The sequence below is a fragment of the Methylobacterium sp. GC_Met_2 genome (genome assembly GCF_026540795.1).
Lineage (GTDB): Bacteria > Pseudomonadota > Alphaproteobacteria > Rhizobiales > Beijerinckiaceae > Methylobacterium.
The window spans coordinates 1-102969 of record NZ_JALNUM010000007.1; the positions used below are offsets into that span (position 1 = coordinate 1).

The following is a 102969-nucleotide window of genomic DNA, read 5'->3' on the forward strand; positions in this document are numbered from 1 at the left end:
CCCAGCCAGCCCTCCGCCGAGCGAGCCTGTTGGGGTGGAACTATGCGCCGCTGTTTCGTCTGCGCGGCCGACATGCTCGGGCCGAGCGAACGGCATCTGACCTATCCGGGCGGGCATCGCAGGACCTTCCCCCTGGCCTGCGGCGCCTGCGGGGTCCTGCTCGCGGTTGGGGCCGATCCGGAGTCGTGCCGGGCGCATCTCGCCCGCAGCTTGTCCGAACCCCTCTTCGCATCCGACCCGGCGGCGCCCTACGGCCTCGACCTCTATACCCTGCGCAGCGCCGCGACCGGGCGGAGCCTCGGCATCCGTCCACTCGATGAGGCCGGTCGCACGGAACTCCGGCACCCCCATGGCACCCGGGCCGCCCGGGCGGCGCTGTTCGCGCTCGAAGTGACCGGCGGATGCACGGTCTCGCTGGGCCTGCTCTGTCGCCCGGCGGACCGGGACGACGTGCTGGCGGCGCTGCCGGTTCACGCCGGCTGGGCTGACGATGTCGCGATCCTGATCGACGGGCCGGAGATGGCCGCCGTTCCGATGCCGGTTGCCGGCTTCGCCATAGGGGCGGTGCGCGTGGCCGCCCGCCCCCTGGAGGGGGATTTCGCCGCGCAGCGCAACGCGCTCCAGGGCCTCGCCCGTCACGGCTGGATGCTGCAGCTCGATTCCGACGAGGTGCTGAGCCCGGAAGCCGGCCGCCTGCTGTCCGCCCTGGCGGCCCTCGCCGAGGCGCAGGGCGTGGCCTCGATCGGTCTCGCACGGGCCAACCGGGTTGATGGCGTGCTGTCGGACGTCTTCCCGGATGTTCAATACCGGCTGAACCGCACGGGCCTGCGTTACGCGGGCCGCGTCCACGAGCGGCCGGTCCTCGACGGCGGATGGCCGGAGAGCTTCATCACCCTGCACGGCCGCATCGAGCACCGTCTGAGTGGCGCCCATGTCCGGGCGCGGTCGCGGCGCTACGAGGCTCTGGATCCCGGCCGCGGACGCCCGGAGGAGGCGATCGCGCTGTTGCGCCCCTATGCCGACTGACGCATCCGCGCCGCCGCGATCGCCCGTTCGTAGAGCGCCAGGGTCTCGCGCCCGAGGCTTGCCCGATCGAAGCGGCCCGCCGCCGCCAGGGCGCGGGCGCGATACGCACGACGCAGGTCCGGATCTATGAGGAGCGGGCGCAGGGCCTCGGCCAAGGCCGGCCCGGTGGCGGTCGAGGCCAGGGGGCCGGCGCCGGGAGCGCCCACGAAGGCGCGTGCGCTCGCATCCTCCGCACAGGCGACGACCGGGCGGCCATACGCCAGGGCCTCCTGATAGACGAGGCCGAAGCTCTCGTAGCGGGAGGGGGCGAGCACAGCATGGGCCGCGGCGTAGGCTGCCGACAGGGCCTGCCCGTCGATCCGGCCGCGGGCGCGGATGTGCCGGCGCGCCACCTGCGGCAGATCGGCCGGGAGATCGTCCGGCGGTACGCCGACGAGCTCGAGCACGAAGGGCGGCAGGCTCCCCCGCGCCTGCTCCGCGCCGAGGATCGCCACGGCGGCCAGGAGCGCGTCGAATCCCTTGCGCGCCTCCGCCCGCCCGACGAAGAGCAGGCGCAGAGGCTCCGCCGTCTCCGGGTACGGGGCACCGCGGGCGGCCGCCGCGACCTCGGGCGGAAGGCTGAGGCCGATCACCGCGGCGGGCTGCCGGCCGCCCAGCCCGTAGGCCCGGGCGACGACCTCACCGTGCGCGGCGGTGTTGGCGATGAGCCCGGCGCTCCCACGGACCTGCCGGCGTTCCAGGCGGTCGGCGGTCCATCCGTCGAGGCGGTTCCTCACGGAGCCGGCCGGGTCGCGGGTGAAGGCGGCCGGCGTCGAACTGCGTGTCACCAGCGGCAAATCCCGATGGCCGGTGAGCAGCGCGGCCGGTGCGTACCAGTTCGTGGCTTCGATCACGTCGAAGGGCGCCGTGGCGTGGGCGGAGCGCACGGCGTACCGAAACGCGAGCGGCGCGGCGAGATGCCCGGCCGAGCCCCAGAGGCGCAGGCATGCCAGGGGGCTTCCCGGCGGCAGGGCGAGGCCCATGATAGTGACGCCGTCGACCCGCGCGTGGCCCGTCCGGTCCAGGGTGAAGACCGTGACCTCCGCCCCCGCTTCGGCGAGGCTCTCGGCGATCTCGCGGGCCGCCGTCGAGAGCCCGCTCGGCGATGGCGGGTAGTCCCAGGCCAGGAGAGCGGTGCGCATCAGGTGGCCAGTAGGCGGCGGTAGAGGGCGAGGTAATCGCGCGCCATGCGCTCGGCCGTGAAGCGTTCCTCGAATCGGCGGCGGATCCCGGCGCGGTCGAGCTGACCGATCCGGGCCAGCGCCGCGACCGCCTCGGCCTCGGAGGCGACAATGAAGCCCGTCACCCCGTCCTCGACGATCTCGGGGACCGAGCCGCGATCCCACGCAACCACCGGGGTCCCGCAGGCCATGGCCTCGATCATCACGAGGCCGAAGGGCTCCGGCCAGTCGATCGGAAACAGGAGTGCCCGGGCACCGCCCAGGAGCTCGCCCTTTTGGGCATCGTCGACGGGCCCGAGGTAGGTCGCGTCCGCGCCGAGAAGGGGACGTACCTTGGTCTCGAAGTAATTCGGGTTGCCGACATCGACCGTGCCGCCGAGCCGGATCGGCAGACCGGCGGCGCGGGCCACACGGATCGCCACGTCGGGTCGCTTCTGGTCGGTCATGCGGCCCACGAAGGCGACATGATCGTCCGGCGCGGGGCGGAAACCGTAGCGGTCCCGGTCGATGCCGTGATGCACAATGCCGGCCCGGTTCGCGGCCGGGATGCCGGCCGCCTGCGCCGCCGAGATCGCCGCCACCGGTAAATCCGGAAAGCCCTGGAAGAACAAGGCCCGGTCGAGCTCGTCGACCCGCCAGTGGATGGTGGTCAGGCTGCGCCGGCGACGCGCGCCCAGCAGCGCCGCGTGCGCGAATTCGCCGTGGCAATGGACGATGTCGAAATCGTCCAGCCGCAGGCGCAGGGCCTCCAGCTGCAGGGCATCCAGGGCGGCCGGCACCCCGGGCGCGACGCGTCCGTATTGCCGCTCCAGCGCCGCGAGACTCGGATATTCGCCGACGCGCGGCAAGTCTGTCACACTGTCCGACGAGCCAAATAATGTTAGTTCAACGCCCAAGCTTCGTAGCGCCGTGCTCAAATCGTGCACAACTCGCTCGGTGCCGCCGTGATGATCCGGGGGAACGGGAAATATGTTTGGCGCGACCTGGGCAATGCGGAGCACGGCAACCTCTTTACATATGTTAAGTCGTGGCGCGTCGATCGCTGGACTGACATTAAATCCGTGGGGGCGTCCGAAAGCCGCAGCCTGCGCCTGATGTTCGTTCTGCATATCGCCCTGCAGGGCTGCCTGCGCGGCGACGGCGTCGTCTACGGGCTCACCGCCGACACCGGCGGCCATATCCGCTACCTGCTCGATCTGGTCTCGGCCTCAGCGCAGGATCATGACCTTGCGCGGATCGTGGTGGCGACGCGCCTGTTCCGCGGTCCCCTCGGTGCCGCCTATGCCGTGCCTGAAGAGCCGATCGCCGACAAGGTCACGCTCGTGCGGCTCGCCAGCGCGTCTGCGGACTATTGCGCCAAGGAAGCGATGCACGCCGAGGTTGCGTGCTTCGCCGAGAATCTCATCGCCTGGATCGCCGCGCAGGAGCGGGCTCCGGATCTCATCCACGCGCATTACGCCGACGCGGCTACGGTGGCAGCCCTCGTGGAGGACCGCCTCGGCATCCCCTTCGTGTTCACGGCTCATTCGCTCGGACGCGTGAAGGCGCGGATGCTGGGCGCGTCCCCTGTCCGCCCCGACCTCGCCTACCGGATCGCCGCCGAGGAACAGGCCCTGGCGCGGGCCCAGCTCGTCATCGCCTCGTCGCGGGACGAGGCCGAGGTGCAATATGCCGGCTATGCCGCCTACGATCCGGGCCGCGTCCGCATCCTGCCCCCGGGCAGCGACCTCGCTCGCTTCGCCGCGGCCCGTCCGAACCCCCGGATCGACGCCGCGATCGACCGCTTCCTGGACGATCCGGCCAAACCAGCCATCCTGGCGCTGACCCGGCCGGTGGCGCGCAAGAACCTCGCGGCTCTGGTGCGGGCCTATGGCGAGAACCGCGCGCTCCAAGCCCACGCCAACCTCGTGATCGTCGCCGGCACCCGTGAGGATATCGACACCCTCGACGGCGACATGGCCGCCACGATGCGAGACCTCCTGGTCCTGATCGACCGCTACGACCTCTATGGGCGCGTCGCCTATCCGAAGACCCACCGGCCGGAGGATGTTCCGGCGATCTACGCCCATGCCCGGGCGCGGGGCGGCCTGTTCGTCAACCCGGCCCTCAACGAGCCCTTCGGCCTGACGCTGCTGGAGGCCTCGGCTGCCGGCCTGCCGCTGGTCGCCACCGACAGCGGCGGCCCCAACGACATCGTCGAGACCTGCGGCAACGGGCTCTTGGTCGATCCCCGCGCGCCCGAGGCGATCGCCGAGGCCTGCCTGCGGATCCTGGGCGATCCGGCGCTCTACGCCCGCTGCGTGGCCGGCGGCGCTCGGGCGGCGGCGGCCTACGATTGGGACCGGCACGCCGCCCGCTACCACGTGCTGCTGCGCGCGCTGCTGGCTTCGGAGCCGCCGGCTCCGGCCCCCCGGCAACTCCTCGTCTGCGATATCGACAACACGCTGGTCGGCTGCGATGCGGCGCTCGGCATCTTCCGCCGGTGGCGGAGCCGGCAGGCGGGGCTCGCCTTCGGCGTCGCGACCGGCCGGTCCTTCCACAGCGCCATGGCGGTGCTGGAGCAGCAGGCGAGCCCCCGGCCCCAGGTGATGATCACCTCGGTGGGGTCCGAGATCTATCACCTCGATGCCAACGGCGTGACCTACACGGCGGACGCCGCGTGGCGCCGGACCATCGAGCCGGGCTGGGACCGGCCCGCCGTGCAGGCGGCTCTGGCCGGGCTCGACGGGCTCAGCCCGCAGGGGCCGCTGGAGCAGCGCGCCCTGAAGCTCAGCTATTTCGGCGACCCGGCGGCCGCGCGGCGTGTCCGGGGGTGCCTGGCCGAGGCCGGCCTCGCCGCCCGCGTGATCCACAGTCACGGCCGGTACCTCGACGTGCTGCCGGAATCGGCCTCGAAGGGCACCGCCGTCGATCACGTCCGAACCCTGTACGACCTGCCGGAGCACGCCGTGTTCGTAGCCGGCGATTCCGGCAACGACATCGAGATGCTGGGCGCCCGCGTCCAGGCGATCATCGTGGCGAACTATTCCGACGACCTCGCGAGCCACGCCGCCCTGAAGCACTCCTACGTGGCCCGGCGAACCCATGCCCGGGGCATCATCGAGGGCGTCTCGCATTTCCGTCGGATGCTGGCCCATGTTGGCTGAGACGTCGCCTGATCCCGGGGCGGCGCGTAACCCAAGCGTCCTGACGCTGGTTCGCAACCGGGCCGACCGGCTGCGCAATCTGATGCGCGGGCTGTCCCGCCAGACCCTGCCGCCGCGCGAACTGGTGATCGCCTGGATGCAGCCCGAGCGCGCGCCGGACCTGCCCGATCCGGGCTGCCCGGTCCGGCACCTCCATGTGCCGGGCGAGCCGATGCCGCTCGCCGCCGCACGCAACCGGGCGGCCGAGGCGGCCTCGGCGGATCTCCTTGTCTTCCTCGACGTGGATTGCATCCCGGCATCCGGGCTGGTCGCGGCCTACGCGCAGGCCGCCCGGACGGCGCGGGGGCTGTTCCTCGGCGAGGTCCTCTACCTGCCGCCCGGCGCGTCCGACGGCGATCCCGATCCGGCGGCGCTCGACCGCGCGGGCCGTACCCATCCGGCCCGGCCCGGCCTGCCGGAGGCCGGTCTGCGGCCGGAACCCGATGCGGGTCAGCTCTGGGGCCTGTCGTTCGCGCTGCCGGCCGCGGCGTGGCGCGCGGCCGGCGGCATGGACGAGGCCTTCGTGGGTTACGGCGGCGAGGAGACCGACCTTGCCGCGCGGCTGGCCGCCTCCGGGCTGCCGACCTTCTGGGTCGCGGGTGCCCGCGCCTACCACCAGCACCACCCGGTCCACGTGCCACCCCTGCAGCACTTCGCGCCGATCCTCGCCAATGCGGCACGCTTCAGGGCGCGGCACGGGCGCTGGTGCATGACCTACTGGCTCGACCAGTTCCGTGCGGCCGGGCTGATCGACTGGGACGCCGGGGGCCCCGCGATCCGCCTGATCCGCCCGCCGACCGAACCCGAGATCGCCGCCGCCCTGCGGCCCGACGCCCTGTTCTCCTGACGCCGAGGCCGGACCGACCGCCATGAAGAAGCCGATCGCGTTCTTCGTCCATCACCAGGGCCGCGGCCACGCCAACCGCACGATGGCTTTGGCCACCGAATTCAGCCGAGACCGGCCTGTCTCGGTCCTGACCGCGGATCCGAGCCTGTTCGACGGCTTCCATCGCGACATCGAGATCGTGGCTTTGCCCAACATGATCGGCGCCGCGGTGCCGACCGCGCGCCTCTACGCCGAGCCGACCCCGCAGGTGATGCACTGCGTCCCCCTGGGCCTGACCGCGATGCGCCGGACCATGCGGACCATCCTCGACCACTTGGACACGCGCGATGTCGGCCTGTTCGTGGTCGACGTCTCGGCGGAGATCGCGCTGCTCGCCCGCATCGCCAGCGTGCCGGCGGTGCAGATCCGCATGCATGGCGACCGCTCCGATATCGGCCACGTCGGCGCCTACGAGGCCTGCGTCGGGATGCTCGCCCCCTTCGACGAACGCCTGGAGCAGGACGATTACCCGGCGCGCCTGCGCGCCAAGACCTTCTACAGCGGCGGCCTGTGCACGACCGTCGACCGGGTGCCGGAGCGCGCCGAGGCCCGCACAAAGCTCGGCCTCGACCCCGCCCGTGAGATTGTCGTGGCGGTGACCGGCGGCGGCGGCAGCGGCACGCCCTACGCGCCGCTCACGGTCGCGGCCCGGGCCGCGCCGGATGCCCTGTGGCTCACCCTCGGGCCGACCCACCGTGAGGGCCACGAGACCGATTTTTCCAATCTGCGCGAACTCGGCTGGGTCGCCTCGGTGACCGATTACCTCGCCGCCGCCGACATCGTGATCGCCTCGGCGGGCGACAATACGGTCCACGAGGTCGCCCGGGTCGGCGGCCGTTTGATCGTGATGCCGGAATGGCGCTACTTCGCTGAACAGACCCGCAAGGCCGAGGCCCTGGTCCGCCTCGGCGCCGCCGTGCAGGCCCCCGTCTGGCCGGGCGATCTCCAGGGCTGGCGCGACCTCCTGGCCTGCGCACGCCGCCTCGACGGGGCCGCCCTGCGCGACCTGTACGCCCCCGAGGCGGCCGCCCGCGCCGCTGGTTGGCTCGAAGGGCTGACCGACGCGCTCTGGGACCTCGGACCCGCCGGGGCCGAACCCGCACCGCGCCCCGAGTTCGGACCGCTCCGGACCGTCGCGGCCGAATGAACGCCGCCCCTCCCCCGACCCCATCGGAGCCTCAGCGCCGCATGTCCACCGTCTCCGTCGTGACCCTCGCGAAGGGGCGTCCGGCCCACCTGCGCAACGTGCTCCTCGGCCTGGAACGCCAGACGCAAGCCCCCGCCGAATTCATCGTCGCGGTCATGCAGGACGCACCCTACGACCTGCCCGCTGTCGGCTTTCCGGTGCACCAGATCCTCGTGCCGGGCCGCGACTTGCAGCTCGCGGCCGCGCGCAACCGCGGCGTTGCGGCGGCATCCGGCGATGCCGTGGCCTTCCTCGACGTCGATTGCATCCCCGCGCCCGATCTCGTTGCCGATTACGCGCGGGGGCTCGCCGAACTCGACGGGCTCCTGATGGGCGAGGTGCTGCATCTGCCCGAGCACGCCACGACCGGCGCCTGGGACTACGACGGGCTCGACGCCGTGGCTGAGAGGCATTCCGACCGCCGGGGCCCGCCGGCCGCTGGCATCGAGATCTGCAACGATTACCGCTGCTTCTGGTCGCTCAACTTCGCGATCCGGCGGGACACCTTCCTGGCGACCGGCGGCTTCGACGAGCGCTATACCGGCTACGGCGGCGAGGACACCGACTTCGGCAAGCTCCTCGACCGGAGCGGCATCCCGATCGCCTGGATGAAGGGCGCCCGCGCCTATCACCAGTACCACCCGCACCACATGCCGCCGGTCCATCACCTCGACAGCGTGGTGCGCAACGCCGAATTGTTCGAGGCCAAGTGGGGCTACCGCACCATGGGCCACTGGCTCTACGCCTTCAAGGTGATGGGCCTGATCGACGACACGCCCGACCGGCCGATCCGCATCCTGCGCCGGCCCGACGCCGATGATCTCGCGCTGACCGGACAGCAGGGCCACCAGCCCTACACCAATTCAGCCTCGGTGATCCGCACGATCGAGGCCCGGGCGAACGAGCCCGCGCCGGTGACGGCGTGAGGATCGCGCTCCTCGCCCATCTCCGTCACCCGATCGCCCCGCCCTTCGCGGGCGGCCTCGAAGCCTACACTTGGAACCTCGTGGACGGCCTCACGGCCCGCGGCCACCATGTCGTGCTGTTCGCCTCCGGCGACAGCGACCGGCGCTTCGCCCTGGATCCCGTGATCCCGGTCCACCACGAGCGGAGTCACGCCGGCCTGGAGCACCGCGGCGATGCGGGTCTGAAGAATCATCTCGACGCCGGTTATGCGTCCGCCTGCGACCGGATCGCCGCCGGGGGTTTTGACGTACTCCACAACAACAGCCTGAGCCGCCTGCCCCTGGAACCGCGGCGCACCGCCGCCATACCCACCGTCACGTCTCTGCACGTGCCACCCTTCGACGCCCTGCGCTGGTTCGTGCAGGCGAGCCCCGCCGCGGGACACCGGATCACCGCCACGTCGCAGGCGCAACGCGACGCATGGTGGCCGGACGGGGCGCCCCGGCATGCCTCGGTGCTCCACAACGGCGTCGATCCCGCCGCCTGGCCCTTCCAGTCGCGCGGCGACGGCAGCGCCGTCTGGTGCGCGCGGATTGCGCCGGACAAGGGTGCCCATCACGCGATCGCGGCGGCGCGCCGGGCCGGGCTGCCGCTGACCCTGTTCGGCCCGATCGAGGAGCCCGATTACTGGGATGCGCAGGTCGCGCCACTGCTCGGCGGCGCGATCCGCTACGGCGGCCGGCTCGGTGGCGCCGCCCTCGCCGCCGAAGTCGGCCGCGCCTCCGTGTTCCTGACCACGCCGTGCTGGGACGAGCCGTTCGGGCTCGCAGCGGTCGAGGCGATGGCCTGCGGCGTGCCGGTCGCGGGCTTCGCCCGGGGCGGCGTCCCGGAAATCGTCGGGGAGGCCGGCTCCCTCACGGCGCCGGGCGACGCGGACGACCTCGCCAACGCCATCGATGCGGCGCTCGCGATCCCGAGGCCGATCCCGCACGCGCGCGTCCAGCGGCTGTTCACCCGCGCGCGCTGGCTCGACCGCTGCGAGGCGCTCTACGCGCAAGCCCGGGCTGGGGCGGCGACCGCACCCTGAAACAATCCGCACCGCCGCGTGCGCTCCTGAGCCCGAGCCCAACCATGACCCGACAGGACCTCATCGCCGCCCTGTGGCACGGCCGCGACCCCTTCGCCGGCCCGCCAGCGGATCTGCGTCCCGCCGATCTCCAGGGCTGGCGCAGCATCCATCCCTACCTGGAGGAAGCGGTGATCGATCTCCGCCCGGCCGTCATCGTCGAGATCGGAACCTGGAAGGGGGCGAGCGCCCTCTACCTCGCCCGCACCTTGGCCGAGCGCGGCATCGACGGCACGATCGTCGCGGTCGACACGTGGCTCGGGGCCGTCGACCATTGGGCCGATGCGGGCCTCTTCGCGGAACTCCGCACCGAGCACGGCTTCCCGAGCCTCTACCGGACCTTCCTGGCCAACGTCCTGCGCGCGGGCATGGCCGATCGGGTGGTGCCGCTGCCCCTGGACTCCGTGAACGCCGCGGAGCTGATGCGCCTGCGCGGCGTGAGCGCCGACGTGATCCATCTCGATGCCGGCCACGAGGAAGCATCGGTGGCCGCCGATTTGCGGGCGTGGTGGCCGGTCCTGCGACCCGGCGGCCTGTTCATCGCCGACGATTACGACCGGCTCGGCGGCCGCTTCCCGGGGGTAACCCGGGCCGTGGATGCCTTCTGCGCCGAGTTTGGCGTCGCCGGTCCGTGGTCGCACCGGGGCAAGTGCAAATTCGTGAAGCCGGAATAGCGCGCAGGCCGCCGGTCATCACCGGCGGTCGAGGCGCCTCCGGCCTGCGCCGTCGTGGCGAACAGGCCGAGCGTGGCAGAATACGCGGCCGTGGTGCGATCGGGCAGGAACGATCGCTCCCCTCAAGCAGATGCCCTCATGCGCACCCCGCGCTGTGGAGCCGCTCGCATGTTCATGAAGATCGACCGCCTACTGACGGAACTCCCCGAGCCGAAGAAGCCCGAGCCGAACGCCGCCGCCGCCCTGCAGGAGCTGCTTGGCGGCAAGTACGGCGAGATGTCGACCCTCGGCAACTACATGTTCCAGAGCTTCAATTTCCGCAACAAGGAGAAGCTGCGGCCGTTCTACAGCCTGGTGTCGAGCATCTTCGCTGAGGAGATCGGCCACGTCGAACTGGTCTCGACCGGCATCGCCCTGCTCAACAACGGCCCGGGCAACCCGAAATCGAACGTCGATATCTCGAAGGCGCCCTTCGAAGACATGCAGGACATCCGGCTCGCCGGGAGCTTCCTGTCGAACGGCGGCGGCGCCATGCCGATGAATTCCAACGCCGCGTCCTGGAACATGGACATGGTGACGACGACGGGAAATCTGATCATCGACCTTCTGCACAACTTCCACCTGGAGTGTGGCGCGCGCATCCACAAACTGCGGGTCTACGAGACCATGTCGGAGCCAACCGGGCGTGAGACCTGCGCCTACCTGCTCGTGCGCGGCTCGCTGCACGCCCACGCCTATGCCCTGGCGCTGAAGAAGCTCACCGGGGTGCAGATCGAGAAGATGCTGCCGACGCCAAATATCGACCTGTCGCGAATCCCCGAGTGTCAGAAGTACCTCGACGAGGGCAAGCACCGCCGCCTCTACACGTTCAGCGAGTCGGACTACAAGGAGGCGGCTGGCGTGTGGTCGAACGACGAGGTGGCGCTGCCAGGCGACCCGCCGGGCAATCTCGAGGTGGTGGACGGCTATCCCGAGGGCGGCAAGATCCCGGAACTGGACGGCAATTACGGTGCGTTCGCGCCGGATTACGCCCCGGAGGAGATCTTCGAGATCGCCAGCAAGCTCTACAAGAAGGGGCGCTGAGCGCCCTTCCATCCCCACCCGATCGTGGGCGCCTGCCGTGACGCGGGCGCCCACGCAGGGCTTGCGTTGACCGGCGGAGAGGGCGAGACCGGGCGGCTCGGCGCCGCCCCGGGCAAGTCCCGGGCAAGTCCGTACGGTTCAGAACAGGGCGACGAAGGCCACCCCTACGGACATCAGCGCGGCGGTGACAGGCTGGCCAAGCGATGTGGACAGCATCGCGTTCTGCCCGGGCTGGATGGCGTTGGCGACACCGGCAGACCGTAGAGGAACCCCATGCCTGATCAAGCCGCCGCGGGCACGGCACAGTTTCGGCCCTGGGCGCAGATGTCACGCCCCGCGCCGGCAGCTCGAGCGCCTGGCCGGGCTTCGTGGTGCAGGCGCGATCCGGCCGGACTGCATAATTCTTGCTATTGAAGGTCGTCGGGCTCCGCGCTCGACCTCCACGCCCGCTCCGCAGTCATCTCCCCCCTCTGTCTGAGGGGCGGGCGTGGATGCCCGGCGCCCGGTCACCGCGGCGGCGGCTTCGGAGCGCCAGCGCATCCCGGCCCGAAGGGTGAAGCTTGAACTCTGCCGCCGGGCCTGTTTATTGACCAGGGGACAATTGCGGAGGTCATGTCCCGTAATAACGCGCACGTGCGGCCGCTCGTCAGGCTCGACCACACCCGGACCCGTTCCGGTACGACCGCCCGCGGCGCGCCTCGGTCCACGGATCGGCACTACGGAGGTCGGTCGCTCCGGGGCCGGGTTGGATCCGCACCCAGCGCCAGAGGCGAAGGTCCCACGCACATGACAGATACCGGCGATGAGCCAGACAAGATGGCTGAAGTTGCCGGGCTGGCGGCGGCGATTGCCGATCGCATCCTCGATCAGCATGTGGCGGGCGCGTCGATCCCGCCCGAGCAGTTCAGAATGCTCGTCCGCGCAGCCCGGATGCTGCTGGATAACGGGGTGCCGTGGCCACCATCGGTCGAGCACGTCGTGATGGAGGTCGCCCGACGCCTGCAGGATTTCGAGCCGCCCGTCACAGCCATCGCACCCTCAAAGGGCGATGACGTGGTCGTGCAACTCACGCGGAGCCTGGGCGCCGTGAAGCGGTCCTGAAGCCTGCGTTGAGCGGGCAGGTCCGTCCTACGGGAGGCCCGCCCCGATGGAGCAAAGCCCGCCGGATGTTCGTTGCGGTGTTCGGGGCGGGTGGCGTCGCCGTCTCGGTCAGGGCCATTACGGGGCCATACGTCGAGGTTGAACGCGCGTCAGGAGGTTGGCCGGTTGGCTCATGTGATCCCGATCGCCGCCGTAGGAGCGGTGGCCTTGCTGGCCTGCGGCTCCGCACGGGCGGCCTCCGACATCACCATCGCGGCGATTGCGACCGGGCGGCTCTATGTGGTCGGCACCACCGAGCAGCCGCATATGCCGGTGGTGCTGGACGGCCGATTCCGCACCGAGTCCGACGATCAGGGCAAGTTCCAGTACGAGCTGGTCTATCACCCGCCCCGCTGCGTCGTTTCGGCGGCGATCGCCGGCAAGGCCTACGACGCGGTGGTCAGCAATTGCGGCGAGCAATGCGCGCTTCCCGAGCCCAGCGACACCGGCAGGATCCGCGGCACCACCATGTCCCGCGACATCGGCGCGACCCGCAGCGTCGGCGATTCCCGGCAAGCCGAGGGTCCGGGCCCGGCCCGGCCGGCGGACTCGGTGGCCGGATCCGAGGCGCCGGTCAGCGGGGATCGCGAACCGACGCCGCCCGGATCCCGCATCGTGCGACCTCCGCTTCCGCCGCAGAGGCCGACCTCCGGTCTCGGCACCTGAACGGGCGCGGTCGGTTCAGGCCGGCGACGCGAGGGGCTTGCCCTTCTCCACCGTGTAGGTTCCCGCCACGCGCGTCGATCCGGAGCCGTTTCGCAGGCTGTGCGGGGTGACGGCCGGAACCTGAAAGCTGTCGCCGGCCCGCAACGTGCGATTGGGCTGGCCGTCGACGAGCAACTCCGCCTCGCCCGCCAGGATCACCGAGGATTCGATCCCCGGATGCGTATGGCGTGCGACGGTCGCCCCGGGCGCGATTTCGGCGGCGACCTGCACGACGACGTAATGTCCGCCCGGCAAGTCCTCGGTGCTCAGGATCGTGCGCGTGACGCCGGAGGTTTGACCGGCCGGCTGCGCCTCGACCGCGACGGCCGTGAAGCCGCTCGAGAGCACGCAGAGCGCACAATTCACGAAGCTTCGTCTCGACAGCATGGGCGTCTCCTCGGGTTCGCGCGCTTGTTTGTCCCGATTGACGATCGGTCACGCGCAGCCGTTACGATGTGCCCAGTTCCGGCGACCCGTAAATGCCTGGTTGCGGGATATTTATTGGCCGCCGGATCGGATGAAAGCAGTCGCTCGCCGGACTTATGTCTGCCGTGAGCTCTGTTCGGCCGCCATCGCGTACCGGTTCCACGGCCGGCCGGCACGAAAGAGCCCGCGCTGGAGACCGGAGCGGGCTGAGTATGCCATTGGGGTTTGGGAGGCGCCAGACAACCAGATGGGAGGCCGGGCCGCATCACCTGTTCGAAGGAGGCCTGGGCCCGCTCTGGCAGGATCTCGGCCGCCGCAGCCCGATCTAACCCAGCAGGGCGGCGAACACGGAGACGATGAGCAGGAAGGCGCCCGACGAGGCGAGCACCGCACTGCCTTCCCGATGCTGGAGGACGAAGGCACGGACTGCAGGGAACATGCACGGGACCGGAGATCAAGGATCGTCCGATCAGGGGTGCCGTCGAACTGTGCCCGTTCGAAGGCTCAGGCGGGTCCGGATCGCGCGATCCGGATCCTGTCGCAGACCGGCAACAGTCCGGCCGCCGCGTCGTCAGCGGCTGCGGGCGTTCGGATCGCGCACGGCGCCCGCCGCGGCCGCGCTGAGCGCCGCACTGATCACGACGAGGAGACTTGCGGAGATCATGGAACGGGCTCCTTGGACTGAAGCGAACCAGCACCGATGATAGTTAATAACCCGTTAAACAGGCTCCGTTTCGAACTAGCTTTCCGTTGAACCAGTGCCAGGAGAAATTGTCGGCCGCAACATCAGTAATGGACCATAACGCTGAGCTTGTGCCGCGGCGAGGTCGGCTCGCGGATCGTCAACAGGGAAAGCGGAGGCCGGCCTGGCCCAGGCCTGCGCATCGAACGAGACCTTGCGGGCGTGCGCGATCACCCTGCAATCGGGCCCGTCTCTCAAGCTTCGGTGTGAAGCGCTGCCTTACGCCGGATCGGTCGCCGCCACGGCGGAGCGCGCGCTAAAGCCAGCGCTCGTCGATATCGGTGACGTTTCGTTCGGCAAGGGGCTGCGTGTCGTCGCCCTCTGCGAACACCACGAGATCGTCGGGGCCGACATCGCGGGTGGCATAGAAGTCCCAACGCCGATGGATGACCCGGGGACCGCCGAAGATCCGGAAGGCATTCCAGTAACGGTCGTCGCGGAAGCCGACATAGTGGACGCAGCGCGTCGTCATCCGCCGGTCATCGGCGCTGATGCGCGTGCTGCCGCGAGACCCACCGCGCCAAGCGCGGCCGCAGGGGCAGCGACAGGCGATAGGCCGCCTCGGCGATCGCCAGCACGGGGCGGAAGCCGAGGATGCGCAGGCCGATCAGACGGCCGAGCCAGCGCCAGCCCGGGAGATTCATCCAGAGATGGGCGAACGCCTCGGCACCCGAGACCAGCCGCCCGTCCGCCGTGCGGACGTGGAAGCGTCGCAGGGCGGCCGCGTGGGTCAGCCCGGGCGCGAGCGTCGGCGCGGGCTGAGAGTGCCCGACATCGACGAAGGCGAGCCGGTCGGCGCCGTCGCAGGTGCGATAATGGCCGATCTCGGCGCGGCAGAGCGGGCAATCCCCGTCGTAGAAGATCCTCAGGGTCTCGCTGGATGCGCCGCTGGTCATGGGTTGTCAGAGCCTTAATTGGCCGGCGGGACCAGGGTCAGCTTCCCCTTGAAGGGCGCGGACTGGTTGCGGGTGCTGGTGCAGGCGTAGGTCTCCTCCCCCGCCTTCATCGTCCGCAGGCGCAGCGTGCCCTGGCCGTTCTGCTTGATCGTGTAGCCCTTTTCGCTCTCCACATGGACGAGGTCGCCGTCCGAATGCTGGATCAGCCCGTTCTCGAACTGACCCGGCGCGGTGAGGATTACGGGGGCGTCGGCGCTGCTCTTGATGTGGAGCACGACGTTCGTCTCCGCCGGCAGCCGGAGCTCGGCCGGATCACAGACCGGCTTGCCGTCCTGCATGCTGATGCTCAGTTCCACCGGCGGCGTCACGTCGCTTGCCGGGGGCGGAAGCGGCTTGCCCTGCGCAAAGGCCGGCCCGGCGACGAGACAGGCGACGAGGGCGGCCGCGCCACGGGTGAGAGTGGGCATCAGAGGCATCTCCGGGACGGGTTTTCGGCGGCAGCCACGCGGCGTGAGCCGACAGGTTCGGCGTGAGCCGACGGTACCGTCAGAAAGGCGACGCGCTCCGCCCTGTTCCCGGGCGCAACGCCGCACCGGGACCCGTCGGGCGGCCCTGCCCCGATATCAGTCCAGCCCGTAGCCGAGCAGGCCCTCGGTCGCCTGCCCCTCGCACTTGGCGTCGGTCGACACGAAATGGTCCCGGCCGCCGGCGAGGCAGCGGTAGATCGGGTGGCTGCCCGGTCGCGGCGCCTCGTAGAGATAGCCGGTCTGCCCCAGCGGGGTCCGGCCCTCGCAGTTCGGATCGCGGCTGAGGAAGTGGTCCGCCCCGGCCAGGCAGCTCATCAGCTTGGCGGTACCCGGCTTCGGCAGGAGGAACACCGTCCCGAGCGCGGTCTCCATCGTGTAGCCCGGGGCAATGTAGCCGGTGGTGACCCAGTGGCCGCCCGGTCCGAGCGCCCGCTTCAGGGGCGCACGGTCGGCGGCCGGGTTCTCGGTCGCCGCGGCGATCCGCCAAGTGCCCGGATAGGGATCGCCCCCGGAGAAATAGACCGTGACGGACGGCAGGAAGGGCGTGAGGCTGCCGAAGGGGTCACGCTGAAAGCCGGGGCTGTGATTGAGGTAGAACCCCGTCACGTCCGTGTTCAGGTCGCCGGCCGGGATCCAGGTCGCGGGTGCGCCGCTCAGCAGGGCCTTCAGCGGCATCCGGTAGAGACCCATTTGGTAGGTCTCGCGGTCGGGGTTGCGGGCCGGATCCTTGCAGGCGACCAGCTGGCAGTTGCGCCCCGGCAGCCCCGTGACGACGTAGACGTCGCCCGAAGACGGGTCGTAGGCGAAATCGGAGTTGGGATTGATGGTCGCGCCGTCGGCGGTCCGGTTGGGCACCCGGACCGGCGGATCGAAATGCACCGCGTCCGCCGTCCGGCGCACGTAGAGGTCGCCGAACCCCGCCACGCCCTGCGGGCCGGTCAGGTCGGTGGTGAACACGAGCAGGCTGGAGCGGCCGTCGAGGTTGATGGTCGCCGGCTGCCCGGCGCCGTAATTGCCCTGGGCCACGGTCGGGTTGAGCGGGGCGATGACCGGCTCGGGGTAGTCGATCCAGGTCACCTTGTCGTTGGAGAAGGCCAACCCGGTGTGGTTGTCGTGGCCCGGCAGGTTGTCGGCCCCCGAATAGTACATCGCGTAGGCGTAGGGCTGCCCGTCCGCGGGGTTGCGGAACGCGCCCTTGATCACGCTCGGATCGCAGACATACTGGCGGTTCCAGGATCCCGGCGTGGGCTGGAAGACGATCTGCGCCGGCGAGAAGCCCCCTTGGGCGGTGTAGGTCCGGTGGAAGATCACGTCGGTCTTGCCCTAGGCCGCACCACCAGATGTCGGTCGTCTGGCCCTCGACGATGACGCTGGGGGCGTAATTGTATCCGCTCGGATTGGCCTCATTGACGAACAGAGGCTGCGCCCCGGGGCCCTGCCAGCCGGCCTGCGCCACGGACAGGGACATCGTCGCCGTTGCGGCGAGGGCGAGACGAAGCAGCTTCGGTTTCACGGCCATTTTGTTCCGGTGCAGAGGGCATGACGGAGACCGCCCGCGCCGCAGACGCGGACCCGTCTCGCCAAGCCGGTTATATCGCGACCCGGTCACGCGCCCAGCATGGCCGCGGAGCGATCCGAACTGGCGCCCGGATCGCCCTGGCGTGCGACTTGACGGACGCGGCCGGATTCCACACACTTGCACTACCGCTGCCTGTAAGTCCCTGTAGCACTTTGGGAACTGCGCTCATGCGGGCGTGCAGCGCCGGGGCGTGGCCGGGCTAGAGAACGGGATTGAGCCCGGGACGATCCCCCCGTCCCACGGGGGCGCAAAGTCGCGCCGGAAGGATTGTGAAGGCCCGTGAATTCCACAGCCCTGTTCACGATGGTGAGCCTCGTTCTCGGATGGGCCATCCTGGCGGGGGCTGCGCTCGCGAGTGGCCGGGTGCCGACCTTCGCGTTCCTGATCCTCACGGTGATCGCGCTCTACCTCTACGTGCCGTGGGTTCGGCTGCGCGCCAGCGGGATCGACGGGTCCAGCCGGCCGGTCCGGTTCTGGACGAACGCCGCCATGCTGATCGTCACGGTGGCGGCCTGCTTCGCCCTCTGCGTGATGCTGGCCCGTCGGGTCGGGTGGCTGTGATCGGGGCCCGGACCCGGGATCACGGAGCCGTAACGGCTGCGTCTGCGCGGGGTCGCTCGGAACGCGCGTCCAACCAGCGGTTCGAACGGTCCGATCACACGGGATCGGCTCAGATCTCCAAGTAGGTGGGATCGAACTGCGCCAGCCGTTCCAGGCGTGGGCGATCGAGGAAGGTCAGCTGGCCGCCGCGCAGATGGATCAGCCGGCTTTCGCGCAGGCTCTTCAGAACCCGGTTGACGTGGACCGGGGTCAATCCCAGAGCGTCGGCGAAGTCGCTCTGCGTGATCCGCATCTCGAAGCTGTCCTCGGTGGCGAAGCCCACCGCCGCCAGCCGCCAGCGCAACTCGCACAGGAGATGCGCCATCCGCTCGATCCCGACCCGGCGCCCCAGGCTGACGATCCATTCCCGGGCAATGGCCGCCTCGCGGCGCAGGCGGTGGCCGAGGGTGGCGGTCAAGTCCCGGTGGTCGAGGGCGGCGATCCGCGCCAGGGAAATCTCGCCGACCGTGCATCGGGTGAGCGTGTTGACGGCATAATCCGCGCGGTTTGCGACGATCGCCTCCGGATCGCAGAGGTCTCCGGGTATCAGGATCGCTGTGATCTGCCGGCGCCCATCCCGCAGCATGCGGCTGCGACAGGCGTGACCGGCGAGCAGCAGATGAGCGACGCCCGGCTCAGCACCGGGCAGCAGCAGATCGTGCTGCTTGGCAATGGACCGCTCCCGCATGGGCAGGCCAAGCTCTCTGGCGAACCCATCAGGGGTTGCCGGACGGGTCCCAAACAGGCGGCCCAGATCGGCCATTGGGGCAGTGAGCATAGGACGCACTCCAGGTCATTGGCGACGCGCCAACCCGGATATTCAAAGCGCGTGAGATCAGCGCATCTTCCAGTACAAGTCGTTAGGAAATGATTGGACCAGAAGTCGTTCCAATATTTTCTGAGGCGTACGCAATCGGACCTTGGATATTTGCACGATTTAATTGCGCATTCAACGATCGATGACCGTCACGGTTGGATCCGAAATCGGACGCGGCCGGATCCAGCGACACGCCCTCGCTCCGCAGCCACAGAGTGCGGGACGAACCCGCGGTCGCGAGAAGCCGCAGCGTCCGGGTCTGCAGGTGAGGCTATTTCGCGCTCATCCTTCGCCCGATTGCGCGATGTTGACATAGATCTACCCGCAAAAACCTATGTTAATGTCGGATCATTCACGCATCAGACTCGTGAAAATCTCTTTGCCGAAAGAAATTTCGTGTTGATTTCACAAGGGAAAATCGGATTTCGACCTCTTAAATCGTTCACAATGCGTCCGTCGACTGAACCGATGTCCTGAGCCCGGGTTGGATAGAAAGCGAGGCGCGATGCTCCCGTGGAGTACGGGACCCGCGGCCGATCGTGCGGTGGGCTTCACCGCGCCGTCCCTCACGCGAGGAACACTCATCATGTACTATCACGACAAGCGCCTGCAGTACCCGGTCAAGGTCGACAGCCCGGATCCGATTTACGCCCGCATGCTTCAGCAAGCGATCGGCGGTGTCGAGGGCGAGATCCGGGTCGCGTTCCAATACTTCTTCCAGGCCTGGGGCAACCGTGCCCCGACCACCAAGTACCGGGACATGCTGCTCCACACGGCCACCGAGGAGATCGGCCACATCGAGATGCTGGCGACCGCGGTGGCGATGAATCTCGAGACCGCCCCGACCAAGGTTCAGGAGGCCGGCGCGGCCGACGCGATCGTCGGCGCCGTGATGGGCGGCGAAAATCCGCGCCACATCGCCGAGGGCATGCTGCACAAGACGCTGTTGTCCGCCGGCATGGCCGCCTTCCCGGGCAATTCCGATGGTGTGCCCTTCGACATGAGCCACATCTACGCCAGCGGCAACATCGCGGCCGACATGTACTGCAACGTTGCGGCCGAGAGCACCGGGCGCGTCCTGGCGGTGCGTCTCTACAACGCCACGAACGATGCCGGCATGCGCGACATGTGGAGCTTCCTCATCGCCCGGGACACGATGCACCAGCAGCAATGGCTGGCGGTGATCGAGGAACTCGGCGGTCATGCCGGCACGCTGCCGATCCCGAATTCCTTCCCGCAGGAGAAGGAGAACCAGAAGTTCAACTACAACTTCTTCGGGACCGCTGCGGACGGCTCGCCGCCCCCGGCCGGCCGCTGGACGGAAGGCCCCTCGCTCGACGGCAAGGGCCAGTTCAGCGTCGTGCAGAACCAGCCGATGGGCGAAGCGCCGGTGCTCGGTCCGGCACGGCCGGACAGCGCGGCCGAGACCCAGCAGATCGGCTGACGGCCCGGCGCTTCGAAGCGTCACCCGCGCGGACCAAGACAGATCAGGCCCAAAAACGGTGATACGCGCTACATTCGTCGAGGGTCGCGTCTGCCTTGCCCGCACCGACGCGGAGCGTACCCCGCTGGTCCGGCGGCTCGGCCGGATCGAGGGGCAGGTCCGCGGGCTTCGGGCGATGATCGAGGCGGATCGCTACTGCCTGGACGAAATCCAGCAGATCCGGGCGGCCAGCGCCGCGCTGCGCGAGGTGGGGCTTCTGATCATCGGCCAGCACCTCGAGGCGGGCTTGGCCCTGGCGACGAGCCAGCCGCAGGACCGCGAGGCGGTGCTGGAGGATCTCCTGCGCGTCCTGCGGTCCGGCTTGGTGGAGGCCCGGTCGGGTTGACCGGCTCGGCCCTCGGCGGCTCCGCTCGCGGCGATCCGGGTCGACAGGGAGGGGAGATCAGTGGCGCGTCAGGGTCTCGACCACCGTGCCGTGCTCGATCGTCTCCGAGAAGCGGGCCAGTCGCCGCTGGCTCGCTTCGCTCAGGCCGCCGGCATGGGCAAAGGTGGTCAGTGCGATGCCGACGAGGAAGCGCGCCTCCTCCTCGGTCACGGCGCGTCCGCTCAGCGTGCTCGCCGCGCCGCGCACGGCCAGCACGGCCTGCTGGAAGGCCGGATCGTCTTCGAGGTCGGACAGGCGTGTCATGCATGTAGTCCCGAGTTCGGCGTCCGGCTGCAGCACTACGGCTTCGCTTCGCAGGCCGCCAGCGCAACATGCTTCGGTGCCGGTGCGCAGATGCAGTGTGACGCAGGACAGGTTTTCGCGCGAGACATCCGGAGCGAAAGCGTGCCGCCGGCCCACTATTCCGCTTGGATTAGCAGCCGGCACATCATGGATCAATCTTAAGATCTCGATATCGGCTGATCTATGTTGCGGCGATCGTCCTGGGATCGGGCGCTAATGGCCGGACCGATACTCTTTATTCCTCATAGGTGATCGGCGATCATGCTTCGACACACCAGTGACGGCGGGACAATCGCCCCGCAGGCTCCCCGGCTGCCCGGCAGCGTCCAGTCGCACCTGGGCCATCTGCTCGCGGCGACTTACGCGCAGGATGTGATTGAGCCGCCCATCGCGGATCGCTTCGCCGACCTCCTGAAGCTCCTGGATGCGGCCTTCGGCAAGGCCCGGGACGGCCACGAGAAGGCGTTCCAGGCTGCCCTGCTGCGCCTGGTGCCGAACCTGCAGCACTTCGCGCGCTCGCTGCTGCGCAATCACGTCGGGGCCGACGACCTCCTGCAGAACACGCTGCTGCGGGCATGGCGCTCGCGGGCCGGCTTCGCGCCGGGCACGAACTTGGAGGCGTGGCTGTTCACGATCATGCGCAACCAGTTCTACAACGAGCACCGCAAGCGCGGCCGCGAGGTGCAGGACGAGGACGGCGCGCAGGCGGAGCGAATGGTGTCGCTGCCCGAGCAGGGCGGCCATCTCGACCTGAGCGACGTGCGCGCCGCCCTCGACCGGCTGGCGCCGGCGATGCGGCAGGCGCTGGTGCTCGTCGCGATCGAGAACCTCACCTACGAGGAGACCGCTTCCGTCATGCAGTGCCGGATCGGCACCGTAAAGAGCCGCGTCTGGCGCGCCCGGACCCAGCTCGCCGAACTGCTGGGCTATACCGGCCTGGAGGTCGGCACCGACGAAGTCATGCTGGCTGCGGCTGGGCCGCGGAGCCGGAGACCCACCACAATCTCCTGATTGCAGCCCACGGGTCAGGGCTCGCCTCGGGCACTCAGCGCGCGTAGGAACGTTCAACCGTCACGCGCGCCAGGAGTCGCCGGTCCCGCATGCCGTTGCCCGAGTTCGCCCGTCGGACCCTCCTCCTCGCTCTGCTGCTCATCCCATGCGCGTTTCCGGCCCAAGCCGCGCCCGGACCTGCGGCGCGGGCCTGGCTGTCGGATCTCGTCATGCGGATCGATGCCGCCGAACGCGCCGAACGGCGGCCGGGATCGCGGCGGCGGGGCGGCACCGTGGTGGTCCATGTGGAGATCGCCCCCGACGGGGTGTTGCAGCGGGTCGAGATCGAGCGCAGCTCGGGCTCGCCCGATCTCGACCGGCGGGCGCTGCGCGCTGTCCGGGGCGTCGGCTCGCTCGCCGCACCGCCGACGGGCCTCGTAGGCAGCACGGGCGTGGCCGATCTCAGCATTCCGGTCGAACTCGGGCGCTGAACAGTCTGCGGTCCGGCGACGACGCGGTCGCCGAAGCCCTCTCCCCGGAGGCGGGGCGAGAGGATACCCCGGCACAGCAGGGCTGGATGATCGGCCGCGACGCGAAGTCTGCATCCGATAGCCCTCGGAGGAGCGGCGTGAATCCGGCGACGATTCCGCGCCGTAGGGATCCGCGACGCGGGACAAACCCGGTCCCGCACGCCGACGGTGCTTGAGGCCAAAGCCGCCGACAGCCTATGAGCGCGGTCACGGCGGTGCGTCCCCTCGCGCGCAGCCAACCGTTCCCACGATCCTCCCGGAGGTCGATGTCGGGCTTCAGCTTCATCCATGCGGCCGATCTGCATCTCGGCTCGCCGTTGGCGAGCCTGGCGACCCGCGACGCGGATCTCGCCCGCCGCCTCGCCGCGGCCGGGCGGCACGCCTTCGAGGATCTGGTCACGCAGGCGATCGAGCGGCAGGTGGCCTTCGTGGTCGTGGCCGGCGACGTCTACGACGGCGACTGGGCCGACAACACGATCGGCCTGTTCTTCGCCCGGCAGGTGGCGCGTCTCGACCGCGCCGGCATCCCGACCATCTTGGTCCGGGGCAACCACGACGCCGAGAGCGTGATCACCAAGTCGATCACCCTGCCCCCCTCGGTCCACGTCTTCGAGGCCAAACGCGCCGGCACCCATCGCCTCGACGCCCTGCGCGTCGCCCTGCACGGCCGCAGCTTCGAGAACCGGGCCGTCCCGGAAAACCTGTCGTTGACCTACCCGGAAGCCTTGCCGGGCTGGTTCAACCTCGGGATCCTCCACACCTCCTGCACGGGCCATGCGGGCCACGAAACCTACGCCCCCTGCTCGATCGCCGACCTCCAGGCCCGGGGCTACGATTACTGGGCGCTCGGCCATATCCACGAGTATGCCGAGCTGTCCCGGGATCCCTGGATCGTGTTCCCCGGCAATCTCCAGGGCCGCAGCATCCGCGAATGCGGTCAGAAGGGCGCCGTCCTGGTCGCGGTGTCCGACGGACGGGTGACCGGCCTCACCCGCCTCGCCCTCGATCGCGCGCGGTTCGAGCAGGTGTCGGTGGATCTCACCGACGCCACCGATACCCGCAGCGCGATCGAGGCCGCCGAGGCGGTCCTTCGGCCGCTGGCGGACGCGGCGGCGGGCCGCTTGGTCCTGGTGCGCGTCCACCTGAGCGGCACCACGAAGGCCCACGACGCGCTCGCCGCCGACCGGGACGGCGTGACGGCCGAGATCCAGGCTGCGGCCCACCGGTTGCACGAGGATCTCTGGCTGGAGCGCCTGAAGATCGCGACGCGTCGGCCGCCGGCCGCGGTCGAGTCCTCCGGTGCCGCGATCGACCCGGCCGCCCTGATGGCGGATCTCGACCGCGATCCGGAATTCCGGACCCGGGCCGGGGCCGCCCTCGCGCAGATCCGCGGCCGTCTGCCCGCTCCGGTGGCCGCCGAGGCGGATCTGGAGGCCGAGTTCGACGCCCTCTGCGCCGAGGCCGAGGCGCTGATCCTCGGCCGTCTCACCGGCCGGCACTGCTGAGCGGATCGAGAGCCCCCGATGCGCCTGATCCACCTCGCCCTGGAGCGCTACGGTGCCTTCACGGACCGCACGATCGCCTTCCGGCCGGATGCGCGCCTGCACGTGGTGCTGGGCGCCAACGAGGCCGGCAAGAGCACGGCGCTCGCGGCCGTCACCGACCTGCTGTTCGGCTTCGGGAAATCCACCCCGTATGCCTTTCAGCACGACATGCCCCTGCTGCGCCTGGGCGCCGAGATCGCCGCCGCGGACGGGCGCCGGCTGAGCTTCCGCCGCCGGAAGGGCAACACCCGCACCCTGATCGACGCCGCCGAGGCGCCGATCCCCGACGACGCCCTGGCACCGTTCCTCGGCGGCATCTCGCGAACCGTGTTCTGCCGCGCCTTCGGCCTCGACGCGGCCAACCTGCGGGCGGGCGGGCGCGAGATGGTCGATGTCGAGGGTGAGGTCGGGGCGAGCCTGTTCGCGGCGGGCTCGGGTCTGCGCGGGCTCACGGAGCTGCACGCAGCACTGGAGGGTGAGGCTGACGCGATCTTCACGCCCCACAAGGCCAAGCACCGGACCTTCTACCAAGCGCTGGAACGCCACGACAATGCCCGCCGGACGATCCGCGACACGAGCCTGCGCGCGACGGATTGGCGTGCCCTGAACGACGAGATCGCGGCGGCCGCCGGCCAGCTCGAAGCCCTCCGCGACGCCCAGAAGGATCTGGCTGTGGCGCGCGCGCGGCTAGAGCGGTTCAAGCGGGTCCGGCCGATCCTGTCCGAGATCGACGTCCTGGCGCAGCGCATCGATGCCCAGGATGGCTTGGTCGATGCCGATCCTGCCTGGATCGAACGCCTCGGTACGGCCCTCGCCGGGTGCCGCGCCGCGGAGGCCGAGGCCGAACGGGCCGGCTCCGCCGTCGCCCGCGCCCGGGACGACGCGGAGGCGGTGTCCGTCGAGCCGGGCCTGACGCTCCGGGCCGACGAGATCCTTGCGTCGTTCAGCGGCACCAAGGAATTCGAGAAGGGCGGCACCGACCTGCCCCGGATCGAGGGTGAGATCCACAAGGTCGACCTGGATCTCGAACGGTTGCGCGCCCGGATCGGCCTCGCCGACCTTGCGGCCCTGGAGGCCGGCCAGCCGACCGACGCCGCCCGGGCCCGGATCGACCGGCTGATCCGGGACCACAGGACACTCGCGGCCGCCGAGGACCAGCTCGCCCGCGATCACGCGGCGGCGCTGGCCGAGCGTGACCGTCTGGCCGGGGAGATCGAGGCCGCAGGGGCCACGCGCGATCCGACCCCGCTGCGCGAGGCGCTGAAGCCCCTGGCCCGGCTCCACGAGCGAATTGCCGCCTTCGACAGCCTCAGCGCCAATATCCGGCACGAGACGGCGCTGCTGCGCAATCAGGCGGCGCGGATGTCGCCGGCCATCTCCGATATCGCCGCCCTCGTCCGGACGCCCCTGCCCCACCCGGAGGCGGTGGCGGGCTATCGTGTGCTGCTCGACGGAAAGGCCCGCGAGCGGGAGCGGGCCGCCGACCACCGCGACGCGGCGCAGCGTCAGGTCAAGGCCACCCGGGACCGGCTGCGCGAGCGCGCGGCCGGCCAGCCGATCGCCACCCGGGAGCGCGTCGCGGCGCTTCGGGAGGCGCGCGACGCGGCCTTCGCGCCGCTGCGGGGAGCCCTGGAGTCGGGGCGTATGCTGGGATCCGCCGAGATCGCGGCTTACGAACGTGCGCGGCTCGACGCGGACCGCTTGGCCGATGCGCGCGCGGACGACGCCGCCCGGGTTGCGGCCCACGCGGCCGACCTCGACCGCCTCGCCGCCGAGGAGGAGACCCTCGCCGGGGGCCTGCACGACCTCGCCGGGATCGAGGCTCAGATCGCCGAAGGCGAGGCCGCGTGGCGCGCGGCTTGGGCGGGTACCGGCATCACCCCCGCCTCGCCGGCCGAGATGGCGGCGTGGCTCGCCGAGGTCGAGGATCTGGTCGAGGCCGAGCAGCGGCTCTCGGGTGACCGGCTCCGGCTCGACGAGACCCGCGCCGCGATCGAGTCCGCCCGGGCACCGCTCGCCGCGCTCAGTGCCCGCGCTGGGCTGGACGCCTCGCCCGGGATCGAGGTCGGGCCGGCTCTCGAACGGCTCGAAGCGCGCCTCGCCACGCTCACCAGCCGATGGGAGGCCAGCCTGCAGACCGGCGGGCTCCTGCGCGCCTCCCGCGCCGCGGCCGAGCGGCTGGACGCTGCCCGGGCCGAGACGGGGAACCGCCGAGCCGCGTGGCAGAGTGAGTGGAGCGCCGCATTGCGGCTTATCGGGCTCGACGCCTCGGCCCGGCCCGAGGAGGCCGAGAGCGCCCTTGAGGCGTGGCGGGCGGTGCCCGAACGGCTCTCCGAGCGCGCCGCCCTGACCCGACGGGCCGCCGGCATCCGGCGCGACATGGAGGCGTTCCGGAGCGCCGCTGCAGCGCTCGTTGAAACGCTCGCCCCCGATCTCGCGGAGGCCGGCCCCACGGCGGCGATCCGCGCCCTCCACGGCCGGCTCGTCGCCGCCCAGGCCCGCGAGGCCCGGCGGGTCGAGCTCGACCGGCGGCTGGACGAGGCCGCCTCGGCCGGCCGCGCCGCCGCCGACGCGTTGGCGACCGCGCGCGCGGCGCTGACCCGCCACGTCGCCGCACGGATGTCGGATCGGGGCGAGGCGCCGATGCCGGAACTCGAAGCACTGTTCGGTCGTCTCAGCGCCCGGGAGGCGCTCCGTGCCGAGCTGGAGCGGCTGCGTGTCAGCCTCGCGGGCGCGTCGGATGGGCTGGCGGAGGCCGAGCTGCGCGCCGGGCTCGAGGCGCTGCCGCCCGAGGCGATCGAGGCCGAGCTGGCCCGGCTCGCCCTCGAAGCCGAGGAGCTGGAGGAGCGCGGCCGGGTGATTTTCTCCGACCGGGACAGGGCCGAGCGGCGCCGGGCGGAGCTGGAGGGTGGGACCGGCGCCGAGCTGGCGCTCGCCGAGCGCAAGGCCGCGGAGGCCGATCTGCAGGCGGCAGCCCGATCCTGGGCGGTGCTCCGGCTGGCCGGGCTGATGCTCGGTCAGGCGGTGGCCCGGCACCGGTCGGGGCAGCAGGATCCCCTGGTGGCCCGGGCCGGGGCGCTGTTCCGGTCGCTGACCGGTGGCGGCTTCTCGGGCCTCGCCCAGACCTTCGACGAGGCCGATACCCCCAAGCTCGCCGGGCAGCGCAGCGGGGGCGGCATGGTCGCGATCGAGGGCATGAGCGAGGGCACCCGCGACCAGCTCTACCTCGCCCTGCGGCTCGCCTATCTGGAGGATTACGCTGCGCGTGCCGAGCCGGCGCCGTTCATCGGCGACGATCTTTTTTCGACGTTCGACGAGGCGCGCACCGGGTATGGCCTCGACGCGCTCGCCGAGATCGGCGCCGCGGTGCAGCCGATCCTGTTCACCCACCACCGCCACGTGGCCGAGATCGCCCGTGCGCGGCTGGGGGACGCTGTGGATGTGGTGGCTTTGTAGGGGGCGGGCTTCAATCGCTCAGGATTGGTTGTCTCCGCGGATCCCCCTCCCCCGCAGAGGGGGGAGGGAGAGACGCGGAGGCCGCTCCGGGCCTCCTCCTCCGAAAGCCCGCGCCCGCCACCTCTCTCACCCCCCGAGATACCGCGCCTCCAGATGCGCCCGGAACGCCGCCGTGCCGAGCGGCGCCCCCGTGGCGCGGGTCAGCAGCGCGTCTGTGTCGAGCAGGCTGCCGACCTCATGCACGTTCGCGCGCAGCCAGCGCCGCAGCGGCGCGAAATCGCCCTGCGCCAGGCAGCCCGGCAGCGCCGGCTCGGCCGCCCGGGCCGCCCGGAACAGCTGCGCCGCCGCGAGTGCGCCCAGCGTGTAGGTCGGGAAATAACCGAAGGCCCCGCTCGGCCAGTGGATGTCCTGCAGGCAGCCCATCCGGTCGTCCGGGACCGTGAGCCCCAGCAGATCGCGCATCCCGTCGTTGAAGGCCCCCGGCAGGTCTCGCACCGCGAGATCGCCCGCGATCATCGCGGTCTCCAGCCGGTACCGCAGCAGGATATGCGCCGGGTAGGTCGCCTCGTCGGCATCGACCCGGATGAAGCCCGGCGCGACCCGGGTGTTGAGCGCGTGCAGGTTCTCCGGCGACCATTCCGGCCCCGTGCGCCCGAACGCCTCCCGCAGCAGGGGCGCCAGGAAGGTGAAGAAGTCCCGGCTCCGGCAGGCCTGCATCTCGACGATGAGCGACTGGCTCTCGTGCAGGCTCATGCCCCGGGCCGCACCCACGGGCTGGTTGCGCCAGGAGGCCGGCCGGCCCTGCTCGTAGAGGGCGTGGCCGGTCTCGTGCAGCACGCCCATCAGCGCCCGGCCGAAATCGGCCTCGTCGTAGCGGGTGGTGATCCGCACGTCGTCGGTGGCGCCGCCGCAGAACGGGTGGAGGCTGATGTCGAGCCGGCCCCGGGTGAAGTCGAACCCCACCGCCTCCATGAGCCTGAGGCCGAGGGCGCGCTGCACCGCCACGTCGAACGGGCCGGTCAGCGGCACCGGCGCCGGCTGGCCGGCCTGGATCTCCCGGGCCTGGGCGATCAGCCCCGGCAGCCAGGACGTCAGATCGGAAAACAGCGGGTCGATCGTCGCCCGGCGCATGCCCGGATCGTAGCTGTCGAGCAGCGCGTCGTAGGGGTCGAGCCCCAGGGCCGCCCCTTTGGCCTGTCCGATCTCGCGCTGGAGCCGAAGCACTTCGGCGAGGTGGGGCTCCAGCGTGGCGAAGTCCGCGTCGCGGCGCGCCTCGCGCCAGACCATCTCGGAGCGGGAGACCGCGCGGGAACTCGCCTCGACGAGATCGCGCGGCACCGCCGTGGCGTGGGCCTGCGCGCGGCGCATCTCGCGCAGGTTGGCGGCGGACCAGGCTTCGAGGCCGCCATCCCGCTCGGCCGCGTCGAGATCCCCGGCCGCCTCGGGCTCGGTCAGCATCGCGTGGGCGAGGCCGCGCAGGATCGCGAGCTGGTCGCCCCGCGCCGACGCGGCGCCGTCCGGCATCAGGGTCTGCGCATCCCAGCCGAGGATCCCGGCGGCCCCTTCGAGGGCGGCGAGGCGGGCGAAGCGCTGTTCGAGGGTCTGGTAGGCGGTCATGCGGTCTCCGGTCCGGTCCATCGTGCAGGCGGTTGCAGGGCTCACCCCGCCTGCAGCATCTCCAGCTCCAGCCAGCGGTCCTCCGCCTGCGACAGCTCGGTCTCGGCCTGCGCCAGCATGGTCGAGGCCTTGTCGAAGCGGGCGGGGTCGCGGGCGTACAGGTCGGGGTCGGCCAGGATCGTCTTGAGCTGGCCGATCGCCGCCTCCAGCTTCTGCATCCGGGCGGGCAGCGTCTTCAATTCGTGCTGCTCGTTGAAGCCGAGCTTGGGCTTGCCTGCCGGCTGCGCCGCCGGATTCGCCGATCGTTCGCGCGGCTCCTTCGCCTTCGGGACCGCGGCCCGCGCCTCGACGCCCTGACCGCGCTGGACCAGCATGTCGCTGTAGCCGCCGGCATACTCGACCCAGCGTCCCACGCCTTCGGAAACCAGGACACTGCCGGCCACCCGGTCGAGGAAGTCGCGGTCGTGGCTCACAAGGATCAGCGTGCCCTGGTAGTCGCCGAGCATCTCCTGCAGCAGGTCGAGGGTCTCGAGGTCGAGGTCGTTGGTCGGCTCGTCGAGGACGAGCAGGTTCGCGGGCTGGGCCAGGGCGCGGGCGATCAGCAGCCGGTTGCGCTCGCCGCCCGACAGCACCGAGACCGGCGTGCGCGCCTGCTCGGGGCTGAACAGGAAGTCCTTCAGATAGCCGATCACATGGCGGCTCTGGCCGTTCACCGTGACGCTGTCGCCGCGGCCGCCGGTCAGCACGTCGGTGACGGTCATCCCCGGTTCCAGCACGGCCCGGGCCTGATCGAGCACCACCGGCATCAGGTTGGTGCCGAGCACGACCTGCCCGGAATCCGGCTCCAGCCGGCCCATCAGGAGATTGATCAGCGTCGACTTGCCGGCGCCGTTCGCCCCGACGATGCCGAGCCGGTCGCCGCGCATCACCCGGAGCGACAGGCCGTCCACGATTGTGCGTTCACCGTAGGATTTCGCGATGTCGCGGGCCTCGACCACGAGGCTGCCGGAGGATTCGGCGTCCGAGGCCTGCATGCTGACGCTGCCGACCGGCCGGCGCACCTCGCGGCGGCTCTGGCGCAGCTCGTGCAGGTTGCCGAGACGTCGCACGTTGCGCTTGCGCCGTGCGGTGACGCCGTAGCGCAGCCAATGCTCCTCGGCGACGATCTTGCGGTCGAGCTTGTGCTGGTCGCGCTCCTCCTCCTCGAAGAAGGCGTCGCGCCACGCCTCGAAACCCGAAAAGCCCTGGTCGATCCGGCGGGTCTCGCCGCGGTCGAGCCAGATCGTCGCCCGCGACAGGGCTGAGAGGAAGCGCCGATCGTGGCTGATCAGCACGAGCGCGGCGCGGGTGGACCGGAGTTCCGATTCGAGCCACTCGATCGCCGGAAGGTCGAGGTGGTTGGTGGGCTCGTCGAGGAGCAGCACGTCAGGCTCCGGGGCGAGCGCCTGGGCAAGCGCGGTGCGTCGCCCCTCCCCGCCCGAGAGTTTCGTGGGGTCTTCCTCGCCCGTCAGCCCGAGGCTTTCCAGCAGATAGCGGGCCCGATGGGTCGATTCCCCAGGCGGCAGGCCGGCCTCGACAAAATCCATCGTGGTGGCGAAGCCGGAGAAATCCGGCTCCTGCGCGAGGTAGCGGATCGTGGTGCCGGGTTGCACGAAGCGGCGGCCCTTGTCGGGCTCGACCAGGCCCGCGGCGATCTTCATCAGCGTCGACTTGCCGGACCCGTTGCGCCCGACAAGGCAGGTTCGCTCGCCGGGCGCGATGGCGATCTCGCCGCGTGTGATCAGCGGCGTGCCGCCGAAGGTCAGCGCGACGTCTTGGAGAGTCAGAAGCGGGGGAGCGGCCATGCGCCGGCTTATGGCAGTGTGCGCCGGTCCGTTCAAACCCGCCCCCGCGTCTCTCCGATCAGGCGACGGGGTTTGCCGGACCCGGGGGGCTGATCTCCGGCGCGCCCGGATCGTTCACCGGAATCTCCGGCGGCTGGATGCCCGGCGCCTCGGCCGGAGTGTTGCCGGGGATCTCCGGCCCGGGCGGCTGGGTCGGCGCCTGCGGTGGTTCGTAGGGCCGATCCGGTCCGGGGCCGGGCTGCTGCGGCACCTCGGGGATCTGCCCCGGATCGGCGAGGGTGAAATCGGACACTGGGATCCTCCGCGCTGCCGACGCTGCATCTCGGCGTCGTTCCGGCGGAAACAAGGTCCGGCCGATCCGGTTCCGGACCGCTACTTCTTGGTCAGCAGGAGATTGCCCTCCTTGCTCGCCACCTTCTGGATCTTTTCGGCGAACAGGGCGAGCAGGAACGGCAGCTTCACCTCGAGCCGGACGCTCTCGGGGCCCACATCGATCGTGCCGGCGATCTTCTGCGCGACCGCGGAGACGCCGAAATCGAGGCGATCGCCCGTCCAGGCAAGCTGGTCCACGCTGATGCCGCTCTTGGCCAGGAAGGCGCGCGCCTGATCGGTGCCGTGCTCAAGGCGCCGCTTGGCCTCGTCGCGGCCGAGGTCGTGCGGGATGTCGACGATGAGGGGCTTGGGCATGGTAGGCTGATCCGAGCTGAACCCGGCAGCAGATGGGGCCTCGGGCCGCCTCAGACAACGCCCCGGGGGCCGCCCCGCCCTGTCGGGACGGAGGCGGCCCGGCGTTCTAGGCGCGTTGGGATCAGTTCAGGACGTGCAGCGACACGTAGGTCGTGCCGCCCATGCCCAGGGCACGGGCCGAGCCGCGCGACAGGTCGATGATGCGGCCGTGCACGAAGGGCCCCCGATCGTTGATGCGAACCACCACCGAGCGGCCGGTCCGGGTGTTCTCGACGCGGACGCGGGTGCCGAACGGCAGGCTGCGATGGGCGGCGGTCAGGCCGTTGGGGTTGAAACGCTCGCCACTCGCGGTGCGGTGACCGCTTCCGTACCAGGAGGCCCCTCCGCTCTGCGCGGCGGCCGGGAGGGTTGTTCCGACGACGGTGGTCAGCATTCCAAGTGAGACAACGAGCTTACCGAAACCAAACGACATTCTCACCGCATTCCCTTTGTTGTTATCGGGGCGGCGCCAGTCGTGTCAGAAATCGTCCGGAATAAGGCAGGTTTTCGCAACCGATTCACGTCACATTTTGGCCGATTTCGTGCTGATCAGCACGATTACATGCCCGAGTGTGTCAGTTTATTTCGCGGCTTGTTACGGATGAAATAGTGCGTAGTCGTCCCCGGGTGGCGGAAAGAACTATGGATGTCGTGCCGCCGGCCTCGAAAATAGGTCATTGTTCCTAAGCCCTGCGCTGGCCGTGACCCTGCGTCCCGCTGAGATGGAGACGGCGCGCGCCAGCGGTGCGATCGCGGCGGTGATTGTCATGCCGGGCTGGTCGAGAAGAACTGCGCGCCCGAACGCCGGGGCAAGCGCAGACGAGCCGGCCTTTCGCGGCTTGAAGAGCGTCGTGCGCGCGCTGTAACCGAAGTTTAATCTTTGGCGCGATGGGCCGGACATTGCGCTCGGCAAAATTTGCAGCCCCAGAACGGGACGCGGGCCGGCGAAATCTGAAAACGCGTCCTTTACCCTGTTCGGGCCATGGTCTGCCGGTCAGTCGCGTAACCGGTGTTTGCCATGGCTTCCCCGCGTACCGTGGCTGCCGACGTCGTCGCCCGGAAACAGGTCTCGCGTGCCGGGCGGCCCGCGTCGGCGCCACGGATGGGTCTCGTACCCGCCCAGCGTTCTCTGCCCCTCGATCAAGTGCTGATCGGGGATTGTATCGCAGCCATGAACAGCCTGCCGGCGTCGAGCGTCGACTGCGTGTTCGCCGACCCGCCCTACAACCTGCAGCTCGGCGAAGCCGGCCTGCTGCGCCCGGACCAGAGCCGCGTCGACGCCGTCGACGACGACTGGGACAAGTTCGCGACCTTCGAGGCCTACGACGCCTTCACCCGGGACTGGCTCGCGGCCTGCCGCCGCGTGATGAAGCCGAACGCAACCCTTTGGGTGATCGGGTCATACCACAACATTTTCCGGGTCGGGAGCGCGTTACAGGATCTCGGTTACTGGATCCTCAACGACATCGTCTGGCGCAAGGCCAACCCGATGCCGAATTTCCGCGGCAAGCGGTTCACCAATGCCCACGAGACCTTGATCTGGGCCTCGCGCTCGGCGGAGTCGAAGGGCTACACCTTCCATTACGACGCGCTCAAAGGGGGGAACGAAGATCTCCAGATGCGCTCGGACTGGTTCATTCCCCTCTGCACCGGCGAGGAGCGGCTGAAGGATGAGGAGGGCCACAAGGTCCACCCGACCCAGAAGCCCGAGGCCCTGCTGGCCCGCACCCTGCTCGCGGCGACCAATCCCGGCGACGTGGTGCTCGACCCGTTCTTCGGCACCGGCACCACGGGCGCCGTCGCCAAGCGCCTCGGCCGCCGCTTCATCGGCATCGAGCGCGAGACGACCTACGCCGAGGCGGCCCGCGCGCGGATCGCCGCCGTGGAGCCGCTGTCGAAGGCCGCCCTCATGGTGGCGCCGACCAAGCGGGCCGAGCCGCGGGTGCCGTTCCTGTCGGTGATCGAGGCGGGGCACATCCGTCCCGGCGAGATCGTCACCGACGAGCGTCGCCGCTTCCGCGCCACGGTGCGTCCGGACGGCCAGCTCGACAACGGCCTCGTGATCGGCTCGATCCACAAGATCGGCGCGCTGGTCCAGGGATTGCCGGCCTGCAACGGCTGGACCTTCTGGCACGTGGAGCGTGGCGGTAAGCCGTTGGTGATCGACAGCTACCGGGCCGGCCTGCGGCAGGCGATGGCGAACGGCTGAACCGCCCCTTCTTCGCTCCTGGGATCCCAAGGGGCTCAGCCCTTTGGAAACCCAGTCTTTCCGAGACCTCTGACTAGAGCCGTGCCCGATCGCGTTGCACACGGTACACGACACTTGTCTGCCAACACGGGTGGCAAGCGCGACATGCCCCCTCTCCCGTGCGGGAGAGGGTTGGGGTGAGGGTCGAGAAGGTTCAGGATCGCGCGCACCTTCGAGGCGCCGACAGGGTGCGTCTCTTCCGGAAGCCGCACATCCCTCACCCGGCTTTCTGCGAAAGCAGACCTCTCCCGCACGGGAGAGGGGACCCGCGCCTCATTCCGCGATGGTGGCGTCGCTGTCGTGTACCGTGCGCGTTGCAATCGAGCACGGCTCTAAGCCTTTGTTTCAACGCGCTCTCTTGCGCCGAACCGGTGTCCACTTCGGCGGAGAGCGCTCTAGCGCCGCCGCGCCGTGCCCCGACGGCGCGGCGCGGCCGGTGGTGCCTCAGGCTCACCGTCCAGGAAATCGTCCGCGTCCGGCGGCGGCAAGGGCGCCGGCTTCGGCTGCGGTTTCGGCACGGCCCGCACGCGCGGGCGCGGCTCCGGATCCTGATCCGGCATCGACACTGGGGCTTCCATCGCCGCCAGCAGCGGCATCGGTGGCGGGTCCTTCTTCGGGCGTCCCCGCGGCTTCTTCTCGGGCTCCGGCTTCGGGTCGAAGGCGTGAGCCAGGACCTTGCGCATCAGGCCCGGCAGCGGCTCGTCGTCGAGGGCGCTGCGCGGCGTGAAGCGCATGCCGGCCGGCGCGGGCGTCGAGAGGGCGACCCGGGCCACGAACACCGTCAGCTCCAGCGGAAAATGCGTGAAGCCGTGGCGCACGAGCCCCGGCAGGCGCTTCCAGCGGGCGTCGAGGGGCGCGTCCAGCAGGGCTCCGGCCACGTCGTAGTCCGGCTCCCAAACGCTGCCCGGCGGCTCTGCCATGTTGCCGAGCAGTCCCTCCGGCGCCCGCGTCCGCAGCAAAACCCCCTCATCGCCGCTGCGGATCGCCACGAAGGCCGCGCCGCGGCGCAGAGCCCCCTTGGCGACCCTGATCTTGCGCGGGAACGTGTCCTGCGTGCCGAGCGCCCGGGCCCGACAGGGCACCATCCAGGGGCAGAGCGCGCAGGCGGGCCGCTTGGGCGTGCAGATCGTCGCACCGAGATCCATCAGCGCTTGCGCGAAGTCGCCCGGCCTGTCGTCGGGGACGAGGGCCTGGGTCAGCCGCCGGATCTCCGGGCGGCTGCCCGGCAGGGGCGCCTCGACCGCGTAGGCGCGGCTCAGGACCCGCTCGACATTGCCGTCGACGGCCGCTTCCGGCCGGTCGAAGGCGATCGCGGCGATCGCCCCGGCCGTATAGGCGCCGATCCCCGGGAGCTTGCGCAAGGCCTCCGCGGTATCGGGAAAGCGCCCGCCGCCCGCGGCCACGGCCTTCGCGCAGGCGTGCAGATTGCGCGCGCGGGAGTAGTAGCCGAGCCCCGCCCAGGCCGCCATCACGGCCTCCTCGGGGGCGTCCGCCAGGGCGAATACGTCGGGAAACCGCCCCAGGAAGCGCTCGAAATACGGCCGGACCGCCGCGATCGTGGTCTGTTGTAGCATCACCTCGGACAGCCAGACCCGGTACGGATCGGGCACCGCGCCGGCGAGCGCCCGCCACGGCAGGACGCGCCGATGGCGGTCGTACCAGGCGAGCAGGTCGTCGGCGCGCGGTCCGGCACCGGCTTGATGATCCATGGCTGTGCGGCGCGGCATGGCAGATCGACAGGGTCCGCGCTGCATAGCCGGCGGGGTGAGGCGATCATAGGGCGGCGAAAGCGCGGCTGCGTCCTCCCTTCGTCAACCATCCTGCGCTAACGTCGCCGGATCCACAGGGCCGGGACCACCATGGCGCGCGTCAAACCGCTGGCCGAACTGATCGAGGGCTGCATCGGCCCGGCCTTTGCGGCGCAGGGCTTCGCCTCGACCGACATCCTGGCCGCGTGGCCGGAGATCGTGGGCGAACGGCTGGCCCGCTACTGCCGGCCGTCCAAGCTCGAATGGCCCAAGCGCCGCCGCCGGGATGGCGAGGCGCCGGAATCCGGTACGCTGGTCGTGCGCGTCGAGGGGGTGTTCGCCATCGAATTGCAGCACCTCGCGCCGGTGGTGATCCAGCGGATCAACAGGCATTACGGCTGGGCCTGCGTGTCGCGGATCGTCCTGCAGCAGGATCGGGTCGGCCGGAGCGGCACGCAGGCCAAACCCACCCGCGTGGATCCCGTTCGGGTCGTCGAGGTCCAGAAGGCGGTCGCTGGGATCGCCGATGACGGCCTGCGCGCGGCGCTCGACCGCCTCGGGACCGCGGCCGTCGCCACCCGCCCGGATCGATAAGCGAGGCGATTCGGTCGCCTTGCCAGGACGGCCGCGCCCGAGTACCCGCATCGGGACGCCAAGACTGATCAATCCGGCGGAGCCTGCCCGATGACGACGCGACGCGACGCTCTCAAGTTCTCCGGCCTCGCCTTGGGCGCCGGCCTCGCCCTGCCCTACCTGCCCCGCGCGGCGCAGGCACAGGGCGCGGATCTCGCGACCCTGATGCAGCCGGGCCCGCTCGGCGATGTCTGGCTCGGGCCCCCGGACGCCAAGTGCACGATCATCGAGTACGCCTCGATGACCTGCTCGCACTGCGCCGCCTTCCACCGCAACACGTGGCCGACGTTGAAGGAGCGCTACATCGACACCGGCAAGGTGCGGTTCACGCTGCGCGAATTCCCCCTCGATCCCCTGGCCACCGCCGCGTTCATGCTGGCGCGCTGCGAGGGCGATTCGAAGTACTACCCGATCACCGACCTGCTGTTCGATCAGCAGGCGGCCTGGGCCTTCACGCCCAAGCCGGTGGATGCGCTGGAGCAGATGCTGCGGCAGGCCGGCTACACCAAGCAGACCTTCGAGGCCTGCCTGAAGGACCAGAAGATCTACGGTGCCGTCAACACCGTGAAGCAGCGCGGGCTCGACGTGTTCAAGGTCGATTCCACGCCGACCTTCTTCATCAACGGCGAGCGCTACACCGGCGAGATGACGGTCGAGGGCATGGAGAAGGTGATCAAGCCGATCATCGGGGCCTGAAGGCCGGGCCGACGCTCTTGCGAAGCACCGCGCCGGAGTTGCGGCTCAAGCTGGAATACCAGATTAAAATCAACGGCTTACCATGTATGGGCTTCGCCTTGACACCCAAGATAGGCGAAACTATGGTGCGCCCGCTTGCTGGGGGCGTCCAGCCGGTTTCGGATCCTCCCGCCCTGTGAGTTTTGAGCCGTGAACGGCGACGACACGAGGGGCGGGGCGAGGGACGGAGACGGGACCGAGGGGACGCCGACGGACAGCGAACTCTCCGCGAGGCTCAAACGTCTCGAGACGCAGATCGAACGGAAGCGGCCGCAGGCTGCTGCCGATCCTTCCACGCGCCCTCGGAACGGCGGAGGCTCGTCGCTGGGCCAGGCCATGACGCTCTCGACCGAGTTCGTCGCTGGCGTGATCGCGGGAGGGGTACTCGGCTGGATCGTCGATCATGTCTTCGGGACCAAACCCTGGGGCTTGATCGTCCTTCTGATGCTCGGGTTCGTCGCGGGGGTCTACAACGTGATGCGGGTGTCGGGTTTCTCCGGCGCGCGTCCGGAGCGGCGCGACCGGCAGGAGCCATAAGGCGCGCCGGTCGGTGACAATCGAGGCGGCCGGCATGAGCCGGTGCGTCGGACAAGAAGGGCGGGAGCGGGAATGGCGGTCACGATCGACCCGATCGAGCAGTTCGAGCTGAAGCCGCTCGTATCGCTCGGCCATATCGGCCATCAGCAACTCGCGTTCACCCAATCCGCCCTGTACATGTTCGCCGCCGTCGGCGTGATCGCGCTGATCACCATCGTGGCGACTTCGTCGCGCTCGATCGTCCCGGGCCGGATGCAGTCGCTCGCGGAGATCTTCTACGAATTCATCGCCGACACGCTGCACCAATCCACCGGCGAAGGCGGCAAGCGGTTCATGCCGCTGGTGTTCTCCCTGTTCATGTTCGTGCTGATCCTGAACCTGTTCGGGATGATCCCCTACGCCTTCGCGGTGACCAGCCACCTGATCGTCACCTTCGGGCTCGCCGCGCTCGTGATCTCCACCGTGGTGATCTTCGGCGTGATGAAGCACGGCACCCACTTCTTCGGCCTGTTCGTGCCGTCGGGCGTGCCGAAGCCGCTTCTGGCGATCCTGGTGCCGATCGAGATCATCTCCTTCATCTCGCGCCCGATCAGCCTGTCGGTGCGTCTGTTCGCCAACATGCTGGCCGGTCACATCGCGATGAAGATCTTCGCGTTCTTCGTGGTTCAGCTTCTTCTCGCGGGCGCCTGGAGCGTGCTATCGCCGCTCCCGCTGTTCCTGACGATCGCGCTGACCGCGCTCGAATTCCTCGTTGCGGCGCTGCAGGCCTACGTCTTCGCGACGCTGACGGCGATCTACCTCAACGACGCCCTTCACCCCGGCCACTAATCCGGCCGGCTCCACCCGCCGCAAACGTCAAAGCACGTTTCGATCTGAAGAGACCTCAGGAGTTATCATGGATCCCGTCGCTGCGAAGTACATCGGCGCCGGCCTCGCCTGCCTCGGCATGGCGGGTGCGGGCATCGGCCTCGGCAACCTGTTCGGTCAGTTCCTTGCCGGCGCCCTTCGCAACCCGTCCGCTGCCGACGGCCAGCGCGCCACGCTGCTCCTGGGCTTCGCCCTCACCGAGGCGCTCGGCATCTTCTCGCTGCTGATCGCGCTGCTGCTGCTCTTCGCCGTCTGATCGGCAACGGAGGCTGCGGCCTCCCGGTCAACGGGTGGGCGCTCCGTGATGGGGCGCCCGCCTTCGTCCGTCACCGCATCGCGGTGGCTTCAGCGAACGGTGTCAGTGTAGCGGTCCCATGGCGCAGCCCAACCCCCTCACCACGCCGCCCCCGGGCGCCGACACGCAGGTCGTGCCGGGCCATGTCGAGCACCCGGAAGGGCATACCGGCGCCTTCCCGCCCTTCGAGAGCTCCGGCTTCCTGGCGCAGCTGATCTGGCTCGCGCTCGCCTTCGGGCTTCTCTACTACCTGATGGACAAGATCGCGCTGCCGCGGATCCAGTCGATCCTGCACGCCCGCGCGGAGCGGCTGCGGGCCGATCTCGATCAGGCGCAGGCCATGAAAACCGAGGCGGATGCCGCAGGCGTCGCCTTCGAGACCGCGCTGCGGGACGCGCAGGGCAAGGCGCGCGACATCGCGCAGACCACCCGCAACGAACTGGCCGCCGAAGCCGATGCCAAGCGCAAGGCGCTGGAGGAGCAGCTGAACGCGAAGCTCGCCACTTCCGAAGCGACGATCCGCCAGCGGACCGAAGCCGCCATGGGCAATGTCCGCTCGATCGCGGGCGAGGCCGCCGCGGCGATCGTCGAGCGTCTGACGGGTCAGGCGCCCGACCGGGCGACCCTCGACCGCGCCCTCGACGCCACCGCACACTAGACGGGAACCCACGATGCTGCTCGAAGCCGAATTCTGGGTCGCCGTCGCGTTCGTCATCTTCATGGGTATCGCCTGGAAGGCCGGCGCTTTCTCGGCGATGACCAAGGGACTCGACGGCCGTGCCAAGCGCGTCCGCCACGAACTCGATGAGGCCAAGCGCCTGCGCGAGGAGGCGGCCGCCGTGCTGGCCGACTACAAGCGCCGCCGCGCCGAGGCCGAGAAGGAGGCCGAGTCGATCGTCGCCGGCGCCCGTGAGGAGGCGCAGCGCGCCGCCGAAGAGGGCCACCGCAAGCTCGACGACTTCCTGGCCCGCCGCACCAAGGCTGCCGAAACCAAGATCGCCCAGGCCGAGGCGCAAGCCGAAGCCCAGGTCCGGGCTGCGGCTGCCGAGGCCGCCGTCAAGGTGTCGGAGACGATCCTGCGCGACCGGTTGCAGGGCGAGGCCGCCCAGGGCCTGATCCGCGCGAGCCTCGGTGAAGTCCGGACGCGCCTGCGGTCCTGATCCAGTTCATCCCCGCGTAGAGAAGCCGCCTCCGGGCGGCTTTTTTCGTTCAGCGGCGTCGGCGCTCGGGAAGGATCCCATCGCGCCGCGCTCACCGACGCTGCCCGGCCGGGGTCGCTGCGCGACCAATCGCGATGACGAAGACCGTCGGCACCGGCGAACATCGCGGCCGTGAACGACGTTCCCGAAGCGTGTGAGCGCGGGGACGGCATGGCGGATAAGGCACGGATCGTAATCGTCGGCGGCGGCGTCGCCGGCATCGAGGTGGCCACGAGCCTCGGGCGCGGCGGCGGGGCCGACGTGATCCTCGCCGACCGCAGCCTGTCTCATGTCTGGAAGCCGATGCTGCACACCTTCGCGGCCGGCACGGCCCGGGCCGACCGGCAGAAGGTCGACTTCTTCGCCCAGGCGCGCCGCAATAGCTTCCGGTTCCAGCCCGGGGCCCTGACCGGTATCGACCGGGCGGCGAAGCGGGTTAAACTCATGATCGAAGCCGCCGAGGGGCGGCCGGAGGTGGACCTCGCTTACGACCTCCTGGTCATCGCCATCGGGAGCCGGGCCAATGATTTCGGCACGCCCGGCGTTGCGGAGCATTGCCTGACCATCGACGATCTGACCGAGGCCGAGCACTTCCACGACCAGCTCCGATGCCATCTGCTGGCGCGGCTCGATCGCGGCGGCATGCTGGAGATCGCGATCGTGGGCGGCGGGGCAACCGGCGTCGAGCTCGCCGCCGAGTTGAAACATGCCATCAACCTGCTCTCGGCCTACGGTTCGCCGGACTTGCCGCAGCGCCTGCGTTTGACCCTGATCGAGAGCGGGCCGCGCCTGCTGGCGGCCTTTCCGGAGCGAGTCTCGCGCGCCGCCGCCCGCACCCTCTCGGACCTCGGCGTCGCGGTGCGGACCGGCGCCATGGTAACGGCGGCGGACGCGTCGGGCTTTACCCTGAAGGATGGAAGCCGCATCCCCGCCGGTCTGAAGGTCTGGGCGGCCGGCGTGAAGGCCCCCGACGTGCTCGCCGGCCTCGACGGGTTGGAGCGGTCACGGACCGGACAGCTCGTCGTCGGCCCGGACCTGCGCGCGACCCGCGATCCGGCGATCATCGCGCTGGGCGACTGCGCCAGCCTCGCGGATCCGCAAACCGACAAGCCGGTTCCCGCGACGGCACAGGCCGCCCGGCAGCAGGCGCAGCACCTCGCCCGCCATCTCGGAGGCGTGCTGGCCAGCGGCGGCACCGTGGCGACCGAGCTGCCGCCATTCCGCTACGTCGAGAAAGGCGCCATCGTCTCGCTGGCCGATTTCAACGGATGGGGGACGCTGGGCCGCTACACCTTCGGCGGCGGCCGCCTGAGAGGGCTGTCCGCCCGGCTGACCCACGACCTGCTGTACCGCCAGCATCAGATCGGCCTGTACGGACCTGTCCGCGGGACTCTGGCATGGCTGCTCGACGATCTCGATCACCTGATCAGCCCGCCCGTGAAGCTCGACTGAGCGGCCGGTCTCAATCGAGCCGTTCGCCCTCGACCGCCTTGGTCTCCTCCACCTCCGGCGCGACCTGTCCGTAATTCAGCACTGCCACCAGAGCGGCCCCGCCGAAGGTGTTGCCGAGCAGCGTCGGCAGGAAAAACTTCAACCCGTAATCGCCCATCGAGGCGGCCCCGGTGACCACGAGGTAGAAGGCCTCCACCGAGCCGGCCACGATATGAGCGAGGCTGCAGAGCGCCACCAGCCACGTCATCAGCAGGATCACGAAGGGTGCCGCGCTGGCCGTGGCGGGCAGGAACCACACCATCAGGGCGATCATCCAACCGGCGAAGACCGCCTTGACGAACGTCGCCCAGAAATCGTGCGCGATGGCGTCGTGGCTGATCTCCGCGAAGGCCTTGAGCACGGGTGGCTCGAAGGCGCCCGAATAGGCCACCACCGTCGCGATCGTGAGCGTCCCCAGGATGTTGCCCGACAGGACGATTGACCAGAGCCGGACCACCCGCAGGGCCGTCTTCACGGAGCGGTCGTGCAGCAGCGGCAGGACCGGCGTGATCGTGTTTTCGGTGAAGAGCTGCTGCCGCCCAAGGACCACGACGAGGAAGCCGACCGCGTAGCCCATGGAGCTCACGATCTTCGCCCAGTCCGTCTCGGGCAGGTGGCTCCGCAGGACGCCGGGTACGATCAGCGACAGGGCGATGCTCAAGCCCGCGGAGAACGCCGAGAGGAACAGCGCGAGGCCGTTGCGCCGCAACTCCTCGTCGCCTTCCAGCCGGATGACCTCGTGCAGGACGTAGGCGTCGGGGCGGCCGATTTCCGAGACCTCCTTCAGCAACTCGTCGCGGCGGGCCGCCGGATCGGCCCGCTTGTTCTTGTCCCGCACCATCCACTCAGCTCCGTAACGCAACGCGATCCGATTGGAGGTCCGACATTCAGGCCGACAGCCGCGCCAGCAAGGCTTCGACCGCGCCGCGCGCCTCGGCGAGCGCCGCGGGATCCCGGCTGCGCACGACGATCCGGTTGCGAAACCCCTCCGGCGTCATCGCCGGATACGAACCGATCGAAACCTTCGGCCGCTCCTTGGCGATCACGCCGAGGTCACCGGCGTAATTGCCCTCCGGCAGGCCGGCCGCCTCGATCGTCTCGGAGAGCATCGCGGCGCCCCCCTGCAGGGTCGGGGCGATCGAATCCAGCATGGCCTGCATGATGGCGGGCACGCCGGCCATCACGTGGACGTTGCCGATCCGGAAGCCCGGCGCCTTCGAGACCGGGTTGGCGATCAGGTCGGCGCCGAAGGGGATGCGTGCCATGCGCAGGCGGGCTTCGTTCAGATCCTCCGGCTTGTGCCGCTCCAGCAGCATCGCCCGGGCGCGCTCATCGACATCGATGCCGACCCCGAAGGCTCGGGCGACGCAATCCGCCGTGATGTCGTCGTGGGTCGGGCCGATCCCGCCGGTGGTGAACAGATAGGCGTAGCGGGTCCGCAGGGCATTGACCGCTTCGACGATCATGTCGGCCTCATCCGGCACGACCCGCACCTCACGGAGATCGATGCCGGCCGCGGTGAGGAAGTCCGCGATGGTGCCGATGTTCTTGTCCTTGGTGCGACCCGAGAGGATCTCATCGCCGATCACGAGGATGGCGGCGGTGACGGATTCGGTGGTCTGGTCCATGGGTCTCTGGCGTCGGGTGGATCGCGCGGGCAGATAGCGCGACACGCTCTCCTGGCTACGACAATCCCGAGGATGCCATGCAGTTCGCCGCGCCGCTCCTGCCGGGACGGCTGGTTCGACGCTACAAGCGCTTCCTGGCCGATATCGAGACTGCGGAGGGGCTCGTCACGGCGCATTGCCCCAATCCGGGGGCGATGCTGGGGCTGAACACGCCCGGGGTGCGGGCACTGCTGTCCCGCTCGGCGAACCCGACGCGCAAGCTTCCGCTGACCTGGGAGCTGGTCGAGGCCGATCTGCCCGGCGGCCCGCAATGGGTCGGCCTCAACACCCTGCGCCCGAACGGCCTGGTGGCCGAGGCTTTCCGGGCCGGGGTGATCCCGGCCTTGGCCGGGTACGACGTGCTGAAGCCGGAGGTTCGCTACGCGCAGGCGAGCCGGGTCGATTTCCTGGCGAGCGGCGGTGGTGGCGGGCCGTGCCACGTCGAGGTCAAGAACTGCCACCTGATGCGCCGGGCCGGTCTGGCGGAGTTCCCCGACTGCACGGCCGCCCGCAGCGCCCGGCACATGCGCGACCTCGCCCAGGTGGTCGTCGCGGGCGGCCGGGCGCTGGTCGTCATCGTGGTGCAGATGCACGCGGAGGCGTTCGATGTCGCCCGCGACATCGACCCGGCCTTCGACAAGGCCTTTCGGGAGGCGCGTGCCGCGGGCGTGGTGGTCCGCGCCTATCGCTGTGCGGTCGGCCCGGAGGGCGTTAGGATTGCGGACGAGATTCCGGTCGTCACGCCGCCCTGACGGCCGAGCGTTCGAACATCAGGTTCAGCCGGGAGCGCGCGACCTCGCGATAGCCGAAGCCCTCGAGGTGCCTGGGCAGGTCGATCTGCCACTGGCCGGTGCCGTTCTCGATCAGCAGGATGCGGGGCAGCAGGGAGTCCGGCGCCTCGCGCAGGAACGGCTCCAGGATCAGATCCTCGGCACCCTCCACGTCGAGCTTGACGGCATCGACCCGCGACAGCCTTTCGCCACGCAGCAGATCCATCAGCGTCACCGCCGGTACGGTGATCCGGGCGCCCTCGTTGGTGCCGACGATCCGCAGGCTCGATTCGCCCCGGTTGCGGGGATCGATGAACAGGGTCAGCTCGCCGGCCTTGTCGGCCACCGCGCAGGCGACCGCCTTCACGGTGTGGAACGGGTTCTGGGCGATGTTGTAGGTCAGGCGGTTGAACACGTCGGGCTGCGGTTCCACCGCGATGATCCGGGCCCCCGGGCCCGAGAAGGCGGCCACGCACAACGCGTAGGCTCCGATATTGGCGCCGATGTCGAGGAACACGCAGTCCTTCGGCAGGCGTTCCTGAAGAAGTGCCCGCTCTTCGGGATCGAAGAACTGCGGCGTGAACAACACCTTCTTCTCGCAATTGTTGTTGTACGGGTGCAGCCGCATGCGCGCCCCGTAGCGGGTGACATCCAGGGGCTTGCCCCGGAGCCGCGAGATCGCGATCCGGCGCAGGAACAGCGCGAGGCGCCGCCCGTACCAGGATCCGGCCGGAATCCGGTTCGTACGGCGGGTGATGGCCGCTACGAGACCGGTGGGTTCGTAGGTGCCGTAAGGCTGCGTGTCCGTCATGACCGGCGGGGTTTGCCAGCCGGCGCGCGCCCCCGCAAGCCGATCGCGATGCGTTGCCCCGGCAAGCCCGCGTGGTCTAAGCGGTGGCCGAGCGTGAGGAGCATGGGTTGCCCGGCATGGAATCCTTCAATTCCGACGGCGTGCGGATCGCCTATATCGACGTCCCACCGGCGGACGGTGTGGGCAATCCGATCCTGCTGATCCACGGCTTCGCGTCGAACCACGCGGTCAACTGGGTCAACACCCAGTGGGTGAAGGCGCTCTCCCAGGCCGGCTACCGGGCGATCGCCCTGGACAATCGCGGCCACGGCGAGAGCGAGAAGCTCTACGATTCGGCCGCCTACAGCTCGGAGGCGATGGCGGGCGATGCGATTCGCCTGCTCGACCATCTCGGCATCGAGCGCGCCCACGTGATGGGCTACTCGATGGGCGGGCGGATCACGGCGCACATCGCCCTGGATCACGCGAGTCGGGTCCGCTCGGCGCTGATCGGCGGGCTCGGCATGCACCTCGTCGAGGGTAAGGGGCTGCCCTCGGGCATCGCGGAGGCGCTGGAGGCGCCCGCCGGCACAAAAGCGTCGAACCCGACCGCGGCGGCCTTCCGCATCTTCGCCGAGCAGACGCGGAGCGACCTGCGGGCGCTGGCCGCCTGCATGCGCGGCTCCCGCCAGACCCTGAGCCGGGCGGAACTCGGGCAGATCGAGGTTCCGGTGCTGGTCTCGGTCGGCACCCTCGACACGGTCGCGGGCTCCGGTCCGGGTCTCGCCGCCCTGATCCCGGATGCGCGGGCGCTCGAGATCGAGGGCAAGGACCACTCGACCGCGGTCGGCGCGAAGCCGCACCGGGATGGCGTGCTGGCCTTCCTGGCCGCGCAGCCCTGAGGCCTCAGCTCTTCAGCCGGTAGCCCGTGCGGAAGATGTAGGTGACGAGGCCGAGGCAGATCACCAGGAACAACGCGGTCATGCCGAGGCTGATCGCGATGTTCACGTCAGCCTTGCCGAAGAACGCCCAGCGGAAACCGCTGATCAGGTACACGACCGGGTTGAGCAGGCTCACCGCGTGCCAGAACGGCGGCAGCATGCCGATGGCGTAGAAGCTGCCACCCAGGAAGGTCAGCGGCGTGACGACGAGGAGCGGCACGAGCTGAAGCTTCTCGAACCCGTCCGCCCAGAGGCCGATCACGAAGCCGAACAGGCTGAAGGTCACGGCGGTGAGCAGCAGGAAGCCGATCATCCAGACCGGGTGTTCGATTCGAAGCGGCACGAACAGCGCCGAGGTCGCCAGGATGATCAGGCCGATCAGGATCGACTTGGAGGCCGCCGCACCGACGAAGCCCAGCACGACCTCCAGCGGCGAGATCGGTGCCGACAGGATCTCGTAGATCGTGCCGGCGAAGCGCGGGAAGTAGATGCCGAACGAGGCGTTGGCGATGCTCTGCGTCAGCAGCGACAGCATGATCAGCCCGGGCACGATGAACAGCCCGTAGGGCACGCCGTCGACCGCCGAGACCCGCGAGCCGATCGCGGCGCCGAACACCACGAAGTACAGCGTGGTCGAGATCACCGGGGCCAGGATGCTCTGCCCGGCGGTGCGCCAGAACCGTCCCATCTCGAACCGATAGATCGCCCGGACCGCCGGCCAGTTCATGCTGTAAGCCGTGCTCATGCCCGTGCCCCTTCTTCGCGTACGAGGCCCACGAAGATGTCCTCCAGCGAACTCTGCTCGGTGTGCAGGTCGTTGAACCGGATGCCCGCCGCGGCGAGCCCGGTGAGTAGCCCGGTGATGCCGGTGCGCTCGGCCCGCGTATCGTAGGTGTAGACCAGTTCGCGCCCGTCCGCGGCGAGGGCCAGTTCGTAATCGGCGAGTTCGGGCGGGATGGCCGTGATCGGCTGCTGAAGATTCAGTGTGAGCTGCTTGCGCCCGAGCTTGCGCATCAGCGCGGCCTTCTCCTCCACCAGGATGATCTCGCCGCGGCGGATCACGCCGATGCGGTCGGCCATCTCCTCCGCCTCCTCGATGTAGTGGGTGGTGAGGATGACGGTGACGCCCTGTTGACGCAGCTCGCGCACCAAACGCCACATGTTCTGGCGCAACTCGACATCGACGCCCGCGGTCGGCTCGTCGAGGAACAGCACCCGGGGCTCGTGCGACAGCGCCTTGGCGATCAGCACCCGACGCTTCATGCCGCCCGACAGAGTCATCAGCCGGCTGTCGCGCTTGTCCCACAGGGAGAGCGCCCGCAGGATCCGCTCGATATGGCCAGGATCCGGCCGCAGCCCGAACAGGCCGCGGGAGAAGCTGACCGTGTTCAGCACCGTCTCGAAGGCGTCGGTGGTGAGTTCCTGCGGCACGAGCCCGATGGCACGCCGTGCGGCGCGGTAGTCGCCGGCAATGTCATGGCCATCGACCAGTACGGTGCCGGAACTCGGCGTGACGATCCCGCAGACGATGTTGATCAGGGTCGACTTGCCGGCTCCGTTCGGGCCGAGCAACGCGAAGATCTCCCCGGCCTCGATCGCGAGGTCGATGTCGCGCAGGGCCGTGAAGCCGGACGTGTAGGTCTTCGACAGCTGCGAGATGGATATGATCGGCATCAGGGCCTGAGTGAAGCGTTGGCGAGCCCGGAGCCGGTAACGTGCGCACCGCGCGCGCGTCGATGCGCCGACGGACGTCGCCTCGGGAAGGCCGGCCCTATAGCACGCCGATCGGGAAGCCGGGCCGATCCGGTGTGCGCCGGCGCACGGCCGGGCACGTCAGCCGTTATCGCTCGCCGAAGCGCTCGACGATCGCCAAGCATTCCCGGCGCTGATCCGGGTCTTCGATGCGCGAGAACGCCGCCAGCAGCGCGGCGCATTCCGAGGCAGCCGGTCCGCGTGGAATTGCGTTCGCGGTCCCGCGCCCCTGGAAGGTCGAGACGGGGATCTTCAACGCCTCTGCAATCTGTCCGAGCAGCCGCACCCGCTCGTCGGCGGAGGACGTGGCTGTCTTAGGATCGAAGCCCGCTGCGTCCGTCATGATGCCTTCAACACCAACCCTCGATCGGACGCATGCGCCGACGCCCGGCGCGAACATCCACATATTCGCGACCGGTGCAACCTACCGTTAGGTGTCGAACCTCGCGGCAGACAGCGGAGTTTCGGTGGACAGGGGGGCCGAGTGGATCAGCGGACCTCCGGGCAACGGCCAATTCAATCATCTCGCCTTGAAATGGCGCCGTGATCAGACGAGCTTGGCTCAACCCGCTCGCCGAAGCGTGATGAGCACGACAAGCCCGACCAGCGTCCCGGCCCCGAGGAACCTGCGCCAGGGATTTACCCCGCGCAACAGTTCATCGAGCGCCCACCACGCGAGGGCGAGGTCTGCGCCGACAGACAGCCATCGTGCCAGGGATTGGTTCGTCTGCGCCGCCCAGGCGCCCAACGTGAACCCACCGAACAGCCACAGGGGTAGATTGGGCCATTGCCCGACGGTCAGCGCACCGGTTTTGCGGTTCCGGAATAGCCAATCGACCGTCCTGGCGAACACGCCGGTCCTGCTGTGCTCCATGGCGTCGGACGTCCTGGGAGAATGCGTGCTCTGCCGCACCGCCGAGCCGTGCCGGCGGAGCTAGAACACATTAACGGATCCGGTGCGGTCTTAACGAACGACTAACCTTAGTAAATGGAAACCGCCCGCAAATCCCTAACGGAAGCTGAAAAGACTCGCGGAAATTCCGTTAATACGTTGGTAATGCGTTGGCCGGGCGGCGAGGCAGCCGCCCCTGAGAGAGGATCGATCATGAGCGCCCGTCTCGAGGACCTGAAGTTCATGCTGACGCTCAGCGCCGTCGTACTCTTCGGCAGCGGCCTCGATATCATCCTGCGCTGATCGGGACGGCCGTGTCGGCGTGGAATTGCTGGCCACCGCGCGCGATGGCGCGCCGGAGGGCGGAACGGGCCGCCGTGTCACGGGTCGGTCCGGTTAGGCCGGGTGCCGCAGCGTAGGGAACGGCGACCACGCGGGTCCCGAAGGCGGCCCGATGATGCGAGCCACCGTGATCACCGGCGGCGGATCCGGTTTGGCCGGAGCGGAGGAAGCTCCGCAACTCGGCGACCTTCGCCCGACGTTCCGCCTGGATTCTCACCAGAGCTAGAACGAGACCGACCAGCCCGGCGGTCTCCAGAATGGCTGCAACCACGTAGCCCGAAGCCATTCAATTTCACCGAGCACTCTGATGGGGATACCGCGCGGCTGCGGCCGGTCCCGATCTGCGCCCGGATGGTTAGCGCGACCTTAATGGCATCTTCGATCGCCTCAGCGTGCAACAAGGCGATGACCGACATCATCGACCAGCCGGAGATCGGCCCGCATCTGGCGCTGGCCGACATCTACGAGGCCGTCGCCTTCGAGCCCGAGTGCAACGCGCCGTGACCGCGCGCTACCACATGTCGAGGGCGACGCGGGCCTCGTCCGACATGCGGCTCTGATCCCACGGCGGATCGAACACCATCGTGACCGAGCAGGACTGAACGCCCGGCACTGCTGCCACCGCGTTCTCGACCCAGCCGGGCATCTCGCCCGCCACCGGGCAGCCCGGCGCGGTGAGGGTCATATCGATGGCGACGTTCCGATCGTCGCCGATATCGACCTTGTAGATCAGGCCGAGCTCGTAGATGTCGGCCGGGATCTCCGGATCGTAGACGCTCTTCAGCGCCGCGACGATGTCGTCGGTCAGGCGATCCAGTTCCGCCGGCGGGATCGCGGAATCGCCGGCGACGGCTGGGGCGTTCATGCCGCCCGTGATGGTGGCGTCGGTGGTCATCGCTTCACTCTCTTCGGACGCGTCCGGACGGGACCAGCCTCGTACCCGTATATCAGGTGAACAGCATTTCTGCCTTGGCGAGCGCCTCGGCAAGGGCATCGATCTCGGCCGTCGTGTTGTAGAGGCCGAACGAGGCGCGGCAGGTCGAGGTGACGCCGAAGCGGTTGAGCAGCGGCATGGCGCAATGGGTCCCGGCCCGCACCGCCACGCCCTGGCGGTCGATCACCGTGGCGATGTCGTGGGCGTGGGCCCCCTTCATCTCGAAGGCGATGACGCCGCCCTTGCCCGGAGCCGTGCCGATCAGGCGCAGGGAATTCATCGCGCCGAGCCGCTCCTGCGCGTAGGCCGTCAGCTTCGCCTCGTGCGCGGCGATGGCATCGCGCCCGAGCGACATCATGTATTCGAGCGCTGCCCCGAGACCCACCGCCTCGATGATCGCCGGGGTGCCGGCCTCGAACTTGTGCGGCGGATCGTTGTAGGTGATGGCGTCCTCACCGACCGTGCGGATCATCTCGCCACCGCCCTGGTAGGGCGGCAGGCGATCCAGCCATTCCTTCTTGCCGTAGAGCACGCCGATCCCAGTCGGGCCGTAGACCTTGTGGCCGGTGAAGACGAAGAAGTCGCAGTCGAGCGCCTGCACGTCGACCGGCTGATGCACCGCGCTCTGCGCCCCGTCGAGCAGCACCGGCACGCCGTGGGCGTGGGCGATGCGCACGATCTCGGCGGCGGGCGTCACCGTGCCGAGCACGTTCGACATGTGGGTGATTGCCACCATCTTGGTGCGCGGCGAGAATAGTTTTTCGAATTCCTCGACGAGGAAGTTGCCCGCGTCGTCGACCGGCGCCCACTTGATCACGGCGCCGCGACGCTCGCGCAGGAAGTGCCAGGGCACGATGTTGGAGTGGTGCTCCATGATCGAGAGGATGATCTCGTCCCCCTCCCCGATCAGGCCACCCCAGCCCATCGACGAGGCCACCAAGTTGTAGGCCTCGGTGGCGTTGCGGGTGAAGATGATCTCGTCGGTCGAGGCGGCGTTGAGGAACTGGCGCGTGGTCTCGCGGGCGCCCTCGAACCCCTCGGTCGCGGCGTTGGCCATGTAGTGCAGGCCACGATGGACGTTGGCGTAGCCGGTCTCCATGCAGGAGACCATCGCGTCGATCACCTGCCGCGGTTTCTGAGCCGACGCGGCGTTGTCGAGATAGACCAGCTTTTTGCCGTAGACCTGCTGCGCCAGGATCGGGAAATCCGTGCGGATCGCCTCGACGTCGTAGGTGGGGGTGAGGACGGGTGCGTTCATCGGGTCACGCTCGCGGATCTCCCTCCCCCCGCTGCGGGGGAGGGTGGCCCCCGAAGGGGGTCGGGAGAGGGGAGCCCGGCCGCTGGAAAGGACTGAGCGGGTGTCGAGAACAAAGCCTTGTTCTCCACCGTCGCTCCCCTCTCCCGCCTCACTCCGTTCGGCACCCTCCCCCGCAGAGGGGGGAGGGTTGAGTCGGTGTCAGCCCCGCGCCTTCAGCCAGGCTTCGATCTCGCCGATCAGCGCCGCGCGGGCGCCCTCGTGCGTGACCGCCTCCACCGCCTCGCCCACGAAGGCCTGAACCAGCAGGCTCTCGGCGATCGGGCGCGGCAGGCCGCGGGCCATCAGGTAGAACAGCAGTTCCGGATCCGGCGCGCCGCAGGTGGCCCCATGGCCGCAGGCGACGTCGTCGGCGAAGATTTCCAGTTCCGGCTTGTTCATCATCTGCCCCTCGTCGGTGAGGAGGAGGCAGTCGGACTTCATCTTGCCGTCGGTCTTCTGGGCGGCCTGACGGACGATGATCTTGCCCTGGAACACGCCGGTGGCGTCGCCGTCGATGATCCACTTGAACTGCTCGCGGCCGACGCCGCCCACGGCGGCGTGGTCGGCGAGCAGCGTCGAGTCGGCGAGCTGGCCGTTGCGCAGCATGGCGGCGCCATTGACCACGACGTTGGTGTCGTCGCCCGCGACATGCACGTAGATCTGGTGGCGCGACAGAACCGCCCCGGTGACGAGGTTCACGGTCTCGACCTGACCCTCGGCCTCGACCTTCAGCGACAGGGTCGAGAGCGCAATGGTCGCGTCGCCTTCGATGTTCAGGCGGGTGTGCCGGAAGGCGGCCCTGGGGCCGACCACCACGTCGAGGGCGTCGTTGGGCTGGCAGGTGAGGCCGTTTGGTCCCTCGTGGCTCTCCAGCAGGCTGAATTCCGCGCCCTCGCCGATCTGGACGAGCACGCGGGTCGCCGTCGAGAACGGCGTGCTGCCGGTGCCGACGAAGCGCAGGTGGATCGGCTGCGCCGGCTTGGCGCCGGGAGCGACGCGGATCACGGCGCCGTCCGCCAGGAAGGCGGTGTTGAGCTGATAGATCGGGTTCTCCCGTGCCTGGGGCACGGGGGCGAGCTGGGTCAAGGCGTCCTCGCCCTGGCTCAGCGCGTCGTTCAGCGGCAAGACCGTGACGCCGGCCGGGATCCGATCGAGATCGGACAGCGCGCGGACGAGATGGCCGTTCACGAAGGTCAAGCGCGCGGCCTCGATCCCGGCAAAGCCCTTCGCCTTGGCGACCGCCACCTTGGAGGCCTCGAGGCTCGGCGCCTCGGCCGGCGGCGCGGCCTCGCTGATGGCAGCCCGCAGGTCGGTGTACTTGAACGCCTCGACCCGGCGGCTCGGCAGACCGGTCGCCTCGAAGAAGCGGAACGCCTCCTCGCGGGCGATGGTCGCGTCGCTGGCGAAGCTCTGGCGGGCCGTCTCGAACAGCTTCGACAGGCCGGCCTCGGCGGGCGAGCGGAGGTTGGTGACGTCGGCCATGGCTCAGGCCGCCTCGTTGGTGCGGTACTCGGCGTAGCCCGAAGCTTCGAGCTCCAGGGCCAACTCCTTGCCGCCGGTCTTCACGATCTGGCCCTTCGACATGACGTGCACGGTATCGGGCACAATATGGTTGAGCAGCCGCTGATAGTGGGTGATCACCAGGAACGCGCGGCCCTGGTCGCGCAAGGCATTCACGCCCTCGGAGACGATGCGCAGGGCGTCGATGTCGAGGCCGGAATCGGTCTCGTCGAGCACGCAGAACTTCGGCTGCAGCAGCGCCATCTGCAGGATCTCCATGCGCTTCTTCTCGCCGCCGGAGAAGCCGACGTTGAGGGCGCGCTTGAGCATCTCCTTGTTGATCTCGAGCTTGTCGGCCGCGCCGTTCACCGCCCGGATGAAGTCGGGCGTCGACAGCTCGGCCTCGCCGCGCGCCTTGCGCTGGGCGTTGAGGCAGGCCTTCAGGAACGTCATCGTGCCGACGCCGGGGATCTCCAGCGGATACTGAAAGGCCAGGAAGATACCAGCCGCGGCGCGCTCGTCGGCGGCCATCTCCAGCACGTTCTGCCCGTCCAGCAGGATCTCGCCGTCGAGGACCTCGTAGTCCTCCTTGCCGGCGATGACGTACGAGAGGGTCGACTTGCCCGAGCCGTTCGGACCCATGATGGCGGCGACCTCGCCGTCGTTCACGGTCAGGTTCAGGCCGTTCAGGATGCGGTTGTCCTCGATCTGCACGACGAGGTTCTTGATTTCCAGCATTGGTCGGTAGTCCTGTTCGGATTCACGGATTGTCCCTTGCCCCCAAGGCCTCGCCGCTCACGCATCCTGGCGTGACGAAGTGCAAGGCGCGCTCTCCTCCCCCTTGTGGGGAGGAGCCGGAGGTGGGGGTGGAGCAGAAGGCAACGCCGCGTTTCATCCGGCACCACCCTCACCCCTGCCCCTCCCCACAAGGGGGAGGGAGGATGCACACACACGTTGAGGGCGCTCAGCCCACCGAGCCTTCCAGGCTGATCGAGATCAGCTTCTGCGCCTCGACGGCGAACTCCATCGGCAGTTGCTGCAGCACGTCCCGGACGAAGCCGTTGACGATCAGCGCGGTCGCCTCCTCCTCGGAGAGGCCGCGCTGCTGGCAGTAGAACTTCTGATCCTCGGAGATCTTCGAGGTGGTGGCCTCGTGCTCGAACACCGCCGAGGCGTTCTTCGACTCGATGTACGGCACGGTGTGCGCACCGCACTGGTCGCCGATCAGCAGGGAGTCGCAGTTCGTGAAGTTCCGGGCGTTCGAAGCCTTGCGGTGGGCCGAGACCAGACCGCGATAGGTGTTCTGCGAGCGGCCCGCCGAGATGCCCTTCGAGATGATCCTGCTGGTCGTGTTCTTGCCGAGATGGATCATCTTGGTGCCGGAATCGACCTGCTGCATGCCGTTCGACACCGCGATCGAGTAGAACTCGCCGCGGGATTCGTCGCCGCGCAGGATGCAGGACGGGTACTTCCACGTGATCGCCGAGCCGGTCTCGACCTGCGTCCACGAGATCTTCGAGCGGGCGCCGCGGCAATCGCCGCGCTTGGTCACGAAGTTGTAGATCCCGCCCTTGCCGTCGTTGTCACCCGGGTACCAGTTCTGCACGGTCGAGTACTTGATCTCGGCATCGTCCAGGGCGACCAGCTCGACCACCGCGGCGTGGAGCTGGTTGTCGTCGCGCTTCGGGGCGGTGCAGCCCTCCAGATACGAGACGTAGGAGCCCTTGTCGGCGATGATCAGCGTGCGCTCGAACTGGCCGGTGTCGCGCTCGTTGATGCGGAAATAGGTCGACAGCTCCATCGGGCAGCGGACGCCCGGCGGGATGTAGACGAACGACCCGTCCGAGAAGACGGCCGAGTTGAGCGTCGCGAAGAAGTTGTCGGTCGCCGGCACGACCGAGCCGAGATACTTCTTCACCAGCTCCGGGTATTCCTGCACGGCCTCGGAGATCGGCATGAAGATCACGCCGGCCTTCGAGAGCTCCTTCTTGAAGGTGGTGGCCACCGAGACCGAATCGAACACGGCATCGACCGCGACGCGGCGCTCCGGCGCGATGCCCTCCAGCACCTCGACCTCACGCAGGGGGATGCCGAGCTTCTCGTAGGTCTTCAGGATCTCCGGGTCGATCTCGTCGAGCGACATCGCGGCCGGGCGCTTGGGCGCCGCGTAATAGTAGATGTCGTTGTAGTTGACTTTGTCGTAGGAAACCCGGGCCCATTCCGGCTCCTGCATGGTCAGCCAGCGCCGATAGGCGTCGAGGCGCCATTCCAGCAGCCATGCCGGCTCGTTCTTCTTGGCCGAGATGAAGCGCACCACATCCTCGGAGATGCCCTTCTCGGACTTCTCCATCTCGATGGTGGTCTCGAACCCGTACTTGTACTGGTCGAGGTCGATCGAGCGGACCCGGTCAATGGTTTCCTGCACGGCAGGCATAGGCGTCTCCTAGGCATCTCCGGCGTCAAGGGCCGGGAAGCATCTGGCGGAAAGCGGGGGGGACGGCGCTCAGGCCGCCTGTCCTCGCCGTTTATATAGGGTCTGCACGACCCGTTCGAAGGCGTCGAGGAAGCATGCCGCATCCGCGTCCACCGTGTTCCAGCCGAGGCTGACGCGCAGCGCCCCCCCGGCGAGATCCGCATCCACGCCCATCGCGGCGAGCGTCGCCGAGCGCGCGACCTTACCCGACGAGCAGGCCGAGCCCGACGACACCGCCACGCCGGCGAGATCGAGGGCGATCACGGACGCGGGCGCGTCGAGGCCCGGGACCGAGAAATTCAGGGTGTTGGGCAGGCGCGGGGCTCCGGCCGCGAAGATGACGGCATCGGGCGCCAGAGCCCGCACCCCGGCTTCGATCCGATCGCGCAGGTCGGTGAGCCGCGCGCTCTCTACATCGAGCGCCGCGCGGGCGGCCCGGGCTGCCTCGCCCATGCCGACGATGGCCGGCAGGCATTCGGTGCCGCAGCGCTGCCGACGCTCCTGTCCGCCGCCGCGCAGGAAGGCGCTCTCGAGGCTGACGCCTTCGGCCAGCACCAGCGCGCCGACACCCTTCGGCGCCGCGAATTTATGGCCCGACAGGGTCAGGGCGTCGAGGCCGAGGGCCGCCATGTCGAGGGGGACCTTGCCGACCGCCTGCACGGCGTCGCTGTGAACCAGCGTTCGGCCATGCCCCCGCGCCAGGGCCACGACCTCGGCGAGCGGCTGCACGGCGCCGGTCTCGTTGTTCGCCGCGTGGACCGAGAGCAGCACGGTCTCGTCCGCCAGCGCGGCGAGGCGACTCTCCAGGGCGGCGAGGTCGATGATGCCCTCCCGGGTCACCGGCAGCCGCTCCACCGCGGCCTCCGGGAACCGGTGGCCTGCGGCGACGCAGGGATGCTCGGTCGCCGTGTGCAACAGCCGCGTCGGCGCCGGCAGGCCGCGGCCGCGCAGATCGCCCGACAGGACCGCGTTCGCCGCCTCGGTCCCGCCGCTGGTGAACACGACCTGTTCGGGCCGGGCACCGACCAGAGCCGCGACGGCCGCACGGGCGGCCTCAAGAGCGGCCCGTGCGGCGCGCCCCTCGGCGTGGATCGAGGATGGATTACCCGGGAGCATCAGCGCGCGCGCCACCGCATCCGCGACGGTCGGGCGGACCGGAGCAGTGGCGTTGTAATCAAGATAGGCGCGTGCCCGGCTCATCGGTGTCCCGTGCGATCCCCGTCTGCCACGCGTCACAATTCCTTGCCTTCCGACCGGTCCGACGTGCTAAGGGCCGCCGATGGATCGAGGCCCGCCGACCGGCAGGTTCGGCTCAGGCAGCCCGTGCGACACATCGAGCGGCTTCTTTAGAACAATTCTAATCGACTAGAACTGTTCTAAGAGTGCTTTTATGGTGCTCCCGCATCGAGTCAAGGCTGCTTGAGCTTGGCGCCGCGCGCGCGGCGGGCGAATGCGAGAGTGAGTAGCGGACCATGCCCGAAGTCATCTTCACCGGCCCCGCCGGTCGCCTGGAAGGCCGTTATCAGGCCCCCAAGAAGCGCGGCGCGCCGATCGCCATCATCCTGCACCCGCACCCGCAATTCGGGGGCACGATGAACAATCAGATTGTGTACAACCTTTTCTACACCTTCGCCAACCGCGGCTTCGCAGCCCTGCGTTTCAATTTCCGTGGGGTCGGTCGCAGCCAGGGCGCGTTCGATCACGGCTCGGGCGAATTGTCCGATGCCGCTGCGGCTCTCGATTGGGTGCAGTCGGTCAATCCGGAGGCGAAGTCCTGCTGGATCGCGGGCGTGTCGTTCGGCTCATGGATCGGCATGCAGTTGCTGATGCGCCGCCCCGAGATCGAGGGCTTCATCTCGATCGCCGCGATGGCGAATCGCTACGACTTCACCTTCCTGGCGCCCTGCCCGTCCTCCGGGCTCTTCGTGCACGGCTCGGAGGACCGGGTCGCGCCGGCCCGCGAGGTCATGCCGGTGATCGAGAAGGTGAAGGTGCAGAAGGGCGTCATCATCGAGCATCAAGTGGTCGACGGCGCCAACCACTTTTTCGACGGCAAGGTCGATGAACTGACCCAGACGGTGGACACCTACCTCGACAAGCGTCTCGGCAAGCGCGAGGAGGCCGCCTGACGCTGCGCCAACCCTGCGCCTTGACGGGGAGCGCCCCGGGGGAATACGGCGCGGGCATCGGAATCCACCACAGCTCCGCAGGTCTGATGTCAGAAAGCCCGTGCGACCAACCCGTGGTGCTCCTGGTCGAGGATGATGGTCTCCTGCTGATGGAGGCCGCAGATACCCTGGCGGATGCGGGCTTCACGGTCCTGGAGGCGAGCCACGCCGACAAGGCGCTGAAGGTGCTGGAGAACCGCGACGATGTCGGCGTCCTGATGACGGATGTCGACATGCCGCAGGGCTCGATGGACGGCTTCGCCCTCGCCCGGCTGGTGGCGCATCGCTGGCCGTCGATCCCCGTGCTGGTCGTGTCCGGCATGGGCACGCCCGGCCCGAACGACATGCCGGAGGGCGCCCGGTTCATCCCGAAGCCCTACGAGCCGATCACGCTGGTCCGGACGCTGCGCGCCTTCATCCAGCGCGCGGCTTGACGCACCGGTCCGCCCGGGCTCACCGCGACTCCGGGCCCCGAACCGCCGACCGAGAGCCATGACGGACACCACGCGACAGCACCGTTTCGCCACGCGGGCCATCCATGCGGGCGCCGCGCCGGACCCCGCCACGGGTGCGCGGGTCCAGCCGATCTACTTTACGAACGGCTTCGTGTTCGACTCGACCGAGCAGGCGGCCGATATCTTCGCGGGCCGCCGCACCGGGTTCTCCTATTCACGCGGTTCGAACCCGACGGTGGCCGCGTTGGAGCGCCGCATCGCCGATCTGGAGGGCGCCAAGGCCGGGGTGGCGGTGTCCTCCGGACAATCCGCCATGCAGCTGGTCCTGATGACGCTGATGAGGAGCGGTGACGCCTATGTCGCGTCCCCGCGTCTGTTCGGCGGCTCGCTCGGCCTGATGCGGCGCCTCGACGGGCGCTACGACCTGAAGCCCCGCTTCGCCCGCGGCATGGACCCGGAGGATTTCGAGGCGGCGATCACACCGGACTGCCGGGCGATCTTCTGCGAATCGATCGTGAACCCGTGCGGTTCGGTGATGGACCTCGACGGGATCGCCGCGGTGGCCCGCCGCCACGGCCTGCCGCTCGTGGTAGACAACACCCTTGCCTCGCCGGCCCTGATCCGACCGATCGAGCACGGCGCCGACATCGTCTGGCACTCCACCTCGAAGTTCCTGAGCGGATCCGGCCAGACCATCGGCGGCATGATCTGCGATGCCGGCACGTTCGATTGGACCAAGGCCGGCGGCTACAACCTGATCACCGAGCCCTGGCCGGATTACGACGACCTCGTGCTGACCGAGGCCTTTCCGGCGACGCCCTTCGCGGCGGCGTGCCGGTTCTTCGGCCTGCGCGATCTGGGGCCCGGCCTGTCGCCGATGAACGCGTTCCTGACGCTGATGGGCATCGAGACTCTGCCGCTGCGCATGGAGCGGCACTGCGCCAACGCGCGGGCGGTGGCGGCCTTCCTGAAGGATCATCCGGCCGTGGACTGGGTGAGCTACCCGATGTTGCCCGGTCAGCCCGGGGAGGCGCTGGCGCGCCGCTACACGCCGGACGGGCCGGGCTCGATCTTCACCGTCGCGCTCAAGGGCGGCGAGCCCTCGGCTCTCGAACTCATCGCCGGGCTGGAGCTGATCTCGCACCTCGTGAACATCGGCGAGATCAAATCGCTGGCGATCCACCCCGCCTCGACCACGCACCGGCAATTGCCGGAGCACGAGAAGGCCGCCGCGCAGGTCGGGCCCGAGACCGTGCGGCTGTCGATCGGGCTGGAGAACGCGGCGGATCTGATCGCGGATCTTCAGCAGGCGCTGGATAAGCTAGGCTGAGCAGGGTTTAGCAGCGGTCAAACTGCCGAAAGGGCGCGCGGAGTTTCTCCCTCCCCCGCGGGGGCCTGCGGGTTCACGCGTTCGGTCTGACAACACCAGTTCAGGCTCGAGCGCGGGTCCCCGCTCCCGTGCGGGAGAAGGGGCCTGTCGAGCTTCGCCGCCAACGCCGATGTCCGCGCTGGGTATGTGTGAAAGACGTCGTCCGCAGAGGGGAGAGGAAGGGCGGCGGAGCCGTCGCCTCTGGCTCAGCGCCGCCGTTCCAGGATCGACACGTAATTCGCCACCGCCGCGCCACCCATGTTGAAGATCCCGGCGAGTTCGGCCCCGGACACCTGCATCTCCCCCGCTTCGCCCATGAGCTGAAGGCAGGCCATCACGTGCATCGAGACGCCGGTGGCGCCCACCGGGTGGCCCTTGGCCTTGAGCCCGCCGGACGGGTTGATCGGCAGCCGGCCGCCCTTCTCGGCCAGCCCCTCGCGCACCACGCGGAAACCCTCGCCCGGGGCGGCGAGGACCATGGCCTCATACTCTATCAGTTCAGCGATAGTGAAGCAATCGTGGGTCTCCACGAAGGACAGGTCGTCGTTGCCGATGCCGGCCTGCGCCCGCGCCTTGTCCCAGGCCATCCGCGCGCCCTTGAACTCCGTCGGGTCGCGGCGGGAGAGCGGCAGGATGTCGTTGACATGGGCCCGGGCGCGGAAGCCGATCGCCCGCTCCAGCCCCTCGGCGGTCTCGGCATCGGCCACCACCAGGGCCGCCGCCCCATCGGAGATCAGCGAGCAGTCGGTGCGCCGCAGGGGTGCGGCCACGTAGGGGTTCTTGTCCGAGACGCGGTTGCAGAACGCGAAGCCGAGATCCTTGCGCAGCTGCGCGTAGGGGTTGGCGACGCCGTTGCGATGGTTCTTGGCGGCGATCCGGGCCAGCTCTTCGCTGCGGTCGCCGTAGCGTTGGAAGTACCCCGCCGCGATCCGCCCGAACACGCCCGCGAAGCCGCCCTCGATCTCGGCCTCCTCCTTGCGATAGGAGGCGCCCAGCAGGATGTCGCCGGTTTCGGCCACGGACTTGGCGGTCATCTTCTCGGCGCCGATCACCAGGGCGATCCGGCCCCGGCCGCTATCCACGAAATCGAGGGCCGCGTAGAGCGCCGCCGAGCCGGTGGCGCAGGCATTCTCCAGATGGGTCGCCGGCGCGTGGGCGAGGCCCGGCCGGTTCACGGCGACGAGCGAGCCCTCGAAGCCCTGCTTCGAGAAGCCGGTGTTCATCGAGCCGACGTAGATGCCGTCGACCTGCGATTCCTCCACGCCGGCATGGGCCAGCGCCTCGCCGGAGACCCGGGCGATCAGCCCCTCGACATCCGGCTCCTCCAGCTTGCCGAACGGGGTGTGGGCCCAGCCCACGATGCAGGCGCGCGTCATCCGGTGACCTCCCGACTCTTGGCCCGACTCTTGGCCCGACGATGGGCCCGGCGCGGCCGGCGATCAAGCCGGCCGCTCAGCCGTCGCGCCCCTCCCCCATCAGGAAGTCGAAGTCGCAGCCCTCCGGCGCCTGCGTGACGGTGCGGCGGTAGAGCGCCTTGTAGCCCCGGGTCGGGGCCGGCGGCGGCCGATGATCGGCGAGGCGCCGGGCGATCTCTTCGGGCTCGACCAGCAGGTCGATCCGCTTGTCCCGGATCGACAGCTTGATCCGGTCCCCGTCGCGCACCGCGGCCAGCGGACCCCCGACGGCCGATTCGGGCGCGATGTGCAGCACGATCGACCCGAACGCCGTGCCCGACATCCGCGCATCGGAGATGCGCACCATGTCCTTCACCCCCGCCCGGGCGAGTTTTTTCGGGATCGGCAGGTATCCGGCCTCCGGCATCCCGGCCGCGTGCGGACCGGCATTCTGGAGGACCAGCACGTCGCCGGGGTTCACGTCGAGGTTGGGATCGTCGATCCGCCGGCTCAGGTCCTCCAGGCCGGTGAACACCACCGCCCGGCCCTCGGATTCGAACAGCTCCGGCGTCGCGGCTGCGCGCTTGAAGATCGCCCCCTCGGGGGCGAGGTTGCCGGTCAGCGCCACCAGCCCGCCGACCGGCGAGACGGGATTGTCGAACGCGCGGATCACCGCGCGGTCGACCCAGCCGGCGGGCTCGTCGAGCCGCTCGGTCAGCGTGCGGCCCTCGACGTCCACGGTGTCGAGGTGGAGGAGCGGGCGCAATTCGCGCAGCAGCGCGCCCATGCCGCCGGCCGCGTGGAAATCCTCCATGTAGCCCTCGCCCACGGGCTTGAGGTCGACCAGCACGGGGGTCTCGTCGGAGATCTGGTTGAAGCGCTCATACGGAACGCGGATGCCGAGCCGCCCGGCGATGGCCGTGAGGTGGACGATGGCGTTGGTCGAGCCCGAGACCGCCATCAGGACCCGAATCGCGTTCTCGACGGACTGGCGGGTGATGACCTGAGACGGCGCGATTTTCGACTGGATCAACCGCACGGCGGCGCGGCCGGTCTCCTCGGCGGCGACCAGCCGGTCGGAATGCACCGCCGGGATCGCGGCCGTGCCCGGCAGCGACATGCCGAGCGCTTCCGCGATGCACGCCATGGTCGAGGCCGTGCCCATCACCGCGCAGGTGCCGGCGGTGACCGAGAGCCGACCCTCGACCTCGGCGATTTCCTCGGCGTCGACGGTGCCGGCCCGGTACTTGGCCCAGAACCCCCGGCAATCCGTGCAGGCGCCGAGGCGCTGGCCCCTGTGGCGGCCGGTCGACATCGGGCCGGTGACAAGCTGGATCGCCGGCAGCCCCGCCGAGGCCGCGCCCATGAGCTGGGCCGGTACGGTCTTGTCGCAGCCGCCGATCAGCACGACCGCATCCATCGGCTGGGCCTGGATCATCTCCTCCGTGTCCATGGCCATCAGGTTGCGGTACATCATGCTGGTCGGGTTGAGGAAAACCTCGCCGAGCGACACGGTCGGGAACGGCCGCGGCAGGGCGCCGGCCGCCAGCACGCCACGGGAGACCGCCTCCACCAGCTCGTCCATGCCCCGGTGGCAGTTGTTGAAGCCGGAGGGCGTCATGGCGATGCCGATCACCGGCTTGTTCAGGAGCTTGATCGAGAGGCCCATCGAGCGGGCGAAGGAGCGGCGCAGGTAGCGGGCGAAGTCGCGGTCGCCGTAATTGGTCAGGCCGCGGTCGAGCCCGTGCGGCTCGTCATGTCCGGCGTCATCGCTCATGGCGTCGATCCCTGAGAAGCAAGTGCGACGGAAGTCAGCGCAGGTGGAAGTCAGCGCAGGTGGAAGGCGATCCACGCGACCCCGGCGAGCACGACGGCTGTCAGCAACCACCGCGCGTATACGCGATACCGTATTCTCATGCCGGAAAAAGCTCCGGATGCCGGAGGCGCAGCGCCAGCACGAGGGTCAGTGTCTTGAGGTCGGTGAGTTCGGCCCGGTCGGCCATGGCGGCCAGCTCCGCGAGCGGCACCTCGATGATCCGGATGTTCTCGTGCTCGCCATCGGCCCCGCCGCCCGCTTCGGCCCGGTCTCCGCGGCCGTAGGCGGCGAGGTAGAGGTGGATCTTCTCGGTGGTCAAACTCGCGCAGGAATAGGCGGCGCCGATGAAGTCCAGGCCATGCAGGCGCAGGCCGACCTCTTCGAGGACTTCCCGGCGGGCATTCTCCTCCGGGCCGCCGTCGTCGATCAGGCCGGCCGGCGCTTCGAGCTGCATCTGCTCGCCGGCGGCGAACAGGGCCGGCACCCGCAACTCGCGCACCAGCGTGGCGACCCGCCGCTCGGGATCGAAGGGCAGGATCCCGACCGAGTGCCCGTGATCCTCGATCGCCCGCTCCGCGACGGATCCATCGTGGAGGCGCACCTGCGCGAGTCCGAACCGGTTCCAGCCTTCGTGGAGGAAGCGGATCGACAGGATCTCGGCCTTCATGATGCGCCCTCGCCCGCCGAACCGTCCGACGCCGCGCCATGCTTACACGAAGGCGTGTCCTCGGGTTCCGGGAACGCCCGTGTCCCGAACCCGTTTGGATCGGTCAGGCGTATGGCCACGCTTTCACGACGGCTTCCGGTCAGGATCGATGCGGCTAGGACCGATCAGCGGGTTCAAGGAGCGGACGACGCGCGATGCCGTCGCGATCTGGCTGCTGCTCGCCCTCGCCTACTTGGTCTTCGCCGGTTCGGTGAGCGTGACCGAAAGCATCGCCATGGTCGGATGCGCGACCCTCGGCACGGCCTGGTGGTGGGTCGTAGGGCGGCGCGGCGGCATGCGTTTCCGGTTCGACCGGGTCGCGCTCCGGCCGCTCGGGCCGGCAATCCTGGGCATGGCCCGGAAGACGGGGCGGGTTGGACTTCAGCTGGCGCGGGTCGTGTTCGGGCGCGCCGGGGGTGGCGTGACACGCGAGCAGAGCGCCGCCACGATCGCCTGGGCACGGCCTGACGGAGAAACGGCATCGGCGACCCGCGCGGTGGGGCTGCTCGCCGCCTCGCTCGCCCCGGACAGCTACGTGGTCAGCCTCGACCGTGCGCACGGGACGGTGACGACGCACGCCCTGGCGGGTGAGGCGCCATGAATATCTGGACGGCGGCCATCCTGGCGCTGCTGCCGCCGCTTGCCCTCGCGGCCGCCCTGGCGTGGCGCGGAACGCCGGGCCAGCGGTTCGCCGCCTACCAGCTCGCCGGCAGCGTCACGGTCGTGATCCTGACGCTGATGGCCTTCGCCACCGATCAGGCCTCGATCACCGATCTCGCCCTCACTCTGGTCCTGCTCAACCTGCCCGGCACGATGCTGCTCGCGGTCTTCCTGGAGCGCTGGATATGAGCGTCGCGATCGGGATCCTGCTCGCCCTCGCGGTGGCGGTGACGTGGCTCGCCGCCTTCGCCCTGTGGCGCTTGCCCCGGGCGCTCGACCGGCTGCACGCCCTCGCCTTCCTCAACGTCGCCGCCTCCGGCCTTGTCACCGTGGCGGCCTTCCTGGCCGACGGAATCTCGGGGCGCTCGCTCAAGATCCTGGTGATGATGGGGGTGTTTCTAGTGTGGGCCGCGGTGCTGTCGCACGTCTCCGGCCGGGCCGTACTGATGCGCGAGGGGCGCTCGGCATGAGGTCGGCCCGATGAGCGTCATCCTGCCGCTCCTGTTCCTGCTCACCGCGATCTCCGGCAGTGCCGTGGTGCTGGTGCGCGATCCCGTCCGGCAGGTCTTCGCCATCGCGATCAACGGGCTCGTTTTGACGATCCTGTTCGACGCCCTCCAGGCCCCGGATGTCGCCCTGTCGGAGCTGGCGGTGGGGTCCGCCGCGGTGCCGCTCCTCTTCCTCGTGGCTCTGATGGCGGTGCGCACGCAGCCGCCCGGAGCGGAATCGTGAGCCCGCGCATCCGCGTCGCGCTGCTCGCCCTGTCGGGCCTGATCCTGCTGCCCTGCGCCGCTTCGGTGATCGCGGGGCTGCCGGCCTTCGGATCCAAGATCGCGCTGTACGGCGCGCGCATCAACGCGATCACCCCGGAGGCGCGGCACGTCGCCAACATGGTGAGCGCGATCAATTTCGACCTGCGCGGTCTCGACACCCTGGGCGAGGAATTCATGCTGCTCGCCGCCATCACCGGTACGGTGGTGCTGCTGCGCGGCCACCGCGGCGAGGGTCTTACCGGACGCGCGATGCGCCGGCCCGGCCGCGCCGTGATCCCGCGCTCGGAGGCGACGGTGCTCGCCTGCCGGATCGCCGGGCCGCTCACCTGCCTGTTCGGCCTCTACGTGGTGCTGCACGCGACCGTCACCCCCGGCGGCGGTTTCCAGGGCGGCGTGATCCTCGCCTCGGGGACCCTGCTGATCTACCTCGGCGAGGGCTATTCCGGTTGGCGCGACGCCATCCACAGCCACTGGCTCGACGCGCTTGAGGGCGGGGGCGCGCTCGTGTTCGCTTTGTGCGGGCTCGTGCCGATGCTGACCGGCGCCGCCTTCATGCAGAACATCCTGCCGCTCGGCACGCTGCGCGACCTGTTCTCCGGCGGCCTGATGCTGGTTGAGAACCTCGGCGTCGCGATGGCGGTGACGGGCGGGTTCACGCAGCTCTTCCTTGAATTCATGGAGGAGACCCGCCAGGCCGAGGAACCCGACGAACCCGGGGAGGAATCCGCGTGAGTGCGGCCACCAATGTCTTGCCTTACGCGGTCGCCGCGTGGCTGTTCGGCATCGGCCTCTACGGCATCGCCACGAGCCGCAACTTCATCCACCTCGTCGGCTGCCTCGGGGTCTGCCAGTCGGCGACCTACGTGCTGCTGCTGGGGCTCGGCTATCGCTGGGGCAGCATCGCGCCGATTTTCTATGATCACCCGCCGGGTACGCCCGCGGTCGATCCCGTGATGCAGGCGCTGGTGCTCACCGACATCGTGGTCGGCGCGACCCTGACCGCCCTGCTCCTCGTCCTGACGGTCCAGGCCTACAAGCGCGGCGGCAGCCTGAACCCGGAAAAGCTCCGGCCGATGCGGGCCGGCGGCAAGTCCGGCCAGAGCCAGGGGTCGAGCCAAGTCTCCGACGGTGGGCGCCAAGCCTCGTGACGCTCGCTCCCGCCGCCCTTCTGCCGCTTCCGGTCGCGACCCCGCTCGTGGTCTGCGCGACTCTGCTGGCGACCGCGCACCTGCTGCCGGGCCGCATCCCCGATATCCTGGCGCTGCTCGCAGCCCTCGCCGTCGCGGTGCTCTCCGCCGTGATCGCCGTCCACGCGGCCGACGGCCCCCTCGTCTACTGGTTCGGCGGGTGGGAGCCGCGCGACGGCGTCCATCTCGGGATCGGCTTCTCGGTCGATGCCGCGAGCGGCTGGATCGCGGCCTTCATCGGGCTGCTCTACGCCCTGACCTTCGTGTTCGCCTGGGGCTTCTTCGACCGCACCCACGGGCACTTCCACATCCTGATGCTGCTGTTCCTGGCCGCCATGGTCGGGTTCTGCTTCACCCGGGACATGTTCAACCTGTTCGTGTGGTTCGAGGTGATGAGCGTCGCGGCCTTCGCGCTCACGGCCTATCACCTCGCGGAATCATCGCTCGCGGGGGCCATCAACTTCACGGTGGTCAACAGCCTCGCGGGCTTCCTGATGCTCGGCGGCATCGGGTTGATCTACGCGCAGACCGGCACGCTCGATTTCGACGGCATGGCCGCGGCCATCGCCCAGACTGGGCGCAGCCCCGTGGTGGCGGGGGCCTTCTGCCTCGTGGCGGCGGCCCTGATGATCAAGGGATCGATCGTGCCGTTCCAGTTCTGGCTCGCCGACGCCCACGCGGTGGCGCCGAGCCCGGTCTCGGTGATCTTCTCCGGCTCGATGGTCTCGCTCGGGCTGTTCGGCCTCGCGAAGGTGAGCGCCGTCGTGTTCGGGGGCTCCGATCAGGTCCAGGGCGCCCTGCCGGTGCTGCTGATCGGGCTGGGCAGCGTCACGGCCCTGCTCGGCGGCTGGATGGCCCTGCTGCAGCGCCACCTCAAGCGGATGCTGGCCTTCTCGACAATTTCGCATGCCGGGATCATGCTGACCGGCCTCGGCGCCCTCTCGGCCGGCGGCACCGGCGGGATGCTGGTCTACGTGGTCGGCCATGGGCTGGTGAAGGGCGCCCTGTTCATGATCGCCGGCATTCTGCTCGCCACGCAGGCGAGCATCGACGAGATCGCCCTGCGCGGCCTCGGCCGCGGGATCTGGCCGGCCGGGATCGCCATGGGGCTGGCCGGCCTCCTGCTCTGCGGCCTGCCGATCGGAATCCTCGACCAGGGCACCCGCCTCGTCCAGGGGGGGCTGTCGCAGCAGGGCCACGGGATCGCGCTCGCCGCCACCGCGATCGGCGCCGCGCTGACCGGGGCGGCGGTGCTGCGGGCGGCGGGTCGCATCTTCCTCGGGCTCGGGCCCGATCCCGGGGACGAGGCCGGCGCGCCGAGTGCGGATGAGCGCGAAAAGGCCAACCGGCCGCTCTGGCTGATGCTGGCCCCGTGCTGCGCGCTGCTGGCGGTCGACGTTGCGCTCCCGGCGGGCCCGATCGCGCATGCCCTACCCCGGGCCGTCTCGGCCTTCATGCGCCGGCCGGAAGCCGGAATGCTGGCCGAGGGGCCGGGCTGGCTCCCGTGGGTCTCGGTGGCGGTGGCCCTTCTGGGGGCCGGCTACGGGCTGTTCCGAAAGCGGTTGCCGGCCTTTGTGGTCCGGCCGGTGAGCGCCTCGCAGTCGGCGCCGACGCGCGCGCTGGAGATCCTGCACAGCGGGTTGATCGGCGATTACGCGGTCTGGCTCGCCGTCGGTGTGGCGGTGATTGCGGCCGTGCTGGCGATGGTGTGAGCAGCCTGGTCCTCGCCAGTCCGGCCTTCATCGGTACCGACGATCCGCCATGCTGTGATCGCGCCGTCTCGAGCGGCAGGGCCGGTTCGATTGAGGGCAATGCTTCAGCCCCCATGGGTGCGAAAGGGAGCGAGGCATGGCCTGCGCTTCGCGTGTGTGATCGACGGCCACCGCTGGCGCGACGGCCCGGCGGAGGATGGGTCGCGCACCACCGTCTCCAACCGGTTCGCCAGATGGTCTCACCTCGGCTTCTGGGCGGCGCTGCTGGCCGCCTTGGCCGAAGCCGGATCGGCGGGCGATGCGGCAGCCATCGACGTCAAAGCGCCTCGCGCGGCGGATGACGGAAACGTGGGGCGAAAGCGCAGGCCATCGGCCCCCTTAATCCTGCCTCGTCGAAGGACGCGCGTCGGCCAGACGACCGAGATGCACGCCCTCACCACGGAGGGGCGGCGAATCCGGGCGGATGAGAACGGGAAAGATGTGGTGCCGCAAGAGGGATTCGAACCCCCGACCCCCTCATTACGAATGAGGTGCTCTACCAGCTGAGCTATTGCGGCCCAGGCCCCGACGGAGGCCGGGCCCGGCGCGCGAACGACCGCGTCGGACGTGGCAGGCTCATAGCGGCCCGCCCTGCTTTAGGCAAGGCCGGAGCCGCGCCGGATCGCGATCACGCGTCGGCCGCGGCGGCGAGTTCGTCGCGCAGGAAGGCCGTCACCGCGGCGCGATCCACGCCCGGCGCGATGAAGCTGTGGCCGATCCCGCGGGCCAGGATGAAGGTCAGTGCGCCGTCCCGCACCTTCTTGTCCTGCGCCATCGCGTCCACGATCGCCTCGGCGTCGCCGCACCCGCCCGGGACTGCCTGGAGGCGGGTCGGCAAGCCGGCGAGCGCCAGATGGTTGGCGACGCGGCCGGCCTCTTGGCCGGCGCACAGGCCGAGCCGGGCCGAGAAGCGGAACGCCAGCGCGAGACCGATCGCGACGCCCTCGCCGTGGACCAGTCGCGCCGAATCGTAGCCGGTCAGGCGTTCCAGGGCGTGCCCGAAGGTGTGGCCGAGATTGAGCAGGGCGCGCTCGCCATCCTCCCGCTCGTCGCGGGTCACGACCGCCGCCTTGGAGCGGCAGCAGGCCGCCACCGCCGCCTCGCGCTCCGGTCCACCGGAGAAGATGCCCCGCCAGTTGGCCTCGCACCAATCGAAGAAGCCGGAATCGGCGATCAGCCCGTACTTGGCGACCTCGGCGTAGCCGGCGCGCATCTCGCGCTCCGACAGGGTGTCGAGGGCCGCGGTATCGGCCAGCACGAGACGGGGCTGATGGAAGGCGCCGATCAGGTTCTTGCCGAGCGGCGCGTTGATGCCGGTCTTGCCGCCGACCGAGGAATCGACCTGCGCCAGCAGACTGGTGGGCACCTGCACGAAGCGCACGCCCCGCCGCAGGGTCGCGGCGGCGAACCCCGCGAGGTCGCCGACCACGCCGCCGCCGAGCGCCACCACGAGGTCCCCGCGCTCCACTTTGAGGCCGAGCAGCCCGTCGCAGACCGCAGCGTAGCCCGCGTAGGATTTCGAGCTCTCGCCGGGCGCCACCGTCACCACGCCCGCCTGCAGGCCGGCCCGTTCCAGGCTCTCCCGCAGGCGGCCGGCATAGAGCGCCCCGACGGTCTCGTCCGTCACGATCGCGGCCCGGCGGCCGCCGAGTGCGGCCACCGCGTCGCCCGCCGTATCGATCAGGCCGCGCCCGATCCGGATGTCGTAGGCACGCCCGCCGTCGAGGGGGACGTGGACGGTCAGCGGTTCGGGGCGGGGCGTGGGCTCGGTCACGGTCAACGAATTCCTACTGCGCGGCGAGCGAGATCGAACGCTCGCCGCTGAGATGCGCGTCCAGCGCCTCCAGCACGTCCTGCACGACCCGGTCGTGCGAGACCTCCCGCGAGATCACCATCACGTCGGCCGCGGCGTAGACCGGGTGGCGGATCGCCATCAGCTCGCGCATCGTCGCCTCGGGGTCCTCGGTCTGGAGGAGCGGCCGGTTGCCCCGCTTGCGCACCCGCCGCATCAGGACGTCGAGGTCGGCCTTGAGCCAGACCGAGATCGCGGATTCCGTGATCCGCAGGCGGGTGGCCTCACGCAGATAGGCGCCGCCGCCGGTGGCCAGCACCAGGGGGCCGGCCCGCAACAGGCGCGAGATCACGCGCTCCTCGCCGTCGCGAAAGCTCGGCTCGCCGTAGATGGCGAAGATGTCGGGGATGGTCAGGCCGGCCGCCGCCTCGATCTCGATGTCGGCGTCCTTGAAGATCAGACCCAGGCGGCTCGCGAGGCGCCGTCCGACCGTGCTCTTTCCGGCTCCCATCAACCCCACGAGCACGATCGAGCGCAGGCCGAGCGCGCGGCGCAGCCGCGCCTCGATCGGTTCGCCACCCTCCGCCTCGCCCACCGACTCCTGCATCGCCCCGTGTACCGCCGCTTCCACTATCCGTCGCACCGCATCGATCCGGCGCCCTCTCGGCCGCACCGGGCGCACGGCGCCGGGCGATCCCCCATCCTGCGGCAGGCTCTTAGCGCGATTCAAGCGGCCAGCGAAACGCATCGCTGTGTCGTTGTGGGCCTTGTCAGCGCCTTGTTCGCATGGTCGAAACCGGGCACCCGCGTCGGTTGGGAAAAGCCGCCGCCCGCTTTCCCCCCGCCGACCGTATCGTCTGCCCGAGGTTCGACCGACGTGCCGACCCTGTTCCGTTTCTTCGCCACCCTTGCGATCCTGGCGGGTCTCGTCTACGCGGCGATGTTCGCGCTCGCGACCTTGATTCAGCCGACGCCGCGGGAGATGAGCGTGGCCATCCCCGCCTCGAAGCTGCAGCCCGGCAACCGTTGAGCGCGACGGAGGACGGCGGCAGCGGCGGGGCGTCCAGCACCGAGGTCGCCGATTATCTCGACATGCTGGCCGCCGAGCGCGGCGCCAGCGCCAATACCCTGGCCGCCTATCGGCGCGACCTGGATGATTATTTCGCCTACCTCGTCCGTTCCGGGATCGCCCGCGATGCCGTGAAGGCCGGCACGCTGCGCGCCTTCCTGGCTGATCTGGAGACGCGCGGTCTCAAGGCCTCGTCGGCGGCGCGGCGCCTGTCGTGCGTGCGCGGTTTCCACAAGTTTCTGTACGCCGAGGGCCTCGCCGAGGTCGATCCGAGCGTCGCGGTCTCGGGACCGCGCCAGGGCCGGACGCTGCCCAAGATCCTGTCGGTGGCCGAGGTCGATCGTCTCCTGGCCGTCGCGCAGGCGGCTGCCGGCGCCGAACAGGCGCCCGGCCGGGCCCGGCGGGCGCTCCGGATGATGTGCCTGCTCGAACTCCTCTACGCCACGGGTCTGCGCGTGTCCGAACTCGTTTCCCTGCCCAGGGCCGCGGGGGCGAGCCGCGAGCGATACCTGATCATCAAAGGCAAGGGCGGCCGTGAGCGCCTCGTGCCGCTCACCGATGCGGCCCGCGCCGCCATGGCGGCGCATCTTTCGGCGGTGCCGGAGGAAAGCCCATGGCTCTTCCCCGCCGACAGCGACAGCGGCCATCTGACTCGGCAGGCCTTCGCCCGCGACCTGAAGGCCGCAGCTTTGGAGGCCGGTTTGCGGCCGGACCGCGTGAGCCCGCACGTGCTGCGCCACGCCTTCGCCAGTCATCTGCTGCAGAACGGGGCCGATCTGCGCATCGTCCAGGAATTGCTCGGGCACGCCGATATCTCGACGACCCAGATCTACACCCACGTGCTCGATGAGCGCCTGAAGGCGATGGTACGGGATCTGCACCCGTTGATGGATGGCTGACGGCCTGTGCCGGAATGGCCGGTCACAACGGCATTTGCGGGAGGCCCAGACGGCCATGGGGGCGTTTCAGCGGAGGCATCGATGTCCTGACGCAATGACGCGGCGCGTGCCCTAACGCTTGCGACGATTGTTCTTGTATGCCGAACTGCCTAAATGTGACGGATCGCCATACCGGTACGCGAGCCAGACTTTACCAGAGAGAGATCAATCCATGCCAGGCCCGACTGCTCTGCAGAGCGGCGCTGTGCCGAACCAGTCGGATCATGCAACCGTCGACCCGTCGGCGCAGCAGGAGCGGCAGAGGCTCGACAACCAGCTGTGCTTCGCGGTCTACGCCGCCGCACACGCCTTCGGCCGCGCCTATCGCAACCTTCTCGGCCGCTACGAGCTGACTTATCCACAATATCTCGTGCTGTTGGTGTTGTGGGAACAGGACGGTCTGTCGGTCAAGGAGATCGGCAACCGCCTCTTCCTCGATTCCGGCACGCTGACCCCGTTGCTGAAGCGCCTCGAAGCGTCGGGCCGCGTGCGTCGGGCCCGGGACCGGGTCGATGAGCGGCAGGTCAGCATTTTCCTGACTCCGGCCGGTGCCAAGCTGCGCGACGTCCTCGCCTGCATTCCCGACGATGCCGGCGGCTTGACCGGTCTCGACACCGAGGGCCGGAAGACCTTGCTTCACGATCTTGTGACGCTGCGGATGGGCCTCCAGGCCGGCGTCATCGGTGATTAGAGCGCTCTCCGGCGCGCGCGACACCGGTTCGGCTCGACAGAGCATGTCACAGCCAGAGTGCAGAGCCGCGCATGATGGCGGCGCGATCGTTGACGGCTCTTAGCAGGCACGGAACGGGTTGGGGGCGGCCCTTCGGCCACCCCCGGGGTCACGGTCCGTGCGGACTGAACTTAAGACTGCGTCTTCAGGTAGGCGATCACGTCGCTGATCTTCTTGTCGTCCGGATAGCCCTGGAAGATCATCTTGGTGCCCGGCACCTTCGCCTTCGGGTTCTTCAGCCATTCATGCAGATTGGCCTCGTCCCAGGTGATGCCCGAATTCTTCAGGGCCGCCGAGTAGTTGTAGCCTTCGTAGGTGCCCGCCTTGCGGCCCACGACGCCCTTCAGGTCAGGGCCGACGCCGTTCTTCTGAAAGTTGTGGCAGGCCTTGCAGGGGGCGAACGCCTTCTCGCCGGCAGCCGCGTCTCCGGCCTCCTGGGCCTGAACCGAGAGCGGAACCAGAACGGCAAGGACGGCGCCGAGAACGAGTGAACGCATGGATTTCCTCCTATTGGCCGCCGTCGCGGCAGCACTGTGGGCAGAATGCTCCTGCCTGGAATAGGTCTAATTGAAGTCACAGCCAAGGCGCAACGGTCCAGCCTGGCCCGACCGCCCGACCGCCCGACCGCGACGGCGACCTGCGTAAGCCTCAACGGATCGTCGCGATCTCGGCTCGGTGCGGCACATCGAAGCCACGCCGCGCGCCGGCCCGGCGGCTGAGGCCGAGGCACCGTACGAAGGCCTCGTCGATCACGGGCCCGCTTGTCGCGTCGGTCGCCGGTCCTGTAAGCCTCACGATGCCGTGCAGACCGACGAACGCCCGCTCCCGATAAGCCTGACGCGCCTGCTCACCGCGACCCCGTCCGCGCGTCTGCCGCCCATGGAGCACGGGATGCCCGCGCAGGATGGCGCGTCCGCCCATGCCGCACTGGAATCCGCTCTGTTGCGGGGCTTCGTGTACGGCGTATCGGGCTTGGTCTGGTTCGTCGTGATGCTGCTGATCGTCCGCCATATCGGGGGTTAGGGTGGGGCTCCCCGGAGCCCTGTGGAAAGCCACGATCTACGCACGCGTCGTCCTGATCCACCAAGACTTGCCCGTTCAAATCCGCTATCGAGTGGCGATGCTGCGGCCAAGATTATTCTTGGCCTGCGCGGCAGGCGCAATGTGCGAGGAACCGGACCATGTCGCTGACCGGGCGCTTCTGGTTTCGAAAATCCTGGACGGGGCGGCTCGTGCTGCTGGTCGAGGAGGAGAAGCCCCGGTGGTTCGGCCGCGGCGCCGGCAAGCCGCGCTGGCGCAACGCCCGATTGCTCGATTTCGCGGAGCCCGAATTGCGCCCGCTGATGCTGATGGAGAAGCATCATCGCGCAAACTCCGGATCCGCACAGGTGCGCACCCTGCGGCCGGTCCCGGTGCCCGCGGAGATACGCTCGGTCAACGGCTGAGCCGCGGGTTTGCGTGCGCTGGCCGGGCCGGATCACCACGTGAGCGCAGGGCCCCGCCCGGGGCCCGTTCTCGGAGGTGACGGGATCATGCCGCGCTATTTCTTTCACACGCAGATCGGCGACGACCTGATCAGCGATCCGACCGGCGTCGAGCTGCGCGACCCGGACGCGGCCTGGGAAAAGGCACGCGACACGATCCGTGCGGCCCTGCGCGAGCGCGGGGACCAAGCCCGACTCCTGACCGCCTGCCTGATCGTCGCCGATGCGGCGGGCGACATCGTGTTGGAATTCCCGTTCAGCGAAGGCGTCGCGCTGCCGACAACGGACGATCCGATCCTGCACTGACAGCGGCGCGACGCGCTCAATCGCCCTACATCGCGGCGAACGCCAGAGAACAGGATCTGCGCCACGATGGACACACCCCCGAACGACCTCGACGCGCATGCGCTCGGCCAGGCCGCGCCCGCCAAGGGCCTCGCCCGGGAGGCCTGCCCCTACGCCGAGGGCACGCAGGCCCGAACGCTCTGGCTCGCCGGCTATGACGCGGCGCTGGCGGACGGCGCCGAGCCCGTCACGGGCGGCATCGCCGAGCATCCGATAAACGGAGGGCGGTGATGGACGCCCGGACCGGAGCCCTTCCCGGCGCGGCCGCGCACCCGGCCCTGGACCGCAAGTCGGTCGGCGCCGTGGTGCTGGGCAACGCGCTCGAATTCTACGATTTCACGGTCTACGCCTTCTTCGCCAAATCCATCGGCGCGGCGTTCTTCCCGGCGACCGATCCGACCCACAGCCTGCTCGCGTCGCTGGCCTTGTTCGGCATCGGCTACGTCATGCGGCCGATCGGCGGGGCCCTGATCGGCGCCTTCGCGGACCGCGCCGGGCGCAAGCCCGCGATGCTGATCACGATCGGGCTGATGGCGCTCGGCATGCTGATGCTCGCCGTCTGCCCGTCCTACGCGGCGATCGGCGGCTGGGCGCAGGTGATCGTCATCGCGGGGCGGCTGATCCAGGGCCTGGCGCTCGGCGGCGAAGTCGGCCCGTCCACCGCCTACCTGCTGGAGGCCGCGCCGCCGGACAGGCGCGGCTTCGTGACGAGCTGGCAGATCGCCAGCCAGGGCTGCGCCGCCCTGTTCGCCGGGATCGTGGCCACCACCCTGGCGCTCGTCGTCGGCGATCAGGCGATGAACGATTGGGGCTGGCGGCTGATGTTCGTGCTCGGCCTCGGCGTCGTGCCGGTCGGCCTCATCATCCGCAGCCACCTGCCGGAGACGGCGGGCGTCGAGGCGGATCCAAACGCCGCCGACTCGACCCTCGCGGTGGTCGGCCGGCTCCTGCGCGACCACGGCCGGCTGCTCGGCGTGACCTTCCTGGTGATCTCCGCCTCGACCGTCTCGAACGCGATCGGCACGAACATGCCGGTCTATGCCGGCGCGACGCTCGGCCTGAGCGAGACCGCCGCGACCGCGGTGCCGATCGCGCTGGGGCTCGCCTCGGTTGTGTTCCCGCTGCTGGGTGGCTGGTTGGCCGACCGGATCGGCCGGCGTCCCGTGATGATCTGGCCGCGGGCGCTGATCCTGATCCTGGCGGTCCCGGCCTTCACCTGGGTGGTGAAGGCGCCGAGCGCGGCCAGCGTCTACGCGGTGACGTTCCTGCTCTCGGCGCTCTCCTCCATCAACGCCGCCGCGGTGATCGTCGGCATCCCGGAGGCCCTGCCCCGGGCGGTGCGTAGCGCCGGCCTGTCGATCGTCTACGCGGTCTCGGTCTCGGTGTTCGGCGGCAGCACCAACTTCGTGGTGAACTGGCTGATCGCCACGACCGGGGAGCGGCTCGCGCCGGCTTACTACCTCGCGGCCTTCAGCCTCGTCGGGACGGTCGCAGCCTTCCTGATGCCGGAGACCCGCGGGCGCGACCTCGACGCGAACAGCGAGGCCTGACGGTCGCCTCCGCCGGCGGAACCCATGCCGGCGGAACCCATGCCGGCGGAACAGGGCTGCGGCCGGTCCATGCCCCCACGGCGGGCCGCACCTGCGGTCGATGTGCGCTCGCGCACGGACCTCGCCATGGCCGCCCAGTTGCCGCACGACGGCGCTGGGTTGCGGCTCACGCCCGGCCTAGATCGCTTTCATGCCGACACCCCCTGAGACGCACCGCCCGCTGGTCCTCGCCGCGGTGATGGCGGCGATGTTCATGATCGCCATCGAGGCGACGATCGTCTCGACCGCGATGCCGCAGATCGCCGGTCAGCTCGGGGATCTCCACCTCTATGCCTGGGTGTTCGCATCCTTCCTGCTGACCCAGACGGCCACCACGGTGGTGTTCGGCAAGCTGTCCGACCTCTTCGGGCGCCGGCCGGTCCTGCTGTTCGGCATCGCGGTGTTCCTCCTCGGCTCGCTGCTCTGCGGCCTCGCGTGGTCGATGCCCTCGCTGATCCTGTTCCGCCTCGTGCAGGGGATCGGCGCGGGGGCGATCCAGCCGGTGAGCCTGACGGTGGTCGGCGATCTCTATTCGGCGCGGGAGCGCGGCCGGGTCCAGGGCTATCTCGCCAGCGTCTGGGGCATCTCCTCGGTGGCCGGTCCGCTGGTCGGCGGGCTGATCATCGGCCATCTGAGCTGGCCCTGGATCTTCTGGATCAACCTGCCGATCGGTCTCATCGCGGCGGGCCTGTTCCTCCGGTACCTGCACGAGGGCGTCGAGCGCCGCAGCCGCCAGATCGACGTGATCGGCGCAGGCCTGTTCACCGCCGCCATCGCGGCGCTGATGATCGCGCTGACCCAGGCGGGCGAGTCGGCTGCGGCAGCGCTATGGCCGGGCATGGCCTTCGTGGTCGCCGCGCTCCTGTTCGTGCTGCAGGAGCGCCGCGCGCCCGACCCGATGCTCGACATCCGCCTGTGGATGCAGCGGCCGATCGCCACCGCCAACACCGCGACGCTCCTGTCCGGCATGACGGTGATCGGGCTCACAGCCTTCCTGCCGATGTACGTCCAGGGCGTGCTGCAGCAATCGCCGCTGATCGCCGGCCTGACCCTGACCCTGATGGTGCTGGGCTGGCCGATCGGCGCGACGACGGCGGCGCGCAGCTTCGTCCGCTTCGGCCTGCGCCCGATCCTGCTGGTCGGCGCGGTTCTGCTGCCGCTCGGGGCCACCGCGTTCGTGGCCCTGGGCCCGTCGACCTCGCCCGCCGTGGCGGCTGCGGGCTCGATCGTGATGGGGCTGGGCATGGGCTTCCTGTCCACGGCCGCCATCGTGATCATCCAGGACAGCGTCGCCTGGGCGCAGCGCGGGGCCGCCACCGCCTCGAACATTTTTGCGCGCAACCTTGGCTCGACGCTCGGCGCCACTGCGCTGGGCGCCGTCCTGAACTACCGGCTGGCGCACCCGACGAGCGGGGCCACGGTCAGTTCGGACGAACTCCGGCGCCTGCTCGACGATCCGTCGAGCCTCGGCGCCGGCGGCGAGGCGATCCGGGCCGGACTGCAGCATGCGCTCCACGGGACGTTCTGGACGGTCTTCGCCGTTGCCGTGCTGACCCTGCTCCTGTCGCTCCTCGTCCCGCCCGTGGCGATCTCGGAGGGGCCGCGCGAACTCGCGGTGGAGTAGGCGTCGATTCGAGAGGCCGCTGCGTTGGCGGCCGCCTCCGAGCGTTGTGCGCGACGCCGCCGTCGCGCGCTGGCTCCGGGACGAAGTCGCCGCGACCTACGACGCGGTGAAGGCACATCCCGAGCGCCTGATTTCGGCAGAGGACATGGCCGAGCGGATGCGCCAGCGTCACGAAGCACGGATGCGGGATGGCACGTGAGGCGGCGACGTATCGCCGACGCGCCCGCCGCGGGTGACGATCTCGACTGGATCGCCGCAATCGCGATGAAGTCGGAGAACCGGTTTCCCCTTCCGCGCCGCATGCATTAGCCTCCAATGATGCCCCTCGTTCCGCCCCCGCGCTCCGCCGCCCCGCCCGCGACGGACATCCCGCCGACCAGCGTGCTCACGGCCAACCAGCCCGAATGGACGGTGGGCGACCTCGCGGGCGCTCTGAAGCGCACCCTCGAGGATGCGTTCGGCCATGTGCGCCTGCGCGGCGAAATCTCCGGCTATCGCGGCCAGCACGGCTCGGGCCACGCCTACTTTTCCTTGAAGGACGGGCAGGCGCGCATCGACGCGGTCGTCTGGAAGGGCGTGTTCGGGCGCCTGCGCCAGCGGCCCCAGGAGGGGCTGGAGGTGATCGCCACCGGGCGCATCACCACCTTCGCGGGCAAATCGTCGTACCAGATCGTGGTCGAGAGCCTGGAGCCGGCCGGCCTCGGCGCCTGGATGGCCCTGCTGGAGGAGCGCAAGAAGCAGCTTGCCGCCGAGGGGCTGTTCGCGCCCGAGCACAAGCGGGCGATCCCCTACCTGCCGCGCGTCGTCGGCGTCGTCACCTCGCCCACCGGTGCGGTGATCCGGGACATCCTCCACCGGCTGGAGGATCGCTTCCCGCGTCCCGTCCTGGTCTGGCCGGTGCGGGTGCAGGGCGACGGCGCGGCCGAAGAGGTCGCCGCCGCGATCCGCGGCTTCAACGCCCTGAAGCCCGGCGGCCCGATCCCGCGCCCGGACGTGCTGATCGTCGCCCGCGGCGGCGGCTCGATCGAGGATCTCTGGGCCTTCAACGAGGAATGCGTGGTCCGCGCCGCTTTCGAGAGCGCGATCCCGCTGATCTCGGCGGTGGGTCACGAGACCGACACCACGCTGATCGACTACGTGTCCGATCGCCGCGCCCCGACCCCGACCGGGGCCGCCGAGATGGCGGTGCCGGTCCGGGCCGACCTGATCGCTACGGTGGCGGATCTCTCCGCCCGGGCACTCGGCGCGGTCGGGCGGCGGATCGAGCGCGACCGGGTCGACCTGCGGGCGCTGGGGCGGGCATTGCCCAGCGCCGATGCGCTGCTGGCGGCCAAGCGCCAGCGGCTCGACCTCGCCGAGGCCCGCCTCGCCCCGGCCCTGGCCGCGGGCGCAAGCCGGCACCGGGCGCGGCTCCAGCTCCTGCTCGACCGGATGGCGCGGCGTTCGCCCGATGTGGCGCTGGCCAATGCCCGCGCCCGGTTGGCGCGGATCGATCACCGGCCGCTCCACGCCCTGCAAAACGACGTGCAGCGCAAGGGCGAGGCGCTGGTCCAGCTCGGGCGCCGCCTCCTCGTGGCCCGCGACGCGAGCCTGGAGCGGGCCCGCGCCCTGCAGGCACGCCGCACCGACCGGCTGCTCGCCCTGTCCGACCGCTTGACCCAGGCCGGTGCGCGCGGGATCGAGCGGCGCCGTGATCGGCTGGAGGGTCTGGCCGGGCTCCTCGGCTCGCTCAGCTACCACGCCGTGCTCGAGCGGGGTTACGTGCTGGTCCGAGACGCCGCCGGCCTGCCGATGCGCCGCGCCGCCGAGGCCGCCGCCGCCACGCGCCTCAGTCTGCAGTTCTCGGACGGGACCGTCGCGGCCGTGCCGGATGTCGGGCAGGATCCGGATGGGGCGGCCAAGCGCCGGGCCAGCGCGCGACCGTCCCCGGCTTCTGCTCGCGCGGCTGAGCGGCGCAGCGCGAAGCCGGCCAGCCCGGTGCGGCAGGGCTCGCTGTTCGACGCCTGACAGGGTGGCGGGTTGAAGGATTGCATCGCTGCAATCCGCCTCGTTGTCACGTCGCCCCATTCGCGAAGACGGCAGCGTCCAGACCGGTGATTTAGATACGGCGCAATAAAGACTTTGGAGGCGCGCATATTCGCATTGCAACACTGTAAACGATGGTACGGCCACCGTCGCCGAATGAAGCGCGGGTCCCCTCTCCCGAGCGGGAGAGGGACAGGGTGAGGGTCGAGAACGTTCCGAACGAGGCGCGACCCATCGGCGCGTCGATCACGTGCTTTATCCTGAGCGTTCTCATCCCTCACCCCAACCCTCTCCCGCTCGGGAGAGGGGGCCGGTCGCGCTCGCCGATCCTGTTGACAGACGATGGTCGCGTATCGTGGCATCGCAATCGAGCATGGCTCCGGGCCTTTGTCGTGATGCTCTTCTTGCAGCGCCCGTTCAGTCCGGCTCCGGCCCGACCCGGTAATGGTAGCGGTATAACTCGCGCTCGAATCCGAGGCTGCGATACAGCGACCGCGCCGGGGTGTTCTCCGCAACGACCTGCAGACAGGCGGCGTCGGCCCCCTGGGCCCGGCTCCAGCGGAGCAACGCCCCAACGGCGCGCCGGGCATGGCCACGGCCGCGCAGGGGCGCGGGGGTCGCCACGGATTCGATCACCAGCAACCCGCGGTCGAGGACCCCGAAGGCGATCGCCCCGATCCCGCCCTCCGCGGCCGTGCTTGAGAAAACCCGCGGCAGCATCAGGGCCGCGACCGTGTCGCGAAACACCTGTGCGGCCGCGGCGTCGGCTTGGTTCACCGCGTCGCGAAGCGCCAACCAGTCTGCGCCGGGCGCCGTCGCGACGGTGACGGACGGGTCGAGCGCGTCCGGCACGCCGTCGAGGGGGCGGTACAGCGTGCAGGTCTCGTCCACGACCGCGTAGTCGCCGTGTGCGAGGGGCGGCTCCATCTGCGGCGCGATGGCCGGAACCCGGAAGATCGGGCGCTGGCCGAGGCTCCGGTAGAGCGCGCGGGCCGCCGCGATGGCGGGCTCGGGGGCGCCGCTTCCGCGCATCGGATTGACCGAGTTCTGCCGCTTCGACCGCCCGCCCGCTGCGCGCAGCAGATAGCCCTCCACCAGGATCTGGCGTGGGCTCGGCCAGGCGTTGAGGCAGGCTTCCTCCACGCGCCAGGCCAGGTCGAGATCGACGATCATCATGTCCTCCGGGGGCGGTGATCCCATGCCGCGGGAACGCGGACAACGGACGTGCGGCCAAGAGTTTTGCCGTGCGGCGTCGCGTCCGCTTGAAGCATTCCAGGCCCGCGCGATGTCTTCGCGATGTCCGAACCCGAATGCCTGTTCTGCCTGCACTTTCTCGGCGGGTCTGCCCAAAGTTGGGCGCGACTTGCCGAGGCGCTCGACGGCGTCGTGACGTGCGTGCCCATAGACTTTCCGGGCTTCGGGGCGGAAGCCGGCAAGACCGGGTTCTCGGTCGACGCAATGGCCGATCACGTGGCGGAGGCCATCCGCGCCCGCGCACCTGCTTCCTACGGGATCGCGGGGCACAGCATGGGCGCCAAGGTGGCGCTGGCCCTGGCGCGCCGCTCCGAGGACGGGGCGCCGGGGCTTGCCGGGCTCACCGACCTGATCCTGGTGTCCGGCTCGCCGCCGAGCCCCGAGCCGATCCCGGAGGAGCGCCGCGCCCGGATGCGGGCCTGGATCGACGCGGATCCCGAGACGCGGGCGCGGGAGGCCAGGGCCTTCGTGCGCGAGAATGTCGGGACCGCCCTGGATCGCGCGACCGAAGACGCGGCGGTGGCCGATGTGCTCCGGGCCGCCCCGGAAGCCTGGAAGGCCTGGCTCGAGTCCGGCGCCCGCGAGGATTGGGGCCGCCGCATCGGCGTTCTGCCCACGCCGGCCCTGATCCTGGCGGGTTCGGAAGATGCCGATCTCGGCGCGGACGCGCAGCAGGCGCTGATGGCGCCCCATCTCGCGCGGCATCGCCGCGTGACCGTCGCGGGCGTCGGCCATCTCCTGCCGCTGGAGCGCCCCGACCTCCTGGCCGGGTTGGTGCGCGAGCATTTCGCCACGCGGGCCGCGGCGCCGGTCGCCGGCCCGCCCGAGGTTCCGCCCGCCTACGCGGCGCTGATCGCCTCGGAGCGGGTCAACAGCCGCCTGCGCGAAGCGCTGAACACCCGCGCCGAGCCGGACGATCCCGCCTACCGGCCGGAGGCTGTCGACCCGGTGGAACTCGCGATCCTGCGCGCCGCCCTCGCCCGGGTCCTGCCCGAGCCCGGCCTCGACCTCGCCGCACGGATCGACCGCCGCCTCGCCTCCGGACAGGGCGACGGCTGGCGCTTCGCGGCCCTGCCCGCCGACCCGGACGCCTATCGGGCCGCGCTGCGGACCCTCGACGCCGCCGCACGCGCGGCTCACAGCCGCCCGTTCGTGGCCCTCGACACCGACAACCAAGAGGCGCTGCTGACGCTCTGCCAGCGGGGCGAACTGACGGTTCCGGACACGCTCGGCGGCCGGCTCGACGCCGACCGGATGCGCTTCTGGTTCGAGGACCTGCGCGGCGACGCGGCGCGGCTCTGGCTCGGCCATCCGGCGGCCCTGGCGCGGATCGGTTTCTCGGGGATCGGCGCCGGCGGCGACCGGCCGGATGCGATCGCCACGGACCTGCCCGGCTTCCACGCGGTCGGGCTCGACACGCCCGAAGCCTGGGAACCACGACCGTCACACGGGGAGACTGTACGATGAACTTCGCGGGGATGCGGACCTACCGCGAGGCTGACGTCGTCGATGCGGTGATCGTCGGCACCGGGGCGGGCGGCGCGCCGCTCCTCGCCCGCCTCGCCGCGGCGGGCCTGAAGGTCGTGGCCCTGGAGGCCGGACCGAACTTCACGCCGGAACGTTTCGCCTTCGACGAGACCCTGGCGGACGAGATCTACTGGACGGATGAGCGCCTCAGCGGCGGCTCCACGCCGGAGGCGTTCGGCGGCAACAACAGCGGCACCGGCGTCGGCGGCTCGACGCTGCACTGGGGCGCCTTCGTGCCCCGGGCCGATGCCCGCGACCTGCGGCTCCACACGGAGACCGGCGAGGGCGTCGACTGGCCCCTCGGCTACGACGACCTGCTGCCGTTTTATGAGCGCGTGGAGCGGTTCCTCGGCGTCTCGGGGGCGCAGAGCTATCCGTGGGATGCCGACCGGCGCTATCCCCTGCCCCCGGTGCCGCGCAACGGCCCCGCGCAGATCATGGCGCAGGCCTGCGAAGCCCGGGGCATCCGCTGGGCCGACGCGCCCGCGGCCGTGGTCTCCCGGGACTTCCAGTCGGAGGACGGACCCCGCCGCGGCGCCTGCATCAATTGCGGCTACTGCCACCAGGGCTGCCGCAACGGCGCCAAGGCCAGCATGGACGTCACCTACCTGCCGATGGCGCTGGCCCGCGGCGCGGAGATCCGGGCCGAGGCCTTCGTGCACGGCCTGGAGCGCGGCACGGACGGGCGCATCACCGCCGTGGTCTACCGGCAGGACGGCCAGGACCGGCGCCAGCGCTGCGCCACGGTCTTCCTCTGCGCCGGCGCCGTCGAGACGCCGCGGCTGCTGCTGCATTGCGGCCTCGCCAATTCGAGCGACCAGATCGGCCGGAACTACATGGGCCATGTGGCGACGCAAGTCTGGGGGACCTTCCCGCACGCGGTGCGGATGAACCGCGGCTATCCCTCGTCGCTCATCACCGAGGACTTCATCCGCGCGGGCTCGGATTTCGCCGGCGGCTACCTGATCCAGAGCCTCGGCGTGGTGCCGGTGACCTTCGGCAACGCTGTTGCGCGCGGGCGCGGTTTGTGGGGCAAGCCACTGCTCGACTATCTCGACCGCTACAACAATCTCGCCGGTATCGGCATCAACGGCGAGACCCTGCCCTGCGACGCCAACGTGCTGACGCTGGCGGACGAGACCGACGCGCGTGGGATGCGCAAGCCCCAGATCAGCTTCGGCTACGGCACCAACGAGAAAAGCCTCAACGCCCACGCCACGCGGGTCATGCGCGACCTGTGGGAACAAGCCGGCGCCGACGACATCTGGGTGCTGGAGCGCGTCGCCCACACGCTGGGCACCTGCCGGATGGGCCGCGACGGGTCGAGCGCCGTGGTCGACCCGCAGGGCCGCAGCTTCGACATCGACAATTTGTGGATCTGCGACGGCTCGACCTTCCCGAGTTCGCTAGCCGCCAACCCGGCGCTGACCATCATGGCGCTGAGCCTGCGCACCGCAGAGGCGTTTTTGGGCGGTGCAGGGCGGAGCTGAGGTCCGGCCTGCGCGGCGGTGGACCGGCGGCAGCGGGAAACGCCCGAGACGGGCGCCCCGTCGGTCTACGCGGACCGCACCGTCGCGAGGAAGCGAGCGACCTCAGCCGTGAGGTGTTCGGACTGGCGCGAGAGTTCGGAAGCGGCCCCGAGGACCTGGCTCGCCGCTGCCCCCGTCTCCTCGGCCGCATGCGCCACGCCCGCGACATTGCTCGTCACCGCGCCGGTGCCCTGCGCCGCCTGGGTGACGTTGCGCACGATCTCCTGGGTCGCCGATCCCTGTTGCTCCACCGCCGCGGCGATCGTGGTCGCCACGTCGCTGAGATCCTGGATCCGTGCGGTGATCGCTCCGATCGCCACCACTGCTTGGCCGGTCGAGGCCTGGATCCGCGTGATCTGCCCGGAGATCTCGTCGGTCGCCCTGGCGGTCTGCTCGGCGAGCGCCTTGTCCTCCGAAGCCACCACCGCGAATCCCCGGCCCGCCTCGCCGGCCCGCGCCGCCTCGATCGTGGCGTTGAGCGCAAGAAGGTTGATCTGGCTCGCGATCGAGGCGATCAGGCCGACCACGTCGCCGATGCGCGTGACCGCCCCGCTCAGCTCCTGCACCAGCGCGGTGGTCCGATCGGCCTCCGAAGCCGTTGCCGTCGCGAGTTCCGCGGAGCCCTGCACCTGCCGGCCGATCTCGTGAACCGAGGAGCCCAGTTCCTCGGCGGCGGCCGCCACGGTGCCGACGTTGCTGGCCGCCTCCTCGGCGGCGGCCGCGACCGTGGTCGACTGGTCGGCGGTCTGGGCTGCGGTGGCGCTCATGGTCTGGGCTGTGGCCTGCAACTCCGTAGCCGAGGCCGAGACGAGGCCGATGATGCCGCCGACCGCCCGCTCGAAGCCATCGGCCAGTTGCCGCATGACGGTCCTGCGCTGGTCCTCGGCGGCCAACCGTGCCTGAGCGGTCTCGGCCTCCAGGGCCCGGGTGCGGATCAGGTTGTCCTTGAACAGCTGCACGGCCGCCGCCATCGCGCCGATCTCGTCCCGGCGGTTCAAGCCCGGGATCCGGACGTCCAGATCGCCGGCGCCGAGCCTGGACATCGTCCCCTGCATGGCGCCGAGCGGCCGGACGACGCGGAACTGCGTGATCGCCAGGCCGCCCAGGACCACGAGCAATACCGCCCCGATGACGGCCGACATCGACGTCATGACCTGCCGCGCCCGCTCGACCGCGACTTCCGTCGCGGCCACGACCTGATCCATCGCACGCGTCGCGACGGTCAGCTCGGGATCGGCGAACCCGGCCGCCTGCAAACCGATCTCCCGCATCGTCGCATCGACTTCCAAGCGGATCTTGGCGAGCCGCTCGATAGCGGTCCGGGCCTCCCCGGTGCTCGCCTTGAGGCTGGAGAGGCTGTTGCTTCGCTCGAATCGAAGTGCCTGCAATGCGTTCAAGACAGCCTTGTCGGCGACGGCATCGCGCTTGGCGATCTCCGACGCGGTCACAACGTCCCAGGCATGCCACGCCCGCGCCGCGACATCGGCGATGAGCGCGAGGCCGAGGAACCCGACGACCGCAAAGAGAGACGTCCGGAGCGAAACATGGGGCCGCGCATGCTCTGTATTTTCTGTCGCCTACAGATCGATCTTCCAGAGGTATGCGAGCAAGGGCATGATTTTCCGCGCTCAGACTCGGAGTCTTCGAATATGACGACACGATTAACATCTTCGCCATGTGTCGTGAACCGGTCTGCATTGCGGTGCGCGCCGCTTTCCGCCGGAGCCGATTGGGTTTCTCTGTCTGTTACACTACGTTCCCAGGTCGGATCTACTTGCCTTGATCGAACGGGAGGCCGTTCGTTGCGCGTCCCAAGCAGCCTCAACGCGTCCGTCGTGGCTTCGCCGGAGGGGTCGCCTCAGCCCGCCGCTCCGCGCAGATCGGCGAGCGAGCGCTGCTGGCGGCCCTCCGCGTCGAAATTCGCGGGATCGAGCCACGCTTCAAAACCGGCACGGACCTTCGGCCAGTCCGCATCGGTGATCGAGAACCACGCGGTGTCGCGCGAGCGGCCCTTCACCACGGTGGCATTCCGGAAGATGCCCTCGAAGGTGAAGCCCAGGCGCAGGGCCGCCGCACGGGATGGGGCGTTGAGGCTGTCGCACTTCCACTCGTAGCGGCGGTAGCCGAGCGCGTCGAAGGCGCGGGTCATCATCAGAGCCATGGCCTCGGTCGAGGCTGGGGTACGCTGCAGGCCCGGCCCGAAATGCAGGTGCCCGACCTCGATCACGCCGTTGGCCGCGTCGATCCTGAGATACGAGGCGATGCCTAAGGGCTCGCCGCTCTCGCGGTCGAGGATCGCATGGAACAGCGGATCCCGGCTCGCCGCCCGGGCTTCGAGACGCTCGCGGAACGCTGCCTCGCTCTCGGGCATCGCGTCGGGGAGATAAGTCCACGTCCGCCGATCGGGCGCTGCGCTGTAGGCTGCGAACAGACCGGACGCGTGGGCCTCGGCGTCGAGGGGCACGACCCGGCAGGTGCGGCCCTCCATCGGCATCCGGGGCGGGTGCGGACGCGGCGTCCAGTCCGGCAAAGCCGGCCCGATCGGTTGGCCGAACTCGTCGACGCGCGCGCTCATGACCGGCTCCGCTCGGCGACCAGTTCGGCGAGTTCCGCCTCGCCCGCGGCCTGGAATCCTGCGATCACGCCGGCCCGGTCGGGCTCCGGCCTGTTCTGGCTCATCTTCCACTTCCCCTCGATACGCGTGATCGGGATCTCGACGCCGATCAGCGCCTGAACCTGCGCCGCCACGAACGCCTCCGGCGCGTCGGAGACCGCCCAGGGCTCGGCGCGCGACCCTTCCCGGAGCGCCGTGAGATCGGCGATCTGGCGCCGCAGCCATGCCGCATCCGCGATCACGCGTGGGCGGCCCCAGGCATGGACGGTGGCGTAGTTCCAGGTCGGGACGACGCGGCCATGAACCCGCTTGCTCGCGTACCAGCTCGGGGTGACGTAGCCCTGAGGCCCCTGGAACACCACGAGGCATTCGGCGACCGCAGCCAGATCCACGCCCTGCGGGTTGGCGCGCGCGAGATGCGCACGCAGGATCCCGTGCGCGCCGCCTTCGTCGAGGAGGAACGGGATCGGGTTGGCGGTCAGGCCCCCCGGCCCGGCGGTGATCAGGAGGCCGAGCGGATAGGCGCGGATCAGCGCCTGCTGGGCCTCCCGAGCATCGTCCCTGAAATGTGGCGGCTGGTACACGGGCCTCGTCCTGTCGGATCACACAGACGCGTCGTTTGCCCGGGGTGCTTGACGGTTTGGTGGACCAGAGGAAAGGTCCAATTCCTGAAATGCGACTGGACCACGTGCCGGGATGTCCAGAGCCCCGCTTCCGCTGCCCGTCAGCCTCGACCCCGCGAACCCGCTGCCGCTCCACGCGCAGCTTCGGGAGGCGTTGCGTCGGGCGATCCTCGACCGCCGGCTGCCGCGCGGGGCCCGGCTTCCGGCCTCGCGCGTGCTGGCCGCCGATCTCGCCTGCGCCCGCGGCACGGTGGTGCTCGCCCTCGAACAGCTCGTCGCCGAAGGCTACCTGACGGCCCGCCCCGGCTCGGCCACGCGCGTCGCCGCGACCCTGCCGGACGATTCGGTGCCGTCTGCGGTCCGACCCGTGGGCGCGTCGGTCGCACCGGTGCCCAACCTGTCGCGCCGGGGTGCCGGCCTCACCGCGACGCCGCGGCAGCGGTACATGGCGGGATCCACCGCGCCCGACGCCTTCGCGTTGGGCCGTCCGGCACCCGATGCCTTCCCGTACGCGGTCTGGGCGCGCCTGCTCCAGGCCGAATGGCGCCATGGACCGGCCGAGCCGCCGGATCCCCGCGGCTCGCCGGCGTTGCGCGGCGCCATCGCGGCCTATCTGGCGCAGGCACGGGGCGTCGTCTGCGTGGCCGACGACGTGATCGTCACGGCCGGTATCCGGCAGAGCCTGCGGCTGCTCGCGGAGCTGCTGCTCGACCCCGGGGAGACCGCCCTGGTGGAGGAGCCGGGATTTCCCGGGATTGCCCAGGCGCTCGCCAGCGCGGGCCTGCGGCCGGTGCCGATCCCGGTCGGATCGGGCGGGTTGTCCGCATCCCGCGCGGCCCTCCTGGCGCCCGGCGCGCGGCTCGCCGTGGTGACGCCGGCCCACCATTACCCCCTCGGCCACACGATGAGCCTGGAGAACCGCCTCGACCTCCTGGCCTGGGCGGATTCGGTCTCGGGCTGGATCGTCGAGGACGATTACGACGGCGCCTACCGGTATGCCGGCCGTCCGCTCGCGCCGTTGCGCGCCCTCGATCGGTCGGGCCGGGTCATCTACGTGGGCAGCTTCTCCAAGCTCCTGCTGCCGGCCCTCGGCCTGAGCTACCTCGTCCTTCCCCGGGGGCTGGTGACCCCGGTGAATCAGGCGCTCGCCGAGATCGGCCCCGCCCCGCCCGGGATCGGCCAGTGGGCGCTCGCGCGCTTCATCGAGGACGGGCACCTCGCCGGCCATCTGCGCCGGACCCGCCGCCTCTACGCCTTGCGCCAGGAGGCCCTGGTGGAGGCCGCCGCGACATTCGCCGCGGACGTGATCGCGGTCGACCCGATGGAGGGCGGGATGCACCTCATCGCGCGGCCGGGGCCGGTCTGGGCGCCAAGCCTCACCGATGCCGCCGCGGCGGCAGCCCTCGGCCGGGCCGGGATCTCCGCGGTGGCGCTCTCGGCCTATCACGCGGGGGTGCCGGAGTCCGGGCTGCTGCTCGGCTACGCCGCCGTGCCCGACCGGGCGATCGCGCCGGCGGTGCGGCGCCTGGCGGAGACGCTGCGCCAGATGCTGTGAGATGGAGCCCGTTCAGGACACGATCGCGCCGGTTTCGGCGAACCGGGCCAGCCGCGCGACGAGGGGCGCGACCATCACGCGATCCAGCTGCCGCAGCAGACCGCTCCGCGCATGCGCGACGTTCGCCTCGGTCTGCTCCCGCGCCCGGCGGTGCCAGGCCGGGCGGTCCGCCTTGCAGTCTGTCCAGGCCCGCTCGATCGCGCGAAACACCTGCGGCAGGCGTTCGATCGGGTCGCTGATCGGGTCGTAGCCGTGGTCGATCAGGTCTTCGAAGGTGTGGAAGCCCAGTTCGGAGAGCCGCGCCACGGCGCGCGGGGCGCCGACCATCACGAAGGGCAGACCGGTCGCGGCGGCCTTCAGGGATTTCTCGGTGATCCGCTCCACGCCCGGTTCGAAGAAGTCGGTCTCCGAGATCACCGTCAGGTCGCAATCGGCGTAGGCGCGCGTGTCCAGGGTCATCACCATGTCGGTGCCCCGGTCGGCGTCGATCCGCTGGGCCCGGCGGGGGATCCAGGTCGCCATATCGGCCAGCAGCGGGCCGAAGGCGGCCTCGATCTCCGGCGGCCTGTGAAACACGTCGATGCCGCCCGCCTTCGGGTTGTCGGTGCCGATGCCGTGGAAGGAGATCACACCGTCGCGGTCCAGGCCGTTGAGCTGGAACCAGCGGTAGAGCAGCACCCGGTGCCAGCGCAGGGCCGCGTTCTGGCACAGGAAGCGCGCCGGACCCGCGCCCCGCGCGAACGGTGCATAGCTGGTGCGATCGAGCGGGTGCTGCGGGAAGAGGCGCGGGCCCGCTTCCGCGTCGAGCCAGAGGGCGACCTGGAGCGGGAAGAACTCGAACGTCCAGAAGCGCAGGCCCTCGCCGTAAAGCCGCTCGTAATCCAGCCGCAACAGGTGGTTCTGGGACACGAGCACGACCCCGTCGCGGGGGATGCCGAGGCCGTCGAGGTTGCGGTGGAGCGCCTCGAAGGTCGGGGCGTGCAGGCCCGGGCCCTCGTTCGAGAGATCGAGCAGCAGCGCCGCGCGCCCGGTGCGCAGAGTCTCGACATCGCCGGGGGTGAGGAGATCGAGCCGCCCGTTGGCCTCGGGGAAACCCAGGCGGACGAAATCGAGCACCGGCAGGCAGAGGACGTGGCGCGCCGCGCCCGGATCGACTGTCACGGTGATCGGCTTGCCCATCCAGCCGAGCGCGGCCGGCAGGAAATGGCCGGCCTCGCCCCGGGGAACGAGCAGGATCTCGGAGGAGGATTGGCTCATCGGCACGCCCGGACGGCCCACAACCGGGCCGCGCGAAGCCGGATAAAGACTCCGCGCGCAGGCGTCGAGGTCAGGCCGGGACCGGCTCCGCGGCGCGCACCGGAGTCGGCCCGGCGCGGTAGGCGGCCGAGGCTTCCGCGGTGCGCCAGCAGGCGACGTCGTGGCCGGCGGCGATCGCGGCGACCGGCGGCATCTCCCGGCGGCAGCGCTCCTCCGCCAGGAAGCAGCGCGGCGCGAAGGGACAGCCCGGCGGCCGGTTCGCGAGATCCGGCGGGCTGCCCGGGATGGTCTCCAACCGGGAGCCCTTGGCGAGCGCTCCTTCCGCGCGGCTGCGCAGGAGGCCGATCGTGTAGGGGTGGTGCGGGTTCAGCACCACCTGATGGGCGGTGCCGGTCTCGACGATCTTGCCCGCGTACATCACGGCGATCCGGTCGGCGACCTCGACCGCCGCGCCGAGATCGTGCGTGACGATCACGATCGACAGGCCGAGATCGCGCTGGAGTTCGCGGAGCAGCAGCAGCACCTGGATCTGCACCGTGGCGTCGAGCGCCGTGGTGGGCTCGTCGGCCAGCAGCACCTGCGGGTGGCAGGACAGCGCCAGCGCGATCATGGCCCGCTGGCGCATGCCGCCCGACATCTCGTGCGGGTAGTTGTCGAGCCGCCGCTCCGGGCTCGGGATCCGGACGCGCTCGAACAGGGCCAGCGCCCGCTTGCGGGCCTCGTCCTTGGAGATCGTCTCGTGCCGCCGGATCGCCTCGGTGATCTGCTGGCCGACCGTATAGACCGGGTCGAAGGCGAGCAGAGGCTCCTGGAAGATCATCGAGACGTCGCCGCCGCGGAAATCGGCGAGCTGGCGCTTGGTCAGCGCCTGCACGTCCTTGCCGGCGGCCAGGATCCCGCCCTCGATCCGGCTGCGCCCCTCCGGGAACAGGCGCAGGATCGCCCGCAGGGTCACACTCTTGCCGGAGCCGGATTCGCCGATGAGCGCCAGGGCCTGACCGCGCTCGACGGTCAGGTCGACGCCGTCGACGACCTGAACCTTGCCGAAGGCGACGCGCAGGTCCTTGAGTGCGACGGCGGGTTCTGGAGAGGACATCGGCGTGCTCATGCGGCCAGCGCCGCGGCGGGTGCCGCGGAATGGCCGGACCCGGGCTGTCGGGCGAGGCAGGCGACGCGGTGCAGCGGCCGGATCGGATCGAGCGGCGGTTCGGTCTCGGCGCAGACGCCCTCGGCCAGGGCGCAGCGGGGATGGAAGCGGCAGCCCGAGGGCGGGTCGATCGGATTCGGCGGGTCGCCGGCCAGCAGCGCCGCCTGCGTGCGGTTGTCGGGGTCGAGCGAGGGCATCGAGGCGAGCAGTGCCTCGGTGTAGGGATGGGCCGGGGCGTCGAGTACGGTGTCGGACGGGCCGATCTCGGAGACCCGGCCGAGATACATCACCATCACCCGGTCGGAGATGAAGCGCACCACGTTCAGATCGTGGCTGATGAAGATGTAGGTCAGGCCGAACTCGGCCTTCAGGTCGAGGAGCAGGTTCAGCACCTGCGCCTCCACCGATTTGTCGAGCGCCGAGACCGCCTCGTCGAGGAGCACCAGTCGCGGCTCCAGGGCGAGCGAGCGGGCGATGTTGACCCGCTGGCGCTGGCCGCCCGAGATCTCGTGCGGATAGCGCCCGGCGAAGCGCTTGGGCTCCAGGCCGACCCGGGCCAGCAGCGCGCGGGCGCGCTCCACCGCTTCGCGCCCCGGCACGCCGTTGACCTTGGGGCCGAACGCGATCGACTGCTCCACTGTCATGCGCGGGTTGAGCGACGCGTAGCTGTCCTGGAACACCATCTGGACCTGGCGGCGATAGGCCCGCCACGGCATGGCGCGCTCGCCGATCGCCTGGCCGTCGTACAGCATCGTGCCGGAATCGCGCTCGATCAGGCCCATCAGCAGTTTGGCGGTGGTGGACTTGCCGCAGCCGGACTCGCCGACGATGCCGAGCGTCTCGCCCTTCAGGACGTCGAAATCGACACCGTCGACGGCGCGGACCACCTGTTTCTTGCCGCCGGCCTTGCGGACCGGGAAGTGCTTGATCAGCCCCGAGACCGACAGGAGCGGCTGGGCGGGTCCGCCGCGGTCGCGGGCGAACGGATCGGCGGCGTCCGGGATGACGCTCACTGGCGAATCCCCGTCATTGGCGGATTTCCATGGCGGCGCGCAGGCCGTCCGAGAACAGGTTGAAGGCGATCGAGACGACGAAGATGCACACGCCCGGCAGGGCGGCGACGACCGGATTGACGTAGATCGCGGTGCGCAGGGTGTTGAGCATCAGGCCCCATTCGGGCTCCGGCGGGCGCACGCCGAGGCCGAGGAACGACAGGCCCGAGGCCAGGATCATCGAGACCGAGATCAGGCTCGTGGAATAGACGAAGATCGGGCCGACGACGTTGCCCAGCACCTGCACGCGCATGATCGTCAGCGCCGAGGCTCCCGAGAGCTTGGCGGCGTCGATGTAGTCGCGCCTGCGGATGCCGGTGGTGACGCTCTCGGCCACCCGGGCGATCTGGGGCACGAACACGCAGGTCAGCGAGACGATCGAGTTGAAGATGCCCGCGCCGAGCGCACCGGAAAGAGCGATCGCCAGCAAGACCGAGGGAAACGCGAAGAACACGTCGATGGTGCGCATCAGGATCGTGTTGGTCCAGCCGCCGACGTAGCCGGCCAGGATCCCGAGGCCGGAGCCGATCACGAAGGCGATCAGCACGGGGGTGACGCCGATGAACAGCGACAGCCGCGAGCCCAGCATCAGCCGGCTGATCATGTCGCGGCCGAGCTCGTCGGAGCCCAGCCAGTAGGTCGCGTCGCCGACATGCTTCAAACGGCGGATCATGGAGCCCTTGTAGGGATCCATCGGGGTGATCCAGGGCGACAGGATCGCGATGAGGACCACGAGAAGGATCACGGCGCCGGCGCCCATGGCGACGGGGTCGCGCACCAGCCGGTGCCCGACATGGCCCCAGAACCCGCGCGACGGCGCGAAGGCGGCCTCCGGGGCGATGTCGTCGACGGCGAGCACGCCGCCATCGAGGGCCAGTGAGGCGGCGGTGACGGGCGCGGTCATCATGGCCTCCGGGTCAGGCGCGCTCGATGCGCGGGTCGAGGGCGGTCTGCATCACGTCCACCAGCAGGTTGAGCAGCACGAAGAACATCGCCAGCACGAGGATCGAACCCTGCAGCAGGGGCAGGTCGCGCTGGAAGATCGCGGCGTTGAGCAGGAATCCTGTGCCCGGCCATGCGAACACGGTCTCGACCAGGATCGAGCCGCCGAGCAGGTAGCCGAGCTGCAGGCCCATGATGGCGAGCGCGGTCGGAGCGGCGTTGCGCACGACGTGCTTGAACACGCCGCGCTCGTCCATGCCCTTGGCGCGCAGGGCCTCGACGAAATCCTGGGACAGGATGTCGGCCACCAGCGCCCGGACCGTGCGGGCGATGATGCCCATCGGGATCACCGACATGGTGATCGCGGGCAGGAGCAGGTAGCGCAGGTGGTCGAAATCCGGCCGCCAGTTGCCCGAGCCGTCGGGCCCGGCGCCGGTCGGCGGCAGCCAGCCCAGCGTCGCCGAGAACACGATCACCAGCACCATGCCGAGCCAGTAATGCGGCACGCTCACGCCGAAGACCGAGAGCGCGGAGGCCGCCCGGTCGGCGAGCGAGTTGCGGTGATAGCCCGCCACGAAGCCGAACAGCGTGCCGAAGGTGAAGCCGATCACGGTCGCCACGGAGGCGAGGATCAGGGAGTTGACCACCGCGCGGCTGACCTCGCCCAGCACCGGTCGGCCGGTGGCGATCGAGATGCCGAGATCGCCGTGCAGCACGTGCCAGAGCCAGATCGCGTACTGGACCGGCAGCGGCTTATCGAACCCGTAGGCGGCGCGCATCTCGTCGATGGTCGCCTGGGTGGCGTCGGCCGGCAGGATCGCGCTCAGCGGATCGCCCGGCGCGAGATGGACGAGCAGGAAGCACACGATGCTGACACCGAACGCCACGGGTGTGGCGGAGACCAGTCGTTTGAGGGTGTAGAGCAGCATTGTTTGCCTTTTGGCCGCTAGATCTATCGTCGCCGCCGAACCTCCCTCCCCCCTCTGCGGGGGAGGGTGGCCCCCGAAGGGGGTCGGGAGAGGGGAACCCGGCTTCAGGAATAGCCGTGACCTTCATGAAGGCCGGGGCCTCATCCTGCACCGTCGCTCCCCTCTCCCGCCTCGCTCCGCTCGGCACCCTCCCCCGCAGAGGGGGGAGGGAGACGGTGGCGCTGGTGCTACCGCCCCGCCGTCGCGATGGTGATCTTCGAAAAGTCCTGGAACCAGTTCTGCGCCTGAACGAAGCCCTTCACCTTGGGGCTCATCGCCCGCGGATTGACGTCGTGCGTGATCATGATGAACAGCGCGTCGTCAACGTACTTCTCGTGAATCTTCTCCAGGACCTTGGTCTGCTCGGCCTTGTCGAAGGTGTTGCGGACCTGATCGAACAGCTTGTCCATCGCGGGGTCGCAATAATAACCCCAGTTTGTGCCGTTCGGCGGAGCGAAATTGCACTGCAGATGGCGGATAAAGCCGGTGAACGGATCCTGGATGAAGTACGAATAGTTGATCGCCGAGACGCCGCGGGAGATCTCGGCCTTGGCGCCGGCCCGCCAGATGTTGATCAGCGTGTTCCACTCGACCACCTCGTAATCGACCTGGATGCCCACGTCGGCGAGGTTCTGCTGGATGAACTCGTTCATCGGCAGCGGCTGCATCTGGCCCGAGCCCGAGGCCGAGATCGCGACCTTCAGCTTCAGCGGCTTGGCGGGGCTGTAGCCGGCTTCCGCGAGCAGCTTCTTGGCGGCCTCCGGATCGTACTTCACGTCGAAGGTCGGATGGCCGAACCACTGGTGGCCGGGCGGCATGAAGCCCTTAGCGGGGATGGCGAGGCCGCCGAGCAATTCCTTGAGCCCATCACGGTCGATGGCGAGGTTGGCGGCCTTGCGCACCCGGATGTCGTTCCAGGGCGAGCCCTCGATGCGCGACAGGTGCCACGTCCAGTTGTGCGGATAGGCGTTGGTGACGATGGTGAAGCCGGCGCCCTTGAGCGAGGCCACGGAATCCGGCGCGGGCGCCTCGATCCAGTCGACCTGGCCGGAGCGGAGCGCCGCGGTCCGGGCATTGGCCTCGGGCAGCGGGATCAGCACCAGCTTGTCGAGCTTCGGCACCCGGTCCTTGTCCCAGTACTCCTTGAACGGAACCATCTCGGCGCGCTCGCGCGGGGCGAACAGGGTCAGCTTCCACGGGCCGGTGCCCGAGGGCTGCTTGGCGAAGGCGTCCCAGGACTTGCCCAGCTTCTCCCACTGGGCAGGCGACGACATCATGATCCAGGCGATCTGGTAAGGCAGCGTCGCGTCCGGCGCCTTGGTGGTGATCTCCACCGTCAACGGATCGACCACGCGGTAGCTTGCCACGGCCGGGATGCGTGTCTTGCCCTGCGCCGACTGGCGGGGGTCATATTGCGGCGCGTCGGCCTTCAGGAGCTTGTCGAGGTTCCACACCACCGCGTCGGCGGTGAAGTCGGACCCGTCGTGGAATTTCACGCCGGGCCGGAGCTTGAAGGTCCACTTGGTCTTGTCGGCGGGATCGACGGCCCAGCTGGTGGCCAGCCCGGGCACGAGGTCGGAGGCGAGTTCCGCGCTCGACAGGTCCCAATTGATCAGCCCGTCATAGACCGTATAGCCGAGGAAGCGCATGCCCTCGCCGCCGTTGTCGGTCTGCCCTGTGGTCAGCGGGATGTCGGAGGCGGTCATGCCGATCCGCAGCGTCCCCTGCGCGAGGGCAGCGGTGCTCGCGGAGAGCGCCAGGGCGCCGGCCAGCGCCGCACGGGCGCCGAGTTTTCTCAGACGGGACAGCATCTTGGATCGGGTACTCGCGTCGGTCCGGGCCAGGACGGCCGGGAATACACTCGACCGTATGCAAGCCCGCGGCCACTCGCCCCGGGGAGCTGGAACGGTGACTGATTGCGTTGCCCATGGTGCACGACAGAACCCCGCGGCTGGGTCACGAGCGATCCCACCCAATCCCCCTCATCCTAAGGTGCGCGTGCAGCGATCCGCGAAGGAGGCCTCCAGCCAGCCGCGCGATCCCTGGAAGCCTCCTTCGGTGCCTGCGCTGCGCTCCGGCACCTCAGGATGAGGGGGATTGGGTGGGATGGACGGAAGGCTTACGGTCTCCCGTCGTGTCGTGCGCGCGTTGTATTGATGCGCAGCACCAAACCCTTATTTTCAAAACGCGCTCGTGCTCCGAACCGGTGTTCACTTCGGCGCAGAGCGCCTTAGTCGCCGTCGATCAGGCTCACATGCGCGGCGACAACCCGCCAGCCCTCGGGGAAGCGCATCCAGGTCTGGCTCTGGCGGCCGATCTTCCCGGGTGCGGACGCGCGGGTGAACAGCGTCATGGCGGTGGCGGCATCGCGCCCATAGGTGGTGATCTGGGTCTGCGCCAGGGTGCGCTCCAGGCCCACGGGCGAGCGGGCGCGGCGAAAGGCGCGGATGGCGTCCATGCCGTAGAGGTTCTCGCCGATACCGTAGCGGATGGTCAGCGGATCGTCCCGGAACAGCGCCTCCAGGGTCGGGACGTCGTTGGTGGTGAGCGCGGTTTCGTAGGCCCGGAACGCGGCCTCGACCTCGGCCTTCACGGCAAAATCGTCGATCACCATCAGGTCAGCTCCGCGATGGGCGCCTTGCAGACACCCGTCCGTTCGAGGTGGCGGGCGACACGCAGGGCCAGATCCTCCCGCCAGGGGGCGGCAATCACCTGAACACCGAGCGGCAACCCGTCGTCCAGCCGGACCGGCACGCCGACCACCGGCAGGCCGATGAACGAGATCGGCTGCGTGAACACGCCGATATTGGCCCGCACCGGCAGACTCACGCCGTCGAGCACGAAGTGGGTCTGGCCACCCTTCGGAGCCCGGCAGGGGGTGGCGGGCGCCAGGATCACGTCGAGGCCGCCGAACAGGTCGAGCACCGCGTCCCGGTACCAGCGGCGGAAGCGCTGCGCCCGCTCGACGAAGGGCGCCGGGATCATCGCGCCGGCGATCAGCCGGTCCCGCACCGCCGGGTCGAAATCCCCCGGCCGGGTGCGCAGGCGGTCGAGGTGGAGCGTCGCGCCCTCGGTCGCGGTGATCAGGTAGGCGGCGGCCCGGGCGCGATGGGCCTCCGGCAGATCGACCACCCGGTCTACGCCGAGGGCCTCGGCGACGTGCGCCACCGCGGCGAACGCGTCCGGATCGCCGCCACGGGCGAAATAGCCGCCCGCCACCGCGATCCGCAGGCCGTCGATGCCGGATTCCAGAACCGGCAGGACCGGCTCGGCTGCGCGGGTCGTCGCCACGGGATCGTCCGGATCCGGGCCCTGCATGGCGTCGTACGCTAGGGCGAGATCGGCGACGCTGCGGGCCATCGGCCCGAGATGGTCGAGGCTTCCGACGAAGGGGAAGCTCCCGGCGCGGCTGAGCCGGCCGTAGGTCGGCTTCAACCCGAAACAGCCGCAGAACGCGGCGGGCACCCGGATCGAGCCGTTGGTATCCGAGCCCAGCGTCAGCGGCACCATTCCGGCAGCCAGCGCAGCCCCGGATCCGCTGGATGAGCCGCCGGTCATGTGATCCAGCGCGTGCGGGTTGTGGGCGTCCCCGTCGTGGATGTTCTCGCCGGTGAAGTCATAGGCGTATTCGCCCATGTTGAGCGCCCCGACGAGGATCGCCCCGGCCGCCTCGAGCCGGCGCACCAGGGCGCCGTCCCGCTGGGCCCGCGGATGCGCCCGGTTGATCTTCGCGCCCGCCCGGGTGGGCAGGCCCGCGACGTCGATGAGGTTCTTGACCGCGAACGGCACGCCCGCGAGCGGTCCGGCAGTGGCGCCTTCACCGAGGGCGGCGTCGAGGGCTTCGGCCCGGGCCAGGGCGCGGGCTGCGAGCACGTCGGTGAAGGCGTTGACGCGACCGTCGGTCCGCGCGATCCGGTCGAGGGTCTGCGCAACCACGTCCCGCGCGGTGCTGCGCCGGCTGGCGACCGCGGCGGCGATCGACGCCGCATCCATCGGAGGCGCCGCGCTCACGCTTCGAACCTCGGCGCGGCCTCGACCGCATCGGGGAGCGGGAATTCGGTCAGCAGCGTCGCCGCCGCCGCGAGGACGCGCAGATTGGCCGCGATCGCAGCCGTCCACCCGGCGTCGATGGCGATGCCGAGAAGCGGCGCGGTCGCCGCGATGGTGGCCTCCGGATCGAACGCGGCGGCGGATGACGGTACGGGTTCGGGCATGGCGCGGCTCAATTCGGCACTGGGATCAGCGTGGCTGGGTTTAGCAGGCCTCGTGCCGACAGGTTCGGCGGCGGAGCCTTAGAGCACGTGCCTCATTATTGTGCATCGCGATATCGGCAGCGAGAGCGAGCAGTTCGGGACGCCAGGGTGCCTCATTCTTGAGCTCATAGCGTTCGTCGCCGAAGCGAACGCCAGTTCGACCCGATAGACCGCGTCGGTGCTGGATCGAGAAGCCGTGCCCGATTGTGATGCGCCGAGGCACAGCCCTGGCGGCCTATCGCCACCGATACCCGTAGGCCGAGTACGACGCTCCCAAGCACCACGAAGCCCTTCCGCAGATCGGATCGCGCCGCCCGGCGACGCAAAGTTGTCGCTGCTGCAAATCAGGGTTGCAACACGTGAAGGTGAATCAGTGGGAACACGTCGGCTGGAGTGTCGGCGCGCGATCCGTGATGCCGAATGACCTGCGCTCGGCCTCGGGCCGTCTGTCAGGGTGACGGCCAATACAGGTTGGTCATCTTGCCGCCTCCTCGGACCCGTCCTATCTTACGGACAGCGCGGTGCCATACTGGCCTCTCACTCGCTGAGGCGTCCGTTGCCACCGGCGCTTGATGTTTTTCTGCATCGCCGGGTGAGACTCTTACAGAGACGGTGTGGATTGTCGCTGTGTCAGCGGGCCGAACGTGTTCCCACGATTGCATCGCCGCCGGGGCTCCGGCTAAAGGCTAACCGTTTTCAAACCTTGGTTCGACCCGAGCGCTGCGGCGTCCGCTGAGCGTTCGGGTCGAACCATCGGTACAGCCGATGGGTCGGCATGGTTCCGAGGTCCGAGGACGGCATCGGGATCTGCAGACGAGAGGTCCCGCACCGGCGTGGCCGGATGTCCCTGTGCATGTCGAACGTATTGAACTGAGAAAGGTCAGATGAGCGCATTCGACTACAGAAATTTCGACGACCGCCGCCAGCACTCCCAGAGTGCCAAGGCTGCCCTGCTGGCCAAGTTCAAGGCGCGCCCCCCGGCCGACGATCCGGAGGTCATCGCCAAGGCCAAGGCCCGGGCCGAGATCACGAAGGCGCGCGAGGAGCGTACCCGCGAGCGTGAGGCCGCGCGCATCGCCGCCGAGCTGAAGGCCGCCGAAGAGAAGCGTGAGCGCGAGGAAACGGAGCTGGCTGCCCAGCTTGCCCGCGAAGTCGCAGAGCTTGCCGCCGCGCAGGAGCGCAAGTCGGCCGAACTTCACGCCAAGAAGGCCCAGCGCGACGCGCGCTACGCGGCGCGAAAGGCCAACGTCAAGGTCAAGCGCTGAGCGCACGCGCTTCGGCTCGGCTGTTTCGATGAAACGACGCCCGCCCCTCCGGCGGGCGTCGTCGCATCTGGGCCTAGGGTCTGAAACCGACGCGCGCCGTGCCGCGTTTGCGACTGTTCGTCGGCCGTCCCGATTCGAGCGGCTGCCCTGGAGAGGTCGCGCGATGCTGTGCAGAATGAGTCCGCTCGTTGCCGTTCTGCTCTGGTCAGGGGCCGCCGCAGCGCAGGACCCGACCAAGGCGATGGCGTGCGACACGCTGCTGGCGGCCCGCCGGGTCGACGCCGCGACCGGCGCGAGCCGTACGGTCGAGGGCGAGGCCGGCTGCCGCAGCATCGATCGGAAGACGATCGGCTCGGTCGAGCAGCGGGCTTTGATCGGCGGCGCGCCCTACGAATGCATGACGATCGCGGGTGCCGGCCGCTGCCTGTGGATCGTGCCTTGACGGACGCGCAGACTGTAGTCTCGGACGGTTCACCGCCGCGCGAAACGCTCTAGTTCGGCATCGGAGTGGAGTAAGGATCGCGATCGGAATGCCGGATTCTTGGGCAAGACAGCGTTTATCCGCATGCGGAGTGTTCGGAACGCTGATCGGCCTGATGCTGGCCGTGAGTCCCGCCCGGGCCGAACCCCCGATTCGCAGCCCGGAGGACGCAGCCTGCCGTCTGGAGGCGCGGGCCCGGGTCTTCACGGCCCCCAACCCCCGCGGTCTGGAACTCGAGGAGATCGGGAAGCAGATCTACTACGCCTGCATGGCGCGGCTTGGAGAGGCCGCGCAGCCGGCCAAGGCCGCACACCGACGGCACAAGCGGCGCCATCGGCGGTCGTGAGCCCTCAGGCTCCGGCAATCACGAGTTGAGCGGCGCTCCGATCCGGGCGCGCAGGCGCAGGCGCAGGGTCTCGTCGCCGCCCTCGGCCTGCAGAGCCGCCATCAGGCGCAGCAGGTGGCTCAGCGGGGTTGACCGACACGCGACGGCGTCGGCGATCTGATCCGGCAGCGACTTGGCGGCCGGAACGAAACGCATCGCCGGTTGGGCCTGATGTGTCTGAGGCATCCGCAGCGCTCGTCCTTTGAAAGGATCCAGGTTGGCGGGCGGCTGGCTACGCCTTTTGCCGAAGCCGCACCAGCCCCTATCGCGATTTTACGTAGCCGGCATCACGCCGAGTCACCGCGCTGCAACAGATCGAGTGAAACATGGGGATAGCGCAGGCCGCCGCATAGACATCGCGGGTCAGGCGGCCCGTCAACGCTGCGCCAGCGGGGAGTGGTCGTAGCCGTCGAGGAGATCCTGGGGGTCGCGGAAGATCGCCACGCAGCCCGCCGCCGAGAGGTCGGCCTCCGGGAAGCCGCCGCAGAGCACGCCGATCGTCGGCACGCCGGCCTTCCCCGCGGCCTCGGCATCGTAGGGCGTGTCGCCGACCGCATGGACCGTGTCGGACCGCCCCGCTCCGAGCTTGGTCAGGGCAGCCTGGAAGATGTCGGGATGCGGTTTAGACCGCTCGGCGTCATCCGAGCTGGTGGCGACATCGACGAGATCGCCGATTTTCAGGATTTCGGTGTAGCGCTCTACCTCGGGTCCCTAGCCCGACGAGGCCAGCGCGATCGTGAGGCCATCCGCGCGGATCCGCTCGAACAGGGCGCGGACACCGGGAAACGGCCGCACCTCGGGCAGGAACTTCTGCTTGAACAGGTCCGACCGGAACGCCTCGATGGTCTTGCCCTCGCGTTCGATCCGCTCCTGCGGCAGGAACACCGGCATCAGTTCGTCGCCGCCCTTCCCGATCTGGCTGCGGACGTGGCCCTGATCCGTCTCCACGCCGAAATGCGCGAAGGCTTCCACCCAGGCGCGGGCATGCAGATCGACGCTGTCGAGCAGGGTCCCGTCGATGTCGAAGATGACAGCGCGCATGCGAGCCTCGTTGCGGCGCAGGCCAGCCCGCTTCAGGGCAAACAACCGGGGCGGCGGAAGGCCCGTTCCCTTTCGAAGCACCGGAACGGCAGAAGCCCGCCCCCGGTCGGGGACGGGCTTCTGAAATCAATCCGGTGCGGCGTGCGTCAGTGCATCGCCGCCGGGGTGCGGGCGGGCTTCGCCTTGGCGGCCAGCCCAGCGGTGACCGCAGCTTTCGAGGCCCGGACGGGCTTCGGAGCCGTCGGCTTCGCGGCGGCCTTGACGGGGGCGGGCTTCGGCGCCGCCGGCTTGGCGGCAGCCTGGGGCGCAACCGCCTTCGCGGTCTTCGGCGCGGCGGCCTTCGTCGCGGCCTTTGGGGCAGCGGCCTTGGGGGCAGCGGACTTGGGGGCAGCGGACTTGGACGCGGCAACCTTGGCAGACGCGGGAAGGGCGGCCTTCTCGGCGGTGACGGCCTGGATCACGCTCGCCGCCGCCAGCGTGGCGTTGGCGTGCAGCTCGGTCTCCGCGCGCATCCAATGCGCCGCGGCCTGGCCGTGGATCCGGCCTTCGCTTTCCCAGATGAAATAGGCGCATTCGCGCACGTGGTGTTCGCTGATCTGCATGCCGTTGGCCTCCTGCTGTCCGTCCCGCGACCGACGATGGGAGGGCTGGGTTAAGGGGCAGTTAACCCTGCGGATCGGCTATTCGGTGCGGCCCAGAATGCGCCGGGCCTCGGCGAGGAGGATCGCGTGGCGCTCCGCCCCGGGACCGGCCACGGGCGCGTCGCGGCCGGCTTGGGCGATGCGCTTCTGGAACCGGCGCCGGTCCAAACCCCAGACGCGCAGGCTTGCCAGGACGGCGTCGAGAACGATGCGGACCGCATCGGTGCGTGCCTCGGCGCGGGCGACCACCTCGCCGTGGGCGGCTGTGGCATCCGCGACGATCCTGGCGTCCGCAACTGCAGTGTCGGTCCCGGCCCGCGCGTGGTCGAGGTCCAGGCCCGCGCGCCGCGCGGCCTGCCAGGCTTGCGCGTGCTGGTGCGTGCGCAGGGCGAGCAGGACCTTGAGGGCCGCGACCTCGGCCTCGGCCGCGTCGAGCTTCGCCCGGGTCTCGCGAAGGTCCTCCGGCTGATCCTGCACGCGCATCTCGTCCCCAGTCACGGTCACCGCTGGCTCCTCTGTTGCCTCGAAGCGCCCGTCCTCGGATGCGCGAAGCCGAATGTCCACTCTCGCGGGAGGCCGCGCAGGTTGAGAAAATCCGATGGTCGGTCCACATGATCAGGTGCGCCCTGGGGCGCATGTCCCGGCCGGCCTTGAACCGGCGCAGCGGAGTTATGCCAACATGTTCATCCAGACCGAAGCCACGCCGAACCCGGCCACCCTGAAGTTCCTCCCCGGACGCGTCGTCCTGTCCGAGTCGACCTTCGAGGCGAAGAACGCCGAGGCTGCCGCCCGCTCGCCCCTGGCGTCGGCCCTGTTCGCGGTCCCGGGCGTCTCGGGCGTCTATTTCGGGCACGACTTCATCTCGGTCACCAAGGCCGAGGACGGGTCCGACTGGGCGCAGGTGAAGCCTGCCGTGCTCGGCGCGATCATGGAGCATTTCCAGTCCGGCGTCCCCGTGATGGACGAGGGCGGTCACGACGCGACCGAGGCCGGGGACGAGTTCTACGACGAGGCCGATCACGACACGGTCGTCACCATCAAGGATCTGCTCGAGACGCGCGTGCGCCCGGCCGTGGCCGGCGACGGCGGCGACATCACCTTCCGCGGCTACAAGGAGGGCGTGGTCTATCTCGAGATGAAGGGCGCCTGCTCGGGCTGCCCGTCCTCGACCGCGACGCTGCGGCACGGGGTTCAGAACCTGTTCCGGCACTTCCTCCCCGAGGTGCGGGAAGTTCAGGCGATCTGAGGATCGTATCGGGGACGCGCGGTGCGCCGCGGGCCTTTCCAGCCCGCGGCCGCGAGGGTGCCGGCGTGGCGCCGTTGCTTCGAAAAGAGAGCGTTTTTCCGCTCTCCGCACGGGGTACGATAGTTAAGCCTTTCTCGCCGCCGTGCTCTCTTCTCCCCCTTGCGGCTACGGGTGACACAGGTTTTCGGTCTCGTCAGGCGCGCCCTTCTGCAAATTGAGGTGCGGGTCCCCTCTCCCGTGCGGGAGAGGGACAAGGGTGAGAGTCGAGAACTCTCCGAACGAGACGCGCCCTGTCTGCTCATCGATCACGCTTTCGATCCTGAGAGTTCTCATCCCTCACCCCAACCCTTTCCCGCTCGGGAGAGGGGGCCGGTCGCGCTCTGTCATGAGCCGCATGCTTCAAACCCGCGTCCCCCGTGGCCGCAGAGGAGAAGAGCGCGCATCGGCCGGGGAAGTGTGATCAGCATGCCCAAAGGGCTGACCACCCTACGCCATCCTTGACAATGTTCCTATTCTATGCTCATTAGCCGCCACCTGTCCACGGCGGCCCGGGAGCGATCCCGGGGCGTCCTTTGCGGGGCCCGCCCGGTGGCTGACCGGT

At 69.8% G+C, this 102969-nt stretch carries 107 protein-coding genes, 1 tRNA gene and 3 pseudogenes; 57 read left to right on the top strand and 54 right to left on the bottom strand.

The features are described from left to right. Positions 1 to 42: 42 nt before the first annotated feature. Complete coding sequence (locus OXS49_RS04190; protein WP_267422271.1) at positions 43 to 1026, top strand: hypothetical protein; 984 nt, start codon at positions 43 to 45, stop codon at positions 1024 to 1026. Here the strand turns inward: OXS49_RS04190 and OXS49_RS04195 are convergent. Further along, positions 1014 to 2207: a glycosyltransferase family 4 protein gene (locus OXS49_RS04195; protein WP_267422090.1), complete on the bottom strand. Its 1194-nt coding sequence runs from the start codon at positions 2205 to 2207 to the stop codon at positions 1014 to 1016. The genes OXS49_RS04190 and OXS49_RS04195 overlap by 13 nt on opposite strands. Further along, a complete protein-coding gene (locus OXS49_RS04200; protein WP_267422092.1) occupies positions 2207 to 3247 on the bottom strand; it encodes a glycosyltransferase family 4 protein in 1041 nt (346 codons plus the stop codon). The genes OXS49_RS04195 and OXS49_RS04200 overlap by 1 nt, the downstream gene beginning before the upstream one ends. A gap of 93 nt (positions 3248 to 3340) precedes the next feature. On the opposite strand from OXS49_RS04200, the gene OXS49_RS04205 reads away from it, so the two are divergent. The 7 genes from OXS49_RS04205 (at position 3341) to OXS49_RS04235 (ending at position 11292) form a co-directional block, all read left to right on the top strand. Continuing rightward, positions 3341 to 5392 carry an HAD-IIB family hydrolase gene (locus tag OXS49_RS04205; RefSeq protein ID WP_244004216.1) on the top strand — a complete coding sequence of 684 codons (2052 nt, stop codon included), beginning with the start codon at positions 3341 to 3343 and terminating at the stop codon, positions 5390 to 5392. Further along, entirely contained in the window at positions 5382 to 6278 is an 897-nt protein-coding gene (locus OXS49_RS04210) for a galactosyltransferase-related protein (protein ID WP_267422094.1), read from the top strand. The genes OXS49_RS04205 and OXS49_RS04210 overlap by 11 nt, the downstream gene beginning before the upstream one ends. Positions 6279 to 6300: 22 nt before the next feature. Next, positions 6301 to 7464: a glycosyltransferase gene (locus tag OXS49_RS04215; protein ID WP_267422096.1), complete on the top strand. Its 1164-nt coding sequence runs from the start codon at positions 6301 to 6303 to the stop codon at positions 7462 to 7464. Positions 7465 to 7505: 41 nt separating this feature from the next. Further along, positions 7506 to 8429: a galactosyltransferase-related protein gene (locus tag OXS49_RS04220; RefSeq protein WP_244004197.1), complete on the top strand. Its 924-nt coding sequence runs from the start codon at positions 7506 to 7508 to the stop codon at positions 8427 to 8429. Next, positions 8426 to 9496, top strand: a complete 1071-nt coding sequence (locus tag OXS49_RS04225) for a glycosyltransferase (RefSeq protein ID WP_267422103.1) — start codon at positions 8426 to 8428, stop codon at positions 9494 to 9496. Before OXS49_RS04220 ends, OXS49_RS04225 begins: the two co-directional genes overlap by 4 nt. 44 nt (positions 9497 to 9540) lie before the next feature. Then, on the top strand, positions 9541 to 10209 hold the full coding sequence (locus OXS49_RS04230; RefSeq protein ID WP_267422105.1) for a class I SAM-dependent methyltransferase: 669 nt from the start codon (positions 9541 to 9543) through the stop codon (positions 10207 to 10209). A 168-nt stretch (positions 10210 to 10377) separates the two neighbouring features. Beyond that, the gene (locus OXS49_RS04235; RefSeq protein ID WP_244004203.1) at positions 10378 to 11292 is read left to right on the top strand and encodes a manganese catalase family protein; all 915 of its coding nucleotides are present in this window, start codon (positions 10378 to 10380) and stop codon (positions 11290 to 11292) included. A gap of 138 nt (positions 11293 to 11430) precedes the next feature. On the opposite strand, the gene OXS49_RS04240 is transcribed toward OXS49_RS04235, so the two are convergent. Further along, complete coding sequence (locus OXS49_RS04240) at positions 11431 to 11508, bottom strand: hypothetical protein (RefSeq protein WP_267422273.1); 78 nt, start codon at positions 11506 to 11508, stop codon at positions 11431 to 11433. Between the two features lie 570 nt (positions 11509 to 12078). On the opposite strand from OXS49_RS04240, the gene OXS49_RS04245 reads away from it, so the two are divergent. Next, positions 12079 to 12393: a hypothetical protein gene (locus tag OXS49_RS04245; RefSeq protein ID WP_244004207.1), complete on the top strand. Its 315-nt coding sequence runs from the start codon at positions 12079 to 12081 to the stop codon at positions 12391 to 12393. Between the two features lie 174 nt (positions 12394 to 12567). After that, a complete protein-coding gene (locus tag OXS49_RS04250; protein ID WP_267422275.1) occupies positions 12568 to 13098 on the top strand; it encodes a hypothetical protein in 531 nt (176 codons plus the stop codon). A gap of 15 nt (positions 13099 to 13113) precedes the next feature. Here OXS49_RS04250 and OXS49_RS04255 read toward each other — a convergent pair whose 3' ends face one another. From OXS49_RS04255 to OXS49_RS04275, 5 genes are all read right to left on the bottom strand, one after another. Beyond that, positions 13114 to 13524: a cupin domain-containing protein gene (locus OXS49_RS04255; RefSeq protein ID WP_244004211.1), complete on the bottom strand. Its 411-nt coding sequence runs from the start codon at positions 13522 to 13524 to the stop codon at positions 13114 to 13116. A gap of 1037 nt (positions 13525 to 14561) precedes the next feature. Continuing rightward, positions 14562 to 14777, bottom strand: a complete 216-nt coding sequence (locus tag OXS49_RS04260; RefSeq protein WP_267422113.1) for a hypothetical protein — start codon at positions 14775 to 14777, stop codon at positions 14562 to 14564. A 7-nt stretch (positions 14778 to 14784) separates the two neighbouring features. Beyond that, positions 14785 to 15201 carry a DUF393 domain-containing protein gene (locus tag OXS49_RS04265; RefSeq protein ID WP_267422116.1) on the bottom strand — a complete coding sequence of 139 codons (417 nt, stop codon included), beginning with the start codon at positions 15199 to 15201 and terminating at the stop codon, positions 14785 to 14787. 14 nt (positions 15202 to 15215) lie between these two features. Continuing rightward, positions 15216 to 15668 (bottom strand): anaerobic typically selenocysteine-containing protein, encoded by a 453-nt coding sequence (locus OXS49_RS04270; protein ID WP_244005298.1) that lies wholly within the window; start codon positions 15666 to 15668, stop codon positions 15216 to 15218. A 156-nt stretch (positions 15669 to 15824) separates the two neighbouring features. Beyond that, positions 15825 to 17039, bottom strand: coding sequence for a hypothetical protein (locus OXS49_RS04275; RefSeq protein ID WP_267422122.1), 1215 nt, complete (start codon positions 17037 to 17039; stop codon positions 15825 to 15827). Between the two features lie 547 nt (positions 17040 to 17586). Here OXS49_RS04275 and OXS49_RS04280 point away from each other — a divergent pair. Continuing rightward, entirely contained in the window at positions 17587 to 17868 is a 282-nt protein-coding gene (locus OXS49_RS04280; RefSeq protein WP_244005294.1) for a hypothetical protein, read from the top strand. Between the two features lie 109 nt (positions 17869 to 17977). Here the strand turns inward: OXS49_RS04280 and OXS49_RS04285 are convergent, their stop codons facing one another. Next, entirely contained in the window at positions 17978 to 18595 is a 618-nt protein-coding gene (locus OXS49_RS04285) for a Crp/Fnr family transcriptional regulator (protein ID WP_244005292.1), read from the bottom strand. A 715-nt stretch (positions 18596 to 19310) separates the two neighbouring features. On the opposite strand from OXS49_RS04285, the gene OXS49_RS04290 reads away from it, so the two are divergent. Both OXS49_RS04290 and OXS49_RS04295 read left to right on the top strand, forming a co-directional pair. Continuing rightward, complete coding sequence (locus OXS49_RS04290; RefSeq protein WP_267422126.1) at positions 19311 to 20168, top strand: manganese catalase family protein; 858 nt, start codon at positions 19311 to 19313, stop codon at positions 20166 to 20168. 124 nt (positions 20169 to 20292) lie between these two features. Beyond that, positions 20293 to 20553 (top strand): metal-sensitive transcriptional regulator, encoded by a 261-nt coding sequence (locus OXS49_RS04295; RefSeq protein ID WP_267422276.1) that lies wholly within the window; start codon positions 20293 to 20295, stop codon positions 20551 to 20553. A 57-nt stretch (positions 20554 to 20610) separates the two neighbouring features. Here OXS49_RS04295 and OXS49_RS04300 read toward each other — a convergent pair whose 3' ends face one another. Continuing rightward, complete coding sequence (locus OXS49_RS04300; protein ID WP_243927135.1) at positions 20611 to 20856, bottom strand: hypothetical protein; 246 nt, start codon at positions 20854 to 20856, stop codon at positions 20611 to 20613. Positions 20857 to 21156: 300 nt separating this feature from the next. On the opposite strand from OXS49_RS04300, the gene OXS49_RS04305 reads away from it, so the two are divergent. From OXS49_RS04305 to OXS49_RS04320, 4 genes are all read left to right on the top strand, one after another. Next, on the top strand, positions 21157 to 21906 hold the full coding sequence (locus OXS49_RS04305; protein WP_267422128.1) for a sigma-70 family RNA polymerase sigma factor: 750 nt from the start codon (positions 21157 to 21159) through the stop codon (positions 21904 to 21906). A gap of 89 nt (positions 21907 to 21995) precedes the next feature. Continuing rightward, entirely contained in the window at positions 21996 to 22376 is a 381-nt protein-coding gene (locus OXS49_RS04310; RefSeq protein WP_267422131.1) for an energy transducer TonB, read from the top strand. 305 nt (positions 22377 to 22681) lie between these two features. Beyond that, complete coding sequence (locus OXS49_RS04315; RefSeq protein WP_267422133.1) at positions 22682 to 23920, top strand: DNA repair exonuclease; 1239 nt, start codon at positions 22682 to 22684, stop codon at positions 23918 to 23920. Positions 23921 to 23938: 18 nt separating this feature from the next. Then, the gene (locus OXS49_RS04320; RefSeq protein ID WP_267422136.1) at positions 23939 to 27415 is read left to right on the top strand and encodes a YhaN family protein; all 3477 of its coding nucleotides are present in this window, start codon (positions 23939 to 23941) and stop codon (positions 27413 to 27415) included. Between the two features lie 126 nt (positions 27416 to 27541). Here OXS49_RS04320 and OXS49_RS04325 read toward each other — a convergent pair whose 3' ends face one another. From OXS49_RS04325 to OXS49_RS04345, 5 genes are all read right to left on the bottom strand, one after another. Then, the gene (locus OXS49_RS04325) at positions 27542 to 29032 is read right to left on the bottom strand and encodes a carboxypeptidase M32 (RefSeq protein ID WP_244005278.1); all 1491 of its coding nucleotides are present in this window, start codon (positions 29030 to 29032) and stop codon (positions 27542 to 27544) included. Positions 29033 to 29073: 41 nt separating this feature from the next. Beyond that, the gene (locus OXS49_RS04330) at positions 29074 to 30876 is read right to left on the bottom strand and encodes an ATP-binding cassette domain-containing protein (RefSeq protein ID WP_267422139.1); all 1803 of its coding nucleotides are present in this window, start codon (positions 30874 to 30876) and stop codon (positions 29074 to 29076) included. Positions 30877 to 30934: 58 nt separating this feature from the next. Further along, positions 30935 to 31168 (bottom strand): hypothetical protein, encoded by a 234-nt coding sequence (locus tag OXS49_RS04335; protein ID WP_244005274.1) that lies wholly within the window; start codon positions 31166 to 31168, stop codon positions 30935 to 30937. An 80-nt stretch (positions 31169 to 31248) separates the two neighbouring features. After that, positions 31249 to 31563, bottom strand: a complete 315-nt coding sequence (locus tag OXS49_RS04340) for a polyhydroxyalkanoic acid system family protein (RefSeq protein WP_243927119.1) — start codon at positions 31561 to 31563, stop codon at positions 31249 to 31251. 121 nt (positions 31564 to 31684) lie between these two features. Beyond that, positions 31685 to 32035 (bottom strand): septal ring lytic transglycosylase RlpA family protein, encoded by a 351-nt coding sequence (locus tag OXS49_RS04345; RefSeq protein ID WP_244005272.1) that lies wholly within the window; start codon positions 32033 to 32035, stop codon positions 31685 to 31687. Positions 32036 to 32620: 585 nt separating this feature from the next. Here OXS49_RS04345 and OXS49_RS04350 point away from each other — a divergent pair. Continuing rightward, positions 32621 to 33811: a site-specific DNA-methyltransferase gene (locus OXS49_RS04350; protein WP_276081418.1), complete on the top strand. Its 1191-nt coding sequence runs from the start codon at positions 32621 to 32623 to the stop codon at positions 33809 to 33811. 434 nt (positions 33812 to 34245) lie between these two features. Here the strand turns inward: OXS49_RS04350 and mutY are convergent, their stop codons facing one another. Then, positions 34246 to 35577: an A/G-specific adenine glycosylase gene (gene mutY / locus OXS49_RS04355; RefSeq protein WP_267422142.1), complete on the bottom strand. Its 1332-nt coding sequence runs from the start codon at positions 35575 to 35577 to the stop codon at positions 34246 to 34248. 132 nt (positions 35578 to 35709) lie between these two features. On the opposite strand from mutY, the gene OXS49_RS04360 reads away from it, so the two are divergent. The 8 genes from OXS49_RS04360 to OXS49_RS04395 all read left to right on the top strand — a co-directional run bounded on the left by OXS49_RS04360 (position 35710) and on the right by OXS49_RS04395 (position 41316). Then, positions 35710 to 36192, top strand: coding sequence for a DciA family protein (locus OXS49_RS04360; RefSeq protein WP_267422145.1), 483 nt, complete (start codon positions 35710 to 35712; stop codon positions 36190 to 36192). A gap of 90 nt (positions 36193 to 36282) precedes the next feature. Then, a complete protein-coding gene (locus OXS49_RS04365; RefSeq protein ID WP_267422148.1) occupies positions 36283 to 36927 on the top strand; it encodes a DsbA family protein in 645 nt (214 codons plus the stop codon). A gap of 189 nt (positions 36928 to 37116) precedes the next feature. After that, complete coding sequence (locus OXS49_RS04370) at positions 37117 to 37503, top strand: AtpZ/AtpI family protein (protein ID WP_243999266.1); 387 nt, start codon at positions 37117 to 37119, stop codon at positions 37501 to 37503. A 72-nt stretch (positions 37504 to 37575) separates the two neighbouring features. After that, entirely contained in the window at positions 37576 to 38331 is a 756-nt protein-coding gene (locus OXS49_RS04375) for a F0F1 ATP synthase subunit A (protein WP_267422157.1), read from the top strand. Positions 38332 to 38398: 67 nt separating this feature from the next. Then, the gene (locus tag OXS49_RS04380; RefSeq protein ID WP_007566773.1) at positions 38399 to 38626 is read left to right on the top strand and encodes a F0F1 ATP synthase subunit C; all 228 of its coding nucleotides are present in this window, start codon (positions 38399 to 38401) and stop codon (positions 38624 to 38626) included. 118 nt (positions 38627 to 38744) lie between these two features. After that, complete coding sequence (locus OXS49_RS04385; protein ID WP_267422159.1) at positions 38745 to 39323, top strand: F0F1 ATP synthase subunit B'; 579 nt, start codon at positions 38745 to 38747, stop codon at positions 39321 to 39323. Positions 39324 to 39339: 16 nt separating this feature from the next. Beyond that, entirely contained in the window at positions 39340 to 39825 is a 486-nt protein-coding gene (locus tag OXS49_RS04390; RefSeq protein WP_243999390.1) for an ATP F0F1 synthase subunit B, read from the top strand. Between the two features lie 210 nt (positions 39826 to 40035). After that, positions 40036 to 41316, top strand: coding sequence for an NAD(P)/FAD-dependent oxidoreductase (locus OXS49_RS04395; protein WP_267422161.1), 1281 nt, complete (start codon positions 40036 to 40038; stop codon positions 41314 to 41316). Positions 41317 to 41326: 10 nt separating this feature from the next. Here OXS49_RS04395 and OXS49_RS04400 read toward each other — a convergent pair whose 3' ends face one another. Together OXS49_RS04400 and OXS49_RS04405 are read right to left on the bottom strand one after the other, a co-directional pair. Next, positions 41327 to 42196 carry a formate/nitrite transporter family protein gene (locus OXS49_RS04400; RefSeq protein WP_243999274.1) on the bottom strand — a complete coding sequence of 290 codons (870 nt, stop codon included), beginning with the start codon at positions 42194 to 42196 and terminating at the stop codon, positions 41327 to 41329. 46 nt (positions 42197 to 42242) lie between these two features. Further along, complete coding sequence (locus OXS49_RS04405) at positions 42243 to 42983, bottom strand: molybdopterin-binding protein (protein WP_243999275.1); 741 nt, start codon at positions 42981 to 42983, stop codon at positions 42243 to 42245. A gap of 77 nt (positions 42984 to 43060) precedes the next feature. Between OXS49_RS04405 and sfsA the strand changes: the two genes are divergently transcribed. Continuing rightward, positions 43061 to 43774 (top strand): DNA/RNA nuclease SfsA, encoded by a 714-nt coding sequence (gene sfsA / locus OXS49_RS04410; protein WP_243999277.1) that lies wholly within the window; start codon positions 43061 to 43063, stop codon positions 43772 to 43774. Here sfsA and OXS49_RS04415 read toward each other — a convergent pair. After that, entirely contained in the window at positions 43761 to 44603 is an 843-nt protein-coding gene (locus OXS49_RS04415; protein ID WP_267422167.1) for an FkbM family methyltransferase, read from the bottom strand. The genes sfsA and OXS49_RS04415 overlap by 14 nt on opposite strands. Positions 44604 to 44719: 116 nt before the next feature. Between OXS49_RS04415 and OXS49_RS04420 the strand changes: the two genes are divergently transcribed. Beyond that, positions 44720 to 45484, top strand: coding sequence for an alpha/beta hydrolase (locus tag OXS49_RS04420; RefSeq protein ID WP_267422170.1), 765 nt, complete (start codon positions 44720 to 44722; stop codon positions 45482 to 45484). A 4-nt stretch (positions 45485 to 45488) separates the two neighbouring features. Here the strand turns inward: OXS49_RS04420 and OXS49_RS04425 are convergent, their stop codons facing one another. The 11 genes from OXS49_RS04425 to OXS49_RS04475 all read right to left on the bottom strand — a co-directional run bounded on the left by OXS49_RS04425 (position 45489) and on the right by OXS49_RS04475 (position 55913). Then, positions 45489 to 46250: an ABC transporter permease gene (locus OXS49_RS04425; RefSeq protein WP_243999392.1), complete on the bottom strand. Its 762-nt coding sequence runs from the start codon at positions 46248 to 46250 to the stop codon at positions 45489 to 45491. 14 nt (positions 46251 to 46264) lie between these two features. Further along, positions 46265 to 47200, bottom strand: coding sequence for an ABC transporter ATP-binding protein (locus OXS49_RS04430; protein WP_267422280.1), 936 nt, complete (start codon positions 47198 to 47200; stop codon positions 46265 to 46267). 163 nt (positions 47201 to 47363) lie between these two features. Beyond that, complete coding sequence (locus tag OXS49_RS04435) at positions 47364 to 47675, bottom strand: hypothetical protein (protein ID WP_243999282.1); 312 nt, start codon at positions 47673 to 47675, stop codon at positions 47364 to 47366. Positions 47676 to 47837: 162 nt separating this feature from the next. Then, a complete protein-coding gene (locus tag OXS49_RS04440; RefSeq protein ID WP_243999284.1) occupies positions 47838 to 48149 on the bottom strand; it encodes a hypothetical protein in 312 nt (103 codons plus the stop codon). Positions 48150 to 48456: 307 nt separating this feature from the next. Further along, on the bottom strand, positions 48457 to 48795 hold the full coding sequence (locus OXS49_RS04445) for a hypothetical protein (RefSeq protein ID WP_243999286.1): 339 nt from the start codon (positions 48793 to 48795) through the stop codon (positions 48457 to 48459). Between the two features lie 225 nt (positions 48796 to 49020). Then, positions 49021 to 49404 carry an SUF system Fe-S cluster assembly protein gene (locus OXS49_RS04450; RefSeq protein WP_243999288.1) on the bottom strand — a complete coding sequence of 128 codons (384 nt, stop codon included), beginning with the start codon at positions 49402 to 49404 and terminating at the stop codon, positions 49021 to 49023. Between the two features lie 52 nt (positions 49405 to 49456). Next, the gene (locus OXS49_RS04455) at positions 49457 to 50701 is read right to left on the bottom strand and encodes a cysteine desulfurase (RefSeq protein WP_267422175.1); all 1245 of its coding nucleotides are present in this window, start codon (positions 50699 to 50701) and stop codon (positions 49457 to 49459) included. Positions 50702 to 50899: 198 nt separating this feature from the next. Then, a complete protein-coding gene (locus OXS49_RS04460; protein WP_267422178.1) occupies positions 50900 to 52222 on the bottom strand; it encodes a SufD family Fe-S cluster assembly protein in 1323 nt (440 codons plus the stop codon). A 3-nt stretch (positions 52223 to 52225) separates the two neighbouring features. After that, entirely contained in the window at positions 52226 to 52978 is a 753-nt protein-coding gene (sufC, locus tag OXS49_RS04465; protein ID WP_243999293.1) for a Fe-S cluster assembly ATPase SufC, read from the bottom strand. 226 nt (positions 52979 to 53204) lie between these two features. After that, positions 53205 to 54674 carry a Fe-S cluster assembly protein SufB gene (gene sufB / locus OXS49_RS04470; RefSeq protein ID WP_243927075.1) on the bottom strand — a complete coding sequence of 490 codons (1470 nt, stop codon included), beginning with the start codon at positions 54672 to 54674 and terminating at the stop codon, positions 53205 to 53207. Between the two features lie 69 nt (positions 54675 to 54743). Continuing rightward, a complete protein-coding gene (locus OXS49_RS04475; RefSeq protein ID WP_267422182.1) occupies positions 54744 to 55913 on the bottom strand; it encodes a cysteine desulfurase family protein in 1170 nt (389 codons plus the stop codon). Positions 55914 to 56185: 272 nt separating this feature from the next. Here OXS49_RS04475 and OXS49_RS04480 point away from each other — a divergent pair, with 272 nt between their 5' ends. The 3 genes from OXS49_RS04480 (at position 56186) to OXS49_RS04490 (ending at position 58666) form a co-directional block, all read left to right on the top strand. Further along, a complete protein-coding gene (locus OXS49_RS04480) occupies positions 56186 to 56842 on the top strand; it encodes an alpha/beta hydrolase (protein WP_243927070.1) in 657 nt (218 codons plus the stop codon). 86 nt (positions 56843 to 56928) lie between these two features. Further along, a complete protein-coding gene (locus OXS49_RS04485; protein WP_243999298.1) occupies positions 56929 to 57315 on the top strand; it encodes a response regulator in 387 nt (128 codons plus the stop codon). A gap of 58 nt (positions 57316 to 57373) precedes the next feature. After that, on the top strand, positions 57374 to 58666 hold the full coding sequence (locus OXS49_RS04490) for an aminotransferase class I/II-fold pyridoxal phosphate-dependent enzyme (RefSeq protein WP_267422186.1): 1293 nt from the start codon (positions 57374 to 57376) through the stop codon (positions 58664 to 58666). Between the two features lie 245 nt (positions 58667 to 58911). On the opposite strand, the gene OXS49_RS04495 is transcribed toward OXS49_RS04490, so the two are convergent. The 3 genes from OXS49_RS04495 to OXS49_RS04505 form a co-directional block, all read right to left on the bottom strand. After that, positions 58912 to 60081, bottom strand: a complete 1170-nt coding sequence (locus OXS49_RS04495) for an acetyl-CoA acetyltransferase (RefSeq protein WP_267422189.1) — start codon at positions 60079 to 60081, stop codon at positions 58912 to 58914. A gap of 76 nt (positions 60082 to 60157) precedes the next feature. Then, positions 60158 to 61876: an IlvD/Edd family dehydratase gene (locus tag OXS49_RS04500; RefSeq protein ID WP_267422192.1), complete on the bottom strand. Its 1719-nt coding sequence runs from the start codon at positions 61874 to 61876 to the stop codon at positions 60158 to 60160. A 136-nt stretch (positions 61877 to 62012) separates the two neighbouring features. Beyond that, complete coding sequence (locus OXS49_RS04505; protein ID WP_267422195.1) at positions 62013 to 62582, bottom strand: NUDIX hydrolase; 570 nt, start codon at positions 62580 to 62582, stop codon at positions 62013 to 62015. Positions 62583 to 62730: 148 nt separating this feature from the next. Here OXS49_RS04505 and OXS49_RS04510 point away from each other — a divergent pair, with 148 nt between their 5' ends. The 8 genes and pseudogenes from OXS49_RS04510 to OXS49_RS04545 all read left to right on the top strand — a co-directional run. After that, on the top strand, positions 62731 to 63222 hold the full coding sequence (locus OXS49_RS04510) for a hypothetical protein (RefSeq protein WP_267422198.1): 492 nt from the start codon (positions 62731 to 62733) through the stop codon (positions 63220 to 63222). Beyond that, entirely contained in the window at positions 63219 to 63470 is a 252-nt protein-coding gene (locus OXS49_RS04515) for a monovalent cation/H+ antiporter complex subunit F (RefSeq protein WP_243999310.1), read from the top strand. Before OXS49_RS04510 ends, OXS49_RS04515 begins: the two co-directional genes overlap by 4 nt. Next, positions 63467 to 63751, top strand: coding sequence for a monovalent cation/H(+) antiporter subunit G (locus OXS49_RS04520; protein ID WP_267422204.1), 285 nt, complete (start codon positions 63467 to 63469; stop codon positions 63749 to 63751). The genes OXS49_RS04515 and OXS49_RS04520 overlap by 4 nt, the downstream gene beginning before the upstream one ends. Positions 63752 to 63761: 10 nt before the next feature. Then, positions 63762 to 64013, top strand: coding sequence for a DUF4040 domain-containing protein (locus OXS49_RS04525; RefSeq protein WP_243999313.1), 252 nt, complete (start codon positions 63762 to 63764; stop codon positions 64011 to 64013). After that, positions 64010 to 64786: an MnhB domain-containing protein gene (locus OXS49_RS04530; RefSeq protein WP_243999316.1), complete on the top strand. Its 777-nt coding sequence runs from the start codon at positions 64010 to 64012 to the stop codon at positions 64784 to 64786. The genes OXS49_RS04525 and OXS49_RS04530 overlap by 4 nt, the downstream gene beginning before the upstream one ends. Then, a complete protein-coding gene (locus tag OXS49_RS04535; protein WP_243999318.1) occupies positions 64783 to 65202 on the top strand; it encodes a sodium:proton antiporter in 420 nt (139 codons plus the stop codon). Before OXS49_RS04530 ends, OXS49_RS04535 begins: the two co-directional genes overlap by 4 nt. Beyond that, on the top strand, positions 65199 to 66953 hold the full coding sequence (locus OXS49_RS04540; RefSeq protein WP_267422208.1) for a proton-conducting transporter membrane subunit: 1755 nt from the start codon (positions 65199 to 65201) through the stop codon (positions 66951 to 66953). Before OXS49_RS04535 ends, OXS49_RS04540 begins: the two co-directional genes overlap by 4 nt. Before the next feature lie 207 nt (positions 66954 to 67160). Further along, positions 67161 to 67391: pseudogene (locus OXS49_RS04545) on the top strand (IS5/IS1182 family transposase); the annotation flags it as partial. 43 nt (positions 67392 to 67434) lie between these two features. Here the strand turns inward: OXS49_RS04545 and OXS49_RS04550 are convergent. The 3 genes from OXS49_RS04550 to OXS49_RS04560 all read right to left on the bottom strand — a co-directional run bounded on the left by OXS49_RS04550 (position 67435) and on the right by OXS49_RS04560 (position 69391). Then, a tRNA-Thr gene (locus tag OXS49_RS04550) sits at positions 67435 to 67510 on the bottom strand. Positions 67511 to 67620: 110 nt separating this feature from the next. Next, complete coding sequence (gene aroB, locus OXS49_RS04555) at positions 67621 to 68766, bottom strand: 3-dehydroquinate synthase (RefSeq protein ID WP_243999321.1); 1146 nt, start codon at positions 68764 to 68766, stop codon at positions 67621 to 67623. A 13-nt stretch (positions 68767 to 68779) separates the two neighbouring features. Continuing rightward, a complete protein-coding gene (locus OXS49_RS04560) occupies positions 68780 to 69391 on the bottom strand; it encodes a shikimate kinase (protein WP_243999396.1) in 612 nt (203 codons plus the stop codon). 270 nt (positions 69392 to 69661) lie between these two features. On the opposite strand from OXS49_RS04560, the gene OXS49_RS04565 reads away from it, so the two are divergent. The 3 genes from OXS49_RS04565 (at position 69662) to OXS49_RS04575 (ending at position 71482) form a co-directional block, all read left to right on the top strand. Next, entirely contained in the window at positions 69662 to 69814 is a 153-nt protein-coding gene (locus tag OXS49_RS04565; RefSeq protein ID WP_267422282.1) for a histidine kinase, read from the top strand. After that, complete coding sequence (locus OXS49_RS04570) at positions 69811 to 70752, top strand: site-specific tyrosine recombinase XerD (protein WP_267422212.1); 942 nt, start codon at positions 69811 to 69813, stop codon at positions 70750 to 70752. The genes OXS49_RS04565 and OXS49_RS04570 overlap by 4 nt, the downstream gene beginning before the upstream one ends. Positions 70753 to 70963: 211 nt before the next feature. Then, positions 70964 to 71482 carry a MarR family transcriptional regulator gene (locus tag OXS49_RS04575; RefSeq protein WP_243999325.1) on the top strand — a complete coding sequence of 173 codons (519 nt, stop codon included), beginning with the start codon at positions 70964 to 70966 and terminating at the stop codon, positions 71480 to 71482. A gap of 170 nt (positions 71483 to 71652) precedes the next feature. Here OXS49_RS04575 and OXS49_RS04580 read toward each other — a convergent pair whose 3' ends face one another. Next, a complete protein-coding gene (locus OXS49_RS04580; protein ID WP_243999327.1) occupies positions 71653 to 72018 on the bottom strand; it encodes a cytochrome c family protein in 366 nt (121 codons plus the stop codon). Positions 72019 to 72196: 178 nt separating this feature from the next. On the opposite strand from OXS49_RS04580, the gene OXS49_RS04585 reads away from it, so the two are divergent. The 8 genes and pseudogenes from OXS49_RS04585 (at position 72197) to xseA (ending at position 78570) form a co-directional block, all read left to right on the top strand. Further along, a complete protein-coding gene (locus OXS49_RS04585) occupies positions 72197 to 72544 on the top strand; it encodes a hypothetical protein (RefSeq protein ID WP_267422216.1) in 348 nt (115 codons plus the stop codon). Between the two features lie 158 nt (positions 72545 to 72702). Further along, positions 72703 to 72966 carry a hypothetical protein gene (locus tag OXS49_RS04590; RefSeq protein WP_243999332.1) on the top strand — a complete coding sequence of 88 codons (264 nt, stop codon included), beginning with the start codon at positions 72703 to 72705 and terminating at the stop codon, positions 72964 to 72966. Positions 72967 to 73053: 87 nt separating this feature from the next. Beyond that, positions 73054 to 73311 (top strand): hypothetical protein, encoded by a 258-nt coding sequence (locus tag OXS49_RS04595; RefSeq protein ID WP_267422219.1) that lies wholly within the window; start codon positions 73054 to 73056, stop codon positions 73309 to 73311. Positions 73312 to 73377: 66 nt separating this feature from the next. Continuing rightward, complete coding sequence (locus OXS49_RS04600; RefSeq protein ID WP_267422229.1) at positions 73378 to 73581, top strand: Rmf/CrpP family protein; 204 nt, start codon at positions 73378 to 73380, stop codon at positions 73579 to 73581. Further along, positions 73581 to 74900 (top strand): MFS transporter, encoded by a 1320-nt coding sequence (locus OXS49_RS04605; protein WP_267422230.1) that lies wholly within the window; start codon positions 73581 to 73583, stop codon positions 74898 to 74900. Before OXS49_RS04600 ends, OXS49_RS04605 begins: the two co-directional genes overlap by 1 nt. A 190-nt stretch (positions 74901 to 75090) precedes the next feature. Next, on the top strand, positions 75091 to 76563 hold the full coding sequence (locus tag OXS49_RS04610; protein ID WP_267422232.1) for an MDR family MFS transporter: 1473 nt from the start codon (positions 75091 to 75093) through the stop codon (positions 76561 to 76563). Positions 76564 to 76612: 49 nt separating this feature from the next. Beyond that, positions 76613 to 76762, top strand: a pseudogene (locus OXS49_RS04615) (type II toxin-antitoxin system ParD family antitoxin); the annotation flags it as partial. Positions 76763 to 76881: 119 nt separating this feature from the next. Next, on the top strand, positions 76882 to 78570 hold the full coding sequence (gene xseA, locus OXS49_RS04620; protein WP_267422284.1) for an exodeoxyribonuclease VII large subunit: 1689 nt from the start codon (positions 76882 to 76884) through the stop codon (positions 78568 to 78570). A 435-nt stretch (positions 78571 to 79005) separates the two neighbouring features. On the opposite strand, the gene OXS49_RS04625 is transcribed toward xseA, so the two are convergent. Beyond that, positions 79006 to 79764, bottom strand: a complete 759-nt coding sequence (locus tag OXS49_RS04625) for a GNAT family N-acetyltransferase (protein WP_267422234.1) — start codon at positions 79762 to 79764, stop codon at positions 79006 to 79008. 120 nt (positions 79765 to 79884) lie between these two features. Here OXS49_RS04625 and OXS49_RS04630 point away from each other — a divergent pair, with 120 nt between their 5' ends. Together OXS49_RS04630 and OXS49_RS04635 are read left to right on the top strand one after the other, a co-directional pair. Continuing rightward, complete coding sequence (locus OXS49_RS04630) at positions 79885 to 81309, top strand: alpha/beta hydrolase (RefSeq protein WP_267422236.1); 1425 nt, start codon at positions 79885 to 79887, stop codon at positions 81307 to 81309. Next, a complete protein-coding gene (locus OXS49_RS04635; RefSeq protein WP_267422238.1) occupies positions 81306 to 82859 on the top strand; it encodes a GMC family oxidoreductase in 1554 nt (517 codons plus the stop codon). The genes OXS49_RS04630 and OXS49_RS04635 overlap by 4 nt, the downstream gene beginning before the upstream one ends. Positions 82860 to 82924: 65 nt before the next feature. Here the strand turns inward: OXS49_RS04635 and OXS49_RS04640 are convergent, their stop codons facing one another. From OXS49_RS04640 to OXS49_RS04650, 3 genes are all read right to left on the bottom strand, one after another. After that, entirely contained in the window at positions 82925 to 84346 is a 1422-nt protein-coding gene (locus tag OXS49_RS04640) for a methyl-accepting chemotaxis protein (RefSeq protein ID WP_267422240.1), read from the bottom strand. 410 nt (positions 84347 to 84756) lie between these two features. Next, positions 84757 to 85473: a GNAT family protein gene (locus tag OXS49_RS04645; protein ID WP_267422242.1), complete on the bottom strand. Its 717-nt coding sequence runs from the start codon at positions 85471 to 85473 to the stop codon at positions 84757 to 84759. Then, a complete protein-coding gene (locus OXS49_RS04650) occupies positions 85470 to 86096 on the bottom strand; it encodes an FMN-binding negative transcriptional regulator (RefSeq protein WP_267422244.1) in 627 nt (208 codons plus the stop codon). The genes OXS49_RS04645 and OXS49_RS04650 overlap by 4 nt, the downstream gene beginning before the upstream one ends. Before the next feature lie 112 nt (positions 86097 to 86208). Here OXS49_RS04650 and OXS49_RS04655 point away from each other — a divergent pair, with 112 nt between their 5' ends. Next, positions 86209 to 87690, top strand: a complete 1482-nt coding sequence (locus OXS49_RS04655) for a PLP-dependent aminotransferase family protein (protein WP_267422246.1) — start codon at positions 86209 to 86211, stop codon at positions 87688 to 87690. A 12-nt stretch (positions 87691 to 87702) separates the two neighbouring features. On the opposite strand, the gene OXS49_RS04660 is transcribed toward OXS49_RS04655, so the two are convergent. The 9 genes from OXS49_RS04660 to OXS49_RS04700 all read right to left on the bottom strand — a co-directional run bounded on the left by OXS49_RS04660 (position 87703) and on the right by OXS49_RS04700 (position 97270). Next, on the bottom strand, positions 87703 to 88947 hold the full coding sequence (locus tag OXS49_RS04660; RefSeq protein WP_267422248.1) for a hypothetical protein: 1245 nt from the start codon (positions 88945 to 88947) through the stop codon (positions 87703 to 87705). A 70-nt stretch (positions 88948 to 89017) separates the two neighbouring features. Further along, the gene (locus tag OXS49_RS04665; protein ID WP_267422250.1) at positions 89018 to 90043 is read right to left on the bottom strand and encodes an ABC transporter ATP-binding protein; all 1026 of its coding nucleotides are present in this window, start codon (positions 90041 to 90043) and stop codon (positions 89018 to 89020) included. Positions 90044 to 90051: 8 nt separating this feature from the next. Then, positions 90052 to 91107 (bottom strand): ABC transporter ATP-binding protein, encoded by a 1056-nt coding sequence (locus tag OXS49_RS04670; RefSeq protein WP_267422252.1) that lies wholly within the window; start codon positions 91105 to 91107, stop codon positions 90052 to 90054. A gap of 13 nt (positions 91108 to 91120) precedes the next feature. After that, positions 91121 to 92050 (bottom strand): ABC transporter permease, encoded by a 930-nt coding sequence (locus OXS49_RS04675; protein ID WP_243999364.1) that lies wholly within the window; start codon positions 92048 to 92050, stop codon positions 91121 to 91123. Between the two features lie 13 nt (positions 92051 to 92063). Beyond that, the gene (locus OXS49_RS04680; protein WP_243999366.1) at positions 92064 to 93017 is read right to left on the bottom strand and encodes an ABC transporter permease; all 954 of its coding nucleotides are present in this window, start codon (positions 93015 to 93017) and stop codon (positions 92064 to 92066) included. 227 nt (positions 93018 to 93244) lie between these two features. Beyond that, entirely contained in the window at positions 93245 to 94867 is a 1623-nt protein-coding gene (locus OXS49_RS04685) for an ABC transporter substrate-binding protein (RefSeq protein ID WP_267422256.1), read from the bottom strand. Between the two features lie 419 nt (positions 94868 to 95286). Beyond that, complete coding sequence (gene hpxZ / locus OXS49_RS04690; protein WP_267422259.1) at positions 95287 to 95670, bottom strand: oxalurate catabolism protein HpxZ; 384 nt, start codon at positions 95668 to 95670, stop codon at positions 95287 to 95289. Beyond that, on the bottom strand, positions 95670 to 97049 hold the full coding sequence (locus OXS49_RS04695) for an AtzE family amidohydrolase (RefSeq protein WP_267422286.1): 1380 nt from the start codon (positions 97047 to 97049) through the stop codon (positions 95670 to 95672). The genes hpxZ and OXS49_RS04695 overlap by 1 nt, the downstream gene beginning before the upstream one ends. Before the next feature lie 14 nt (positions 97050 to 97063). Continuing rightward, positions 97064 to 97270, bottom strand: a complete 207-nt coding sequence (locus OXS49_RS04700) for a DUF4089 domain-containing protein (protein WP_243999372.1) — start codon at positions 97268 to 97270, stop codon at positions 97064 to 97066. 923 nt (positions 97271 to 98193) lie between these two features. Between OXS49_RS04700 and OXS49_RS04705 the strand changes: the two genes are divergently transcribed. From OXS49_RS04705 to OXS49_RS04715, 3 genes are all read left to right on the top strand, one after another. Further along, complete coding sequence (locus OXS49_RS04705; protein ID WP_243999374.1) at positions 98194 to 98574, top strand: DUF6481 family protein; 381 nt, start codon at positions 98194 to 98196, stop codon at positions 98572 to 98574. Positions 98575 to 98749: 175 nt separating this feature from the next. Next, on the top strand, positions 98750 to 99016 hold the full coding sequence (locus OXS49_RS04710; RefSeq protein ID WP_243999376.1) for a hypothetical protein: 267 nt from the start codon (positions 98750 to 98752) through the stop codon (positions 99014 to 99016). A 130-nt stretch (positions 99017 to 99146) separates the two neighbouring features. Continuing rightward, complete coding sequence (locus OXS49_RS04715; RefSeq protein ID WP_267422265.1) at positions 99147 to 99401, top strand: hypothetical protein; 255 nt, start codon at positions 99147 to 99149, stop codon at positions 99399 to 99401. A gap of 18 nt (positions 99402 to 99419) precedes the next feature. Here OXS49_RS04715 and OXS49_RS04720 read toward each other — a convergent pair whose 3' ends face one another. From OXS49_RS04720 to OXS49_RS04735, 4 genes and pseudogenes are all read right to left on the bottom strand, one after another. Beyond that, positions 99420 to 99626, bottom strand: a complete 207-nt coding sequence (locus tag OXS49_RS04720) for a hypothetical protein (protein ID WP_243999380.1) — start codon at positions 99624 to 99626, stop codon at positions 99420 to 99422. 189 nt (positions 99627 to 99815) lie between these two features. Continuing rightward, positions 99816 to 100481 (bottom strand): annotated as a pseudogene (locus OXS49_RS04725) (HAD family hydrolase). A gap of 146 nt (positions 100482 to 100627) precedes the next feature. Then, the gene (locus tag OXS49_RS04730) at positions 100628 to 101083 is read right to left on the bottom strand and encodes a DUF2934 domain-containing protein (RefSeq protein ID WP_267422267.1); all 456 of its coding nucleotides are present in this window, start codon (positions 101081 to 101083) and stop codon (positions 100628 to 100630) included. Between the two features lie 78 nt (positions 101084 to 101161). Next, positions 101162 to 101626, bottom strand: coding sequence for an atp-dependent helicase (locus tag OXS49_RS04735; RefSeq protein WP_243999386.1), 465 nt, complete (start codon positions 101624 to 101626; stop codon positions 101162 to 101164). Positions 101627 to 101801: 175 nt separating this feature from the next. Between OXS49_RS04735 and OXS49_RS04740 the strand changes: the two genes are divergently transcribed. After that, the gene (locus OXS49_RS04740; RefSeq protein ID WP_267422269.1) at positions 101802 to 102368 is read left to right on the top strand and encodes a NifU family protein; all 567 of its coding nucleotides are present in this window, start codon (positions 101802 to 101804) and stop codon (positions 102366 to 102368) included. Positions 102369 to 102969 lie beyond the last annotated feature (601 nt).

Coding starts and splice junctions, on each gene's coding strand:
- OXS49_RS04190 (WP_267422271.1), top strand. CDS start 43: ATGCGCCGCTGTTTCGTCTGCGCGGCCGACATGCTCGGGCCGAGCGAA.
- OXS49_RS04195 (WP_267422090.1), bottom strand. CDS start 2,207: ATGCGCACCGCTCTCCTGGCCTGGGACTACCCGCCATCGCCGAGCGGG.
- OXS49_RS04205 (WP_244004216.1), top strand. CDS start 3,341: ATGTTCGTTCTGCATATCGCCCTGCAGGGCTGCCTGCGCGGCGACGGC.
- OXS49_RS04210 (WP_267422094.1), top strand. CDS start 5,382: ATGTTGGCTGAGACGTCGCCTGATCCCGGGGCGGCGCGTAACCCAAGC.
- OXS49_RS04215 (WP_267422096.1), top strand. CDS start 6,301: ATGAAGAAGCCGATCGCGTTCTTCGTCCATCACCAGGGCCGCGGCCAC.
- OXS49_RS04220 (WP_244004197.1), top strand. CDS start 7,506: ATGTCCACCGTCTCCGTCGTGACCCTCGCGAAGGGGCGTCCGGCCCAC.
- OXS49_RS04230 (WP_267422105.1), top strand. CDS start 9,541: ATGACCCGACAGGACCTCATCGCCGCCCTGTGGCACGGCCGCGACCCC.
- OXS49_RS04235 (WP_244004203.1), top strand. CDS start 10,378: ATGTTCATGAAGATCGACCGCCTACTGACGGAACTCCCCGAGCCGAAG.
- OXS49_RS04240 (WP_267422273.1), bottom strand. CDS start 11,508: ATGCTGTCCACATCGCTTGGCCAGCCTGTCACCGCCGCGCTGATGTCC.
- OXS49_RS04245 (WP_244004207.1), top strand. CDS start 12,079: ATGACAGATACCGGCGATGAGCCAGACAAGATGGCTGAAGTTGCCGGG.
- OXS49_RS04255 (WP_244004211.1), bottom strand. CDS start 13,524: ATGCTGTCGAGACGAAGCTTCGTGAATTGTGCGCTCTGCGTGCTCTCG.
- OXS49_RS04260 (WP_267422113.1), bottom strand. CDS start 14,777: ATGACGACGCGCTGCGTCCACTATGTCGGCTTCCGCGACGACCGTTAC.
- OXS49_RS04265 (WP_267422116.1), bottom strand. CDS start 15,201: ATGACCAGCGGCGCATCCAGCGAGACCCTGAGGATCTTCTACGACGGG.
- OXS49_RS04270 (WP_244005298.1), bottom strand. CDS start 15,668: ATGCCCACTCTCACCCGTGGCGCGGCCGCCCTCGTCGCCTGTCTCGTC.
- OXS49_RS04285 (WP_244005292.1), bottom strand. CDS start 18,595: ATGCGGGAGCGGTCCATTGCCAAGCAGCACGATCTGCTGCTGCCCGGT.
- OXS49_RS04290 (WP_267422126.1), top strand. CDS start 19,311: ATGTACTATCACGACAAGCGCCTGCAGTACCCGGTCAAGGTCGACAGC.
- OXS49_RS04300 (WP_243927135.1), bottom strand. CDS start 20,856: ATGACACGCCTGTCCGACCTCGAAGACGATCCGGCCTTCCAGCAGGCC.
- OXS49_RS04305 (WP_267422128.1), top strand. CDS start 21,157: ATGCTTCGACACACCAGTGACGGCGGGACAATCGCCCCGCAGGCTCCC.
- OXS49_RS04310 (WP_267422131.1), top strand. CDS start 21,996: ATGCCGTTGCCCGAGTTCGCCCGTCGGACCCTCCTCCTCGCTCTGCTG.
- OXS49_RS04315 (WP_267422133.1), top strand. CDS start 22,682: ATGTCGGGCTTCAGCTTCATCCATGCGGCCGATCTGCATCTCGGCTCG.
- OXS49_RS04320 (WP_267422136.1), top strand. CDS start 23,939: ATGCGCCTGATCCACCTCGCCCTGGAGCGCTACGGTGCCTTCACGGAC.
- OXS49_RS04325 (WP_244005278.1), bottom strand. CDS start 29,032: ATGACCGCCTACCAGACCCTCGAACAGCGCTTCGCCCGCCTCGCCGCC.
- OXS49_RS04330 (WP_267422139.1), bottom strand. CDS start 30,876: ATGGCCGCTCCCCCGCTTCTGACTCTCCAAGACGTCGCGCTGACCTTC.
- OXS49_RS04340 (WP_243927119.1), bottom strand. CDS start 31,563: ATGCCCAAGCCCCTCATCGTCGACATCCCGCACGACCTCGGCCGCGAC.
- OXS49_RS04345 (WP_244005272.1), bottom strand. CDS start 32,035: ATGTCGTTTGGTTTCGGTAAGCTCGTTGTCTCACTTGGAATGCTGACC.
- OXS49_RS04350 (WP_276081418.1), top strand. CDS start 32,621: ATGGCTTCCCCGCGTACCGTGGCTGCCGACGTCGTCGCCCGGAAACAG.
- mutY (WP_267422142.1), bottom strand. CDS start 35,577: ATGCCGCGCCGCACAGCCATGGATCATCAAGCCGGTGCCGGACCGCGC.
- OXS49_RS04360 (WP_267422145.1), top strand. CDS start 35,710: ATGGCGCGCGTCAAACCGCTGGCCGAACTGATCGAGGGCTGCATCGGC.
- OXS49_RS04365 (WP_267422148.1), top strand. CDS start 36,283: ATGACGACGCGACGCGACGCTCTCAAGTTCTCCGGCCTCGCCTTGGGC.
- OXS49_RS04375 (WP_267422157.1), top strand. CDS start 37,576: ATGGCGGTCACGATCGACCCGATCGAGCAGTTCGAGCTGAAGCCGCTC.
- OXS49_RS04380 (WP_007566773.1), top strand. CDS start 38,399: ATGGATCCCGTCGCTGCGAAGTACATCGGCGCCGGCCTCGCCTGCCTC.
- OXS49_RS04385 (WP_267422159.1), top strand. CDS start 38,745: ATGGCGCAGCCCAACCCCCTCACCACGCCGCCCCCGGGCGCCGACACG.
- OXS49_RS04395 (WP_267422161.1), top strand. CDS start 40,036: ATGGCGGATAAGGCACGGATCGTAATCGTCGGCGGCGGCGTCGCCGGC.
- OXS49_RS04400 (WP_243999274.1), bottom strand. CDS start 42,196: ATGGTGCGGGACAAGAACAAGCGGGCCGATCCGGCGGCCCGCCGCGAC.
- OXS49_RS04405 (WP_243999275.1), bottom strand. CDS start 42,983: ATGGACCAGACCACCGAATCCGTCACCGCCGCCATCCTCGTGATCGGC.
- sfsA (WP_243999277.1), top strand. CDS start 43,061: ATGCAGTTCGCCGCGCCGCTCCTGCCGGGACGGCTGGTTCGACGCTAC.
- OXS49_RS04415 (WP_267422167.1), bottom strand. CDS start 44,603: ATGACGGACACGCAGCCTTACGGCACCTACGAACCCACCGGTCTCGTA.
- OXS49_RS04420 (WP_267422170.1), top strand. CDS start 44,720: ATGGAATCCTTCAATTCCGACGGCGTGCGGATCGCCTATATCGACGTC.
- OXS49_RS04425 (WP_243999392.1), bottom strand. CDS start 46,250: ATGAACTGGCCGGCGGTCCGGGCGATCTATCGGTTCGAGATGGGACGG.
- OXS49_RS04435 (WP_243999282.1), bottom strand. CDS start 47,675: ATGTTCGCGCCGGGCGTCGGCGCATGCGTCCGATCGAGGGTTGGTGTT.
- OXS49_RS04440 (WP_243999284.1), bottom strand. CDS start 48,149: ATGGAGCACAGCAGGACCGGCGTGTTCGCCAGGACGGTCGATTGGCTA.
- OXS49_RS04445 (WP_243999286.1), bottom strand. CDS start 48,795: ATGGCTTCGGGCTACGTGGTTGCAGCCATTCTGGAGACCGCCGGGCTG.
- OXS49_RS04450 (WP_243999288.1), bottom strand. CDS start 49,404: ATGACCACCGACGCCACCATCACGGGCGGCATGAACGCCCCAGCCGTC.
- OXS49_RS04455 (WP_267422175.1), bottom strand. CDS start 50,701: ATGAACGCACCCGTCCTCACCCCCACCTACGACGTCGAGGCGATCCGC.
- OXS49_RS04460 (WP_267422178.1), bottom strand. CDS start 52,222: ATGGCCGACGTCACCAACCTCCGCTCGCCCGCCGAGGCCGGCCTGTCG.
- sufC (WP_243999293.1), bottom strand. CDS start 52,978: ATGCTGGAAATCAAGAACCTCGTCGTGCAGATCGAGGACAACCGCATC.
- sufB (WP_243927075.1), bottom strand. CDS start 54,674: ATGCCTGCCGTGCAGGAAACCATTGACCGGGTCCGCTCGATCGACCTC.
- OXS49_RS04475 (WP_267422182.1), bottom strand. CDS start 55,913: ATGAGCCGGGCACGCGCCTATCTTGATTACAACGCCACTGCTCCGGTC.
- OXS49_RS04480 (WP_243927070.1), top strand. CDS start 56,186: ATGCCCGAAGTCATCTTCACCGGCCCCGCCGGTCGCCTGGAAGGCCGT.
- OXS49_RS04485 (WP_243999298.1), top strand. CDS start 56,929: ATGTCAGAAAGCCCGTGCGACCAACCCGTGGTGCTCCTGGTCGAGGAT.
- OXS49_RS04490 (WP_267422186.1), top strand. CDS start 57,374: ATGACGGACACCACGCGACAGCACCGTTTCGCCACGCGGGCCATCCAT.
- OXS49_RS04495 (WP_267422189.1), bottom strand. CDS start 60,081: ATGACGCGCGCCTGCATCGTGGGCTGGGCCCACACCCCGTTCGGCAAG.
- OXS49_RS04500 (WP_267422192.1), bottom strand. CDS start 61,876: ATGAGCGATGACGCCGGACATGACGAGCCGCACGGGCTCGACCGCGGC.
- OXS49_RS04505 (WP_267422195.1), bottom strand. CDS start 62,582: ATGAAGGCCGAGATCCTGTCGATCCGCTTCCTCCACGAAGGCTGGAAC.
- OXS49_RS04510 (WP_267422198.1), top strand. CDS start 62,731: ATGCGGCTAGGACCGATCAGCGGGTTCAAGGAGCGGACGACGCGCGAT.
- OXS49_RS04515 (WP_243999310.1), top strand. CDS start 63,219: ATGAATATCTGGACGGCGGCCATCCTGGCGCTGCTGCCGCCGCTTGCC.
- OXS49_RS04520 (WP_267422204.1), top strand. CDS start 63,467: ATGAGCGTCGCGATCGGGATCCTGCTCGCCCTCGCGGTGGCGGTGACG.
- OXS49_RS04525 (WP_243999313.1), top strand. CDS start 63,762: ATGAGCGTCATCCTGCCGCTCCTGTTCCTGCTCACCGCGATCTCCGGC.
- OXS49_RS04560 (WP_243999396.1), bottom strand. CDS start 69,391: ATGCAGGAGTCGGTGGGCGAGGCGGAGGGTGGCGAACCGATCGAGGCG.
- OXS49_RS04575 (WP_243999325.1), top strand. CDS start 70,964: ATGCCAGGCCCGACTGCTCTGCAGAGCGGCGCTGTGCCGAACCAGTCG.
- OXS49_RS04580 (WP_243999327.1), bottom strand. CDS start 72,018: ATGCGTTCACTCGTTCTCGGCGCCGTCCTTGCCGTTCTGGTTCCGCTC.
- OXS49_RS04590 (WP_243999332.1), top strand. CDS start 72,703: ATGTCGCTGACCGGGCGCTTCTGGTTTCGAAAATCCTGGACGGGGCGG.
- OXS49_RS04595 (WP_267422219.1), top strand. CDS start 73,054: ATGCCGCGCTATTTCTTTCACACGCAGATCGGCGACGACCTGATCAGC.
- OXS49_RS04600 (WP_267422229.1), top strand. CDS start 73,378: ATGGACACACCCCCGAACGACCTCGACGCGCATGCGCTCGGCCAGGCC.
- OXS49_RS04605 (WP_267422230.1), top strand. CDS start 73,581: ATGGACGCCCGGACCGGAGCCCTTCCCGGCGCGGCCGCGCACCCGGCC.
- OXS49_RS04610 (WP_267422232.1), top strand. CDS start 75,091: ATGCCGACACCCCCTGAGACGCACCGCCCGCTGGTCCTCGCCGCGGTG.
- xseA (WP_267422284.1), top strand. CDS start 76,882: ATGCCCCTCGTTCCGCCCCCGCGCTCCGCCGCCCCGCCCGCGACGGAC.
- OXS49_RS04625 (WP_267422234.1), bottom strand. CDS start 79,764: ATGATGATCGTCGATCTCGACCTGGCCTGGCGCGTGGAGGAAGCCTGC.
- OXS49_RS04630 (WP_267422236.1), top strand. CDS start 79,885: ATGTCCGAACCCGAATGCCTGTTCTGCCTGCACTTTCTCGGCGGGTCT.
- OXS49_RS04635 (WP_267422238.1), top strand. CDS start 81,306: ATGAACTTCGCGGGGATGCGGACCTACCGCGAGGCTGACGTCGTCGAT.
- OXS49_RS04645 (WP_267422242.1), bottom strand. CDS start 85,473: ATGAGCGCGCGCGTCGACGAGTTCGGCCAACCGATCGGGCCGGCTTTG.
- OXS49_RS04655 (WP_267422246.1), top strand. CDS start 86,209: ATGTCCAGAGCCCCGCTTCCGCTGCCCGTCAGCCTCGACCCCGCGAAC.
- OXS49_RS04660 (WP_267422248.1), bottom strand. CDS start 88,947: ATGAGCCAATCCTCCTCCGAGATCCTGCTCGTTCCCCGGGGCGAGGCC.
- OXS49_RS04665 (WP_267422250.1), bottom strand. CDS start 90,043: ATGTCCTCTCCAGAACCCGCCGTCGCACTCAAGGACCTGCGCGTCGCC.
- OXS49_RS04675 (WP_243999364.1), bottom strand. CDS start 92,050: ATGACCGCGCCCGTCACCGCCGCCTCACTGGCCCTCGATGGCGGCGTG.
- OXS49_RS04680 (WP_243999366.1), bottom strand. CDS start 93,017: ATGCTGCTCTACACCCTCAAACGACTGGTCTCCGCCACACCCGTGGCG.
- OXS49_RS04685 (WP_267422256.1), bottom strand. CDS start 94,867: ATGCTGTCCCGTCTGAGAAAACTCGGCGCCCGTGCGGCGCTGGCCGGC.
- hpxZ (WP_267422259.1), bottom strand. CDS start 95,670: ATGGTGATCGACGATTTTGCCGTGAAGGCCGAGGTCGAGGCCGCGTTC.
- OXS49_RS04695 (WP_267422286.1), bottom strand. CDS start 97,049: ATGGATGCGGCGTCGATCGCCGCCGCGGTCGCCAGCCGGCGCAGCACC.
- OXS49_RS04700 (WP_243999372.1), bottom strand. CDS start 97,270: ATGCCCGAACCCGTACCGTCATCCGCCGCCGCGTTCGATCCGGAGGCC.
- OXS49_RS04705 (WP_243999374.1), top strand. CDS start 98,194: ATGAGCGCATTCGACTACAGAAATTTCGACGACCGCCGCCAGCACTCC.
- OXS49_RS04710 (WP_243999376.1), top strand. CDS start 98,750: ATGAGTCCGCTCGTTGCCGTTCTGCTCTGGTCAGGGGCCGCCGCAGCG.
- OXS49_RS04720 (WP_243999380.1), bottom strand. CDS start 99,626: ATGCCTCAGACACATCAGGCCCAACCGGCGATGCGTTTCGTTCCGGCC.
- OXS49_RS04730 (WP_267422267.1), bottom strand. CDS start 101,083: ATGCAGATCAGCGAACACCACGTGCGCGAATGCGCCTATTTCATCTGG.
- OXS49_RS04740 (WP_267422269.1), top strand. CDS start 101,802: ATGTTCATCCAGACCGAAGCCACGCCGAACCCGGCCACCCTGAAGTTC.